Origin of the sequence: Jiella soli (assembly GCF_020615385.1) — a bacterium.
Taxonomy (GTDB): domain Bacteria; phylum Pseudomonadota; class Alphaproteobacteria; order Rhizobiales; family Rhizobiaceae; genus VKMB-3413.
Map to the genome: position 1 here is coordinate 107,988 of NZ_JAJAVB010000032.1, position 113,317 is coordinate 221,304.

105 protein-coding genes (1 of these 105 running past the window's edge) are annotated in these 113,317 nt (G+C 66.3%); 65 read left to right on the top strand and 40 right to left on the bottom strand.

All coding sequences use genetic code 11. The features are described 5' to 3' along the window. Positions 1–39: 39 nt before the first annotated feature. Positions 40–2,487 (top strand): penicillin-binding protein 1A, encoded by a 2,448-nt coding sequence (locus LH400_RS20700; protein WP_229155191.1) that lies wholly within the window; start codon positions 40–42, stop codon positions 2,485–2,487. Between the two features lie 294 nt (positions 2,488–2,781). Continuing rightward, a protein-coding gene (gene prfB, locus LH400_RS20705; protein ID WP_229155192.1) for a peptide chain release factor 2 occupies positions 2,782–3,910 on the top strand; the annotation gives its coding sequence in 2 pieces (ribosomal slippage) (positions 2,782–2,850 and positions 2,852–3,910; 1,128 coding nt in all). A gap of 142 nt (positions 3,911–4,052) precedes the next feature. Here the strand turns inward: prfB and LH400_RS20710 are convergent. The 3 genes from LH400_RS20710 to LH400_RS20720 all read right to left on the bottom strand — a co-directional run bounded on the left by LH400_RS20710 (position 4,053) and on the right by LH400_RS20720 (position 6,801). Next, positions 4,053–5,387 carry a M23 family metallopeptidase gene (locus LH400_RS20710; RefSeq protein ID WP_229155193.1) on the bottom strand — a complete coding sequence of 445 codons (1,335 nt, stop codon included), beginning with the start codon at positions 5,385–5,387 and terminating at the stop codon, positions 4,053–4,055. Between the two features lie 107 nt (positions 5,388–5,494). Continuing rightward, positions 5,495–6,328 (bottom strand): ferritin-like domain-containing protein, encoded by an 834-nt coding sequence (locus LH400_RS20715; RefSeq protein WP_229155194.1) that lies wholly within the window; start codon positions 6,326–6,328, stop codon positions 5,495–5,497. Then, a complete protein-coding gene (locus LH400_RS20720; protein ID WP_229155195.1) occupies positions 6,325–6,801 on the bottom strand; it encodes a peroxiredoxin in 477 nt (158 codons plus the stop codon). Before LH400_RS20720 ends, LH400_RS20715 begins: the two co-directional genes overlap by 4 nt. 241 nt (positions 6,802–7,042) lie before the next feature. On the opposite strand from LH400_RS20720, the gene LH400_RS20725 reads away from it, so the two are divergent. Then, positions 7,043–10,297: a hypothetical protein gene (locus LH400_RS20725; protein WP_229155196.1), complete on the top strand. Its 3,255-nt coding sequence runs from the start codon at positions 7,043–7,045 to the stop codon at positions 10,295–10,297. 30 nt (positions 10,298–10,327) lie between these two features. Here LH400_RS20725 and tyrS read toward each other — a convergent pair whose 3' ends face one another. Further along, positions 10,328–11,581, bottom strand: a complete 1,254-nt coding sequence (tyrS, locus tag LH400_RS20730; RefSeq protein WP_229155197.1) for a tyrosine--tRNA ligase — start codon at positions 11,579–11,581, stop codon at positions 10,328–10,330. 92 nt (positions 11,582–11,673) lie between these two features. Between tyrS and LH400_RS20735 the strand changes: the two genes are divergently transcribed. Continuing rightward, the gene (locus LH400_RS20735) at positions 11,674–12,822 is read left to right on the top strand and encodes an anhydro-N-acetylmuramic acid kinase (protein WP_370638450.1); all 1,149 of its coding nucleotides are present in this window, start codon (positions 11,674–11,676) and stop codon (positions 12,820–12,822) included. A 103-nt stretch (positions 12,823–12,925) separates the two neighbouring features. Here the strand turns inward: LH400_RS20735 and LH400_RS20740 are convergent, their stop codons facing one another. Further along, on the bottom strand, positions 12,926–13,600 hold the full coding sequence (locus LH400_RS20740) for an alpha/beta hydrolase (protein WP_229155199.1): 675 nt from the start codon (positions 13,598–13,600) through the stop codon (positions 12,926–12,928). 186 nt (positions 13,601–13,786) lie between these two features. On the opposite strand from LH400_RS20740, the gene LH400_RS20745 reads away from it, so the two are divergent. From LH400_RS20745 to LH400_RS20790, 10 genes are all read left to right on the top strand, one after another. Then, positions 13,787–14,977, top strand: coding sequence for a cysteine desulfurase family protein (locus LH400_RS20745; RefSeq protein WP_229155201.1), 1,191 nt, complete (start codon positions 13,787–13,789; stop codon positions 14,975–14,977). Positions 14,978–15,111: 134 nt separating this feature from the next. Further along, positions 15,112–16,632 (top strand): Fe-S cluster assembly protein SufB, encoded by a 1,521-nt coding sequence (gene sufB, locus LH400_RS20750; RefSeq protein ID WP_229155203.1) that lies wholly within the window; start codon positions 15,112–15,114, stop codon positions 16,630–16,632. Next, positions 16,629–16,838 (top strand): hypothetical protein, encoded by a 210-nt coding sequence (locus tag LH400_RS20755; protein WP_229155205.1) that lies wholly within the window; start codon positions 16,629–16,631, stop codon positions 16,836–16,838. Before sufB ends, LH400_RS20755 begins: the two co-directional genes overlap by 4 nt. Before the next feature lie 12 nt (positions 16,839–16,850). Then, a complete protein-coding gene (gene sufC, locus LH400_RS20760) occupies positions 16,851–17,606 on the top strand; it encodes a Fe-S cluster assembly ATPase SufC (protein ID WP_229155206.1) in 756 nt (251 codons plus the stop codon). A gap of 2 nt (positions 17,607–17,608) precedes the next feature. Beyond that, positions 17,609–18,874 carry a Fe-S cluster assembly protein SufD gene (gene sufD, locus LH400_RS20765; protein ID WP_229155208.1) on the top strand — a complete coding sequence of 422 codons (1,266 nt, stop codon included), beginning with the start codon at positions 17,609–17,611 and terminating at the stop codon, positions 18,872–18,874. A gap of 88 nt (positions 18,875–18,962) precedes the next feature. Next, positions 18,963–20,213 (top strand): cysteine desulfurase, encoded by a 1,251-nt coding sequence (locus LH400_RS20770; protein WP_229155210.1) that lies wholly within the window; start codon positions 18,963–18,965, stop codon positions 20,211–20,213. A gap of 10 nt (positions 20,214–20,223) precedes the next feature. Continuing rightward, on the top strand, positions 20,224–20,643 hold the full coding sequence (locus tag LH400_RS20775; protein WP_370638446.1) for an SUF system Fe-S cluster assembly protein: 420 nt from the start codon (positions 20,224–20,226) through the stop codon (positions 20,641–20,643). 8 nt (positions 20,644–20,651) lie between these two features. Further along, positions 20,652–21,071 (top strand): VOC family protein, encoded by a 420-nt coding sequence (locus tag LH400_RS20780; protein WP_229155211.1) that lies wholly within the window; start codon positions 20,652–20,654, stop codon positions 21,069–21,071. Between the two features lie 101 nt (positions 21,072–21,172). Further along, a complete protein-coding gene (sufA, locus tag LH400_RS20785; protein ID WP_229155212.1) occupies positions 21,173–21,574 on the top strand; it encodes a Fe-S cluster assembly scaffold SufA in 402 nt (133 codons plus the stop codon). A 34-nt stretch (positions 21,575–21,608) separates the two neighbouring features. Further along, positions 21,609–21,986 (top strand): TfoX/Sxy family protein, encoded by a 378-nt coding sequence (locus LH400_RS20790; RefSeq protein WP_229155213.1) that lies wholly within the window; start codon positions 21,609–21,611, stop codon positions 21,984–21,986. 91 nt (positions 21,987–22,077) lie between these two features. Here the strand turns inward: LH400_RS20790 and mazG are convergent, their stop codons facing one another. Further along, positions 22,078–22,941 carry a nucleoside triphosphate pyrophosphohydrolase gene (mazG, locus tag LH400_RS20795; protein ID WP_229155215.1) on the bottom strand — a complete coding sequence of 288 codons (864 nt, stop codon included), beginning with the start codon at positions 22,939–22,941 and terminating at the stop codon, positions 22,078–22,080. A 213-nt stretch (positions 22,942–23,154) separates the two neighbouring features. Continuing rightward, a complete protein-coding gene (locus LH400_RS20800; RefSeq protein WP_229155216.1) occupies positions 23,155–23,745 on the bottom strand; it encodes an NAD(P)H-dependent oxidoreductase in 591 nt (196 codons plus the stop codon). A 257-nt stretch (positions 23,746–24,002) separates the two neighbouring features. Between LH400_RS20800 and atpD the strand changes: the two genes are divergently transcribed. From atpD to LH400_RS20845, 9 genes are read left to right on the top strand one after another with little or no spacing between them, the layout of a single operon-like run. Next, a complete protein-coding gene (atpD, locus tag LH400_RS20805) occupies positions 24,003–25,433 on the top strand; it encodes a F0F1 ATP synthase subunit beta (RefSeq protein WP_229155217.1) in 1,431 nt (476 codons plus the stop codon). Beyond that, positions 25,430–25,852, top strand: a complete 423-nt coding sequence (locus tag LH400_RS20810; RefSeq protein WP_229155218.1) for a F0F1 ATP synthase subunit epsilon — start codon at positions 25,430–25,432, stop codon at positions 25,850–25,852. Before atpD ends, LH400_RS20810 begins: the two co-directional genes overlap by 4 nt. After that, positions 25,849–26,160: an AtpZ/AtpI family protein gene (locus LH400_RS20815; RefSeq protein ID WP_229155221.1), complete on the top strand. Its 312-nt coding sequence runs from the start codon at positions 25,849–25,851 to the stop codon at positions 26,158–26,160. The genes LH400_RS20810 and LH400_RS20815 overlap by 4 nt, the downstream gene beginning before the upstream one ends. Continuing rightward, the gene (locus LH400_RS20820) at positions 26,157–26,462 is read left to right on the top strand and encodes an N-ATPase subunit AtpR (RefSeq protein ID WP_229155223.1); all 306 of its coding nucleotides are present in this window, start codon (positions 26,157–26,159) and stop codon (positions 26,460–26,462) included. The genes LH400_RS20815 and LH400_RS20820 overlap by 4 nt, the downstream gene beginning before the upstream one ends. Next, positions 26,459–27,157 carry a F0F1 ATP synthase subunit A gene (locus LH400_RS20825; RefSeq protein WP_229155225.1) on the top strand — a complete coding sequence of 233 codons (699 nt, stop codon included), beginning with the start codon at positions 26,459–26,461 and terminating at the stop codon, positions 27,155–27,157. The genes LH400_RS20820 and LH400_RS20825 overlap by 4 nt, the downstream gene beginning before the upstream one ends. Continuing rightward, complete coding sequence (locus LH400_RS20830; protein WP_229155227.1) at positions 27,154–27,396, top strand: F0F1 ATP synthase subunit C; 243 nt, start codon at positions 27,154–27,156, stop codon at positions 27,394–27,396. The genes LH400_RS20825 and LH400_RS20830 overlap by 4 nt, the downstream gene beginning before the upstream one ends. 7 nt (positions 27,397–27,403) lie before the next feature. Further along, entirely contained in the window at positions 27,404–28,147 is a 744-nt protein-coding gene (locus LH400_RS20835; RefSeq protein WP_229155229.1) for a F0F1 ATP synthase subunit delta, read from the top strand. Next, positions 28,131–29,675, top strand: coding sequence for a F0F1 ATP synthase subunit alpha (locus LH400_RS20840; protein WP_229155231.1), 1,545 nt, complete (start codon positions 28,131–28,133; stop codon positions 29,673–29,675). The genes LH400_RS20835 and LH400_RS20840 overlap by 17 nt, the downstream gene beginning before the upstream one ends. Further along, positions 29,672–30,520: a F0F1 ATP synthase subunit gamma gene (locus LH400_RS20845; protein WP_229155233.1), complete on the top strand. Its 849-nt coding sequence runs from the start codon at positions 29,672–29,674 to the stop codon at positions 30,518–30,520. The genes LH400_RS20840 and LH400_RS20845 overlap by 4 nt, the downstream gene beginning before the upstream one ends. Before the next feature lie 120 nt (positions 30,521–30,640). Here the strand turns inward: LH400_RS20845 and LH400_RS20850 are convergent, their stop codons facing one another. From LH400_RS20850 to LH400_RS20865, 4 genes are all read right to left on the bottom strand, one after another. Next, a complete protein-coding gene (locus LH400_RS20850; protein WP_229155235.1) occupies positions 30,641–31,525 on the bottom strand; it encodes an ADP-polyphosphate phosphotransferase in 885 nt (294 codons plus the stop codon). 206 nt (positions 31,526–31,731) lie between these two features. Then, complete coding sequence (locus LH400_RS20855; protein WP_229155237.1) at positions 31,732–32,094, bottom strand: carboxymuconolactone decarboxylase family protein; 363 nt, start codon at positions 32,092–32,094, stop codon at positions 31,732–31,734. A 104-nt stretch (positions 32,095–32,198) separates the two neighbouring features. Continuing rightward, a complete protein-coding gene (locus LH400_RS20860; RefSeq protein WP_229155239.1) occupies positions 32,199–33,950 on the bottom strand; it encodes a PHA/PHB synthase family protein in 1,752 nt (583 codons plus the stop codon). 214 nt (positions 33,951–34,164) lie between these two features. Further along, positions 34,165–35,220, bottom strand: coding sequence for an ABC transporter ATP-binding protein (locus tag LH400_RS20865; RefSeq protein ID WP_229155241.1), 1,056 nt, complete (start codon positions 35,218–35,220; stop codon positions 34,165–34,167). A gap of 327 nt (positions 35,221–35,547) precedes the next feature. Between LH400_RS20865 and LH400_RS20870 the strand changes: the two genes are divergently transcribed. The 4 genes from LH400_RS20870 to LH400_RS20885 all read left to right on the top strand — a co-directional run bounded on the left by LH400_RS20870 (position 35,548) and on the right by LH400_RS20885 (position 42,005). Next, complete coding sequence (locus LH400_RS20870; RefSeq protein WP_229155243.1) at positions 35,548–36,267, top strand: helix-turn-helix domain-containing protein; 720 nt, start codon at positions 35,548–35,550, stop codon at positions 36,265–36,267. A gap of 73 nt (positions 36,268–36,340) precedes the next feature. Next, on the top strand, positions 36,341–38,047 hold the full coding sequence (locus LH400_RS20875) for an HAD-IIB family hydrolase (RefSeq protein WP_229155245.1): 1,707 nt from the start codon (positions 36,341–36,343) through the stop codon (positions 38,045–38,047). A 5-nt stretch (positions 38,048–38,052) separates the two neighbouring features. After that, positions 38,053–40,911: a cation-translocating P-type ATPase gene (locus LH400_RS20880; RefSeq protein ID WP_229155246.1), complete on the top strand. Its 2,859-nt coding sequence runs from the start codon at positions 38,053–38,055 to the stop codon at positions 40,909–40,911. Continuing rightward, positions 40,908–42,005 (top strand): AI-2E family transporter, encoded by a 1,098-nt coding sequence (locus LH400_RS20885; protein ID WP_229155248.1) that lies wholly within the window; start codon positions 40,908–40,910, stop codon positions 42,003–42,005. The genes LH400_RS20880 and LH400_RS20885 overlap by 4 nt, the downstream gene beginning before the upstream one ends. Before the next feature lie 130 nt (positions 42,006–42,135). Here LH400_RS20885 and LH400_RS20890 read toward each other — a convergent pair whose 3' ends face one another. Continuing rightward, positions 42,136–43,119 (bottom strand): zinc-dependent alcohol dehydrogenase family protein, encoded by a 984-nt coding sequence (locus LH400_RS20890; protein WP_229155250.1) that lies wholly within the window; start codon positions 43,117–43,119, stop codon positions 42,136–42,138. A 398-nt stretch (positions 43,120–43,517) separates the two neighbouring features. Between LH400_RS20890 and LH400_RS20895 the strand changes: the two genes are divergently transcribed. From LH400_RS20895 to LH400_RS20910, 4 genes are all read left to right on the top strand, one after another. After that, positions 43,518–44,060 carry an Hsp20/alpha crystallin family protein gene (locus LH400_RS20895; RefSeq protein WP_229155253.1) on the top strand — a complete coding sequence of 181 codons (543 nt, stop codon included), beginning with the start codon at positions 43,518–43,520 and terminating at the stop codon, positions 44,058–44,060. Between the two features lie 103 nt (positions 44,061–44,163). Then, entirely contained in the window at positions 44,164–46,077 is a 1,914-nt protein-coding gene (ftsH, locus tag LH400_RS20900) for an ATP-dependent zinc metalloprotease FtsH (protein ID WP_229155254.1), read from the top strand. A gap of 111 nt (positions 46,078–46,188) precedes the next feature. Then, positions 46,189–46,590 (top strand): hypothetical protein, encoded by a 402-nt coding sequence (locus LH400_RS20905; RefSeq protein ID WP_229155256.1) that lies wholly within the window; start codon positions 46,189–46,191, stop codon positions 46,588–46,590. Between the two features lie 194 nt (positions 46,591–46,784). After that, entirely contained in the window at positions 46,785–47,234 is a 450-nt protein-coding gene (locus LH400_RS20910; protein WP_229155258.1) for a hypothetical protein, read from the top strand. A gap of 344 nt (positions 47,235–47,578) precedes the next feature. On the opposite strand, the gene LH400_RS20915 is transcribed toward LH400_RS20910, so the two are convergent. From LH400_RS20915 to LH400_RS20935, 5 genes are all read right to left on the bottom strand, one after another. Next, positions 47,579–48,709: an ABC transporter permease gene (locus LH400_RS20915; protein WP_229155260.1), complete on the bottom strand. Its 1,131-nt coding sequence runs from the start codon at positions 48,707–48,709 to the stop codon at positions 47,579–47,581. Between the two features lie 2 nt (positions 48,710–48,711). Further along, positions 48,712–51,453 carry a ribosome-associated ATPase/putative transporter RbbA gene (gene rbbA, locus LH400_RS20920; RefSeq protein ID WP_229155262.1) on the bottom strand — a complete coding sequence of 914 codons (2,742 nt, stop codon included), beginning with the start codon at positions 51,451–51,453 and terminating at the stop codon, positions 48,712–48,714. A 7-nt stretch (positions 51,454–51,460) separates the two neighbouring features. Then, positions 51,461–52,507 (bottom strand): HlyD family secretion protein, encoded by a 1,047-nt coding sequence (locus LH400_RS20925; RefSeq protein WP_229155263.1) that lies wholly within the window; start codon positions 52,505–52,507, stop codon positions 51,461–51,463. A 249-nt stretch (positions 52,508–52,756) separates the two neighbouring features. Beyond that, entirely contained in the window at positions 52,757–53,377 is a 621-nt protein-coding gene (locus tag LH400_RS20930; RefSeq protein ID WP_229155264.1) for a DsbA family protein, read from the bottom strand. Then, a complete protein-coding gene (locus LH400_RS20935; protein WP_229155265.1) occupies positions 53,374–54,096 on the bottom strand; it encodes a L,D-transpeptidase in 723 nt (240 codons plus the stop codon). Before LH400_RS20935 ends, LH400_RS20930 begins: the two co-directional genes overlap by 4 nt. A gap of 117 nt (positions 54,097–54,213) precedes the next feature. Between LH400_RS20935 and LH400_RS20940 the strand changes: the two genes are divergently transcribed. Genes LH400_RS20940 through LH400_RS20950 form a run of 3 tightly spaced genes read left to right on the top strand, consistent with a single transcriptional unit; the run spans position 54,214 to position 56,876 of the window. After that, on the top strand, positions 54,214–54,873 hold the full coding sequence (locus tag LH400_RS20940) for a response regulator transcription factor (RefSeq protein ID WP_229155266.1): 660 nt from the start codon (positions 54,214–54,216) through the stop codon (positions 54,871–54,873). Between the two features lie 5 nt (positions 54,874–54,878). Further along, positions 54,879–56,249, top strand: coding sequence for an ATP-binding protein (locus LH400_RS20945; protein WP_229155267.1), 1,371 nt, complete (start codon positions 54,879–54,881; stop codon positions 56,247–56,249). A gap of 21 nt (positions 56,250–56,270) precedes the next feature. After that, entirely contained in the window at positions 56,271–56,876 is a 606-nt protein-coding gene (locus tag LH400_RS20950; RefSeq protein ID WP_229155268.1) for an SAM-dependent methyltransferase, read from the top strand. Between the two features lie 13 nt (positions 56,877–56,889). Here LH400_RS20950 and LH400_RS20955 read toward each other — a convergent pair whose 3' ends face one another. The 7 genes from LH400_RS20955 to LH400_RS20985 all read right to left on the bottom strand — a co-directional run bounded on the left by LH400_RS20955 (position 56,890) and on the right by LH400_RS20985 (position 61,830). Beyond that, complete coding sequence (locus tag LH400_RS20955) at positions 56,890–57,315, bottom strand: DUF6691 family protein (protein ID WP_229155269.1); 426 nt, start codon at positions 57,313–57,315, stop codon at positions 56,890–56,892. Positions 57,316–57,327: 12 nt separating this feature from the next. Continuing rightward, complete coding sequence (locus LH400_RS20960; RefSeq protein WP_229155270.1) at positions 57,328–57,762, bottom strand: YeeE/YedE family protein; 435 nt, start codon at positions 57,760–57,762, stop codon at positions 57,328–57,330. Positions 57,763–57,842: 80 nt separating this feature from the next. Then, the gene (locus LH400_RS20965; protein ID WP_229155271.1) at positions 57,843–58,064 is read right to left on the bottom strand and encodes a YgaP family membrane protein; all 222 of its coding nucleotides are present in this window, start codon (positions 58,062–58,064) and stop codon (positions 57,843–57,845) included. Positions 58,065–58,089: 25 nt separating this feature from the next. Further along, a complete protein-coding gene (locus LH400_RS20970) occupies positions 58,090–58,875 on the bottom strand; it encodes a sulfite exporter TauE/SafE family protein (protein ID WP_229155272.1) in 786 nt (261 codons plus the stop codon). 73 nt (positions 58,876–58,948) lie between these two features. Continuing rightward, on the bottom strand, positions 58,949–60,637 hold the full coding sequence (locus LH400_RS20975) for a bifunctional protein tyrosine phosphatase family protein/NAD(P)/FAD-dependent oxidoreductase (protein ID WP_229155274.1): 1,689 nt from the start codon (positions 60,635–60,637) through the stop codon (positions 58,949–58,951). A 117-nt stretch (positions 60,638–60,754) separates the two neighbouring features. Next, the gene (locus LH400_RS20980) at positions 60,755–61,189 is read right to left on the bottom strand and encodes an ArsR/SmtB family transcription factor (RefSeq protein WP_229155276.1); all 435 of its coding nucleotides are present in this window, start codon (positions 61,187–61,189) and stop codon (positions 60,755–60,757) included. After that, positions 61,189–61,830 carry a peroxiredoxin gene (locus LH400_RS20985; protein WP_229155278.1) on the bottom strand — a complete coding sequence of 214 codons (642 nt, stop codon included), beginning with the start codon at positions 61,828–61,830 and terminating at the stop codon, positions 61,189–61,191. The genes LH400_RS20980 and LH400_RS20985 overlap by 1 nt, the downstream gene beginning before the upstream one ends. Positions 61,831–62,137: 307 nt before the next feature. On the opposite strand from LH400_RS20985, the gene LH400_RS20990 reads away from it, so the two are divergent. The 8 genes from LH400_RS20990 to LH400_RS21025 all read left to right on the top strand — a co-directional run bounded on the left by LH400_RS20990 (position 62,138) and on the right by LH400_RS21025 (position 70,183). Further along, on the top strand, positions 62,138–62,776 hold the full coding sequence (locus LH400_RS20990) for a peroxiredoxin (protein WP_229155279.1): 639 nt from the start codon (positions 62,138–62,140) through the stop codon (positions 62,774–62,776). Between the two features lie 154 nt (positions 62,777–62,930). Then, positions 62,931–63,815 (top strand): MBL fold metallo-hydrolase, encoded by an 885-nt coding sequence (locus tag LH400_RS20995; RefSeq protein WP_229155280.1) that lies wholly within the window; start codon positions 62,931–62,933, stop codon positions 63,813–63,815. A 194-nt stretch (positions 63,816–64,009) separates the two neighbouring features. After that, positions 64,010–64,714, top strand: coding sequence for a FadR/GntR family transcriptional regulator (locus tag LH400_RS21000; protein WP_229155281.1), 705 nt, complete (start codon positions 64,010–64,012; stop codon positions 64,712–64,714). Then, entirely contained in the window at positions 64,711–65,892 is a 1,182-nt protein-coding gene (locus tag LH400_RS21005; protein ID WP_229155282.1) for a PLP-dependent transferase, read from the top strand. Before LH400_RS21000 ends, LH400_RS21005 begins: the two co-directional genes overlap by 4 nt. A gap of 40 nt (positions 65,893–65,932) precedes the next feature. Continuing rightward, positions 65,933–67,189 (top strand): ABC transporter substrate-binding protein, encoded by a 1,257-nt coding sequence (locus tag LH400_RS21010; protein WP_229155283.1) that lies wholly within the window; start codon positions 65,933–65,935, stop codon positions 67,187–67,189. A gap of 123 nt (positions 67,190–67,312) precedes the next feature. Further along, positions 67,313–68,245 carry a carbohydrate ABC transporter permease gene (locus LH400_RS21015; RefSeq protein WP_370638451.1) on the top strand — a complete coding sequence of 311 codons (933 nt, stop codon included), beginning with the start codon at positions 67,313–67,315 and terminating at the stop codon, positions 68,243–68,245. Between the two features lie 2 nt (positions 68,246–68,247). Continuing rightward, positions 68,248–69,087 (top strand): carbohydrate ABC transporter permease, encoded by an 840-nt coding sequence (locus LH400_RS21020; RefSeq protein ID WP_229155285.1) that lies wholly within the window; start codon positions 68,248–68,250, stop codon positions 69,085–69,087. A gap of 13 nt (positions 69,088–69,100) precedes the next feature. Then, entirely contained in the window at positions 69,101–70,183 is a 1,083-nt protein-coding gene (locus LH400_RS21025; RefSeq protein WP_229155287.1) for an ABC transporter ATP-binding protein, read from the top strand. Between the two features lie 76 nt (positions 70,184–70,259). On the opposite strand, the gene LH400_RS21030 is transcribed toward LH400_RS21025, so the two are convergent. The 5 genes from LH400_RS21030 to LH400_RS21050 all read right to left on the bottom strand — a co-directional run bounded on the left by LH400_RS21030 (position 70,260) and on the right by LH400_RS21050 (position 73,742). Beyond that, on the bottom strand, positions 70,260–70,508 hold the full coding sequence (locus LH400_RS21030) for a hypothetical protein (RefSeq protein ID WP_229155289.1): 249 nt from the start codon (positions 70,506–70,508) through the stop codon (positions 70,260–70,262). Positions 70,509–70,734: 226 nt separating this feature from the next. Next, positions 70,735–70,947, bottom strand: a complete 213-nt coding sequence (locus tag LH400_RS21035) for a cold-shock protein (RefSeq protein WP_229155291.1) — start codon at positions 70,945–70,947, stop codon at positions 70,735–70,737. A gap of 419 nt (positions 70,948–71,366) precedes the next feature. Further along, positions 71,367–71,858 carry a hypothetical protein gene (locus tag LH400_RS21040; RefSeq protein WP_229155293.1) on the bottom strand — a complete coding sequence of 164 codons (492 nt, stop codon included), beginning with the start codon at positions 71,856–71,858 and terminating at the stop codon, positions 71,367–71,369. A 525-nt stretch (positions 71,859–72,383) separates the two neighbouring features. Continuing rightward, a complete protein-coding gene (locus LH400_RS21045) occupies positions 72,384–72,635 on the bottom strand; it encodes an Lrp/AsnC ligand binding domain-containing protein (RefSeq protein ID WP_229155294.1) in 252 nt (83 codons plus the stop codon). Positions 72,636–72,848: 213 nt separating this feature from the next. Beyond that, positions 72,849–73,742: a LysR family transcriptional regulator gene (locus tag LH400_RS21050; RefSeq protein ID WP_229155296.1), complete on the bottom strand. Its 894-nt coding sequence runs from the start codon at positions 73,740–73,742 to the stop codon at positions 72,849–72,851. 103 nt (positions 73,743–73,845) lie between these two features. On the opposite strand from LH400_RS21050, the gene LH400_RS21055 reads away from it, so the two are divergent. The 3 genes from LH400_RS21055 (at position 73,846) to LH400_RS21065 (ending at position 75,948) form a co-directional block, all read left to right on the top strand. Further along, complete coding sequence (locus LH400_RS21055; protein ID WP_229155297.1) at positions 73,846–74,709, top strand: SDR family oxidoreductase; 864 nt, start codon at positions 73,846–73,848, stop codon at positions 74,707–74,709. Positions 74,710–74,738: 29 nt separating this feature from the next. Further along, positions 74,739–75,212 (top strand): AtaL-like protein, encoded by a 474-nt coding sequence (locus LH400_RS21060; RefSeq protein ID WP_229155300.1) that lies wholly within the window; start codon positions 74,739–74,741, stop codon positions 75,210–75,212. A gap of 67 nt (positions 75,213–75,279) precedes the next feature. Continuing rightward, entirely contained in the window at positions 75,280–75,948 is a 669-nt protein-coding gene (locus LH400_RS21065; RefSeq protein WP_229155301.1) for an NAD(P)-dependent oxidoreductase, read from the top strand. A 204-nt stretch (positions 75,949–76,152) separates the two neighbouring features. Here the strand turns inward: LH400_RS21065 and LH400_RS21070 are convergent, their stop codons facing one another. Next, the gene (locus tag LH400_RS21070; RefSeq protein ID WP_229155303.1) at positions 76,153–76,902 is read right to left on the bottom strand and encodes an SDR family oxidoreductase; all 750 of its coding nucleotides are present in this window, start codon (positions 76,900–76,902) and stop codon (positions 76,153–76,155) included. Between the two features lie 98 nt (positions 76,903–77,000). On the opposite strand from LH400_RS21070, the gene LH400_RS21075 reads away from it, so the two are divergent. From LH400_RS21075 to LH400_RS21105, 7 genes are all read left to right on the top strand, one after another. Continuing rightward, positions 77,001–77,906, top strand: coding sequence for an AraC family transcriptional regulator (locus LH400_RS21075; protein WP_229155305.1), 906 nt, complete (start codon positions 77,001–77,003; stop codon positions 77,904–77,906). Between the two features lie 472 nt (positions 77,907–78,378). Next, positions 78,379–79,407: a hypothetical protein gene (locus LH400_RS21080; protein WP_229155306.1), complete on the top strand. Its 1,029-nt coding sequence runs from the start codon at positions 78,379–78,381 to the stop codon at positions 79,405–79,407. A gap of 8 nt (positions 79,408–79,415) precedes the next feature. Then, a complete protein-coding gene (locus tag LH400_RS21085; protein WP_229155307.1) occupies positions 79,416–80,990 on the top strand; it encodes a B12-binding domain-containing radical SAM protein in 1,575 nt (524 codons plus the stop codon). A 148-nt stretch (positions 80,991–81,138) separates the two neighbouring features. Next, positions 81,139–82,809, top strand: coding sequence for an AMP-binding protein (locus tag LH400_RS21090; protein ID WP_229155309.1), 1,671 nt, complete (start codon positions 81,139–81,141; stop codon positions 82,807–82,809). Continuing rightward, positions 82,806–85,004: a cytochrome P450 gene (locus tag LH400_RS21095; protein ID WP_229155311.1), complete on the top strand. Its 2,199-nt coding sequence runs from the start codon at positions 82,806–82,808 to the stop codon at positions 85,002–85,004. The genes LH400_RS21090 and LH400_RS21095 overlap by 4 nt, the downstream gene beginning before the upstream one ends. Before the next feature lies 1 nt (position 85,005). Continuing rightward, positions 85,006–85,263 carry an acyl carrier protein gene (locus LH400_RS21100; RefSeq protein ID WP_229155313.1) on the top strand — a complete coding sequence of 86 codons (258 nt, stop codon included), beginning with the start codon at positions 85,006–85,008 and terminating at the stop codon, positions 85,261–85,263. Continuing rightward, positions 85,260–86,951 carry a carbamoyltransferase family protein gene (locus LH400_RS21105; protein WP_229155314.1) on the top strand — a complete coding sequence of 564 codons (1,692 nt, stop codon included), beginning with the start codon at positions 85,260–85,262 and terminating at the stop codon, positions 86,949–86,951. The genes LH400_RS21100 and LH400_RS21105 overlap by 4 nt, the downstream gene beginning before the upstream one ends. Before the next feature lie 230 nt (positions 86,952–87,181). On the opposite strand, the gene LH400_RS21110 is transcribed toward LH400_RS21105, so the two are convergent. The 7 genes from LH400_RS21110 to LH400_RS21140 all read right to left on the bottom strand — a co-directional run bounded on the left by LH400_RS21110 (position 87,182) and on the right by LH400_RS21140 (position 94,219). Further along, entirely contained in the window at positions 87,182–87,910 is a 729-nt protein-coding gene (locus LH400_RS21110; RefSeq protein ID WP_229155316.1) for a ThuA domain-containing protein, read from the bottom strand. Beyond that, entirely contained in the window at positions 87,911–88,777 is an 867-nt protein-coding gene (locus tag LH400_RS21115) for an NAD(P)-dependent oxidoreductase (RefSeq protein WP_229155317.1), read from the bottom strand. It abuts the gene before it with no gap. Continuing rightward, entirely contained in the window at positions 88,777–90,279 is a 1,503-nt protein-coding gene (locus LH400_RS21120; RefSeq protein WP_229155318.1) for a sugar ABC transporter ATP-binding protein, read from the bottom strand. The genes LH400_RS21115 and LH400_RS21120 overlap by 1 nt, the downstream gene beginning before the upstream one ends. Beyond that, complete coding sequence (locus LH400_RS21125) at positions 90,276–91,265, bottom strand: ABC transporter permease (protein ID WP_229155319.1); 990 nt, start codon at positions 91,263–91,265, stop codon at positions 90,276–90,278. The genes LH400_RS21120 and LH400_RS21125 overlap by 4 nt, the downstream gene beginning before the upstream one ends. A 75-nt stretch (positions 91,266–91,340) precedes the next feature. Further along, complete coding sequence (locus LH400_RS21130) at positions 91,341–92,372, bottom strand: ABC transporter permease (RefSeq protein ID WP_229155320.1); 1,032 nt, start codon at positions 92,370–92,372, stop codon at positions 91,341–91,343. Next, positions 92,369–93,163, bottom strand: a complete 795-nt coding sequence (locus LH400_RS21135) for an SDR family oxidoreductase (RefSeq protein WP_229155321.1) — start codon at positions 93,161–93,163, stop codon at positions 92,369–92,371. The genes LH400_RS21130 and LH400_RS21135 overlap by 4 nt, the downstream gene beginning before the upstream one ends. Before the next feature lie 78 nt (positions 93,164–93,241). After that, a complete protein-coding gene (locus LH400_RS21140) occupies positions 93,242–94,219 on the bottom strand; it encodes a sugar ABC transporter substrate-binding protein (protein WP_229155322.1) in 978 nt (325 codons plus the stop codon). Between the two features lie 270 nt (positions 94,220–94,489). On the opposite strand from LH400_RS21140, the gene LH400_RS21145 reads away from it, so the two are divergent. The 10 genes from LH400_RS21145 (at position 94,490) to LH400_RS21190 (ending at position 106,149) form a co-directional block, all read left to right on the top strand. Beyond that, on the top strand, positions 94,490–96,250 hold the full coding sequence (locus LH400_RS21145) for an ABC transporter substrate-binding protein (protein ID WP_229155409.1): 1,761 nt from the start codon (positions 94,490–94,492) through the stop codon (positions 96,248–96,250). Between the two features lie 11 nt (positions 96,251–96,261). After that, positions 96,262–97,068 (top strand): SDR family NAD(P)-dependent oxidoreductase, encoded by an 807-nt coding sequence (locus LH400_RS21150; protein WP_229155323.1) that lies wholly within the window; start codon positions 96,262–96,264, stop codon positions 97,066–97,068. Between the two features lie 130 nt (positions 97,069–97,198). Further along, the gene (locus tag LH400_RS21155) at positions 97,199–98,506 is read left to right on the top strand and encodes a M24 family metallopeptidase (protein ID WP_229155324.1); all 1,308 of its coding nucleotides are present in this window, start codon (positions 97,199–97,201) and stop codon (positions 98,504–98,506) included. A 57-nt stretch (positions 98,507–98,563) separates the two neighbouring features. Beyond that, complete coding sequence (locus LH400_RS21160) at positions 98,564–99,547, top strand: thiamine pyrophosphate-dependent dehydrogenase E1 component subunit alpha (protein ID WP_229155325.1); 984 nt, start codon at positions 98,564–98,566, stop codon at positions 99,545–99,547. Continuing rightward, complete coding sequence (locus LH400_RS21165) at positions 99,547–100,542, top strand: alpha-ketoacid dehydrogenase subunit beta (protein WP_304502371.1); 996 nt, start codon at positions 99,547–99,549, stop codon at positions 100,540–100,542. The genes LH400_RS21160 and LH400_RS21165 overlap by 1 nt, the downstream gene beginning before the upstream one ends. Beyond that, complete coding sequence (locus tag LH400_RS21170) at positions 100,532–101,635, top strand: biotin/lipoyl-containing protein (RefSeq protein ID WP_229155327.1); 1,104 nt, start codon at positions 100,532–100,534, stop codon at positions 101,633–101,635. The genes LH400_RS21165 and LH400_RS21170 overlap by 11 nt, the downstream gene beginning before the upstream one ends. Before the next feature lie 20 nt (positions 101,636–101,655). Next, positions 101,656–103,113 (top strand): NAD-dependent succinate-semialdehyde dehydrogenase, encoded by a 1,458-nt coding sequence (locus LH400_RS21175; RefSeq protein WP_229155328.1) that lies wholly within the window; start codon positions 101,656–101,658, stop codon positions 103,111–103,113. A 10-nt stretch (positions 103,114–103,123) separates the two neighbouring features. Beyond that, positions 103,124–104,032 carry a 2-oxo acid dehydrogenase subunit E2 gene (locus LH400_RS21180; RefSeq protein ID WP_229155329.1) on the top strand — a complete coding sequence of 303 codons (909 nt, stop codon included), beginning with the start codon at positions 103,124–103,126 and terminating at the stop codon, positions 104,030–104,032. A 552-nt stretch (positions 104,033–104,584) separates the two neighbouring features. Beyond that, on the top strand, positions 104,585–104,971 hold the full coding sequence (locus LH400_RS21185; RefSeq protein WP_229155411.1) for a YkvA family protein: 387 nt from the start codon (positions 104,585–104,587) through the stop codon (positions 104,969–104,971). A gap of 239 nt (positions 104,972–105,210) precedes the next feature. Continuing rightward, a complete protein-coding gene (locus LH400_RS21190; RefSeq protein WP_229155330.1) occupies positions 105,211–106,149 on the top strand; it encodes a LysR family transcriptional regulator in 939 nt (312 codons plus the stop codon). Positions 106,150–106,250: 101 nt separating this feature from the next. On the opposite strand, the gene LH400_RS21195 is transcribed toward LH400_RS21190, so the two are convergent. From LH400_RS21195 to LH400_RS21205, 3 genes are all read right to left on the bottom strand, one after another. Further along, positions 106,251–106,904 carry a hypothetical protein gene (locus tag LH400_RS21195; protein ID WP_229155331.1) on the bottom strand — a complete coding sequence of 218 codons (654 nt, stop codon included), beginning with the start codon at positions 106,902–106,904 and terminating at the stop codon, positions 106,251–106,253. 11 nt (positions 106,905–106,915) lie between these two features. After that, positions 106,916–108,322: a selenium-binding family protein gene (locus tag LH400_RS21200; protein WP_229155332.1), complete on the bottom strand. Its 1,407-nt coding sequence runs from the start codon at positions 108,320–108,322 to the stop codon at positions 106,916–106,918. A 442-nt stretch (positions 108,323–108,764) separates the two neighbouring features. Beyond that, positions 108,765–109,556 (bottom strand): GntR family transcriptional regulator, encoded by a 792-nt coding sequence (locus LH400_RS21205; RefSeq protein WP_229155333.1) that lies wholly within the window; start codon positions 109,554–109,556, stop codon positions 108,765–108,767. Between the two features lie 254 nt (positions 109,557–109,810). Between LH400_RS21205 and LH400_RS21210 the strand changes: the two genes are divergently transcribed. The 3 genes from LH400_RS21210 to LH400_RS21220 all read left to right on the top strand — a co-directional run. Then, on the top strand, positions 109,811–110,899 hold the full coding sequence (locus LH400_RS21210) for an ABC transporter substrate-binding protein (protein WP_229155334.1): 1,089 nt from the start codon (positions 109,811–109,813) through the stop codon (positions 110,897–110,899). A gap of 20 nt (positions 110,900–110,919) precedes the next feature. Continuing rightward, complete coding sequence (locus LH400_RS21215; protein WP_229155335.1) at positions 110,920–112,401, top strand: sugar ABC transporter ATP-binding protein; 1,482 nt, start codon at positions 110,920–110,922, stop codon at positions 112,399–112,401. Between the two features lie 88 nt (positions 112,402–112,489). Continuing rightward, positions 112,490–113,317, top strand: the 5' portion of a protein-coding gene (locus LH400_RS21220; RefSeq protein ID WP_229155417.1) for an ABC transporter permease. Its footprint extends 42 nt past the window's final position; only the first 828 of its 870 coding nucleotides appear in the window; its start codon is at positions 112,490–112,492; its stop codon lies off the right edge, out of view.

Consider the following 113,317-nt stretch of genomic DNA (forward strand, 5'->3'; position numbering starts at 1 on the left):
CCGGACAGGCGCGTGGAGCGCCTTCCGGACGGAGTTTCGATGATCAGATTGCTCGGCTACTTCTTCGGAATCGGCGCCGTCTTCTTCGTTATCGTGGCGGGCGGCGTCGCCTGGTACGTCGAGAAGACCGCCGCGGGCCTGCCGGACTATCAGGTGCTGGCCAACTATGAGCCACCGGTGACGACCAGGTTCTACGCCTCGGACGGCCAGCTGATGGCCGAATATGCGCGTCAGCGCCGGCTCTTCCTGCCGATCCAGGCGATCCCGAACCTCGTCAAGAATGCCTTCCTGTCGGCCGAGGACAAGAACTTCTATACGCACCCCGGCATCGATATCGAGGGTATCGGCCGCGCGCTTCTCGTGCTGGCCAAGGGCGGCCACATGCAGGGTGCGTCGACGATCACCCAGCAGGTGGCGAAGAACTTCCTTCTGACCAACGAGCGGACGCTCGACCGAAAGATCAAGGAAGCGATCCTGTCGCTGAGGATCGAGCAGGCCTATTCGAAGGACAAGATCCTCGAACTCTATCTCAACGAAATCTATCTCGGCATGGGCTCCTACGGTCTCGCCGCCGCCTCGCTCGCCTATTTCGACAAGTCCGTGAACGAGTTGACGATCGCGGAGGCCGCGTATCTGGCCGCGCTGCCCAAGGCGCCGGAGAACTACAACCCGTTCCGCGACGCCGACAAGGCGATCCAGCGCCGCAACTGGGTGATCGACCAGATGGCCCAGAACGGCTTCATCACCCGGGAAGAGGCGCAGGACGCCGAGCAGAAGCCGCTCGACGTCAATCCGCGCCCGTCCGGCACCTATCTCGCCTCCTCGGAATATTTCACCGAGGACGTGCGTCGCGAGATCATCCAGCGTTCCGGCGTGGACGGGCTCTACGAGGCCGGCCTTACCGTGCGCACGACGCTCGACCCGGCCATGCAGAAGGAAGCCCGCCGGGCGCTGCAGCACGGGCTGATCAAATATGACGAGGCGCGCGGCTTCCGCGGGCCGGTCGACCACATCGACATCGGCAGCGACTGGGGCACGGCGCTCGGCAAGATCGAAGCCCTTTCCGACGTGCCGGAATGGCGGCTCGCGGTGGTCCTGTCGGCGGAATCCGACCAGCTCCGGATCGGCCTTCAGCCCAAACTCGAGGTTTCCGGCGCGCGGAGCGCCGAGCGGGAGATCGGGACGATCTCCCGCGATGACATGAAGTGGGCGTTCCGCCTGAACACCAAGGAGCGCTCGGGCACCGTGCGCTCGGCCGCCGACGTCGTTTCGCGCGGCGACGTCGTCTATGTCGAGGCGAAGGAGGAGGGCGAGGGCTACCGGCTGCGCCAGCCGCCGAAGGTGCAGGGCGCGCTCGTGGCGATGGAGCCGGAGACGGGCCGCGTACGCGCCATGGTCGGCGGCTTTTCCTATGGCCAGTCGGAGTTCAACCGGGCGACCCAGGCCTATCGGCAGCCGGGCTCCTCGTTCAAGCCGTTCGTCTACGCCACCGCGCTCGACAACGGCTACACGCCGGCCTCGGTGATCATGGACGCGCCCATCTCGTTCCCCGACGGCAATGGCGGCACCTGGTCCCCGTCCAACTACGGCAATGAGGGAAGCGCGGGCGCGTCGACGCTGCGGCGCGGCATCGAGCAGAGCCGCAACCAGATGACCGTCCGCCTCGCCCACGACATGGGCATGGATCTCATCGCGCAATATGCGGAGCGCTTCGGCATCTACGACCACCTGAAGCCCTACCTGCCGATGGCGCTCGGCGCGGGCGAGACCACCGTGCTGCGGCTGGTCTCGGCCTATGCGATCATAGCCAATCATGGACAGTCGCTCGAGCCGACACTGATCGACCGCATCCAGGACCGCTACGGCCGGACGATCTACAAGCACGACCAGCGGACCTGCTCGGATTGCAACGCATCGGACTATAACGGTCAGGGCGAGCCGACGCTCGTCGACGAGCGCGACCAGGTGCTCGATCCGATGACCGCCTATCAGATCACCTCGATGATGGAGGGCGTAGTCCAGCGCGGCACCGCGACCGCCGTCAAGCAGCTCGGCGTGCCGATCGCCGGCAAGACCGGTACGACGAACGACGAGAAGGACGTCTGGTTCGTCGGCTTCACGCCCAACCTCGTCTGCGGCGTCTTCATCGGTTACGACAATCCCAAGCCTCTCGGCCGCGGCGTCGTCGGCGGCAACACCTCGGCGCCGGTCTTCGTCGACTTCATGAAGGACGCGCTGAAGGGCAAGCCGGCCGTCGACTTCAAGGTCCCGGAGGGCATGGAGCTCATCGCCGTGAACCGCAAGACCGGCATGAGCGCGAACGGCTCCGGCCCGGACATCATCACCGAGGCCTTCAAGCCCGGCACCGGCCCGGCGGATACCTATTCGGTGATCGGTGCCGACGACATCGCCCAGGCGCCGGGCTCGGGCACGGTGTCGCAGCAGGCCGAGCAGGCAATCACGCAAGGGGCGGGCGGCCTGTTCTAGAGCCTGATCCGGAAAAGTGGGAACCGATTTTCCGACGAGATCATGCGAAAAGGGAGAGATAGAGCGGGATCGCAATCGGGTCGGATCCCATCCCGCTCTTGGCTCTCCGGCGTTCCATCCTTGACGGGGTCGGCGGGGCGGGGCTAGACCCGCCCCTCGCTTTTTGATGCGTCGGCGGACAAGGCCGTCCATCGATCACGATCCGGAACCGGCGCTCCGCCGGACCGTCGTGACACCGAAAACCCGGCGACATCGGCCATTCGCCGGACGCTGGACCACATGGGAGATTGCGGCATGCGTGCCGAGATCGAGACGATCGTCGACGAATCCAAGCAGGCCATAAGCCTGCTGAGGAGGCATCTTTGACTGGGATCGCGCCCTCAAACGCCTCGACCAGCTGAACCAGAAGGCGGAGGATCCGTCGATCTGGAACGACCCGATGGAAGGCCAGAAGCTGATGCGTGAGCGCCAGCAGCTGGAAGAATCCATCGGTGCTATCAAGGGTCTTGAGCAGACGCTCGCCGATTCCGTCGACCTCATCGCCATGGGCGAGGAGGAGGGCGACACGGAGATCGTTGCGGAAGCCGAGAAGGCGATCCGCGCGGTCCGCTCTGACGCGCAGAAGCGGCAGATCGAGACGCTGCTGTCCGGCGAGGCCGATTCCAACGACACCTATCTCGAAGTCCATTCGGGAGCTGGCGGCACAGAGAGCCAGGACTGGGCTGCGATGCTGGAGCGGATGTACATGCGCTGGGCCGAGCGTGCGAGCTTCAAGGTCGAGGTGCTGGAGGAGCATTCAGGCGAAGAGGCGGGCATCAAGTCGGCGACGCTCTTGATCAAGGGCCACAATGCCTATGGCTGGGCGAAGACCGAATCCGGCGTGCACCGGCTGGTGCGGATTTCGCCCTATGACAGTCAGGCGCGGCGGCATACGTCCTTCGCGTCGGTCTGGGTCTATCCGGTGGTCGACGATACGATCGACATCCAGGTGAACGAGTCCGACTGCCGGATCGACACCTACCGGTCCTCCGGCGCCGGCGGGCAGCACGTCAATACGACCGATTCGGCGGTGCGGATCACGCACATGCCGACCGGCATCGTGGTCGCCTGCCAGCAGGAGCGCTCCCAGCACAAGAACCGGGCGACCGCCTGGAACATGCTGAAGGCGCGGCTCTACGAAGCCGAGCTCGAAAAGCGGGAGGAGGCGGCGAGCGCTGAAGCCGCGTCGAAGAGCGACATCGGCTGGGGACACCAGATCCGTTCCTACGTTCTCCAGCCCTATCAGCTGGTGAAGGATCTGCGGACCGGGATCGAGAGCACCAGCCCGCAGGAGGTGCTCGACGGCAGTCTCGACGAGTTCATGGAAGCGGCGCTGGCGCATCGGGTCCATGGCGGCGAGACAAGCGTCGAGGATATCGACTGATCGAGACCGCCGGGCGCGACGCATCCCGTCGCGCCCGGCGGCTTTGCGATGGTGACGCGGATCTTTCTGAGCCAAGGGCTCCAGGGCCGGGCGCGGCGCCTTCGGTCGGAGGTAGCGTCTCAGGCAGCGCCGCGCCTCTCGCTCAGTCGATCGCGGCGATCCGCCGGCCGATGCGATAGAAGCTCTCGGGGTCGACCGGCTCTTCGTTACGGCGCACCTCGTAGTGGAGATGCGGCCCGGTGCTGCGCCCGGTACTGCCGACGGCGCCGATCGTCTGGTTCCGGACGAGCTTTTCGCCGACGGACACATCGATCCGAGACATATGACCGTAGCGCGACGAGACGCCGTCGCCATGATCGATCTCGACCATATTGCCGTAGCCGCCGGCCGGTCCGGCGCGCGTCACGATCCCCGGAGCGGTCGCGCGGACCATGGTTCCTTCCGGCTCAGCATAGTCGATGCCGGTGTGCATGGCCGGACGGCCGAGAAAAGGGTCCGGGCGGACGCCGAAGGTGCTTGAGATAACTCCCCCGGCCATCGGTTCTGCCAGCGGCAGCGTCGCTGCGACGGAGCGCACCTTCTGCAACTGCGTGAGAGCCTCGTCGACCTCCGCATAGGACTGCTCGAAGGCGGACCTGTGGGTGGCCGGCTCGAACGGGCCGCCGGCGGCGGAGGCCTGCGAACCCTCGGGAACCGCGATCCCCGCAGCCTTCAGGGCAGACGCGATCTTCACGGTTCGGGTGCGGGCGCTCGCGGCAAGGGACTGCAGATTTCGAACCTGCCGAAGTTCGGCGCGATCGATGGCGCGGCCGATGCGGTGCAGGGCCTCGTCGGAGACCCCGTGGTCATCCGCCCGAAGCTCCGCATGGTTTTCCACAGCGGGGCCCGCGGGGGTATCGGCGCCGCGAAGGCGCGCGCGCGCGAGGTCCGGCGGCATCGGCGCAGGCGGGGGGGCCGGCGCGGCGCCCCTGTCCTCGGCGAGGAGCGAATCGGAGGCGGCGCCGGCCTCGGCGGCCATCTCGGTCGAAAAGTCGGGCTTCGGCGTCGGGATCGGGACCGCCTCCGCGACGAGGCCGCCCGCCTTCGCCCGCTCGAGCAAAGGCGCGAGCTTGTCGTAACGCGCGGCGAGTTCTTCCTGCTGGCCGAGCAGGACATCCACCTTGGTCTCGACCATCTTCTGCGCAAGGAACTGGCGGCTCGTCGCCGTGTCGAGCTGGGCCCGCAGCATGGCGATCCGGGTCTCGTAGTCGCGCTCGCGGCGGGAGGTGCTCTCCGAGGCGGCGCCGGTGCTTCCGTCAAGCCAGTACCAGCCGGGACCGGCGATCAAGGAGAGGGTGAGGGTGGCGGCGAGGACCCCGGCCGCGACAAGGCGGCTAGGGGCGATGGTGAAATGGCGGACGTGGTCGCCGCGGGCGATGATGATCGTGTGCGGCGGCCTGCGCTCGCCAAAGGTGCGGGAATGCTTGATCGCCGGCATCAACCAGATCGCTTTCGGAGGTCCTTCCTCGGGCCGGATTAGAGAGCGTTAGGGTTAACGTTTCCTTTCCTGCCCGCCGAAAGGACGGCCTCCGAGCGCCGGTGGCCTCAGCTCGAACGGGGCGAGAGGGCGCGATAGAAGGTGGGCGTCAGTCCGGCTTCGGCGCGCGCCCGATCGTTGAACGGCGCCTTGATCTCGCCGCGGAAGCTCGCCCGCACCAGTTCCCGGAAACGTTCCGCGGGATTTCGGCGCTCGCGGGCGCACAGGAAGCGGAACCATTTCGCGCCGATGGCGACGTGCTTCTTCTCGTCACGATAGATGATTCGCAGGATGTCGGCGGTTTCCTCGTCGCCGACCGCTTCGAGCTTTTCGACCAGCGACGGCGTCACGTCGAGACCGCGCGCCTCGAGAATGAGCGGCACGACGGCGAGGCGGGCGCCGAGATCGTGGGCCGTTTCCTCGACCGCCTGCCACAGCCCGTCATGGGCGGGCAGGGCGCCGTAATGCGAGCCGAGCGACTCGAGACGCCGCGACAGGAGCCGGAAATGCTTGGCCTCTTCGAGCGCCACCGTCATCCAGCCGTCGAAGAAGGAACGCGGGACGCGCTCCGGCGCAAAGCGCGCGACGATGTCGAGCGCCAGATCGATCGCGTTGAGCTCGATATGGGCGAGGGCGTGGATGAGCGCGATGCGCCCCTCCAGCGTATGCACCGATCGCCGCTTCACCGTCCGCGGCGAGACGAGGACGGGTTCGGAGGGTCTTCCCGGCCGCCCGGGATGGGCCGGGTCGGCGGCACCGTAGAGGCCGAGCCGCCGGCCGAACCACATTCGGCAGGCAAGGTTCGTGCGGTCGACCTTCATGTCGAGATCGCTGGCGGCAAGAGCAGCAAGCGCGGCCTCGCGAAGCGTCGACGGCACCCGCTGTCCGTCAGTCTCGATCATTGCGACCCGGCGAGCGCCCGGGCGGCCGAAAGCACCTCTTCGGCATGGCCGGGAACCTTCACCTTCTCCCAGATCCTGGCGACGACCCCGTCGCCGCCGATGAGGGCCGTGGTTCGATCTACGCCCATGTATTTCCTGCCGTACATGGACTTTTCGACCCAGACACCGAAGGCTCCGATCAGACTCTTGTCCTCGTCCGACAGCAGGCGGACGGTCAGGTCGTGCTTGTCACGGAACTTGCCGTGCTTTGCCACCGGATCGGGAGAAACCCCCAGGACCGGCACGCCGATCGCGTCGAATTCCGCCTTCAGGCCGCTGAATTCGACAGCTTCGCGCGTGCAACCGGACGTATCGTCCTTGGGGTAGAAATAGAGGATGAAAGGCTTGCCCTTCAGGTCCGCCGACGTGACCATGTCGCCATGATCGTCCGGCAGATTGAAGTCCGGGCAGGTTTGTCCCGAGGAAATCGCCATGGTGTCATCCTTTCGGCAAAAACAATCGGAAGGAGGAGGATGTCGCAAAGCCGGCCGGAATGGACCTGCGCGAACGCTGGCAGGAACCATTGCTGACGGCCGAGCCCGATCGGAGCAGAGATAGAAAAGCGATGCCTGCCCCGACCGAGCCGCCCCCTCATAGCCGACGATCCCGGCGCGCGATAGCGCTGCCCGTGTCGCCGTGGCAAAGGGCGGTCTGGTCGGAATGGATGGCTGCGACATGAGGCGGTCCGTCCGGTTCGTCACCGGCGCGATTGCTCTCGTCTTTTCGATCCTCGTCCTTCTGTTCGGCGTCGCCGCGGCGATCGTCTCGACGACGGCGGGGCAGGATCTCCTGCGCGAGCAGACCGAATCGGTCCTCGCCGCCATGCTCGGCGGCCGCTACGACGTGGAGCTTGGATCCCAGCGCTTCGTCATCGATTCGAGCGGCGATCCCGGCGTCGCGTTCTCGGAGGTCACGATCGCCGAATCCGGGGCGCAACGACCGATCATCCGCGCCGGCCTCGTGGAGGCGGGTGTCAGTCTGGTGGACCTCGCCACCGGCAGCCTGCGGCTTCAGAGACTGGGAATCACCGATGTGACGGTCGATCCGGCGCTCCTGGCGGCGCTGCCTGCCGCAAGTGAAGACCTGTCACCGAAAGCGATCTTCGCCGCGCTCGATACCGGCTTTTCCGAATTGTCCGGCCTGCAGCTGCGAAGCGTTCAGGTCGATAACGTTCGCTCATCGGGAGACGGATCCGCGATCGTGCTCGAGAGAGCCGAGATGACGCAGAAGATCGGCGGCGGATTCGCCTTCTCCGCCCAGGCCGTCGCCCAAGGTCGTGCGATCGTGCTGGACGGCTCGGCACGGCTGGATGCGTCCGGCGCGCGCCTTTCGACATTCCAGGCTTCGGCGGTGGTGGACCGAGCCGAGACGACAAATTTTCCGACGGAAAGCGGATATGACGGTCCGCTTACGGTCGATGTCGCTCTTCAAGCGCAGGCACCGCAACGCCGGCTGGGTGCGACGATCACCGCGGGCGCGGCGACGGTGGACGGGGTGGGCGAGATCCCCCTTCGCGCCGCCTCGGTTCGTGTCGGTCTCGCCGAGACGGGCCGCGATCTTCTCATCGACGCCGGGGAGGTCGACTTCGGGAAGGCGCGGGCGACGTTCACGGGTCAGCTCGCGCTTCTGCCCGACCCGGGCGGCCGCCACCCCTTCATCTTCAAAACCGTCTCGGTGACGTCGGCCGTCGGCCTGCCCGCCGAAACACCGGCGCGCGACGGTTCCGTCACCATTTCCGGCTCGGCCGATTTCGCAGCGGGTGAAATCGCCATTCCCGATATCCGCGCGAGCGTGGGTGGCGGGGCAATCACCGGATGGGCCAGCGCGAGCGGTCTTGGATCCGAGGATCGCGTCCGGCTGCATCTGAAGGGGAGCGACCTCGACGGGGCGGATGTGATCGCCTTCTGGCCCTTCTTCGTCGCCGAGGATGCGCGTGCCTGGATGTTGGAGCATGCGGCGCCGGTGGGTGCGGTCCGGCAGGCCAGCCTCGACATGGACATCACCCGCAGCCGGCTCGAAGCGATCTGCCTGCCGGACGCCCAACCGACGGACGACGAAGTGCGTTTCACGGCCGAGGTCCAGGATCTCGACTTTGCAACGCTGGACGGGATGCCGGACGTCGAGAGCGCCGATGGCCGGATCGAGGCACTCGGCAGCCACGTCGCCATATCGTTCGACGCGGCCGCACTCGCCGGCCTGCCGACGCTGACGGTCCTGCCTTCCACCATCGACTTCAAGCACGGCGAGCGTCCGGGCGTCGACGTCTCCATGAACCTCAACCTGTCCGGAGACGCCGGCGACATTGCCGAGCTAGCCCAGCGCGCGCCGGTCGGTGGGTTCGGCGGGGAGCGATGGAGCAAGGCGGATGTCGCGGGCACGGCGAAGATCGGTCTCGGTCTCGCCGTCCATCTTCCTTCGTCCAGCCCCGATCCAATCGGCGGTGAGCCGACCTCCGTCGACACCGATCTGCAAGGAGATCTCGAGAATTGGTCGGTCGTCGCCGACTTCCGCAATGTCGACCTCGGCAAGCCTGTCTCCGGCCGCCGGCTGAGCGATCTGACCGGCATGGTCATGGCGGCGCCGGGCAACGCCATGGGCGAACTCGACGGCAAGATCGAAGGCATCGACGCGCGGATCTCCTTCTCGCAGCCGATCTTGCCGAAAGGCGGGGATCCCGGGGCGCTGACGGTCGAGGCGACCTTGCACGACCGCGATCTCGCGGCGCTGTCGCCGGAGCTCGCGCATTTCGTGGTCGGGCCGGCCAAGGTCACCGCAACCCGCATCGACGACGGTTTCCACATCGTCGGCGATCTGACCGCATCGCAACTCCGCCTGCCCGCCATCGGCTGGAAGAAAGGGCCCGGCGTCGCCGCAACGCTGGCGCTGGACGTCGTCGGAGACGGCTCCGTCCGCTCGATCCGCAACGCGTCCTTGTCCGGCGAGGGATTCTCCGCGAGCGGCCGGGGCGAGATCGATGCCTCCGGTCTGAAAAGCCTCGTCCTCGACAAGCTCGCCTTCAATCGCGGCGACCGCCTCGCGGCGCGGATCGAGCGCGGTGCCGATGGAACCGCAATTGCCGTGTCCGGCGGCAGCGTCGATGTCCGCCCGCTCCTCGCCAAGCTGCGCTCGGGCGCCGGAGATCTCGGATCCGGTGGCGACAGGTCGAATGACCGGATTACCGTGTCGGTGGAGGCAGACCGACTGGTCGGTTTCAACGACGAGGTGCTGACGGACGCCGAGATCGCCTTCAGCGGCGGCGGCGGCGCACCCTCCGCTTCGATCACGGCGAAAACCGGCGACGGACGGCGGATCAGAGCCTCGTTGGGTGCTCCGGGGGAGGCGGGTGGGATCAACGTCTCGACGGAAGATGCGGGCCGCTTGTTGCGCTTCGCCGGCCTTTACGACCGCATGTCCGGCGGGCAGCTGCGGGTCGCCCTCCAGGGATCGGCCAGGCGCGGCTATCGCGGGCCGGTGGTCCTCAGCCGTTTCAGCCTCAATGACGAGCCGCGGCTTGCCAGCCTCGTCGGGACCACGCGCTCCGACCGCAATACCCTCGCAGCCGCGATCGGCGACGACGTCAAGGTGAGGAACGCCTATTTCGACACGGCGCATGCCTCGCTCGCCTGGAAGGACGGGCGGCTCTCGGTCGACGACGGCATCCTGCGGGGCCCCGTCTTCGGCTCCTCCTTCGAGGGGCTGCTCTACAGTCCCGCCGGGCAGATCGACGTCTCCGGCTCGTTCATGCCGGCCTACCGGATCAACCGGCTGTTCGGCGCGCTGCCCTTCGTCGGCGGCATCCTCGGCAATGGTGGCGAGGGCGGCCTGATCGGTATCACCTACCGTCTGCGCGGCGCGTTCACCGACCCGACGCTGACCGTCAACCCTGTGTCGCTGATCGCGCCGGGAATCTTCCGGCGGATCTTCGAATAAGGCCCCGCCGGAAGATGCCGGATGCGGGGCTCAGCCCGCCGGGCGCACGAGAACGTGCTTCTTGCGTCCGACCGACAGTTTGACGACGCCGTCCTTCAGCTTCTCGCGGTCGATCGACATGCGCTCGTCGGCGACCGGTTCGTCGTTGACGCGCACGGCGCCGCCCTTCACATGCCGGCGCGCCTCGCCATTCGAGCCGGCAAGGCCGGCCGACACGAGGAGCGCGAGCAGCCCGATGCCCGGTTCCAGATCCGCCGCCGGAACCTCGACCGTCGGCAGCGTCTCGGCCAGCGCTCCTTCCTCGAAGGTCTTGCGGGCGGTCTCGGCCGCTTCCTCGGCGGCCGCTCGGCCGTGGAGCAACGCCGTCGCCTCGCTTGCCAGAACCTTCTTCGCCTCGTTGATCTCGGCTCCGCCGAGCGCTTCGAGCCGCGCGATCTCATCCATCGGCAAGATCGTGTAGAGCTTCAGGAAGCGCCCGACATCGGCGTCCTCGGTGTTGCGCCAATACTGCCAGAAATCGTACGGGCTCAGCATCTCGGAGTTCAGCCAGATCGCGCCGGAGGCGGTCTTGCCCATCTTGGCGCCCGACGAGGTTGTCAGGAGCGGCGAGGTCAGCGCGAAGAGTTCGACGCCCTCCATGCGCCGGCCGAGATCGATGCCGTTGACGATGTTGCCCCACTGGTCCGAGCCGCCCATCTGCAGCCGGCAGCCGGTCCGCTTGTAGAGTTCGACGAAGTCGTAGGCCTGCAGGATCATGTAGTTGAATTCGAGGAAGGACAGCGACTGCTCCCGGTCGAGCCTGAGCTTCACCGAATCGAAGGAGAGCATGCGGTTGACCGAAAAGTGCCGTCCGACGTCGCGCAGGAACGGCACATATTCCAGTCCGAGCAGCCAGTCGGCATTGTTGACCATCATCGCGTCCTGCGGCCCGTCGCCGAAGGTGAGGTAGTTCTCAAAGGCCTGCCGGATTCCCGCAAGGTTCTCCGCGATCGTCTCCTCGGTCTGCAGCTTGCGCGCCTCGTCCTTGAAGGACGGGTCGCCGATCATGCCGGTGCCGCCGCCCATCAGCGCGATCGGCTGGTGGCCGGTCTGCTGCATCCAGTGCAGCATCATGATCTGCATCAGCGAGCCGACATGCAGGCTCCTGGCCGTCGGATCGAAGCCAATATAGCCGGTCACGGTCTGCGTCCGGAAGAGATCGTCCAGACCAGCGTCGTCCGACGTCTGGTGGATGAAGCCGCGTTGACTGAGAACGGCGAGGAAATCGGACTTGAAGCCGGCCATGATTCTTGATCCTCATGCGCGAGAGAGAGACGTGCTGCGCACGGTCGCCGGGGTTTAGCAGCATTGATCCATTTTTCCAGCCGGGAGCCGGTATTTTGAGCCAGAGCCAAATCAAGCGCGCGATCGGGCTGATGAGCGGCACCTCCCTCGACGGCATCGACGTCGCTCTTCTCGACACGGATGGCGAAACGATCGTCCGGCGCGGCCCGGCCAGGGTCTATGCCTATGACGCGGCCTTTCGCGATCGTCTGGCGAATGCGCTGGTGGCCGCCAAGGCAATCTCCGCCCGCGACGAGCGGCCGGGCGACCTTGCCGCCCTGGAGGTGGCGCTCACGGAACGCCATGCGGAGGCGGTACGGCGCTTTGGGTCCGACTACGGCATCGATCTTTCCAGCGTCGATGTCGTCGGCTTCCACGGCCAGACGATCCTCCACCGGCCGGAACGGGCGCTGACCGTCCAGATCGGCGACGGTGGGCTCCTGGCCGACAGGCTCGGCCGTCCGGTGGTGTCCGACATGCGGGCGGCTGACATGGTGGAAGGCGGACAGGGCGCGCCGCTCGTGCCGGCCTACCACATGGCGCTTGCGGCCAACCGCCCGCCGACGCTCTCTGCCTTGCCGGTCGTCTTCGTCAATATCGGCGGTATTTCGAACGTCACCTATGTCGACGGCAGGCATGATCCGGTGGCGTTCGATTCCGGGCCCGGCAATGCCCTGCTCGACCAATGGTTGCAGCGCGAGGCGGGCATTCCTTTCGATCAGAACGGCGCCGTCGCCAGCGAGGGCGGCATCATCGAGGACCTGGCGGCCCACTATCTGGGCTCGCCCTTTTTCTCAAGACCGCTGCCGAAGTCCCTCGATAAATTCGACTTTTCGGTTCCAGAGAGCGCAGCAGGAAGCCTTGAGGACGTCGCCCGCACCCTCTGCCGCGTCAGCGCTCGGGCGATCCTGAAGGCAGCGGAGCATTTCCCCGAGCGGCCGAAGCTGTGGATCATTTGCGGCGGCGGCCGGCGCCATCCAGCCATCATGGCGGATCTTCGCGCCGAGGCGCCGGGCGGAGCCGCCGTGGTCGCCGCCGAGGAAGCAGGTTTCGACGGCGACGCGATGGAGGCCGAGGCCTGGGCCTATCTCGCCGTCCGCTCGCTCGCCGGCCTGCCGCTGACCTATCCGACGACCACCGGCTGCCGAAAGCCGGTCACAGGCGGCCTCATATCCCTGCCGGCCGCGCAAAGCGCTGCATGAGACCTCTGTCCGCTCGCGGCACCGCGTCTTGCCGGTTCGCCCCGGAAGAGGATCATACAGGCGATCGCGCGCAGAATCCGGAGGGAGGCCGAACGGCAGCCGCTCAGCGCAGCCGCTTCGGCCTTGGATCGGAGAGTTCGCCAGCCAGGCGCCGGTCGAGATAGTCGGCGCACTCGCCGATCAGCACGTCGGTCTGGTCGGTGAAGAAGTGGTTGGCCTCTTCCATCGTCTTCTGGGTGATGACGATGCCCTTCTGGGTCTTCAGCTTGTCGACCAGGGTCTGGACGTCCTTCGGCGGCGCGACCCGGTCCTTCGCGCCATGGATGATCAGGCCCGAGGACGGGCAAGGGGCGAGGAAGGAGAAGTCGTAGGAGTTCGGCTGCGGCGCGATCGAGAAGAAGCCTTCGATCTCCGGGCGGCGCATCAGGAGCTGCATGCCGATCCACGCGCCGAAGGAGTAGCCGGCGACCCAGCACTGCTTGGAATCGGGATGGAGGCTCTGCACCCAGTCGAGCGCCGAGGCGGCGTCGGAGAGTTCCCCCGCACCGTGATCGAACTCGCCCTGGCTGCGGCCGATACCGCGAAAATTGAAGCGCAGCGTGGTGAAGCCCCGCTCCACGAACATGTAGAAGAGCTGGTAGACGATCTGATTGTTCATCGTGCCGCCGAAACGCGGATGCGGGTGGAGGACGATGGCGATGGGTGCGTTCTTCTCCTTGGCCGCCTGATATCGGCCTTCCAGGCGGCCCGCGGGGCCATTGAAGATCACTTCGGGCATTATACTCTATCCTGTGCGGCTGGGATCGCGCGTGGGGCGCCGCTTGACGAAGCGAAACTTGCCCCGTAAGTTCCAGTTTAGAACGATTCAAAACTGAGGACGCCGACTGAGGGCGTCTTTTATTCCCTTGGATGGCGAAAATTCAAGAAATTTGCGCCATCCGGCCAGGATAATGCCAAAAGTCCGATGCGAGACGACACGGCCCGCCTCTATCTCGACCACAATGCGAGCGCTCCGATGCTGCCGCAGGCGCGCACGGCATTGGCCGCAGCCCTCGATGCCGCGAACCCGTCCTCGGTCCATCGCGAAGGCCGGGCGGCTCGGGCCTTGGTCGAGTCCGCTCGCCGGTCCGTCGCGGGCCTGGTCGGCGCTGCGGCGGAGAACGTCCTCTTCACGAGCGGCGCCACCGAGGCGGCCGCGACATCGCTCAGCCCCTCATGGCTGATCGACGGGCAGCCGATCGCCCTGACGCGGCTCGCCGTACTCGATACCGATCATGCCTCGATCCGCGAGGGCGGGGCGTTCGCGCCGGATTCTGTCACGCGGCTGCCGGTCGATGCGCATGGAGCGGTCGTGCTGGACGCGCTCTCCGATTGGGCTTCGACCATTTCGTCGGGCGAGACCGGCTTGCTGGCGCTCTGCCTTGCCAATTCCGAGACCGGGGTGGTCCAGGATCTGGAGACGATCCGGGCGATCCTCGCCGGGGCATCGGTGCGGCTCGTGCTCGATGTCGTCCAGGCGGTGGGCCGCCTTCCTGTGAATGTCGCCGATATGGGAGCCGACGCTCTGATCCTGTCCGGGCACAAGCTCGGCGCAGCCAAGGGGATCGGCGCGCTGGTGCTCGCCGATCCACGGACGCGACCCTTCGCGATGATCCGTGGCGGCGGCCAGGAGAAGGGGCGCCGGGGCGGCACGGAAGCCGTGCCGGCGATTGCGAGCCTGGGTGCTGCGGCGGATGTCTTGCGCACCAGCGGTCCGGATGCAGCCGCCTTCATGAAAGCGAGGCGTGCCGGGCTCGAACGCATGCTGGGCGAGGCGGTGCCGGGCGCTGTCGTCCTCGGCAGCGGAACCGAGCGCCTCGCGAACACGGTGGCGATCGCCCTGCCGGGCCTGAAGGCGGAGACGGCGCAGATCGGGCTCGACCTTGCAGGGATCGCCGTCTCTGCCGGCTCGGCCTGCTCGTCCGGCAAGGTGGGGCGCAGCCATGTCGTCGAGGCGATGGCGCGGGGCGGTCTTGCCGTCTCGCCCGATGACGGCGCGATTCGCGTCAGCTTCGGGCCTGAGACCACCGAGGCCGAGCTTGAGCGCTTGGTCTCGGCCTATGCGCGCCTTGCAGAACGGGCGCTCCGTGCTGCGGCGCAAGAGCGGGCGGCATGAGCGCTTGCGTATCGGTGTCGCGGCACTAAAAAGCCGGACACCCCGACACTATGTTTGCGGCACGGGGCAAGGCGCCTTGTGCCGGCCTTCCCCCGTCCACCGGACCTTGAATCCGGCGAGTATGGAGAGTTCTGATGCCTGCAGTGCAAGAGACCATCGATCAGGTCCGCAAGATCGACGTCGACCAGTACAAATATGGTTTCGAGACGCTGATCGAGATGGACGTCGCCCCGAAGGGGCTGAACGAGGACATCATCCGGCTGATCTCGGCCAAGAAGGGCGAGCCGCAGTGGATGCTGGACTGGCGCTTGGAGGCCTTCGCTCGCTGGAAGACGATGGAAGAGCCGGACTGGGCGCGCGTCGACTATCCCAAGATCGACTTCCAGGACATCCACTACTATGCGGCACCGAAGTCGATGTCCGGGCCGAAGTCGCTCGATGAGGTCGATCCGGAGATTCTCAGGACCTACGAGAAGCTCGGCATCCCGCTGCGCGAGCAGGAGATCCTCGCCGGCGTGGTGAAGCCGCAGGTCGAGGACGGCGAGGACGACGAGGGTCGTCTCTCCCAGCCGAGCGGCCGCGTGGCGGTCGACGCCGTGTTCGATTCGGTCTCCGTCGCCACGACCTTCAAGAAGGAGCTGCAGAAGGCCGGCGTGATCTTCATGCCGATCTCCGAGGCGATCCGCGAGCATCCGGATCTCGTGCGGAAGTATCTCGGCTCCGTGGTCCCGACCTCCGACAACTACTACGCGACGCTGAACTCGGCGGTCTTCACCGACGGCTCCTTCGTCTATGTGCCGAAGGGCGTTAGATGCCCGATGGAGCTGTCGACCTATTTCCGCATCAACGAGAAGAACACCGGCCAGTTCGAGCGCACGCTGATCATCGCTGACGAGGGCGCCTACGTCTCCTATCTCGAGGGCTGCACGGCGCCGCAGCGCGACGAGAACCAGCTGCATGCGGCGGTGGTCGAACTGGTCACGCTGGACGATGCCGAGATCAAGTACTCGACCGTCCAGAACTGGTTCCCGGGCGACAAGGACGGCAAGGGCGGCATCTACAACTTCGTCACCAAGCGCGGCGACTGCCGTGGCAAGAACTCTCGGATCTCCTGGACTCAGGTCGAGACCGGTTCGGCGATCACCTGGAAGTACCCGTCCTGCATCCTCCGGGGCGACAATTCGCGCGGCGAGTTCTATTCGATCGCGGTGTCGAACGGGCGCCAGCAGATCGATTCCGGCACCAAGATGATCCACCTCGGCAAGAACACGACGAGCCGGATCATTTCCAAGGGCATTTCCGCCGGCCGGTCGAACAATACCTATCGCGGCCAGGTCTCGGCCAATCGCCGGGCGACGAACGCGCGCAACTTCACCCAGTGCGACTCGCTGCTCATCGGCAACGAGTGCGGGGCGCACACCGTGCCCTATATCGAGGCGAAGAATTCCACCGCGCAGTTCGAGCACGAGGCGACGACGTCGAAGATCTCCGACGACCAGCTGTTCTACTGCATGCAGCGCGGAATTCCGGAGGAAGAGGCCGTGGCGCTGATCGTCAACGGCTTCGTCAAGGACGTCATCCAGCAGCTGCCGATGGAGTTCGCGGTCGAAGCGCAGAAGCTGATCGGGATTTCGCTGGAAGGCTCTGTGGGGTGACCACGCCGGACCCCGCCGACGGCCTCAAAGCCCGGCTCCGCCGGATCGAGGACGAGATCGAGCAGGCGCGGGAGCGGGTGACCATGGCGCAGGGAAGCGACATGGACTCGGTCATCGCCGACGAGATCGAAACCCTTCAGGCCGAGCGCGACCGGCTTCTCGCCGAACTCCGCGAAGCCGACGACACCGATATGAACACACGCTGACGAACGAGAACCATGCTCGAAATCAAGAACCTGCACGCCCGCGTCGCCGACGAAGGCACCGAGATCCTCCGCGGCGTCGACCTGACCGTCAAGGACGGCGAGGTCGCCGCGATCATGGGGCCGAACGGCTCCGGCAAGTCGACCCTCTCCTACATCCTCGCCGGCCGCGAGGACTACGAGGTGACCGAGGGCGACATCCTCTATAACGGCGAGTCGATCCTCGAACTGGACCCGGCCGAACGTGCCGCGATGGGCGTGTTCCTGGCCTTCCAGTACCCGCTGGAAATCCCCGGCGTCGCCACGATGACCTTTCTGAAGACGGCGCTCAACGCCCAGCGCAAGGCGCGCGGCGAGGGCGAGCTGACGACGCCGGACTTCATCCGGCGGGTGAAGGCTTCCGCGGCCGAGCTGAAGATCGACATGGCGATGCTCAAGCGCCCCCTGAACGTCGGCTTTTCCGGCGGCGAGAAGAAGCGCGCCGAGATCCTGCAGATGGCGCTGCTCGAGCCCAAGCTCTGCGTCATGGACGAGACCGATTCAGGCCTCGACATCGATGCGCTGAAGATCGTCGCCGACGGCGTCAACGCGCTGCGTTCGCCCGAGCGGTCCTTCCTCGTCATCACCCACTACCAGCGCCTGCTCGACTACATCGTGCCGGATACGGTCCACGTCCTCTACAAGGGCCGGATCATCAAGACCGGCGACAAGGACCTTGCGCTGCAGCTGGAAAACGAGGGTTACAGCCAGATCATCGGCGAGGCGGCCTGATCATGAGCGTCACCGAACTCAGACCCCGAACGCCGGCCGAGACCGCCCTGGTCGATCTCGCTGCGTCGACCGGCACCGACGAAGACGCCCGGCGCGCGGCGATCGAAGCGCTGCGCCGCGAGGGCCTGCCGCATCGGCGGATCGAGGCCTGGCACTATACCGATCTGCGGGCCTTGATGGGCCGGCGCCTCGGCAAGGACGAGAGCCTCGTCCAAGCCATCGCGGACAAGGGAGTGCCGGGCGGCGACACGGTCCTTTCGCCCTTTATCTCCGGCTCGACGATCGTCGATCTCGGCCAGCCGCTTGCAGCCACGCTTCCCACCGGCGTTAAGATCGCCGAGACCGAGGATCTCGCCGACTGGCGAAGCGCGCCGAACCATCTCGATCGCCCGATCGACACGATACGGGTCGTCAATGCCGCCTTCGGTGCTCGGGCCTCGGACATCTCTATCGCCGATGGCGCGGAACTCGCCGCGCCGATCGAGTTGCGCGGCGATGTCGGCCGGCAGGCGCATAGCTATGTCCGGGTCGGTGTCGGCGCCGGCGCGAAGGCGACGGTCGTCGAGCGCGTCGAGGGCGGCGGCTCGCCGGCTCCCTCCACGGGCATTGCCGAGCTTGCGGTCGGTGACGGGGCGGAGGTCCTCTGGATCGTCGATCAGGAAAAGGATGCCGGTGCGGCTCATCTCGGCCAGCTGAACGTGTCCGTCGGTGTCGACGCCACCTTCCGCTTGTTCCTGCTGAATGCCGGCGGCGGGCTGGTGCGTTACGAGGTCCATACGGTGACGGCCGGTGAGGGCAGCGACGTCCAGATCCGTGGCGTGAACCTTCTGGAGCACGATCAGCATGTCGACGTGACGACGACGCTGAACCACACCTATGCGAACACCACGGCGACGGAGACATTCCGCAACGTGGTGACGGGCGGCCACGGCGTCTTCCAGGGCATGATCAAGGTCTCCCAGGGTGCCCAGAAGACCGACGCCAAGATGGCCTGCAATACCCTGCTTCTGTCGGACGAGGGCGATTTCTCGGCAAAGCCGGAGCTCGAGATCTTCGCGGACGACGTCCAGTGCGGCCACGGCGCGACGGCCGGCGAGATCAATGCTGACCATCTGTTCTACCTGATGTCGCGCGGGATCCCCGAGCCGCAGGCACGGGCGCTGCTGATCAAGGCCTTCGTCGCGGAAGTGGTCGAGGAGCTGGAAGACGAGGTGGCGGGCGCGGCGCTCATGGACCGGATCGACGCCTGGCTCGACCGCAGCCATTGATCGTCGCCCGCGCGCCTATGCCGCCGGGCCGGTTCGACGGGCCGGTAACGAGCCGCCCGCATGCAACGGAAGCTGGAGTTTGAGACCCATGACGGCTCACGCCACTATTACGGGTGCCGGCAGCTACGACGTCGAGACGATCCGCGCTGATTTTCCGATCCTCTCCAAGGAGGTCTACGGGAAGCCGCTGGTCTATCTGGACAACGGCGCCTCGGCCCAGAAGCCGAAAGCGGTGCTCGATACGATCATGCGGGCCTATGCGGAGGATTATGCCAACGTCCACCGCGGCCTCCACTACCTCTCGAACCGTTCCACCGAGGCCTATGAGGCGGCGCGCGGCAAGCTGGCCGCCTTCCTGAATGCGGCGAGCGCGGAAGAGATCGTCTTCACCCGCTCCGCGACGGAAGCGATCAACCTCGTCGCCTATGGCTGGGGCATGAACGAGATCGGGGAGGGGGACGAGATCGTCCTCACCCTGATGGAGCACCACTCCAACATCGTTCCCTGGCATTTCATCCGGGAGAGGAACGGCGCCAAGCTGGTCTTCGTGCCGGTAGCCGAGGACGGTTCGGTCGACGTCGAAGCCTTCGAGCGGGCGATCACGCCGCGCACCAAGCTCGTCGCCACCACGCATATGTCGAACGTCCTCGGCACCGTGGTCGACGTCAAGGCGGTGACGGCGCTCGCGCATTCGAAGGGCATCCCGGTGCTCGTGGACGGCAGCCAGGGCGCCGTCCATCTGCCGGTCGACGTCCAGGACATCGGCTGCGACTTCTACGTCTTCACCGGCCACAAGGTGTATGGGCCCACCGGCATCGGCGTTCTCTACGGCCGTCGCGACATGCTGGAGGCGACGCGGCCGTTCAATGGCGGCGGCGAGATGATCATCGAGGTCACCGAAGACACCGTCACCTACAATGCGCCGCCGCATCGCTTCGAGGCGGGCACGCCGCCGATCGTCCAGGCGATCGGGCTCGGCGCCGCGCTCGATTACATGGTGAGCGTCGGCCGCGAGGCGATCGCTGCACACGAAGCCGACCTCAGGGACTACGCGCATGAGCGGCTCACGGCGGTGAATTCGCTGAAGATCTACGGCGAGGCGCCGGGCAAGGGGGCGATCGTCTCCTTCGACCTCAAGGGCATCCATGCCCACGACGTCTCGATGGTGATCGACCGCGAAGGTGTCGCAGTGCGCGCCGGGACGCATTGCGCGCAGCCGCTCTTGCAGCGGTTCGGGACGACCTCCACATGCCGGGCGTCGTTTGCTATGTACAACACACGACATGAAGTCGATGCGCTCGCCGAGGCGCTCGAAAAGGCGAGGCGTTTCTTCGCCTGAGGATGATGCCATGACCGACGAAGCCGATACCAAGACGCTCGACCAGCCGGCGGACGATACCGCCGCGGCCAACATGGCGATGGCGTCGGGCGGACCGCAGACCTCGACGATCCCCCCCGAGGAACTGACGCGTCTGACCGACGACATCATCGGCGCCCTGAAGACCGTCTACGATCCGGAGATCCCGGCCGACATCTACGAGCTCGGTCTGATCTACAAGATCGACATCGACGACGAGCGCAATGTCGATCTCGAAATGACATTGACCGCGCCGGGCTGCCCGGTGGCAGGCGAAATGCCGATCTGGGTCGAGAACGCCGTCGGCTCCGTCGACGGCGTCGGCCAGGTCAAGGTCGAGATCGTCTTCGATCCCCCCTGGACTCCGGAGCGCATGAGCGAGGAAGCCCAGATCGCCGTCGGCTGGTTCTGAGCCGCACGATGGCACCGAAGCTGACCGGTCTCCTGGAGACCTGTCTCTATGTCGACGACATGGAACGGTCGCGCGTGTTTTACCGGCGCCTGTTGGGGATGGACCCGCTGTTTGCCGAGGATCGGATCACGGTGTTCCGCCTGCCGGACGCCAGCGCCCTGATTCTCTTTGCCCGCGGCGCGACGCTGGAGGCGGTCGAGACTCCCGGCGGCTCCATCCCACCGCATGACGGCAGCGGACCGAGCCATTTCGCGCTCGGCGTTGCGGAGGGCGATGTCGAATCCTGGCGCGTCCATCTCACCGGCTGCGGGATCGCCATCGAGAGCGAGGTCGCCTGGTCGAACGGGCGCGGCCACAGCCTCTATTTCCGCGACCCGGACGGGCATGCCGGCGAACTTGTCACGCGCAGGCTCTGGGCGAGGTCGTGACCGTCCACGCCGTGCGAACGGGGCGTCGGCTTGCGAGGCCGGTGCAAAACGCCCATCTTTGCTGTAGAATTCGCAGTGCAGACAGCTGAGAGGAAACCGCCATGAGCCGTTTCGCCGTGATGAGCATGACCGACGCCGCAGCAGACCGCGTCAAGGCGATCCTTGCCGCGAAGGGGCCGGAAGCGCTCGGTGTGCGCGTCGGCATCAAGAAGGGCGGCTGTGCCGGCATGGAATACACGATCGACCTCGCGACGGAGAAGAAGCCGAACGAGGACCTGATCGAGAAGGACGGCGCCAGGGTGCTGGTCGCCCCGGAAGCCGTGCTGTTCCTGCTCGGGACCGAGATGGACTACGAGGAGACGGTGCTGCGCTCCGGCTTCACCTTCAAGAATCCGAACCAAACCTCGGCCTGCGGCTGCGGCGAATCCGTCGAGCTGAAGCAGGCCGATCTCGCAGCGATGGCGAACGCTTCCGCCGGAGCATCGGCCAGCCAGGCACGCTGATCCGGCGTCCGAAACCGGCAGCCGGGCGGCGCGGATGGACGAGGAATTTCTCCGCGACCTCTTCGCCTCGCTCCCCGCGGTCTCGATCCGCCGGATGTTCGGCGGCCAGGGCATCTACTCCCAAGGCCGGATCGTCGCGGTCGTCATCCGCGGCACGCTCCATCTGAAGGGCGACAGCGCCGGCGAACCGGCTTACGAGGCGGCGGGTCTGGAACGCTGGACCTATCAGCGCCCGGGCCGGACGCCCGTCGCGATGCCCTATTGGCGGATGCCGGACGAAGCCTTCGACGATCCCGACGAGGCGGCACGCTGGATCGCCGTTGCGGACGAGGCGGCGCGGCGTGCGGCGCTGGACAAGCCGGCCAAGCGCCGGTCCGGGGCCAGAAGCCGGTCGCCAATCATCAAGGGGTGATCCCGCATCAAGGGGTGATCACGGGCGGATCGAGTTCCTCGGCTCCGAGGCCGAGGGCGGCGCCAATCTCGGCCGATCCCGGTCTCCCCGCCTATGCTGTAGTCCTCGCGCCCTTCGCCGCAATCCACAGCGCCTCCATCTCGTCGAGGCTGGCATCCTGCAGCGTCCGACCCGTCGCTACCAGCCCGTCCTCGATGAAGCCGAAGCGGTCGCGGAACTTCCTCACGCAGCGCCTGAGCGCGGCTTCCGGATCGATCTCGTGATAGCGCGCGAGATTGACGACGGAGAACAACAGATCGCCCATCTCGCCCTCGGCGGCGTCGCGGTCGCCTGACGAGACCGCCTCGGAGAGTTCGCCGATCTCTTCCTCGATCTTGGCGAGGATCGGCTCCGGCCGATCCCAGTCGAAGCCGATCTTCGCCGCCTGCTTCTGTACCTTCAGCGCCAGCGTCAGCGCGGGAAAGGCCGCCGGAACCTGGTCGAGATGGCGCTGGGCGCCATTAACCGGCGCTCGATCGGCCGCGCGGCCGGTGAGGCTGGTGGTCTCGGCTTCGGTCCGGGCCCGCTGGCGCTCGGCCTTTTCCTCCGCCTTGATCTTCTCCCACTGGCCCTTGGCGCTCCTCGCCGAACGAGCCTCGGCGTCGCCAAAGACATGCGGGTGCCGGCGGATCATCTTCGTCGTGATCCCCTCGACGACATCGCCGAAATCGAACAGGCCACACTCGGCCGCCATCTGCGCGTGGTAGACGACCTGCAGCAGGAGATCGCCGAGTTCTTCCTTCAGGTCGACGGCGTCGTCGCGCTCGATCGCGTCGGCCACTTCGTAGGCCTCCTCGATCGTGTAGGGCGCGATGGTGGAGAAATCCTGCTCGACATCCCAGGGGCAGCCGTCCTTCGGATCCCGCAGGGCGGTCATGATCTCGACGAGACGCTGGATTTCACGCGAAGGCGTCATGCGGATGCTCCTCGACCGATGAACCTGGTCGCTCCCGGCTTAGCCGGCCCGGCGCGCCGACGCAAAGCCTTCGCGACGGGGCCCGAAGCATCAGGCGAGCGTCAGCTTGACCGGAATGTTCTCGCGTGTGGCGATCGAACAGGCCAGCGCGCGTGCGCTGCCTCGACGAGTTCCTGCGCTATCGCTGGATGGACGCTGTTGTGGCCGGAAATCTCATCCCGCCCGCGCGCCGAGCGCCCGCATTTGCGCGATCCAGCCTTCGCGTTTCGTCGGCTCGCCGGCCTCGACCATGCCGTAGAGCGTCTCGCGCACCGGGCGGATTCCGACGAAGTTGAGGATGTTGCGGCGCAGGCACGCGATCCCGTGATTGCGGAACCAGAGCCGATAGACGACCGACGGCATCCCCATGGTGACGACGACCCGCGCGCTGCGCCCCGAGAGCCTGCCCTTGGGAAAGCCCTTGCCGCCCGCAGCGTTCTCGAAGGCGACCCCCGGCCGCATGAGCTGTTCGAGGAAAGCCTTCAGGACCGCCGGCATGGTGCCGAGCCAGAGCGGGAAGACGATCACCACATGGTCGGCGGCGGCGAGCGCATCGGCGGCGGGGCGAAGAGCGTCGGGAACGCTGCCGCTCATAAAGTCCGCCGGGCTGCGCAGGAGCGGAAAGTCGAGGCCCGAAAGATCGATCCGGTCGACCGTATGGCCTTCCGCACGCGCGCCTTCGTCATAGGCGTCGGCCAGCGCCCGGCAGAGGTGGTTCGGCGCCGGATCGGGATGCCCGAGAATGAGGAGGATGCGACGCGGCATGGAACGGTTCTCCGGGAGAGTAACGCGGGTGGAGCATGGCTCGCACCGGCCCGGAGGGCCTTGACCGGCATCAAGCTGGCCGCGAGCCCGGAGCATGTCGCTGGCCATGCCCCGAGCCGCGCTGAAGCGGATCGTCCGCCTGGCTTATTGATCCGTATCAAGGTCCGCACGAACTGGAGGCCTACGACTGGCGTCGATGAGGGCGACCCGTTCGGGACAGCGAACGGCTCGCGGACGGTCAAGCGGATCGAAGTGTCATGTCCGATCAGGGTGTAACGGGAAAGGTGGTCGCCGTGCGGGGCGCGGTGATCGACGTGCGCTTTTCCGAAGCCGATCTGCCGCCGATCGACAGCATGCTCAGCATCGAGATGGAAGGTGCCGAGCCGCTGATCCTCGAGGTCCACAGCCATCTCGACCCGCAGACCGTCCGGGCGATCGCGCTTCAGGCGACAGGGGGCCTGGCGCGCAACGCGGCGGTCCTGGCGACGGGGCGGCCGATCGAAGTGCCGGTCGGCGACGCCGTGCTCGGTCGCCTGATCGACGTCACTGGCGCCGTGCGCGATCGCGGGCCGGCCCTGCCGCCTGACACCAAACGCCGTGGCATCCACAACCCGCCGCCGCCGCTGATGGAAACCGGCGCGACGGGCGGCGGCCTGTTCGAGACCGGCATCAAGGTCATCGACTTCTTCTCGCCGCTCTCCGCCGGGGGCAAGGCGGCCATGTTCGGCGGCGCCGGCGTCGGCAAGACCGTGCTGGTGATGGAGCTGATCCACGCCATGGTCGAGAAGTATCAGGGCATCTCGGTCTTCGCGGGCATCGGCGAACGGTCCAGGGAAGGGCACGAGCTTCTGACCGAGATGCAGCGTTCCGGCGTCCTGCCGCGCACAGTCCTGGTCTACGGCCAGATGAACGAGCCGCCGGGGGCACGCTGGCGCGTTCCGATGACCGCGCTGACGATCGCCGAGGACTTCCGCGACGAGAAGCACCAGAACGTCCTCCTCCTGATGGACAATGTCTTCCGCTTCCTGCAGGCGGGCAGCGAGGTCTCGGGACTTCTCGGTCGTCTGCCCTCGCGCGTCGGCTACCAGCCGACGCTGGCGAGCGAGGTCGCCTCGCTTCAGGAGCGGATCGCCTCGGCCTCGGGCGCCGCGGTGACGGCGATTCAGGCCGTCTACGTTCCAGCCGACGACTTCACCGACCCCGCCGTCACCGCGATCTCTAGCCATATGGACAGCACCATCGTGCTTTCGCGGCAGCTTGCGGCGGAAGGCTTCTATCCCGCCGTCGATCCGCTCGCCTCCGCCTCGGTGCTGCTCGATCCGGAGATCGTGGGCGAGGAGCATTACGCGCTTGCCGAACGCGCCCGCCAGGCGCTCGCCCGGTTCAAGGAATTGCAGGACATCATCGCGCTGCTCGGAACGGAGGAACTCGGGCCGGCGGACCGGCAGGCGGTGCGCCGCGCGCGCCGGCTGCAGCGCTTTTTTTCGCAGCCCTTCACCGTCACGGAGGCCTTCACCGGTGTCGCCGGCAAGAGCGTCGCGCGCGCCGATACGCTGTCGGGGGTGAGGGCGATCCTCGACGGGGAGGCGGACGACTGGGCGGAGGATTCGCTCTACATGATCGGGTCTCTGGACGATGCCCGGCTGAAAGAGCAGGCGGGCGCCGGATCCAAGGAGCGGGCGGCGTGAGACTGCGCATCGTCAGCCCGCTGTCGGTCGTCCTGGACGATGACGCGGTGACAGCCGTCCGCGCCGAAGATCCAAGCGGCAGCTTCGGGATCCTGCCGGGGCACGCGGATTTCCTGACGGTCCTCGCAATCTCCGTGGTGAGCTGGTCAGCAAAGGGAAATCGGCGCCGGCACTGCGCCGTGCGCGGCGGCGTCATGACCGTCGCTGCGGGCCACGACGTCACGGTCGCAACGCGAGAGGCGATCCTCGGGGACGATCTTGCCACGCTGCACGAAACCGTCCTGAAGACGTTCGAGGCCGATCTCGAGACACAGCGCACCGAGCATGTCGAATCGACCCGCCTGCAGCTTGCGGCGATCCGCCAGATCATGCGCCATTTGAGGCCGACTGCAGAGTTCCAGTCGGAGTCCCTGCGGTGAGCGCGCCCGACGACCCTGACAAGGAGCCCGGCGGGCCCCCCCGCCCGGACGGCCTCGCAGACGCGACGCGCCGGCGCGGGGAAAGGCACCGGCGATTTCTGAAGGAGGGCGAGCCGGCGATCGCTCACCGCCTTGCCCAGATCGGCGTGCTCGGCTGGATCATTGTCGTGCCGACCCTCCTCGGCCTCTTCATCGGTCGCTGGCTCGACCGTGTCTTCGCGACCGGCCTCACCATCACCGGAGCGCTTCTGATGATCGGCCTCGGCCTCGGCTGCTGGTCGGCCTGGAAATGGATGAATCAGCCATGACCCCTTATCATCTCGTCCAAACGCTCGGCTGGTGGACGCCGGTCGAGGTTGCAGGCTTTCTCGTGGCGGGCTTTGCCCTCGGCTTCGCCCACTTCGCCGCCCTCTGGCACCATGCGCGCGAGCTCGTCGAAGGCGGACGCTGGTGGCGTACGGCGGCGCTTGCGGCGGGCCGGTTCTCGCTGCTGATCGCCGCGCTGACATTGGCGAGCTTTCAGGGCGCCGCCGCGCTCCTTGCCATGACGCTTGGCCTTCTCTTCGGGCGGGCCATCGTCATGCGCCGGTCGGGCAGGATCGAGACATGAATTCGCCGCTCGAGACGCAGGCACTGTTTTACCTCGGGCCGGTGCCGCTCACCGAGCCGGTCATCGCGACCTGGGTGCTGATGGCGATCCTGACCATCGGCTGCTGGGGCGTGACGCGCCGCATGGCCATGAAGCCCTCGGCACTGCAAGCTTCTCTCGAACTCGTCGTCGAGACAGTCGACAGCCAGATCCGCGAGACGATGCAGGCCGATCCTTCCCCCTATCGCGCTTTCGTCGGAACGCTCTTCGTCTTCATCCTCTTCGCCAACTGGACGTCGCTCGTGCCGGGAGTCGAGCCGCCGACGGCGCATGTCGAGACGGATGCCGCGCTCGCGCTTCTGGTCTTTCTCGCGGTCATCTGGTTCGGCGTCAGGGCCAACGGCGTCTCCGGCTATCTACGCAGCTTCGCCACGCCGAGCGTCCTGATGATCCCGCTCAATTTCGTCGAGAGCATCACCCGGACCTTCTCGCTGCTCGTCCGCCTGTTCGGCAACATCATGAGCGGCGTCTTCGTCGTCGGCATCGTTCTCTCACTGGCCGGGCTGCTCGTCCCGATTCCCCTGATGGCGCTCGATCTCCTGACTGGTGCCGTCCAGGCCTATATCTTCGCCGTCCTCGCGACGGTGTTCATCGCCGGCACCGTCAGCGAGGGGCGGCCGGCCTCCTCGGACAATTCAGAAAGGGCCCCACAATGAACTGGCTCGCCTTCATCAGCATTCTCGGCGCCGCGATCGCCGTCTCCTTCGGCGCCATCGGACCGGCGCTCGGCGAGGGACGGGCGGTCGCCGCCGCGATGGACGCCATCGCCCGCCAGCCGGAGGCCTCCGCGACGATCTCGCGGACACTCTTCGTCGGTCTCGCGATGATCGAGACCATGGCGATCTACTGCCTGGTCGTCGCGCTGCTTCTGCTCTTCGCCAACCCCTTCGTCTGACTTCGCAATGACCATCGACTGGTGGACGCTCGCCATCCAGGCGGTCAACGTCCTGATCCTGATCTGGCTGCTTGCCCGCTTCTTCTGGCGGCCGGTCGCGGCGATGATCGAGGACCGGCGGCAGGCGGCCGCGAAGGCGCTTGCCGATGCCGAGGCGGAGCGGGCCGATGCGGTCTCGCAGCTGAAGGAGATCGAGCTGACCCGGGCCGGCATTGCCGAGGAGCGCGCGGCGGTTCTCGCCGAGGCGAAGTCCGCCGCCGAGGCGCTGAAGAAGGACATCCTCACCAAGGCGGCCGAGGAGGCGGAGGCGCTGAAGGCGGCGCGGCGGGCAGACCTTGCCCGAGAGGCGAAGGAAACGCGCCGGGCGCTGACCGATGAGGCCTCGCAACTCGCGCTGGAGGCGGCCCGCAGGCTTCTGACGCGCATCGACGAGCGCAGTCTGCACGCGGCCTTCCTCGGATCGCTTGCGCGCGAGATCACAGATCTCCCGCAAACGACCCGCCAGAGCCTCGGCGCGAACGGAGCTGCCTTTACGCTGGTCAGTGCCGGACCGCTCGATCGCGAGGAAGAGGAGAGCTGCAGGGCCCGGCTGGCCGAGGCGATCGGGCGGTCGCCGGACCTCGCCTTCGAGACCGATCCGAGCCTGATCGCGGGCCTGGAACTGAAGGGACCGCATCTCGTCGTCGAGAACAGCTGGCGCGCCGATCTCGAGACCATCCGCAGGGAGCTTGGCCATGACGGAACGCGGTGAAGACTGGCAGTCCAGCTGGGCGGAGGGCGCGCGCCGCCAGGTCGCGGCCGCGGCAATCGGACCCCGGACCCGCGTGGTCGGCCGCGTCGAGGAGATCGGCGACGGCATCGCAATGATCTCGGGCCTTCCCGGTGCGCGTCTCGACGAACTCCTGGCCTTCTCGGATGGCCGCTTCGGCTTCGCGCAGGTGCTGGAGGAGGATCGGGTCGGCTGCGTTCTTCTCGACGATATCGCCGGCATCGAGGCGGGCGATATCGTGTCCGGCACGGGCGACGTCGTGCGGGTCCCGGTCGGCGAGGGTCTGCTCGGCCGTGTGGTCGATCCGCTCGGCCGCCCGCTCGACGGCAAGGGGCCGATCGCCGCGGACACGCACAAGCCGATCGAGCGGGCAGCGCCCGCGATCGTCGAGCGTGCGGCCGTCACCCGGCCCGTGCAGACCGGAATCCTCGTCCTCGACACGCTCTTTGCTCTCGGCCGCGGTCAGCGCGAGTTGATCATCGGCGATCGCGCCACCGGCAAGTCGACGGTCGCGATCGACGCCATCATCAGCCAGAAGGCGAGCGACATCATCTCGGTCTATGTCGCGATTGGCCAGAAGAGCGCCAGCGTGCGCCGCGCGATCGACGCCATCCGGAAGCACGGCGTACCGGAGCGTACGATCATCGTCGTCGCCAGCCCGTCGGATGCTCCGGGCCTGCAATGGATCGCGCCCTTCGCCGGCGTCACCATTGCCGAGTACTTCCGCGACCGCGGCCAGCATGCACTTGTGGTCCTCGACGATCTCTCCAAGCATGCCGCGACGCATCGTGAAATCGCGCTGCTGACCCGCCAGTCGCCCGGCCGCGAAGCCTATCCGGGAGACGTATTCTACCTTCACGCGCGGCTTCTGGAGCGGGCGGCGATGCTGTCTGACGAGATGGGCGGCGGCTCGCTGACAGCGCTGCCGGTCGCGGAGACCGATGCCGGCAATCTCAGCGCCTACATCCCGACCAATCTGATCTCGATCACCGACGGCCAGATCGTCCTCGACATCCGCCTGTTCAACGAGGGCCAGAAGCCGGCCGTGGATGTCGGCACCTCGGTGTCCCGCGTCGGTGGCAAGACGCAGGCGCATGCCCTGCGGGAGGCGGCCGAGACGATGCGGCTGGACTATGCGCAGTTCCTTGAGCTCGAAATGTTCACCCGCTTCGGCGGCCTCACCGATCAGCGGGTGAAAGCGCGACTGGCGCGCGGCGCGAGGATCCGCGCGATCCTCAGTCAGCGGCCCTATCACCCGTTCCGGCTGGTCGAGGAGGTCGCATTGGTGACCGCGGTCCAGGCAGGGCTGACCGACGGCCTGCCGGCAGAGCGGCTAGGGGAGCTTCGCGGGGCCGTCGCGACGGGCATCGACCGGGCCGCACCAGAGGCGGTGCGACAGATCGAGGCGGACGGCACGCTGGACGAGGCGGGTAGAACGGCCTTGAGGGGCGCGCTTTCGGCCATGATCGCGCAGATTGCGGCCGACACCGAGCGGGCCGCAGCGCCATGAGCGAGCGCCTTGCCGACGTCGCCGCCCGGATCGATGGCATCCGGCAGCTCGGAAGCGTCGTCAACGCCATGCGCGGGATCGCCGGGGCGCGGATCCAGAAGGTGCGCCAGGAACTCGCGGCGGTGGACGCCTATTCCGAGACCATTGCGGAGACGCTCGGGCGGGTTCTCGCCATCGGGTCTCCGACCGGCGGAGCCGGCGCAGGGTCGGGGCGGATCGTGCGCATCGTCTTCTGCGCCGAACAGGGCTTCGCCGGTGCCTTCAGCGAGCGGGTGCTGGACGCGATCGGCGGCGATGCGGAACCGGCGATGCTGTTCCTGATCGGCACGCGGGGACACGCGCTGGCGCAGGAGCGCGGCATCACGGCGGATTTCGCGGCGGCGATGCCGTCGCATTCCGCGGGAGTCCCCAAGCTTGCCGGCGACATCGTCGATTCGCTCGCGGCGAAGATCGCGAAGGGGCGGGTGGACAGGGCGGAGGCGGTCTACGCCGAGACCGCCGGGGCGGCCGGACTGACGGTCGTCCGCCGTCCGCTCCTGCCGCTCGACCCGCATACCTTCGCGCATGCGGCCCATGCCCGCGAGCCGATCCTGAACCTGCCGGTTCCGCAACTCCTTGCCGACCTGACGATGGAATATCTTCATGCGCTTATCTGCGGGACGGCGCTCCACGCCTTCGCCGCCGAGAACCAGGCGCGCATGGCGGCCATGGCCTCCGCGCATCGCGAGATCGACCGGCAGCTGGGCGTTCTGCAGGCAAGCTATCGCCATGTCCGGCAGGAACAGATCACCGCGGAGATCGTCGAACTCGCCGGCGGCCAGGCGGCGAGCCGCGAGCGGATCTGACGCGGCATTGCGGCGGAGCGAATGCCAAGATGCTATCGCGAGGGAGGCCCGGATGACTCTCTTCCGCCATCCGCCGTACAGGGAGCGGCGTCCCGCCCGCCTAGAAATCGCGGCACGGTGTCAGCTCTCTTGCGCTGCGAGCTGCTTGCGGATCGCGAGGAGTTCCTGACGCCGCTCGTCCGTGGTCACGGGATAGCTCATCTCAAGGCTTTCGAGCGTCTGGAGGATGATCTCGGAGATGATCAGCCTGGCGTTCTTCTTGTCGTCGGCCGGGACGACGTACCAGGGCGATTCGGCCGTGCTCGTCGCGCCGAGGCAGGCTGCATAGGCATGCATGTAACTGTCCCAATAGCGGCGCTCCTCGATGTCGGCGAGGCTGAACTTCCAGTTCTTCTGCGGCTCGTCGATGCGGGCGATGAAGCGCTTGCGCTGTTCCTCCTTGGACAGGTGAAGGAAGAATTTCACGATCCGCGTACCGTTGGCCGAGAGATGCCGTTCGAGGTCGGTGATGGAACGGTAGCGTTCGGACCAGATCGCCTCGTTGTTCGGCCCGACCTTCGACAGACCCTCCCTGAGGAGGATCTCCGGATGGACGCGGACGATCAGGACCTCCTCATAGTAGGAGCGGTTGAAGATGCCGATCTTGCCGCGTTCGGGGAGATTGCGGGTGGTGCGCCAGAGGAAGTCGTGCTCGAGCTCCGTCGGGCTCGGATGCTTGAAGCTGAAGACCTGGCAACCCTGCGGATTTACGCCGGACATCACGTGCTTGATCGCGCCGTCCTTGCCGGCTGCGTCCATCGCCTGGAAGATCAGAAGGACCGCATGGCTGTTGGATGAGTAGAGCAGCTGCTGGAGATCGGCGAGGCGCGAGACGTGATCGTCGAGCATCTCGCGATAGTCGTGTTTCGACTTGTAGACCGGATCGACCGCCGTCGGCCACAGATCGAGGTCGACGACGGCGTTTTCCTCGACGCGGAACTGCTCCGTCTTCGTCTTGATCTTCATGCCGCTTCCCTTCGCCCCTGCATCGGGCCGTCCGAACTCCGCCCGGCTCTGTGCGCTGGCAGCGGACGGCGGGTTGGCGCTTAAGGCTTCGACGGGCCTACATCCCCGCTTCGCGTGAGGAGATGGCGCTGCCCTGCCGAAGTGCAAATCCGGCGGTCTGTCGCCGCGAGCCGTTCCTCAAGCGGGGAACGGCTGCGCTTTCCGGGTCACGCCTTGCCGCTGCCTTTGCCGTTCGCGAAGGTGTCGTAGGCCCGCAGCGCCTCTCCGCCATAGACCATCGACGGCCCGCCGCCCATTTGCACCGCGACCGCGATCGTCTCTGCGACTTCCTCCCGGGTCGCGCCGCGCCTGAAGGCGGCGCGGGCATGATAGCCGACGCAGCCGTCGCAGCGGTCGGCGATGCCGATCGCAAGCGCCATCAGCTCCTTCACCTTCGCCGGAAGCGCGCCGTCGTGATAAGTGGCCCTGCCGAGGGCGGAAAAACCCTTCATCGCATCCGGCGCGGCTTGCGCCAGAAGGTCGGCGCCAGAGACCACGCGGTCTGCGATCTCGTTATAGTCCTTGGTCATGATGGTCTTTCTTTCGATGTCGGGAAGCAGAAGGAGGAGTGTAGCCGCCTGATGGACGGTCTCGATCGTTGGCGGCGTGCGCGGCGCGAATCCCGGCCGGCTCGTCAGTGCTCGCGCACGTATGAGCCGGGCGCGTCGTCCAGGGCCGGATAGTGGTCCGATCCCATGGGCGGCGGGGCGATCCGCTGGCTGGACTGCCGTGCGAGCCATTCGAACCAGGCCGGCCACCACGAGCCGTCTCTCTTGCCCGCTTCGGCCAGCCACTCGTCCGGCCCGACATAGAGCGCACCCGTCGGCCGCTCGGCGATCCGGAAGTGCCGGTGCGGATGGTCGGGTTCGGAGACGATGCCCGCATTGTGCCCGCCCGAGGTCAGCACGAAGGTGAGATCCGCATCGCTGAGAAGGTGGATCTTGTAGACCGAGCGCCAGGGCGCGACGTGATCGGTCTCGGTGCCGACGACGAAGAACGGCACACGGATGTCGCTGGCGACGACCGGCCGGTCCCCGACGAGGAAATGACCCTCGGCAAACTCGTCGTTCAGGAACAGCCGGCGCAGATACTCTTCGTGCATCCTTGCCGGCATGCGGGTTCCGTCGGCATTCCACGCCATCAGGTCGTTCGGGTGCTCGCGCTCGCCGAGGAGGTAGCTGCGCACGAGCCGCGACCAGATCAGGTCGTTGGAGCGCAGGAGTTGGAAGGCGCCGGCCATCTGCCGGCTGTCGAGATAGCCCTGCTCGCGCATGACGTCGGCGAGAAAGGCGAGCTGGTCCTCGGTGATGAAGAGCTGCAGTTCTCCCGCATCCGAAAAGTCGGTCTGGGCGCACAGGAGGGTGATGCTCGCGAGCCGCTCGTCGTGCTCGCGCGCCATTGCGGCGGCCGCGATCGTCAAAAGCGTGCCGCCGAGACAGTAGCCGCAGGCATGGACCTTCGCACCGTCACAGATATCCGTAACGGCGGACAGCGCCGCCATCACGCCCTCGGTGCGGTAGTCGTCGAAGGAGGTGTCGCGGAACTCCGGCCCCGGGTTGCGCCAGGAGATCGCGAAGACCGTATGGCCGGCGGCGACCAGGTGCCGGATCAGCGAGTTTTCCGGCGATAGATCCAGGATGTAGTACTTCATGATCCAGGCCGGCACGATCAGAACCGGCTCGCGGGCGACATCGAGCGTCGTCGGCGCGTACTGGATCAGCTCGATCAGCCCGTTGCGAAAGACGATTTTGCCCCGCGTCACCGCGAGATCACGTCCGACGATGTGCTCGCCGAGGCCGGACGGCGTGCCGCTCATCGTCTCCGCGATGTCGCTGAAGAGGTTGGCTGCGCCGTCCGCGAAGTTCGCTCCAAGGGTCGCAACGCTCGCCTCGATGACCTCCGGATTGAGGAAGGGGGCGTTGCTTGGCGACGCCATGTCGGCCAGCTGACGTGTGGTGAAGGACACGATGCGCTGGTGACGTCTGTCGACGCCCGGTAGTGGCCCCGTCGCCTCCGCCCACCAGTCTTCCCCAAGCAGGAACGCCTGCCGGAAGAGGTCGAACGGATAGCGCCGCCAGGCCTCGTCCTCGAAGCGCCGGTCGCCGGCCTTGGGGGCGATCACACTCTCTCCGGCTGCCGCGCGCATGAGTCTCAGCCAGTGCGCGCCAGCCGATCTTGCAAGTTCCGCTCGCCGGAAGGGGGCATTGGCGAGATGCAGCGACCAGTCGAGAAAGGCGAGCCCGAGCCCGTAGGGCGACAGGCCGGACGTGGCGCGCCCCTGGAGCGCGTGCAGCATCACGTCGTGATCGAGAACCGGCGAGGGACTCCGCGTATCGACCTCAAGGCCGCTTGCCGAGCGGGGGATGTGCGAAGAATTGATCGGCATGGGGCATCCTTCGGAAGAGGAGCAGGTGGCGTCACCAAGGGGGGCAGTGGTTGGCGAGGGTGGTCGGAGGGCGAGCCTCGTCGTGGCGGCACCATCGGCCGACGGGTCGGCTCCGACCTTGATCCTCGTCAAGCTCGCGCCGCGGTAAGGGTGGCCGCTGACACTGCTACGGCTCGGACGACCCCAGGCCCTCCATTGCGGCCGGAGCCCCAAATCACCCGGCTTCGGCCGCAGCCGCGCCTGCTACGGCTGGTGTTGGCCCTGCGGTGTTGAGAACCGCCAGGACCTTGGTGATCATGCCGTATTTCGTCTGGGTGACGCGCCATTCGCGGTACCAGTCGACGACGTCGCCCCACGGCGCGTTGATCTGGGAGAGGCCGGAGATGAAGGCGACGATGGTCCCGATTTCCGTCATCCCCTCGATGACATAGTAGCCTCCAAGTGCCAGCACCGACGCGACACCGAAGTGGTACATCAGGTTCATCAGGAAGTTCATGGAGTACTTTATCTTGAAGATACCCATGTTCAGCCGGAACACGGCGTCGATCTCGCGGCCGTAGGTGAGGGTGGCCGTCGCGTCGTCGGCCGGCTCGTCGATGATCTCGGCGCTCAGCGAGCGCAGCGTCGTGACCCGCCGGCCCACGCGGCGATTTATAGCCTTCTGCATCAACGGCACGAACACGACCTGCGGGGAGAGGACGACGAGCGCGACCAGCGCCATCATCGGCTCGATATAGGTGAGGTAGGCAAAGGTGGAGACGAGGATTCCGCCCTGCAGGAGCGGTGCGGAGAGGCTGATTCCGACGAAGCTGCCGATCGGCTCGACCTCGCTCAGAACTAACGATACCTCGATACCGGGCGGTATGGGCCGGGCGTTCCGAACGCCGAAGCGGCGGATCGCGGTCAGGATCGCGCCGCGCAGCCACCGCACGGCGTTCTCGCTGACCTTTCCGCGATAGACGTTCATGCCGAGCTTCAGGACGCCGAGCAGCAGGGTGGTCAGGGCGTAGAGCCCAGCCAGCCAGAAGACCCTGACCATGTCGTTGCCGTTGACCGCGTCGTTGACGATCTGCCGCTGCAGCTCAAGCGGGGCGATATTGACCACGAAGACCGAGACCGAGAGCAGCACGAGCCAGAACTGTTCCCAGAAGCCGCACCGCCAGATGATGCCGGACAGGTCTTCGGGGATTCGGACGGGACCGCAGCCTGAGAGGCTTCTGTCCCGCGCGTCCTCGACGCTTCGCCCGACCTCGACATCCATTGCCGCCATCAATCCAGTCCCCGGGGCCGGACGACGGGAACGTGGCGTTCGTCGGTCCGGATATGCTTGGAGCATCCTGCCTTGGCATTGGCTGGACTCCTGCGCCCCGCGCCTTGATGTGGGTCAACGACTGCGCGAGCGCGGAAGAGCAAGGTGAAGTCGGAGAGCAGGTTCCAAGGTCCGGCGGAGAACGCCTCGGCCCTTCCTGCCGGTCGCTTCGGCCGATGGGACAATCGGTCTACGTAGAATTCCTTAGGAGCAAACCGAATTTCGGCCGGACGGCGAGGCGGCTACTCCTTTGTGCATCAGGAACGAGCCGCACCCCGGAGCTTCAAGATGCACACCGCCTTCGCTTCCGCCGATATCGCCCGTCCCAGGACAGGAACGCTTTCGACCACCGCGAATGCCGCCGTCTCCATTCGGCCCGTTACGGCCGATGCCCGCGGCGAGGCGGCGGGCACGCCCCTTGCCGGGCAGGTGCTGACCTTCGCCGAAGGAAGCGAGATCTATTGCGAGGGCGACGAGGTCCGCTCCTTCTACAAGGTCGTCAGCGGCACGGTACGCACCTGCAAGTTCCTCAGCGACGGCCGCCGCCAGATCGACGGTTTCCACGGCGAAGGCGAGATCTTCGGGCTGGAGTCGGGAAGCGAGCATCGTCTTTCGGCCGAAGCGGTCAGCGACTGCACGGTGATCGCCTATCGCTGGAGAGGTTTCGCGGCCCTCGGCAATGGCGACGGAGCAGCGGCGCAGGCCGTCTTCCAACTGGCCATGCAGTGCCTCGAGCGGGCGCAGGAGCACTCCTTGCTGCTCGGCCGCCGCAGCGCCGCGCAGAAGCTCGCCGCCTTCCTCATCAATCTTGCCGGGCGCGGAAACGGCAAGGGCGGCAGCGTCGACCTTGCCATGACCCGCCAGGACATTGCAGACTATCTCGGCCTCACTATCGAGACGGTGTCGCGCACGCTGTCGCAGTTCGAGCGCGACCGGGTGATAGCTCTGCCGTCCGCCCGCCACGTCGTCCTTCGGAACCGGGCCGCTCTCGAAGCCTGCGCAGACTGAGCCGGCCGCAAGGTCGGCAGCCGGCGGGCAAGCGACGTCCGTCCCGATCCCGCTGCCGCCGAAGGTCTTTGCCTTGTATTTTCTCGCCCTTGCCACGGATTTCGACGGGACGCTCGCCAAGGATGGCGTCGTCGTCGCCGAAACGCTGGACGCGCTCGAGCGGTTGAAGGCTAGCGGCCGGCGGATCATCCTCGTCACGGGCCGCGAGCTTCCGGAACTGCGCCGGATCTTCCCGCAGATGATGATGTTCGACCGAGTGGTCGCGGAGAACGGAGCGCTTCTGTTCGACCCGCAGGAAGGGCTCGAACAGCTTCTCGCACCGCCGCCACCTCCAAGCTTCGTCGAGATGCTACGCGCCAAGGGCGTCGGGCCGATTTCCGTCGGCCGCGCCGTCGTCGCGACCTGGGAGCCGCATCAGGGGGCCGTCCTCGAGGCGATCCGCGAAAGCGGACTGGAACTCCAGATCGTTTTCAACAAGGGCGCGATCATGATCCTGCCGCCCGGTGTCAACAAGGCGTCGGGACTGGAGGCCGCGCTTCGCGATCTCGAACTGTCGCCACATAACGTCGCCGCCGTCGGCGACGCGGAAAACGATCATGCCCTCTTCCTGGCGAGCGGCTGCGGAGCCGCCGTCGCGAACGCGGTTCCGGCGGTCAAGCGAGCGGCCGACATCGCGCTCGCCCGCGACCATGGCGCAGGCGTCGCCGAACTCGCCGATCGGCTGATCGGGGAGGATGCCGCACTGGCGCCCGCAACGCGGCACGGCATCAGGCTCGGGATCGACCGACACGGGCGAGACGTGATCTTGACGCCGTTCGGCGGCAACGTCCTGATCGTCGGCAGTTCGGGCAGCGGCAAGTCAAGTCTCGCCGTCGCACTCACCGAGCGCATGGCCGAAAAGCGCTTCGAATTCTGCGTGATCGATCCCGAAGGCGACTATGTCGATCTCGAGCATGCCGTGTTCATCGGTACGCTGCGCGCGCCGCCGCCGGCGGCCGAGGCCCTGAAGCTCCTCCGCGACGACGCCGTCAATCTCGTCGTCAACACCCAGGCGCTTCCGCTCAGGGATCGCCGCGCGCTCACCGCGATGATGCTGACGCAGATCGGACGGCTGAAGGACCGGACCGGACGACCGCACTGGCTGCTGATCGACGAGGCGCACGAAGTGCTTCCTGCGAGTGCCGATGGCGAGCAAGTCGCGCGGATGGAGGGCACGAACGGGACCATCCTGGTGACCGCCTATCCGCATGCGCTCGCGCCGGAGGCTCTCGCCGGGATCGCTGCAGTCGTCGTCGTCGGGGCGCCGTCGGACCATGCACTTGCCTGCCTCGCGGCGGCGGGCAAGTCCCCGCCGAGCGAGCTTCCCGAAGTCGGTGCGGGCGAGGTAATCTTCTGGCGTCCGGCTTCCGGTGAACCGCCAGCCTGCGTCAAGGTCGCAGTGCCCGTCCAGGTGCATCGCCGCCACCGGGGCAAATATGCGGTCGGGGATGTCGGCTCCTTCCGCAGCTTCTACTTCCGCGGACCGGGCAAAGCGATGAACACGCCGGCCCGAAACCTCTATCGTTTCCTCGACATGGCCGCGCAGGTGGACGACGCGACCTGGGATCATCACCTCAGGGCGGGCGACTATTCCGGGTGGTTCCGGCATGTCATCAAGGACGAGGACCTCGCGCTCGAAACGGCGCGGATCGAAGGCGACAGGACGCTTTCGCCGCAGGAGAGCCGTCGGCGCGTACGCAAGGCGGTATGGCGCCGCTACGCCGCCCCAGCGGAGGATTGACGAGAATGTGGTTCGGCTCGAAGCACAGCCAGGCTGAGGCGCCGGCTGAACGCGAGGACGTTTCCGATCGGCTGGCCGGGCAGAAGCACCCGACGCCCGGCAATGGGGCCGCCAGCGCAACGTCCGAGCCGTCTGCGGACGATCGTTGGCATGCGCTTGACCGTGACGCCGCCCTGGCGCGGCTGCAGACGTCCGCCGCCGGGCTCAGCGATGGCGAAGCCGAACGCCGTCTCGCGGTCCACGGGCCGAACGCGCTGCCGCAGCCGCGGAGCCGCTCGCTTCTGTCCATCGTCCTCGGGCAGTTGATGAGCCCGCTCATCTACTTGCTCCTCGCGGCGGCGATCGTCTCGCTCGTCCTCGCCGAATACGACGATGCCGCTTTCATCTTCCTCGTCCTGGCCATCAACACGGCGGTGGGAGCGGCGCAGGAATGGCGCGCCGAGGCGAACACGGCTGCGCTGCGCTCCGCCATCGTCACGGTCGCTCGCGTGATCCGGAACGGAGTCGTGCGGCGGCTCGATTCGCGGCAGCTCGTTCCGGGCGACATCGTCCTCCTCGAAGGCGGCGATCGGGTCCCGGCCGACCTGCGCATCCTCGATGCTGCCGAGGCGCAGGTCGACGAGTCCTCACTGACAGGCGAATCCCTCCCGGTCGACAAGGTGGCGGGCGAGGGGCTTCCCGCCGACACGCCGCTCGCCGATCGTCTCACCATGCTGTTCGCCGGCTCGACGCTGCAGCGGGGGCGGGTGCGCGCCCTCATCATTTCCACGGGCAGCCATACCGAGCTCGGCGCCATCGCCGGCGCCCTGCGCCTGCCGGCCGCCGAACCGCCGCTGACGCGGCGGCTCGATCGTTTCACGCGCCTGCTGGGGCTCGTATCCCTCATCCTGGTTGGCGCCGTCATCGCGCTGCAGCTTAGCGTCGGCGCGACGATGCGAGAGACGTTCTTCGTCGCGATCGCGCTCGCCGTTTCGGTCATTCCCGAAGGGCTTCCGGTGGCGGTGACGATCGCGCTGTCGATCGCGACCCGCCGGATGGCGCGGCGGAGCGTCATCGTTCGGCATCTGCCGGCGGTCGAAGGTCTCGGCGCCTGTACGGTGGTGGCGACCGACAAGACCGGCACGCTGACGATGAACCAGCTCACAGCCAAGCGCCTCTGGCTGCCGCAGCACGGCTTCATCGACGTGGACGGCGTCGGCTTCGAGGTCGAGGGACGGCTGCATCAGGGCGACGAGACGCTCAGCGGCGAAGCGCATGGCGCGGCCCGCTCGCTCGCCAGTTCGGCCGCCCTGTGCAACGACGCCGATTTCGACCCCGAGGCCGGCGCCGACGGACGCAGCGGCGACACCGTCGACCTCGCCTTCCTGGTTCTTGCGATCAAGACCGGGCTAGACGCCGGCGCGCTGCGCAAGGCGGCCCGCCGGATCGCCGACAGACCGTTTTCGGCCGAGCGCAAATACGCCGCCAGCCTGCATGACCATGGCGACGGGCATCTGGTGCATGTCAAGGGTGCGGCCGAAGTCATCGTCCCGCTCTGCGATACGAAAGACCCGGAAGGGGTGTTGAGGCTCGCCGACGAGATGGCTAGCCGCGGCTACCGCGTGCTTGCCGTTGCCATGAAACGGGTTGGTGGCGATACCGAGCGGTCAACGCACGCGCCCCTCGACCGCGAACTCGGCGGGCTGACGCTGCTGGGTCTCGTCGGATTCATCGACCCCCTGCGGCCGGAGGCGAAGCAGGCCGTCGAGGACTGCCACCGGGCCGGAGTGGCGGTGAAGATGATCACCGGAGATCATGCCGCGACGGCGCTCGCGATCGCACGCGAACTCGGCATCGCCGAACGCCCGGAGGAAGTGGTGACGGGTCGCGAGATCGCCGCCGCCGGAGTCGGTCTCGACCGGCGCATCGCCGCCGCCCGGGTCTTCGCGCGGGTCGAGCCGGCACACAAGGTGCGGATCGTCGAAGCGCTGCAGACTGCGGGGCAAGTCGTGGTGATGACCGGCGACGGCGTCAACGACGCCCCGGCGCTGCACCGCGCCGATCTCGGCGTCGCGATGGGAAGGGACGGCACCGACGCGGCCCGCGACGCCGCCGATCTCGTGCTCGCGGACGACAATTTTGCCTCCGTGGTCGCCGGTATCGACGAGGGTCGCGCGGCCTATGCGAACATCCGCAAAGTGATCTACCTGTCGATCTCGACCGGTGCTGCGGAAGCGGTGATGTTCCTGCTCGCACTTGCCCTCGGCCTGCCGCTGCCGCTGACGGCCGTCCAACTCCTCTGGCTCAATCTCGTGACGAATGGCGGTCAGCATGTCGCGCTGGCGGCGGAAGGATCCGAGCCCGGCCTTCTCGCCCGCCCGCCGCGCTCGCCGAAGGAACCGCTGTTCGACCGGCTGATGATCCGCCAGACGCTGCTGTCAGGTGCGGTCATCGGTCTCGTCTCCACCGCCGCCTTCGCCTGGATGATCAACCAGGGCTGGAGCGAGTTCGATGCCCGCAACACGCTGCTCTTCCTGATGGTGGCCTTCGAGAACGTGCATGTCTTCAACTGCCGCTCGGAGACGCGGTCGGCGTTCCGCGTCAAACTGTCGGCGAATTGGGCGCTTGTCGCGGCGGTCGTCGGGGCGCAGGCGCTCCATATTGGCGCCGCCTTCACACCGGGCCTGCGCGACCTCCTGGGGCTTTCGCCCCTGCCGCTGTCGGAATGGCTTCTGCTGGTTCCGCTCGCGCTGTCGGTGCTGGTCGTGATGGAGACGGACAAGCTCCTGCGCCTCTGGAGCGCGAAGCGGGCTGCGGGCCGTTCCCGGAGCGAGCCCGCAGCCGAAGACGGCGTCAGCGTGGCCCGGCCGGAAGAGGCGGGATGAAGGCGGCGTTCGAGCGGCAGACGCTTTCGTCGTTGATCCTGATCGGGGCCGTCCTGATCGGCCTTTATCTCTGCTGGCTGATGGCGGCACCGTTCCTGCCGGCGATCGTCTGGTCCTTCGTCCTCGCCGTACTCGCGCGGCCGCTGAATATCAGGCTTCGCCGCCTGACCGGTCAAAGGGCGATCTCGTCCGGCTTGACCGTCGCCCTCGTGGCGGCCCTCGTAGTCTTTCCCGGCCTGATGCTCGCCGGCACGCTTCTGTCCGAGGCCGTGCGGAACGCCACCTATCTCGAAGCGCTGCTTGCCGCCAATCCCTGGTCGGCGATCCTCGATTCGCATCCACTGGTCGCGACTGCCGTCGACTGGATCGACCAGCGCTTCGACATGCAAAGCATCCTGCAATCGGCCGCCGCCTGGTTCGGACGCTGGAGCGCCGGCCTGCTGCAGGGCTCGATCATGGGTTCCATCAACCTGCTTCTGACCTTCTACTTCCTGTTCTACCTGTTGCGGGACGAAGAGCGGGCGGTCGCAGCGCTTGAGGATGCGCTTCCCCTGTCGCGGGAGGAATTTGCGCTCCTGTGCGAGCGCGTGGTCGCCACGATCCGCGCCAGCATCTTCGGGACCGCCTTCGTCGCAATGCTGCAGGGTGTGCTCGGCGGGCTGAGCTTCTGGTGGCTGGGGCTTCCGGCTCCGATCTTCTGGGGCGTCGTCATGGGCATTCTTGGCATCGTGCCGTTCCTGGGCGCCTTCGTCATCTGGGCGCCGGCCGCGGCCTATCTGGCGCTCGCCGGCGATCTTCAGTCCGCGGGCCTCCTCGCGGTGTGGGGTACTTTCATCGTCGGCCTTGTCGACAATCTCGTCTATCCGATCCTTGTCGGGCGACAGCTGATGATTCACAGCGCGGTGTCCTTCGTCGCCGTCGTGGGTGGGATCGTCGTCTTCGGCACCATCGGATTCGTGCTCGGCCCGATCGTCGTGGCGGTTTCGCTGGTCCTCGTGCGGATGTGGCGATTGCGTTCGCTCGCCGCGCCGATCGGAAGCGCAGAGGTGTCAGGCGAGGAATCCAACGATAGTCGGGCGGCTCCGGACGCTTGATCGAAGGCGCGGGTCTGGAGCGTCGCGTCGAAGAGTGGGTCCCGTTCTTCGGAAAGATCCGATGTGGCAGCAAAGAGATCGAGATAGGCCGGAGGTGTGGATCCGGTCTGCCGCCCGACGCTTGGTGGCGTCAGGGTACGAGCACCGCCGCGCCCTGGAACCTGCCCGCGCGAAGGTCGGCCAGCGCCTCGTTGGCGGCGGCGAGCGGATAGACGGTCGTGGTTGTCTTCACGCCCGCCTCCGGCGCCAGCGTCAGGAATTCGGTTGCGTCCTGCCGGGTCAGATTGGCGACGGATACGATGCTGCGTTCCTCCCAGAGCAGGGAATAGGGAAATTGCGGGATGTCGCTCATGTGGATGCCGCCGCACACGACGCGGCCGCCCTTGCGAACCGCCTTCAGCGCCGCCGGGACGAGCGGGCCGACGGGCGCGAAGATGATCGCCGCATCGAGCGGTTCGGGCGGCCGCTCGTCTGATCCGCCGGCCCATCTGCAGCCGAGCGAGAGGGCATGCGCCTGTGCGGCCTCGTCGCCGTTCCGCGTGAAGGCGTAGACGTCGCGGCCCTGCCAGCTGCAGACCTGGGCGATGATATGGGCGGCGGCGCCGAAGCCGTAGAGGCCGATGCGACGGGCGTCCCCCGCCATCTTCAGCGAGCGCCAGCCGATCAAGCCGGCGCACATGAGCGGCGCCGCGGCGACCGGGTCGACGAAGCCCTTCATGGGAAAGGCGAAATCGGCATCGGCGGCGACATGGGTGGCAAAGCCGCCGTCACGGGTATAGCCGGTGAAGAGCGGTCGGTCACAGAGGTTCTCGCGGCCTTCCAGGCAATAGGGGCATGCTCCGCAGGTGTGGCCGAGCCAGGGAATGCCAACGCGCGTGCCGACGGGCAGCGTCTCGACGCCCGCGCCGATCGCATCGACGATCCCGACGATCTCGTGGCCCGGCACAACCGGCAGCTTCGGGTGGGTGAGGTCGCCGTCGACGACGTGAAGGTCGGTCCGGCAGACCGCGCAGGCCTCCACCTTGACCCGGATCTCGCCGGCACCCGGCACAGGATCCGGCCGGTCCTCGAACTGCAGCGGCCGGCCGATTTCGTGAAGCACCATCGCCTTCATGATTTCACCCCCTGGGATACCCACTGGACCACGGTGCGGACCTTCGAAAAAGTGCCGCGGCTGCCGATCTTTCGAAATCATTCCATTCCCGCCTGCCTGCCGGTTTGACCTCGCGCAAGCGGCTGCGGCTGCTGCGGCCCTTCATGGCCCGGTCCGGTCGACCCTTTTTCCGGCTAAGTCTTCGCAAGGGCGAGAGGCTTGATCGGGATCAAGGCGCCGGGCGCGCTCCTGCTGCCTCATCGCGCCGTCCGAACACTCACGCGAAACGGCGCCATCCAATCCGGCACACCATCGGTACGGGCGCCGCGTCCGAAATCGCAACCCGTGTTCGTCGACCCCTCACACGACCTGACACCGCAACGCCGAGTCAGGTCATCGCTCATGAAGGAGACTGCATCATGGCCGATACAGCAACCAAGCTGCCCGTGAAGACCGAGACTGACGCGCCATCGGCGACCGCCGCGACCCGCGCCTGGTCGCCCTTCGAGACGCTCCGCGGCGAGATGGACCGTCTCTTCGACATGTTCGGCGGCCGCCGGGGCGGACCCTTGTCGCGAGGGGACTTCGATCTCGATTTCTCCCTGCCCAAGGGCATGACGTTCGGGGCCGGTACGCCTGCGGTGGACGTCGCCGAAAAGGACGGCGAATACGAGATCACCGCCGAACTGCCGGGGCTCGACGAGAAAGACGTCGAGGTGAAGGTCGCGAACGGCGCTCTGACCATCAAGGGCGAGAAGAAGGAGGAGAAGGAAGAGCGGCAGAAAGACTATTACCTGTCCGAACGCCGCTACGGTACCTTCGTGCGCTCCTTCGCCCTCCCGAAGGGTGTCGATCAGGACAAGATCGCCGCGCGGTTCGCCAAGGGCGTCCTGACGGTCACGCTGCCGAAGACGCCCGAGGCCAAGGCCGAGGAGAAGAAGATCGAGGTGAAGGCGGCCTGAGCACCTTCACGTCTTCGGGGAGGGCGCCGCTGCCGTGGAGAACCGGGCGGCGCCCTTCGCCATTGTTCGAGCCCGTCCCGAGATGATGCGAAACAGGTGACCCATGGCAGAGAAGCCGTCCAACGACAGCACGAAGCACGACTTCACCATGTGGTACGTCTTCGCCGCATTCACGCTGATCCTGTTCCTGCAATGGGGCTGGCAGAGCTACGGGACCATCGAGACGATCCCCTACAGTCAGTTCGACAAGCTGGTTGCACAGGATCAGATCGCCGAGGCGACGGTCGGCGACAGCCAGATCTCCGGCAAGCTGAAGGTGCCGCTGCCCAACGGCAATTCCGATTTCGTCACGATGCGGGTCGACCCGGCGATCGCCGACAAGCTCGCCGCCCATGGCGTGACGGTCAAGGGTACGGGATCGGGCGGCTTCCTCGCGACGATCCTCTCCTGGGTGCTGCCGCTCTTCATCTTCTACATGATCTGGTCCTTCGCCTTCCGGCGGATCGCGGGCGGGCAGGGTTTCGGCGGCGGGCTGATGTCGATCGGCAAGTCGCGCGCGAAGATCTATGTCGAGAAGGACACCAAGGTGACGTTCGCGGACGTCGCCGGCGTCGAGGAGGCGAAGGCGGAGCTCAACGAGATCGTCGCCTTCCTGAAGGACCCGGATACATACGGCCGGCTCGGCGCGCGCTCGCCGAAGGGCATCCTTCTCGTCGGCCCGCCGGGGACCGGCAAGACGCTGCTCGCCAGAGCCGTCGCGGGCGAGGCGGGCGTGCCCTTCTTCTCGATCTCGGGCTCCGAATTCGTCGAGATGTTCGTCGGCGTCGGCGCCGCGCGCGTCCGTGACCTGTTCGGCGAGGCCCGCAAGGCAGCGCCGGCGATCATCTTCATCGACGAGTTGGATGCGCTCGGCAGGAGCCGGGCCGCCGGCGGCAATATCGGCGGCTTCGACGAAAAGGAGCAAACCCTGAACCAACTGCTCGCGGAGCTCGACGGCTTCGATCCGACGTCCGGCGTCATCCTTCTGGCGGCGACCAACCGGCCGGAGATCCTCGATCCGGCCCTTCTGAGGGCGGGGCGCTTCGACCGGCAGGTGCTCGTCGACCGCCCGGATCAGGGTGGCCGGCTGGCGATCCTTCAGGTCCACGTAAAGAAGATCGCGCTCGCACCGGAAGTCGACCTTGCGGCTGTCGCAGCTCTCACCACCGGCTTCACCGGGGCCGACCTTGCCAATCTCGTCAACGAGGCGGCGATCGCCGCGACGCGTCGCGACGCGGACCGGGTGACCTTCGCCGATTTCACCGCCGCGATCGAGAGGATCGTCGCCGGGATCGAGAAGAAGAGCCGGATCCTGAGGCCGGCGGAGCGCCGGCGCGTCGCCTATCACGAGATGGGCCACGCGCTCGTTGCCGCAGGGCTTCCGGGCGTCGATCCGGTGCAGAAGGTCTCGATCATCCCGCGCGGGGTCGGCGCCCTGGGCTACACCATGCAGCGCCCGACGGAGGACCGCTTCCTGCTGGCGGAGAGCGAATTGAAGAACCGCATCGCCGTCCTGATGGGCGGGCGGGCGGCGGAACGGCTGATCTTCGCCGGCGACGTCTCGACCGGCGCGGCCGACGACCTGCAGCGGGCGACGGACATCGCCACGGAGATGGTGACGAAATACGGGATGAACGACGTCCTCGGTCAAAGGACCTACAGCCGCACGGTCCAGACCTTTCTCGCAAGTCCGGCCGACAAATCCTTCGACGCCTCGGACGCGACCGGCCGCGAGATCGACGTTGCCGTGCGCGAGGCGGTCGAGGAGGCGTCGCGGGCGGCGCAGGCGATCCTCGAGGCCAAGAGCGACGATCTGGAGGCCGGCGCCAAGCTGCTGCTCGAGCGCGAGACGCTGACGGCCGAGGAGTTTGCGCCGCTGCGGGCATCGCCGGGCGCCGAGGCCAGCGCTGCCGGGGCCGCCGGGAAGTCTCTCGCTGCCTTCGAAGCACTCGGCCTCGTCGCCGCGGCGCCGCGCTGACGGACGGATCGGCGAGGAATTGCCGAGGGGAACCCCGCAGTTGATCGCCGTCAAGGCAAGGCGGCCGCCCGGACGCTTGGATCAGTTCCGACAAGTCTAAGGAGAAGACGCATGAGCACGACCGCCCCTCAGAAGCCGCAAGGCGTTCCGGCCAGCTTCCGGCACGTCCGGCTGGAGCTCGCCCGCGAGAAGGATCACCCGGAGGGTGACCGGTACCAGGGTTACGACATCCTCGTGCCGCTCGATGCCTCCGGCCATCTCGATCCGGGAGAGTGGAAGGCGCACCAGGCGGCCTGCCGCGTACGCCGTTTCCACGAGGGCGAGGCGGACCAGATCGGCCGCCTGCGCCGCAAGCCCGGCGGCACCTGGTATTTCGACTATGTGGAAGGACGCGAGGACGACGAGGTGGGGTTCCGCTTCGGCGCGGAACGGTTCGTGCCGGGCGAATACGTCTCGATCAGCCATCGCGGCGTCATGCACACCTACCAGATCAAGCGCGTCCAGGAACTCTGATCGGCGAGGCAACCGCCGCGTCGATCAATTCCAGAGGGAGTGCGGGCTGTTCGTCGGAACATCCCTTCCGTCAGCCGGTCCTTTGGTCACGAACCATGAGGGCCGGCATCAAATCTCGATTTCAAAGAGGACTGGTGAACGAAGCCGGAGGATCCGGCCCAACCGCCAGTCCCATGTCCTCAAGGAGGCGAGTCATGCAGGAGGCAGCGATACGGGATCCGGTCGGCGACGAGTTCAGTTCGCCCGAAATGATCTTCCTCGGTTACCAGGCGTGGCACGTCCCGCTTCGGGCCATGACGATCGGCTGGCAGACGGCAGCGACCTTCGCGACCGGGATGCTTGGCTTCACGGCCCAGCGGCTGACCGAAAACCAGAAGACCGCCCGGGCCCTGATGGAATGCTGGAACTGGAGCGGTGCGGAGACGGAGCAGCGCGCCTGGCTGGAGGCGGCCGTCCGGCAATATCGCGAGATCGGCGCGGCGGCAACGCGCCTGCAGCAAGATGCGACGGATCGGCTGGCGGCGGAACTCGGCGATGTCTGGACGCTTCCGGCCGGGGAAGAGCCGGCGCCGGAACGGGCCGCTGTCGAGGCGGAGGGCAATGACGCCCCGATGCTCGACGAGCGGCCGGTCGATCCCGCCTGAGGGTCCTGCGCTCGGGAATGCGCTCCGCAATCCAAGGACGCGGCGGCGCGCGATATGAGGCCAAGAGGACGCGGGCTCCTATTCGGCCGGTAAACGACACTTGGTGAGGAGGGCAGGGGTCGGCAGGTGCCGGCCCCTCGATTTTTTTGACGAGGCGCTGCCGGACGGTGCCATCGACCCCCTCGACGACGGGTCGGGCCGCAGATGCTGCGCCTACCGCTCCACCGGTCACGCCGCGGACGGTCATGGATTGCCCGCGGCGGCGGTGGCACGCTTTCGCGTACCGTCGCGGCTGCGGCGGCGCAGCGTTTTTCAAGCCCTGATATCCAGCTGTCGGAGCGCGTTCAGATCCGCGAGAGGACGCCGCGGAAGCGCATGAGGGAGAGCGCGTAGAAGACCGCGCCCTGGGCAGCGAAGGCCAGAAGATCCGGCCAGACGATGCTGAGCCCGGCGCCGCGATAGAGCACCGCCTGCGAGAACGAGACGAAGTGTGGCGAGGGACCGACCACCTGCATCGTCAGCCGGAGCCAGTCCGGCATGCTCTCGAGCGGCGTCATGCCGCCGGACAGAAGGTTCAGGACGACCATGATCGGGATCACGAGCAGACCGAACTGGCCCATGGTGGTGGAGAAGGTCGCGAGCAGTATCCCGAGCGAGGCGACGGTGATTGTGTAGAGCGCCGTGCCGACGAGGAAGAGCGGCATCGAGCCTGCGGTCGGTACGCCGAGCGCCCAGCGGACGACGAAGATCAGCGACAGCGCGGCCGCGACGACGATCACCAGCCCGTTTGCCAGGATCTTCGACAGGACGATCTGGGCCGGGGTTACCGGCATCACCAGGAGATGCTCCACCGTGCCGTGCTCGCGCTCGCGGATCAGCGCGGCACCGGCCAGGATGAGGGTCAGCATGGTGACGTTGTTCATCACCTGCATCACCGCCCCGAACCAGACGGTCTCGAGATTGGGATTGAACCACGCCCTGATCACGATATCGACCGGAGCGCTCGACGCCTGCGCTCCGCCCGAAAGGAACGAGGCGATCTCGGTCGCGACGATCCCCTGCAGGTCGGTCGCGCCATTTCCCGCCTGGGCCATGGCGGTCGCATCGATCTCCAGCAACAACTCGGGCGAGCGGCCGGCCAAAAGGTCCGCCTGGAAATTCGGCGGGATGTTGAGGACGAAGACGAACCGGCCGTCGTTCAGAGCCGCATCGACGGCGTCGGCGCCGATCTCTACGGGGGCCTGGAACTGCGGCGGCCGGATCGCGTCGGCGAGCCGGCGCGAGAGCTGGGAGCGATCCTCGTCGACGACGGCCACGGCAACGTGCCGCACTTCGGTCGAGGCGTCGTTGGAGACGAGATAGATCGCCAGGGTGAAGGAGTAGACGACGAGGATCAGCATCACCGGGTCGGCTTTGATGCTGCGCAGTTCCTTGCCCATCAGCCGCAGGACGTTCGCGATCGTGCGACCCATCATCCTCAGGACTCCTGCTTCTTCAGGGCGAACTGCGACAGAACGAGGAAGCCGACGGCGAAACCGGCGAGCGCCAGGAGATTGGGCCAGAGTTCGCTCCAGCCGAGGCCTTTGGTGAAACAGCCCGCGGTCACCGGCTGATACCAGGCGGAGGGGAAGGCGAGGCCGACATAGCGTCCGAAGCCCTCCAGCGAGGAGACCGGAACGATCAGGCCGGAGAAGTTGACCGCCGGGATCACCGACAGGATCGCCGTGGCGAAGATCGCGGCGACCTGGGTGCGCGTGAAGCAGGAGAGGAACTGGCCGAAGCCGGTCGTCGCGGTGACATAGATGGCGGTGGCGACGGCCAGCAGCGAGACCGACCCCTGGAGCGGGACCTTGAACAGAGTGATCGCGAGGAGAACCAGCGTCACCGCGCTGACGAGGCTGATCGCTATATAGGGAAGCTGCTTTCCGAGCAGGAACTCGACCTTCGAAATCGGCGTCGAGCGGAAATTGGCGATCGAGCCGGTCTCCTTCTCGCGAACGACGCCCACCGCCGCCATGATCGCCGGGATGAGCACGAGCATCAGCATCATGATGCTCGGCACCATCGCGTTGACGCTTCGAAAGGTCTGGTTGAACCGGAAGCGCGGCAAGAGCGTGTAGGCACCTGCCGTTTCGCGCGCGCCCTCGGACGCCAGAGCATGAACGTAGGTGTTCGCCAGCCCGACGACATAGCCCCGCGCGGTTTCGGCGCGGAACGGCATGGCACCGTCCAGCGTGACCGAGATCTCCGTCGGCCGGCCGGCCACGCGATCGCGGCCGTAGCCATCGGGAATCTCGATGACGAAGGTGATGTCGCCGGATGTCATGCGCCGTTCCATCTCGGCGGCCGAGCCGATACTAGGCTGTTCCTCGAAGTAGCGCGAGCTCGAGAACTGCTCGACGAGTTCGCGGCTCTCCGGCGAATGGTCCTGATCGAAGGCCGCGAAGCGAAGATTCTCGACGTCGAAGGAAATGCCGTAGCCGAAGGTGATCGTCAGGATGATCGGGCCGGCGAGCGCGAAGAACAGCCGGATCCGGTCCCGCATCAGTTCGACCGCCTCGCGCCGCGCATAGGCGGACAGGCGCATGAGGGAAAAGCGCCGCGGCTTCTTCGGCGCGCGCGAAGGCTCGGCGGTGGCCGGCGGCTCCTCGGCGGCGGGCTTTGCACCGGCCTCGATGCCCGAGGCTTCCTCGAGATAGCCGATGAAGGCGTCCTCCAGCGAATCCGCCTTTCTTTCCTCGGCGAGTTCCTGCGGTATCCCGACCGCCAGCACCCGGCCGGCATGCATCAGCGAGATGCGGTCGCAGCGCTCCGCCTCGTTCATGAAATGGGTGGAGATGAAGATCGTCACCCCGTCCTCGCGCGACAGCTGGATGAGGCTGCGCCAGAAGGCGTCGCGGGCGATCGGATCGACGCCGGAGGTCGGTTCGTCGAGGATGAGAATGGCCGGTCGGTGGATCACCGCGACGGCGAGTTGCAGCCGCTGGCGGATGCCGAGCGGCAGGCCTTCCGGCTTTCGATCAGCATGGTCGATCAGGCCGTAGCGCGCGAGCATCTCATCGACGCGGCTTGCCACCTTGCCGGCGGGAACCTGGAACAGGCGCGCGTGAAGCTCGAGGTTCTGACGGACGGTCAGTTCCTCGTAGAGGGAGAAGCCCTGCGACATGTAGCCGACATTGCGGCGCGCCTCCATCTCGCGAGCGTCGACCGCCTGTCCGAACAGCCGCGCCGATCCCTCGGTGGGCTGCAGCAGGCCGGTCAGCATCTTCATGGTCGTGGTCTTGCCGCATCCGTTCGAGCCGATGAAGCCGAAGATCTCGCCGCGCTCGATCCGGAAGCTGACATGATCGACGGCGGTGAAGTCGCCGAACCGGCAGGTCAGGTTCTCCGCCTCGATTGCCGGTGCGCCGTCGTCGCTGGCCGGGCGGGGCGGCACGGCGACCGGAACGTGGCCGGCCCGCGCCGCTTCCGGCAAGAGCGCGATGAAGGCGGCTTCGAGCGTTTTCGCATCGGCCTGCGTCAGCATCTCGGCCGGTGTGCCGGTCGCGATGACCCGGCCCGCATGCATGGCGGCCAGCCAGTCGAAGCGCTCGGCCTCCTCCATATAGGCGGTCGCGACGAGGACGCTCATGCCCGGCCGGCGCGCGCGGATGGAATCGATGAGGTCCCAGAATTGGCGCCGGGACAGGGGATCGACACCCGTCGTCGGCTCGTCGAGGATCAGGAAATCCGGGTCGTGGATCAGCGCGCAGCAGAGCGCGAGCTTCTGCTTCATCCCGCCGGAGAGCTTGCCGGCCGGCCGGTCTGGGAAGGGGGCAAGTCCCGTGGCGTTCAGAAGATCGGCGATGCGCCTGCGCCGCTCTGCGGCGGAGTGGCCGAACAGGCGCCCGAAGAAGTCGAGGTTCTCCGTCACGCTGAGCGTCGGATAAAGGTTTTTTCCGAGGCCCTGGGGCATGTAGGCGATGCGCGGCGAGGATTGCCGGCGCTGCGCGGCGCTGGCCATATCGCCGCCGAGCACCCGGACCGTGCCCGCCTGGATCCGGCGCACGCCTGCCGCAAGAGCCAGAAGCGTCGACTTGCCGACCCCGTCCGGCCCGATCAGCCCGGCCATGCAGCCTGCGGGAATGGCGAGGTCGAGGCGGTCGAGCGCGAGGCCGGCGCCGTAGCGGTGGGTCACGCCGCAAAGCTCGACGATCGGCTCCTCGCTCACGGAGTGCATCTTGCGCTCATTGCGGCAGGTTGACCGTCAGCGCGGGCGGCCAGGGCGCCGACGGGTCGGTGCGCACATAGCCGATACCGCGCACGCCCACCTTGACCTGCCGCTCGAAGCGCTGCAGGAGCGCGCGGGGGATCTGGATCTTTACCCGGAAGACCAGTTTCTCGCGCTCGTCCTTGGTTTCCACCGCCTTCGGCGTGAATTGCGCATCGGCCGAAACGAAGGTGACCCTGGCCGGGACGACGTATTGCGGCACGGGATCGAGGATGATGCGCGCCTCGTCGCCGATCGCCACCTTGCCGGCCTGATCCGCAGGCAGGTAGAGCGACATCGAGACGTCGGTGAGATCGAGAAGGGTGACGATCCTTGCGCCGGCCGCGACCACCTCACCGGCGCGGGCGAGCTTGTATTGGACGCGGCCGCGGCGTGGCGCGGTAATCACCATGTCGTCGAGGATGGCCTGGAGCCGCGAGACCTCGGCCTTGGCGGCCTCGATACTGGACACGGCCTGCGCCTTCTGCGCATCGGCAGCGCGCCGCGCAGCTTCCGCCGTCCGCAGCGCGCCGCGCCGCTCGTCCCGCGTCTGGGCGCTGACATGGCCGGAGTGGAAGAGCTCGACGATGCGATTGTAGCTCGCCTCGGCGACCTCCAGCTCGCTGTCGCGCTGGGCGATCAGCGCCTCGGCCTCGGCGAGCGCGCTTTCGGCCCTCAGCTCGTCGGCCTGTGCACCCAGAAGCTGGGCGCGGCTTTCCCGGTCGTCCAGCCGGGCGATCACCTCGCCGGCCTCGACCATGTCGCCCTCTTCGACCATCATCTCGGCGAGGCGCCCGGTATATTTGGCGGAAACCTCGATTTCCTGCCCTTCGATACGTCCGTTGGAACTGGCGATCGTGTCGGGCAGCTTTTCGCCGCGCCAGCGGTCGAGGAGCGCCTTCAGCTTGAACTCTGCCGCCGCCGGCCGAACGATGCCCGGAGCCATTCCGGCCGCGCCGAGCAGCGGGTCGAGCGCCGCCAGGCCGACGAGCGCACAGACCATCGCGCCAAGTCGCATCTCCATGACAACGCCTCGCCTCCTGAACCGGGACTGGCCGACGACGCCCGGCTGCGGCGCTTATGCGCGAGCGGGCTTGGCGGCCATCACGGCCACCTATGGCCGGTTCCGCCGAGAGCGACCTTGATGCCGGTCAACGCGCCGCGGGAAAAGCCGAACCAAAAGATCCCCCGGGTGCGTGACCCGAAGGTCCCGACGAAACGGCACCGGGCCCGTCGCGTTGGCGGCAGGCTACGGGCGGGAGACCGGCCAGCGTCAGCCGCTCTTCTTGGCGCGGGCGTCGGCGATCGCCTGCTTGAAGTCGGCCATCTTCGGAACGCCCGGGAAGACCACGGTTCCGACGATGTAGGCGGGTGTGCCGAAGAAGCCGAAGCCCTCTGCCTGTGTCTTGTTGCGGGTGAGGATTTCGTCGATGCGCGCCTGGTCGCGCCGGTAGGCGGACTTCAGCGCCGCGATGTTGAAGCCGGCGGCCTTCAGCGTCGCGTCGATTTCCGGGTTCGTCAGTCGGCCGGGCGTCCTCATCAGCGCGTCGAGCGCCTGCGGACGATATTTGCCGGCGGCGAGCGTCAGTTGCGCGGCATATTCGGATGGCGGCCCGAAGATCGGCCAGTCCTTCATCACAAGCCGGATCTGGCCGTCGTCCCGGACGATCTTCATGACGTCCGGATAGGCCTGCTTGCAGTAGGGGCACTGATAGTCGAACCATTCGACGATGGTGACATCGCCCTTGGGATTGCCGAGCAGCGGCGCCTGCGGGTCGTGGAGCACCGCCTCCTTCGACATCGGGTCGGGGGCGGCGGCCAAGCTCCGCCCGGCCGCGAGCGTGGCGCCGCCGGCGAGCGCGGCGGTCAGGAACGTCCTGCGATGCATCGTCATGATGTCGGTTCTCCATTGTTCGTCCCGGCTGTCGTCTGGTCCATGCCGACGACGACGACCTTGGTGCCGGCCGGCACGCGGCGGTTCAGGTCGATGACGTCCTGGTTCAGCATCCGGATGCAGCCGGAGGAGACGGCGTGGCCGATCGACCATTCCTGATTGGTGCCATGGATGCGGAACAGCGTGTCGCGGCCGTTCTTGTAGAGGTAGAGAGCGCGGGCTCCGAGCGGGTTCCGGATGCCTCCGTCCATGCCGTGGCGCAACTCGCCGCCATATTTTTCGGGTTCGCGCTCGATCATGTCCGGGGTCGGCGTCCAGTGCGGCCAGGCGGCCTTGCGGGCGATCGTGCCGGTGCCGGTGAACTCCATCCCGGCCTTGCCGACGCCGACGCCATAGCGCATCGCCTTGCCGTTCTCCATCACGAGGTAGAGAAACTTGGCGTGCGGATCGACGACGATGGTGCCGGGTGGCTGGTCGGTCCGGTAGTCGACCACCTGGCGGATGTTGCGCGGCTTCATCCCGGCGGGATCGACGGCCGGGATGTGCCAGCCATTGTCCTCCTCTGCGCCGTACATTCGCGCGATACGCGGGTCTGGCTTCGGCGCCTGCGGTTGCTGATAGGCGAGCGTCTGGACCGAAGGCCTCTCCGTCGTCGAGCAGCCGGCGGCGGCAAGCGCCGTTGCCAAAAGGCCTGCGGCCCGCAGGATCTTCAGGGTCATGAAATCGCCTCGGCTTGTTGCGTTGGAGAGGGCGCTTCGGCTCGCGAGCTTAAGGCAGCCTTAAGCCGGGAAGGGTTGACCGGAGGGGAACGCAGCAAGAGGTGAGGGCGGCGGCCAATGCGTATCCTGATCGTCGAAGACGACGAGATCCTGGGCGACGGGCTGAAGGTCGGGCTGACGATGAACGGCTTCACGCCGGACCTCGCCGTGTCCGCCGCCGAGGCCGATGCGGCACTGATGGCCGGCGGCTTCTCGGCGGTGGCGCTCGACGTCATGCTGCCGGACGGCAGCGGCCATGAGCTCCTGCGGACGATGCGTCGGCGCGGCGACGCGACGCCGGTCTTGATGCTGACCGCGCTCGACAGCGTCGCCGACCGTATCAAGGGGCTCGACGGCGGCGCCGACGATCATCTCGGCAAACCCTTCGATCTCGACGAGCTGGCGGCGCGGTTGCGGGCGCTCGTCCGCCGCGGCCCGGCGCGTCGGACCGCGCATCTGGAATTTGCCGGCGTCATGCTCGACCCGGCGCGCATGGAGGCAGAGGTTGACGGTCAGCCGATCGGCTTGTCCCGCCGCGAGTTCACCATCCTCCACGCGTTGATGGAGCATCCCGGCGCCATCCTGTCGCGGGCGCGGCTCGAGGAGCGGCTCTACGGCTTTCAGGAGGGGGTGGAGAGCAACGCCGTCGAAGTACATGTCCACCATCTGAGAGCCAAGTTCGGCAGCCGCTTCATCGAGACCGTGCGCGGCGTCGGCTACCGGCTGCGGGAGCCGTGACGGCGATGCGGTCGATGCGCGCCCGGCTGTTCCTCGTCCTCATCGCCGCGACCGGCCTCGTCTGGCTGTTCGCGACCGCCTGGGTCTATCTCAGCACAAGGGCCGAGGTGGAGCATGTGCTCGACGCCCGCCTGATGGAGGCGGCGCGCATGGTCTCGTCGCTGGTGGACAGCCAGGAGATCGACACCGCCGTCGCCTCGCTCGACCAGGGTGTGATGCCGAAGGTCGGGCACAGTCCATACGAGCGGCAGCTCTCCTGCCAGATCTGGTCGCTGACCGGAACGCTGATCGGCAGATCCGACGGCGCCCCGGCCGAACGCCTATCGGACCATCCGGACGGCTTCGCCGAGCAAATGATCGGCGGCGACAGTTGGCGGGTCTACGCGATCACCGACAAGGCGCGGGGCGTGCAGGTGCTGGTGGGCGACAATCTGGACATCCGGGCCCGGCTGGTACGCGACATGGTAAAGGGCCTCGTCCTGCCGATGGCTCTGATCCTGCCGGTCCTCGCCGCGATCCTCTGGTTCGGCGTCGGCCGGGGCTTGAAGCCGCTGTCGCAGCTCGCGGCGGGGCTGGAAAGCCGGGACGCCGAGGATCTCCACCCGCTGCCTCAGGAGGCTGCGACGGCTTCGGAGATCGGCCCTGTCGTCACCGCGCTCAACGGGCTTTTCCGCCGCGTTGCCGATGCGCGCGAGCGCGAGCGCCAGTTCCTCGCCTATGCCGCGCATGAGCTGCGAACACCCTTGAGCGGGCTGAAGACCCAAGCCGAAATCGCGCTGAAGGCCAACCGCGATGAGACGCGGACGCTGGCGCTCAACCACATCGTGACGGCGGTCGAACGGACGGCGCGGCTGGTGCGCCAGCTGCTGGCCATGGCCGAGGCGGAAGCGGTCACCACCGGGAACGCCAAGCCGCTCAGCCTGCTCGAGGCTGTGCGCGAGGCGGCGGCCGGACAGGAGGAGAGGCTTGCCGCCGGCGGAGGCCATCTGCGGCTCGATCCCTCGCTCCATGAGATCCGGATCACCGCGAACGAGATGCTGTTGTCGCTTGCGCTCCGCAATCTCGTCGACAATGCGGTCGGCCATTCGCCGGCGGACGGAACGGTCTCGATCTCATGGACTGGGGACGCGATCGCGGTGGAGGACGAAGGACCGGGAATGTCAGACGCGGAGATCGCGCGGGCGACGAGCCGCTTCTTTCGCGGCAGCAACCGGACGCCGGTGGGCAGCGGCCTCGGCCTTGCGATCGTAGAGATTGCGGCCGAAAAGCTTGGCGGCCGGCTGATCCTCGCCCGGCGCGAGCCGAGAGGGCTGCGGGCGGATCTGCACCTGAGGCCGGACGCCGAGGCGGTCGAGGCGCCGCTTTCGACGACTTGAGGCGAATTCGAGAGGAGATCGATGATGCGATGGGACGAGCGCTATGCCGGAGAGGACTATCTCTTCGGGACAGAGCCGAATGCCTTCCTGAAGAGCCAGGCCTACCGCCTGGAGCCGGGGCAGCGGGCGCTGGCGGTCGCGGACGGCGAAGGGCGGAACGGCGTCTTCCTGGCCGAAACAGGGCTGGCGGTCACCTCCATCGACGCCTCCGAGCGGGGCCTTGCCAAGGCGCGGGCGCTCGCGGCGGCGCGCGGGGTCGCGCTCGATGCGAGGCTCGCCGACGTGATCAACTGGGACTGGCCGCAGGCGGACTTCGACGTGGCCGTGGCGATCTTCATCCAGTTCGCCGACCCGTCGATGCGGGCGATCCTGTTCGACCGCATGCAGGCGGCGCTGCGGCCGGGCGGGCTCCTGATCCTGCAGGGCTACCGGCCGGAGCAGGTCGACTATGGCACCGGCGGGCCGCCGCAGCGCGAGAACATGTACACGCGCGCCCTTCTGGAAGAGGCCTTCGCGGACCTCGACATCCTGCATCTCGAAGAGCACGATTCGGAGATCTTCGAGGGTAGCGGCCATGGCGGCCGCTCGGCGCTGATCGACCTCGTCGCGCGGCGGTCGTCGGTCTGAGGTCGGCGCGAGGTCAGGCGACAGCCGTCCCGCGCTCCTTCAAGACGGTCGCCAGCGCCATGCCCACCAGCATCGCCGGCAGGAAGACGAGCGTTCCTGGCGCAGCGAGGCCGAGTGCCGTCCAGGCAGGGCCCGGACAGAAGCCGCCGATCCCCCAGCCGATGCCGAAGATCGCGGCGCCGGACAGGAGGTCGCGGTCGATGTCGCTTCGTCTCGGGACCTGGAAGTCCGCCAGCAGCAGCGGCTTCTTGCTTCGCCAGACCAGCCGATAGCCGATGAAGGTGGTGATCGCCGCGCCGCCCATGACGAAGGCGAGGCTCGGATCCCATGTGCCGAAGACATCGAGGAAGTTAATGACCTTGGCCGGATCGGACATGCCGGCAATAACGAGGCCGACGCCGAAGAGGAGGCCGGAGAGTAAGCCGAGGAGAATACGCATGGAGTTTAAATCTCAGACGAGGTGACGCAGGACGAGGACGGTGACGAAGGCACTCGCCATGAAGGTGAGGACGGCGACCAGCGAGCGCGGCGATAGCCGGGCGAGACCGCAGACCCCATGGCCCGAGGTGCAGCCCGAACCCATTACGGTGCCGAAGCCGACGAGGAGGCCGGCCACGGCCATGGCGGGAAGATTACCCGAAACGGTCTGGTGGACCGGTGCGCCGGTGACCGCCGCAATGAGGAAGGGAGCCGCGACGAGCCCGAGCACGAAGGCGATGCGCCAGTCCCAGTCGTCGCGGCGCATCGGCACCGCGCCGGTGGTGATGCCGGAAATGCCGGCGATCCGGCCGAACAGCGCCATCACGAGGACAGCGGAGAGGCCGATGAGAACACCGCCGATCGTCGAGGCGTAGGGTGTGAAGGGGGTGAGGGTGTCGAGAGGCATCGCAGTTTCCCCTGCGCGGATGTAATCTCCCTGCCGCACCGCGCTGCGCGGCAGGAATGGTGGGATGCTGCAGAGCTGGCTCAGCCGGCGGCGCGGCTCCGGCAACTGCTGAGGCCGAAGAGGGCATAGGCCGGGCAGACCCTGACGAGGGCGGTCAGCGCGAGGATGACCGCGACCGCGTAGGCAAGGTAGGTCCAGGGCGCGGCCGTGAGGGCGTATCCGGCATAGGCTGCGAAGAGCGCGAGCACGAGACGCACGATCCGGTCGGTGGTCCCGACATTGGCAGTTCGTAAGAGGGCCATGTCTTTCAAGCTCCAGTTTCGAGGATCAGAGGAAGGCCGTCGCGCTCTTGATGATCATGTAGATCGCGACGACGAAGATCAGGCCGGCAAAGGCGATGTTGAGGGCGCCTTTCTTCCCGGCGAGGAAGCGGGCGACGAAGGCTCCGACGACGCCGCCGGCAATGCCGCCACCCACGAAGACGAAGGCGAGCGGCCAGTCGACGAAGCCGGACAGGGCGTAGTTCAACGCCGTCGTCAGGCCGAAGGCGGCCACCGCGACCAGCGAGGAGCCGATCGCGTTCAGCATCGGCATGCCGGTCGAGGCGACGAGGCCGGGGACGATCAGGAAGCCGCCGCCGATCCCGAAGAAGCCGGAAAAGGCGCCGGTGAGTCCGCCGAAGCCGAGGACCTTCGGCGCGTTCTCGCGGTTGCATTCGGCACCGGGATTGCCCTCGCGCCCGCGCCCGCGGACCATCAGCACGCCGACGACCATCATCAGGAGGGCGAAGAGGAACAGGAGCTTCTGCCCGTCAATCGCCTTGCCGAGGGTCGAACCGAGAAACGCGCCGACGATCCCGGCGACGCTGTAGACCGCGGCGCAGCGCCATTTGACATTGCCGAGCCGAGCATGGCTGACGAGGTTCGTGCCGGCATTCGCCGCCACGGCGAAGGCGCTGGTGCCGATCGCCATGTGGGCGTTGGGCACGCCGACGAGATAGACCATCAGCGGCACGGCGAGGATCGAACCGCCGCCGCCGAACAGGCCGAGGGTCAGTCCGACCAGCGAGCCGGAAAAGGCGCCCAGAAGATATTGCAGCGGTTCGAGATTCATCGTCAGATCACGCGGTGTCGGAGGATGTGTGGTGCAGCGATCCCGGTTGGATCGCCGCAGATCGCCGTGGCCATCAGGCGGCGCCGGCCTTTTCATGTTCGGGCCTTGCCATCGGCTCGCGTCCCTTCAGCATCGCCTGCCAGTAGACCGGCGGCAGGATCTTTTCCTTTAGCAGCCAGGCGGTCTTGGAGGGCTTCAGGTCGTCGATGAACCATCTGGGGAAGCTCGGCACGCGCCGACCGCCATAAGCGAATTCGGCGAGCACGACCTTGCCGCGCTCCACGGTGAGCGGGCAGGAGCCATAGCCATCGTAGATCGCCTTGCGCGGCTCATCAATGCGGCCGAGGTCACGCAAGAGGTTCTCCGCGACCACCGGCGCCTGCTTGCGGGCAGCGGCAGCGGTCTTGGCATTCGGCGCGCTCATGACGTCGCCGAGGCTGTAGATGTCGGGATAGCGCACATGGCGCAGCGTCGCCTGGTCGACCTCGACCCAGCCCGCCTCGTTGGCGAGTGGCGAGACACGGATGAAGTCGGGCGCGGTCTGTGGCGGGACGACATGGATCATGTCGAACTTGCGCTCGACGATCTCCTTGTTGCCCCCGGCATCGGTCTTTTCGAACCAGGCGGTCTTCGCCGGCCCGTCGATCTTCTTGAGGTCGTGGTTGAAGGTGAGGTCGATGCCGTAGCGCTTGACGTATTCCATGAGCGCCGGGACGTAGTCCTTGACCCCGAAGAGGACGCCGCCGGCGTTGAGAAACTCGACATTGACGTTTTCGAGGTCTCCTCGCCGCTCCCATTCGTAAGCGGAGAGGTACATCGCCTTCTGCGGAGCGCCGGCGCATTTTATCGGCATTGGCGGTTGGGTGAACAATGCCGTTCCGCCCGAGAGCGACCGGACCAGCTCCCAGGTGTAGGGAGCGAGATCGTAGCGGTAGTTCGAGGTGACGCCGTTGCGGCCGAGGGTTTGCTCCAGACCCTCGACACCGCCCCAGTTCAATTTGAGGCCCGGCGCGACGATCAGCTTCTTGTATCTGACCACCCGGCAGCCTTCGAGGATCACCGCATGCGCCTCGGGTTCGAAGGCGGCGACCGCCGCGCGGATCCACTTGACCCCGTCCGGGATCAGCGAGGCCATGTCCCTGCGGGTGTCCTCGGGCTTGAACACGCCGCCGCCGACCAACGTCCAGCCGGGCTGGTAGTAGTGGATGTCGGCCGGGTCGATGATCGCGATGTCGAGGTCATTGGCTCGGGCGCGGAGGCTTGCCGCTGCGGCGATGCCGCCGGCGCCGCCGCCGACGATGACGATGTCGTGGCTGGTCTCGCTCGTGTCCAGGGGAACGTGCCCACCATTGGCGATACGGCGGGTGACGCCGGACATGTCGTAGCCGGCGGACTTTGCCCGTTCGAGGATCTCGGGAAGCGGCATCCGACCAGCCTGAGACAGCGACCACAGCGTGGTCGAGCGGGTCCCCGAGCGGCAGAAGGCGACGACCGGCTTCGGCAGTTCCTCGAGGGTCGCGCCGAACCTTGCCGCGTCCTCGTCCGACACCTTGCCCGTCTCGACGGGAAGGTAACGCGCCTCCATGCCAGCTGCTGTCGCTGCCGCCTCGATCTCCGCGAAGGTCGGCTGATCTCCGCCTTCGCCGTCGGGGCGGTTGGCGATGATCGCGCGGAAGCCGGCGGACTTCAGGCCGGGGATCTCCTCCGGCCGGACCTGATCGCGCACGGCGATCTGGGGTGTGAGTTTCTTGGCCTCTGACATGAGAGTCTCCCTTTTTATCCGTTGTTCTTCGATCTCGACGTCACGTCTTCTGCGGCGAGCGCCTCTTCCCCGCGCGCCGCATCTCCCGGCGGCTCACGCCGGTCTTTGCCTTCCCGGTCAGCTTGGCTCGGCGAGGGCTGCCGCCTTTTGCGGACGATCGGGATCGCCATCGGTACCTGCGGAGGGGCCGACCTTCGCGAAGACGGCGGCCGTGATCGGCACGACGGGCCTGCGTTCCATGGCGGGTGAGCGACCCGGCACAGCCGTGTTGCACAGGAGATTGAGGACCCGCTCCACCCGTTCGTCCGTCAGCCGGTAGAACACCTGCTTGGCCTGCCGCCGCGGCGCGATCAGGCCGGCCTTTCGCAGGTCGGTCAGCTGCTGGGACAGGGACGGTTGCTGCAGGCCGAGATCGGTCTCGAGTTCGCCAACCGAGCGTTCGCCGGCGGCAAGGTGACAGACGATCGCCAGCCGCGCGGGGTGGCTCAGCCGCTTGAAGAGGTCGGCGGTTTCAAGGATCGGCTCACTGTCGATCCGCGGAGGCGTCTCCATCACTCCGACGCCTCCAGCTTGCGGGTGCGATAGAGCCAGTCGGAGACGCCGAGACCGTCTTCGCGAACCATGTCCGCGAAATCGATAATCTCTTCGCCGGGCTGCCAGCCTTCGGGGGTGGCGACGTCGTGGCTGTCGGAAAGTTGCAAGGCGCGGACGGTGCGCAGGATTTCGGCGACGGAGCGCCCGGTGGACATCGGATAGAAGGACGACATCCTGACGATCCCCTGCGGATCGATGATGAAGAGGCCGCGCACCGTCGCGCTGGTGCCGGCGGCTGCGTCCAGCATGCCGAAAGCCTTCGCGATCGCCATCGACGGGTCCTCGCCGACCGGGAAGGGGACCTTCAGGGCGAAGCGTTCCTCGATCGCCCGGACCCAGGCGAGATGCGAGAACAGGCTATCGACGGAGAGGCCGAGGAGATCGCAGCCGATCGCATCGAACGTCTCCGCGGCCTTGGCGAAGGCGACGAACTCGGACGTGCAGACCGGGGTGAAATCCGCCGGGTGGGAGAAGAAGACGAGCCACCGGCCGCGATGATCCGACAGCCTGACCTCGCCCTTGGTGGAGCGGCAGGAGAAGTCCGGCGCGACGTCGCCGATGCGCGGCTGGTGCTGGGGCTTGGAGGCGGGGTCCGACATGCGATCTCCATCAGTTCGATTTCAAAATATGCATATTATACCTCTTGTCAATATACCATATCGTAATCTATATGCGGGGTGCCGATGATAATTCATGCCGCAGAGGCCAGAGGCAGGGTTGAGCGGGTGGGAATCGTATAAATATTCTGCAAGTGAAAGGCCGTTATCCGTCCGGCGGACGGGAAATGCCGGCGATCGACTGCTGCCTGAATCGCGAGATGCCGGTTACGCGGCTCTTGGCCCGTCGCGAGGGTCGCCCCGTGCCGCTTCGGCGGACCAACCACGACAGACGAAAGGACGATGTAAGATGTCACTGAGGATCGGAGACACAGCACCCGATTTCGAGATCGAGACCACGCAGGGCCGCATTCGCTTCCATGACTGGGCGAACGGATCCTGGGTCTTCTTCTTCTCCCATCCGGCGGACTTCACCCCGGTCTGTACGACTGAAATGGGTCGGACGGCTCAGCTTGCGCCGGAATTCGAAAAGCGTGGCGTCAAACCGCTCGGCCTGTCGACCGACAGCGTCAAGGAGCATCTCGCCTGGATCTCCGACGTCGACGCGACACAGAATACGACGCTGACCTTTCCGATCGTCGCCGACAAGGACAAGAAGGTCGCCGAGCTCTACGGCATGATCCATCCGGGCGAGGACGATACGGCGGCGGTGAGAACCGTCTTCCTGATCGATCCCAAGATGAAGATCCGCCTGACCATGGCCTATCCGATGACGGTCGGTCGGAACTTCTCCGAAATCCTCAGGGCGATCGACGCGCTGCAGCTGACGGACCGGATGTCCGTCGCCTGTCCGGCGGACTGGAAGCCGGGGGACAGGGTGATCATCCGCCCGTCGCTGTCGGACGAAGAGGCGAAGCGGCAGTTTCCGCAGGGCTTCGAGACGCTGCGGCCTTATCTCAGGCTGACCGATGTCGGCACCGCCGACTGACGAGCATCAGGCCGACGCCGCCGCGCCCGGAGCGGGCGGCGTCGGAAATGACGCCCGCGAGCGGGCGCAGATGGGCTCTGCCGGCCCTTGGCCGCCGAACGGGTCAGGAAATCCGGCGAGCATCCCACAGAACGACAAGGAGGAGGAAGTTACGATGGCCTACCCCGTCCATCTCGACGTGAAGCCGAAGGTCAAGGGATTCTTCGACCCGGCGACCAACACGATCAGCTATGTCGTAAAGGATCCGGCATCCGATGCCTGCGCCATCGTCGATTCCGTCATGGATATCGACTATGCGGCCGGCCGCATCAGCTACACCCATGCCGACGAGATCATCGCCTATGTCAGGTCCGAGGGTCTCAAGGTCGAGTGGCTGATCGAGACGCATGTTCATGCCGATCACCTCTCGGCCGCGCCTTACATCCAGGAGAAGCTCGGCGGCAAGCTCGGCATCGGCCGCAACATCACGGTCGTCCAGGACACCTTCGGCAAGATCTTCAACGAAGGGACAAAGTTCCAGCGCGACGGCTCGCAGTTCGACCGGCTGTTCGACGACGGCGACATCTATTCGGTCGGCGAGATGGCCTGCGTGGCAATTCACACGCCCGGCCATACCCCCGCCTGCATGACCCATGTGATGGGCGACGCCGCCTTCGTAGGCGATACGCTGTTCATGCCCGATGGTGGCTCGGCGCGCGCCGACTTTCCGGGCGGCGACGCCGGCACGCTCTACGACTCGATCCAGAAGGTGCTCGCTCTGCCGGACGAGACGCGGCTGTTCATGTGTCACGACTACGCTCCCAACGGCCGCGAAATCCGTTGGGAGACCACCGTCGGCGAGGAAAGGAAGCACAACATCCATGTCGGCGGCGGCAAGGCGAAAGAGGAATTCGTCAAATACCGCACCGAGCGAGATGCGACGCTGGGCATGCCGAAGCTGATCATCCCGTCGCTGCAGGTGAACATGAAGGCGGGCGCGCTGCCCGAGCCGGAAGACAACGGCATGCGCTATCTGAAGGTCCCCATCGGGGCGCTGTAAAGCTCCTCGGGACCGGCCGAGACGCTGGAAAATGGTCGCTGCGGGTCACGTGATCCGCAGCGATCGTCATGTGAGAGAGGACGATCCTGAGCGTTCCGGCCGGGCCGGATTTGAGGGGGACGGACACCAAGGCCGTTGACAGGAACCTCGCCAGCTTATCTGATGTCAGACAAGTCAGCCTCGGGAATTTCCTCGTGTCCGTCGGACTTGTCGCTCTTCCAAGGTCATACCGCACCGCCGATGCCGTGACGGCGCTCGGCGATTTCATCGCCCGTTCCGATCTGTCGCCCGGCGAGAAGCTTCCCTCGGAGCGCGAGATCATGGAGGCCCTCGGAGTCGGGCGCTCGACCGTCCGCGAGGCCGTGCGCCAGCTTCAGGCGCTGGGCGTGGTGCAGACACGCAAGGGGGTTGGCACTTTCCTTCTGACGCGGGTGAGCGGCAAGACGGTACATCTTCCGCTCCATCTCGAGACGGGAGAGCTGCGCGACGCGCTCCTGCAGACGCTGGAGGTTCGCCGCGGGCTGGAGGCGGAAGCGAGCGCCCTTGCCGCGACGCGGGCGACCGCCTCGGATCTGGAGCGGATGCGGCAGACGCTCGAGGAAATGGAGCGCGTGCATCTGGAACGGGGCACGGCCGGACGCGAAGACCTCGCCTTCCACCTCACCATCTACGACGCCAGCCGCAACCCGCTGTTCCGCCAGCTTCTGGAGCAGATCCGCGAGGCGTTCGAGCACTTCTTCGAAAAGCCCTTCGACCGGCCGGACTTCGCCCGGCGATCCTTTCCCTTCCACCGCGAGCTCTTCGACGCGATCTCGGCTGGCGATGCCGAGACGGCGCGGGGAAAGACGCTGGCGATCCTCGACATCGTCGAGGAAGACATCAAGGACATGTCCCGATGACCGAGGAGGTCGATCTCGCCGAGGCCATGCGGATCGTCGCGCATGACGATCCCAATCCCTACGAGGCGGTCGTTCCGCCGATCGTGCAGACGTCGCTGTTCACCTTCAAATCCTATCAGGACATGGAGGAGACCTATCGCGGGCTGAAGGTGCGGCCGACCTATTCGCGCGGGCTGAATCCGACCGTGCGCATCTTCGAGGAGAAGCTCGCCGAACTCGAGCGGGCCGAGGATGCGCTGGGCTTTGCCAGCGGCATGGCCGCGATCTCCTCGACGGTGCTGACCTTCGTCGAGCCCGGCGACAGGATTGTCTGCGTGCGCCACGTCTATCCGGACGCCTATCGCCTGTTCGAAGGGCTGATGAAGCGGCTGAAGGTCGAGGTCACCTATGTCGACGGCCGCGATCTCGATCAGGTCGCCGCGGCGTTGCCGGGTGCGCGGCTCTTCTACATGGAGAGCCCGACCAGCTGGGTGATGGAGACCCACGACGTTTCGACCCTGGCGGCGCTGGCGCGCGAGCATGGCGCGGTGTCGGTGATCGACAATTCCTGGGCTTCGCCGATCTTCCAGACGCCGGTCGCGCTCGGCTGCGATCTCGTGCTGCATTCGGCGTCGAAATATCTCGGCGGCCACAGCGACGTCGTCGCCGGCGTCGTCGCCGGATCCCGCGAGCTGATCGGCCGCATCCGCTCGGGCGCGCTGCCCTATCTCGGCGGCAAGCTCTCGCCCTTCGACGCCTGGCTGCTCATCCGCGGGCTGCGGACCCTGCCGATCCGCATGAAGGCGCACGAGGTGGCGGCGCTCGACATCGCCCGGCGGCTCGCCGCCCATCCCGCCGTCGCCTCCGTGCAGCATCCCCGGCTCGTCGGCAACGCGCTGCCGAAGGGGCTGAGCGGAACCTCCGGCCTGTTCTCCTTCACGTTCAAGGAGGGGATCGACATTCCCGCCTTCGCCGATGCGCTGACGGTGTTCAGCCTGGGCGTGAGCTGGGGCGGGCATGAGAGCCTGGCTGTGCCAGGCAGGGTGGTTCGGGCGCAGGCGGCTGGGCCCAACCCCGCGCTCGCCTTCGGCATAGATGAGAATTCGGTGCGGCTGCATGTCGGCCTGGAGGGGGCCGATCTGCTTTGGCGGGATCTCGAGGCGGCGATCGGCGCCGGCCTCGGCGACCGCGACAGGTGAAGACAGACGGCGATCGGGATTAACGAGAAGGAGGGAAGTGATGAAGAAACTGCTTTTGGCCGCGACCATGCTGGCCGGAATGGCGATGCCGGGTCATGCCGACACGGTGCTGAAGCTGACCGAGGTGATCACCAGCCCGGAGCGGACCGAGACGCTGAAGAGCCTCGTCGACAAGTTCGAGACCGAAAACCCGGGCACGACGGTCGAGATCACCTCGCTGCCCTGGGGCGAGGCCTTCGAGAAGTTCGCGACGATGGTCTCGGCCGGCGAGACGCCGGATGTCGTCGAGATGCCGGACACCTGGCTCGCGCTCTATGGTAAGAACGGCGCGCTCGAGAACCTCGAGCCATACCTCAAGGACTGGCAGTACACGTCCGACCTCAACGACCGCGCCCTGGAGTTCGGACGCGCCGTCGACAAGACCGCCTACACGCTGCCCTATGGCTTCTATCTGCGCGCGCTCTTCTACAACAAGGCGCTGTTCAAGGACGCCGGCGTCGAAAACCCGCCGAAGACGCTCGCCGAGTTCCACCACATCGCGGCGAAGGTCGCCAAGCTCCCGGGCAAGTCGGGCTATTGCCTGCGCGGCGGTCCGGGCGGCCTCAACGGCTGGGTGATGTTCGGCGCGACCATGGCCGGCAGCAACGAGTTCTTCAAGGACGACGGCACCTCCACCTTCGCCGATCCCGGCTGGGTGAAGGGCCTCGCCTTCCTGATCGACATGTACAAGGACGGGCTGGCGCCGAAGGACTCCGTCAACTGGGGCTTCAACGAGATCGTCGCGGGCTTCTATTCCGGAACCTGCGCCATGCTCGACCAGGATCCGGACGCGCTGATCGCGATCGACCAGCGCATGAAGGAGGACGAATACGGCGTCGCGCCGATGCCGAAGGGGCCGGACGGCAAGGCCTTCCCGACCATCGGCTATGCCGGCTGGTCGATGTTCGCCAACAGCGAGCACAAGGACCTCGCCTGGAAGCTGATTGCGACGCTCGAAGGGCCCGAGGGCAACATCGCCTGGAACAAGCGGACGGGGGCGCTGCCCGTGCTGAAGTCGGCAGAGAGCGACCCGTTCTACGCCCAGGACAAGTTCAAGGGCTGGTTCGAGGAACTCAACGATCCCGACGTGCACCCGACCATGATGCCGACGGATCTGGAAGAGTTCGCCTTCTTCAAGGACTCGCTCGTCATCAAGACCAGCCAACAGGCGCTGCTCGGGCAGATCACGCCGGAAGAACTCGGCCAGGAATGGGCGGACTATCTGACCGCCGCCAAGCAGAAGCAGATGGGCAAATGATGAAGCTCGCGGACGGGTAGGGGCGATCCGTCCGGTGTCCCGGGAGCCGGAGCCAGCCACCGGCCCCCGGGACGCAGCAGCCTTTCTCCGCACAGTCTTCCCGAGCATGATGTCACGGTGGCGATGACCGCAAGCAGTTCAACCGCAGCCGCAAGGCGGCGCCGCAGCCCGCGAAATCGGTTCGGCGCCATGGCCGAGCCCTATCTCTACAGCGCGCCGGCGGTGATCCTCGTGGCCACCGTCATGCTGGTGCCGCTGGTCATCGGCATGACCTACGCGTTTCGCGACATTCGCCTGCTCAATCCGTTCAGCGGCGGCTTCGTCGGGCTGGCCAATTTCCAGAAGCTCGCCAGCGATGCCGACTTCTTCTTGGCGCTGAAGAACACCGTCTTCTGGACCGCCACCTCGGTGTTTTTCCAGTTCACCCTCGGCCTGATCCTGGCGCTTCTGCTGAACCGGCCCTTCGTTGGGCGCGGCATCGTGCAGGCGCTGGTCTTCCTGCCCTGGGCGGTGCCGAGCTTCCTGTCTGGCCTCGATTGGGCCTGGCTGTTCAATCCGGTGGTTGGGCCGATCCCGCATTGGCTCGTGGCGCTCGGGCTGATGGCCGAGCCGGTGAACATCCTCTCCGACCCGGACCACGCCATGTGGGGACCGATCGTCGCGAATGTCTGGTGGGGCATTCCCTTCTTCGCCATCACCATGCTGGCCGCTCTGCAATCCATCCCGCGCGACATCTACGAGGCTGCGGCGATCGACGGGGCGGGCGCGATCGAACGATTCCGCTCGATCACCCTGCCGTTCCTGGCGCCGACGATCGCCATCGCGGTCCTCCTGCGTACGGTCTGGATCGCCAATTTCGCCGACCTCATCGTGGTTATGACCAAGGGTGGCCCGGCCGACCAGACGCAGATCGTCGCCAGCTATATCTTCACGACGGCCTTCCGCCGTCTCGACTTCGGCTACGCATCGGCAATCGCGATGGTGCTCCTCGTTCTCCTGATGATCTATTCGCTGCTGATCGTGATCCTTCGGCAGACGCTCCTGGCGCGGTCGTGACCATGGCGCGCGTCGATAAGCGTATCCTCGGTCTTGTCGCCCACAGACTGGCGATCTTCGCCTATGTCGTCGTGGCGCTCTTCCCGCTTTTCTGGCTTCTGAAGGTCTCGGTCACCCCGACACGGCTCCTCTATTCGGAAGGCGTCAGACTCTGGCCGTCGGAGATGACCTTCGCGCACTATGCCTTCGTCATCGAGAACAGCTCGTTTCCACAGTTCTTCAAGAACAGTCTGATTGTCTCGCTCTCGACGGCCGCGATCGTCACGCTGGTCGCCGCGGGAGCGGGCTATGCGATGTCGCGGTTTTCCTTCCGCGGCAAGCTGTGGCTCGTCGGCCTGCTGCTCGTCACCCAGATGTTCCCGCTGGTGATGCTGATCGCGCCGATCTTCAGGATCCTGTCGAGCGTCGGCCTGACCAACAGCCTGACCGGCCTGATCCTCGTCTATACCGCCTTCAACGTGCCCTTCGCGGTCTTCCTGATGCAATCCTTCTTCGATTCCATCCCGAAGGATCTCGAAGAGGCCGCGATGATCGATGGGGCGAGCCGCTTCATGGCCTTCCGCCAGATCATCGTGCCACTGACGCTACCTGGCATGGCGGCGACGCTCGGCTTCGTCTTCACCGCCGCCTGGAGCGAGCTTCTCTTTGCGCTGATGCTGATCTCCAAGACGGATGTCAGCACCTTTCCCGTCGGCCTGTTGTCCTTCGTCTCGAAGTTCGGCGTCGACTTCGGGCAGATGATGGCGGCCGGCGTCCTGGCGCTCATCCCCGCCGTCCTGTTCTTCCTTCTGATCCAGCGCTTCCTCGTGCAGGGCCTGACGGCCGGCGCGGTGAAGGGCTGAGGAGCGTTCCACCATGTCCGCAATCGACATCCGTCAGGTACGCAAGTCCTTCCACAATCTGGAAGTCCTGCACTCCGTCGATCTGTCCATCGGCAAGGGGGAATTCATCGTCCTCGTCGGTCCCTCCGGCTGCGGAAAGTCGACGCTCCTGCGCATGATCGCGGGCCTGGAGGAGGTCACCGGCGGCGACATCGTGATCGGCGGCAGGCTGGTCAACGATCTGGCGCCGCGCGAGCGCAATCTCGCGATGGTCTTTCAGTCCTACGCCCTCTACCCGCATATGACCGTCGCCGGGAACATGAGCTACAGCCTGCGTCTGCGCAAATTTGCAAAGGACAAGATAGAGGCGGCGGTCGCCGGCGCGGCCGGGATCCTCGGCCTCACGGACTTGCGGGAGCGCCGCCCGCGGCAGCTTTCCGGCGGCCAGCGCCAGCGCGTCGCCATGGGCCGCGCGATCGTGCGGGAGCCGCAGGCCTTCCTATGGGACGAGCCGCTGTCCAACCTCGACGCGCGGCTGCGCGAGCAGATGCGGGCCGAGATCAAGAAGCTTCACCAGCGCCTCGGGGCGACCTCGATCTACGTCACCCATGACCAGATCGAGGCGATGACGCTGGCCGACCGGATCGTCGCCATGGAATCCGGCACGATCCAGCAGATCGGCTCGCCGGCCGATCTCTACGACAGGCCGGCCAATCTCTTCGTCGCCGGCTTCATCGGCTCTCCGGCGATGAACTTCCTCGGGGCGGATTGCGCCGTGGCGGGCGAGGGGCGGACATGCCTCGTCGCCGACGACGGCCCGCGCTTCGAAATCGCCGGCCTGACCGGAGACCCTTCGGGCGGCCGCGTGACGCTCGGCATAAGGCCCGAGCACGTCCTTCTCGGCGATGCGGCCGGGGAAGGCGCGAGCGACGCCGAGGTCGATCTCGTCGAGCCGACCGGCATGGGCGCGATCGTCCATTTCCGCTTTCGCGAGACCAGCCACAAGGCCTACCATCTGGGACGAGCCGAGTGGCGGCCGGGCGACCGCATCAAGGTCCGTCTTCCGGCAGATCGGCTGCATCTCTTCGCCGCCGAGGACGGACGCCGGATCAACTAGCGGGCCGGTTCTACCGGCGGGCGCCGGCGAGCCTGTCCGGGTTGGAGCAGAGCCTGAGGAGATCGTCCGTCGTGCGTCAGAAACGGCCGGTCGGATCCTGACCGTCAGCCTGCAGGGCCGCCACGAGATCGTCGGTGTCGACAGGGAGCATCCGGACGCGGTTCGAACGCACCGAAATGGCTGGAAGTTGAAGCGTCAGGGATCGGCGATAGGCCGAGAACGACAGTCCGGGGATCTCTTCGCTCTCGATCAGGACACGATACGTGCCAGCCGGAAGCGACATATCGGCGGATGCGAGACGAAATGCCTTCTCGAAAGTCAGCATCGTTTCCCTGGATCGGTCTGCCATCGGAACACGGATCCTGGGATGCGAGCTCTCGCGGGGTATTCGCGCTACTTCGTCGGACGGACCGCCGCTCGCGGCGCGGTCCGGCTCATCATGGAGACACGTCTTGCCGCATTGAGCGGCCGGGTTCGCCAGTACATCCGTGGTCGACCCGGCCTGCTCCATGCGGTTCGTCTGCGGCCGGTATGTCGGCCGCAGGGAAAATTCAGTCGACGGTCGACAGGTTTTCGGCAGCCATCTTGCCGCTCTTGCGGTCGGAGACGAGCTCGTAGGAGACCTTCTGGCCGTCCTGGAGGCCGCTGAGACCAGAGCGCTCGACCGCGCTGATGTGGACGAAGGCATCCGTCCCGCCATCATCGGGCGCGATGAAGCCGAAGCCCTTTTGCATATTGAAGAATTTCACGGTTCCCGTCGTCATGGGACACCCTTTCCATAGAAGTGCTGGCCGGTCCCTGCGCGTCAGGAACCGTTGTAGATCGATGAAATTGGAAAGAATTCAAGAAAATCGCTGCGCAGGCAGCGGGACGTCAAGATGTCTGACCGTCTATCGACGTCTTCTATATCCGCCTTTATGCCTCGATATACAAGAACCGCGTTGGATTTTTATTTTTCCGGACGTGGAGGCGCATGGCACGGTGCTGCCTTTCGATTGCGGTGGAAAGCTGTGCGGCGCGTGGACGCGTTTGCGTGACGATGGGCGGTCAAGCCCGACAGCCTCCTGTGGAACCAGTTCCGGAACCTGGGTCGACGGGAGGGTCGCTGAGCCGGCTTATCGACGTGAGATCGCGACGGGCGGTGAAGAGCTTCGGTGCTCGCCGTGCGTCGCTCCAATTGCGGTTAGAACCCACAGCCTTTGGCCAGATCTTTCATCGCGGACTCCAGGCCGTCGGTTGGGAACAGGCTCTGCTTCACGATCTCTCCAGCTGCCTGCATGCCTGCGGCGATCGGCTGCTGCGCCTTGGCAAGGTCGTTGATGAAGGCGGGCTTCACGGAGGTAACGAATATCAGCCGGCCGCCATCCTGATAGGCGTCGTCCGCGTCCAGCGGCACCACGCCGACCTCATCGAGGCGGACGAGAATGGTCGGCTTGCCGGCTTTCAGCCCGTCCAGCTCCGAGTCCGAAACAGCCTCAGCGGCGGAATAGAAGAAGTCGCGCCGTTCCGTCGTGCAGGCGAACTCCAGCCGGTCGCCACTGTTGTCGGCAAAGGCGAATGCGCGATGAATATTCCGGTCGCCGTCGCCGGGTATCAGGTATGTCCATTCGGCAACGGCCGAACCTGTCGCGAGGACGAGAAGAACGGAAGCGAGTGGGAGAATTGGTCGTCGCATCGGAATGAATTCTCCTTCTACCCATCTCAAGTGCGGCCTCGATCGGACAGATTCGTGTCGAGCACCCAGTCAACGACGGCGGAACCGGAAGTGAAAAGTCTTCCTCATGGCAAAGTGGGTGGCATGATTATAAGCATACGCTACGGAGATTCACAACTTCCGCTGCGGCTGGTGAGGCAATTGGACAAAGGTGGTCTTTACAGGGTGCCTGAGGAAGGCTTGCAGGAAGTCGCGGATCGGCGCCATGGCCCGATCGTCTCGATGCTCGGCCCGGCTCGGCGGCATTCGGTGAGGACGGTTCCTGTAGCGGCGGTTCGGACGGATCTGTCTTCGCTGGGCGATCGGCCGATCCATCGACGGCTTCCCTGATCCAGTCCCGGCACCACTCGGCGCTCGACTTCGTCAGCCGCTCCATTTCGACGATCAAGCTGCAGAGATCGAAGACGCGCTTCCCTTTCCGTGGCAAGCCCGGTGACGACATATGACGGCGGGCTCGTGAGCCCTCGGTCGCTTTGGCTGATGCTGCTATTCGGTCGCGACCGGGCTCGGGCCGCGTTCGAGATAGGTCGACAGGGCGATGTAGCTGCGCGTGCCCTTGAAGCCTTCGATCGAATGGATCCGCTCCAGAAGGTCTTCCAGAGCCTGCGTGTCCCGCGTCCGGACCTTGAGGAGCATGGCGCTCTCGCCGGTGACTGTGTGGATCTCCTCCACCTCGGGCAGTTCTTTCCGGGCCAGGAGGTGGCGCGTCACCGCCCAGTTCGTCGTGTCGACATGCACGAAGGTCAGCAGCGGGCGCCGGAGCTTCGCAGCGTCGAGCGATCCGCGGTCCGAGGAAGGATGTCGACAAGGCTGCCAAGGGCGCGAGGCTGCATCCATGATCGAACACTCGGCTGCCGCCGACCGTCTGTTGGAGATGGGCCCGCCGGATTGGGCATCCCGACGGTTTCGCGTAGGCAGTTCGACAGCGCGGACTGAAAATGTCGTTCGTCGTCAGTTTCCGACGTACCGTGCAAGCTCATCGGGCGTCCCGTTCGGAAATTTTTCCCGCAGATGATCGAGGAAGGCAGACACGCGGGCGCTGAGAAGGCGGCGACTGGGATACAGCGTCCAGAGCGCGATCTCGGGGCCTTCGACGTCGCCCCAGTGGATCAGCGTGCCGGCGGCGAGATCGTGACTGACGAGCGAGATCGGGAGCCGGGCGGCACCGACCCCCATCCGCACGGCGTCGCGGACCATGAGGAGTGACGAGAGGCTCAGGCACGGACGGACCGCGATCACCGACTTGCCGGCAGCCGTCGTCACCCCCCAGGATTCCGCCGGCTCGACCCTGCCGCGCACGACGGCCGGAACGGGAGATCCGTCGGCTGGGGGTTGTATCTCCGGGCTCGCCACGACCACCAGCCGGTCGCGAAGGAAGATTCGTCCGACAAGGCTTTCGTCGGGGTCCGGGTTTACCCGGATCACCAGATCATAGGCTTCCTCGACCATGTCGACGGCCCGGTCTTCCGTCGTGACCTCGAGCCGGACCTCGGGATGCTTCAGCGCGAAGTCGGCGGCCAGCTTCCCCATCGCGGTCTGCGAGAAGAGCAGGGGCGCGCTGATCCGCAGCCGGCCGCGCGGCGTGTGACCGCCAGTCGCAATGGCCGACGTGGTTTCCTCGAGATCGGTGAGTAACGCGCCCGTCCGCTCGAAGAGAGCGCGGCCTTCCTCGGTGAGCTTCAGTGCGCGGCCGCCGCGCTCGAACAGGCGCAGGTCGAGGCTCGCCTCCAGCTCCGCGACCCGGCGCGACAGCGTCGCCTTCGGACGGCCGCTGGCTCGTGCGGCCCGGCCGAACCCTTCGTGCCGGGCGACGAGGTTGAAGTCGGCGAGGGCGAGGAGATCCATCTGTTCCACCTATGAGACGGAGCGTCCAAAATCCGCGCCTATTCGAATGAATGTGGATCACCGATCTTGCAAGTGTCTTCAAACGCGAAACCGGAGTTTCCCCATGACCATTCTCGTGACCGGCGCGACCGGCAATGTCGGCCGCAACGTCGTCGATCAACTCGTCAAGCGTGACGCCGACGTGCGCGCGCTGGTGCGCGATCCCGCGAAAGCCGATTTCCCGGCCAGCGTGGAGGTCGTGAAGGGCGACCTTCTCGACGTCGACGCCCTGCGCCAGGCCTTCTCCGGCGCCTCCACCCTGTTCCTCCTGAACGCGGTGGTTGCCGACGAATTCACCCAGGCGCTGATCGCTCTCAACATCGCCCGCCAAGCGGGGATCGAGCGCATCGTCTATCTCTCAGTGATCCACAGCGACGTCTATGTGAACGTGCCGCATTTCGCCGGCAAGTTCGGCGTCGAGCGCATGATCGAGGCGATGGGGATGAACGCCACCATCCTGCGCCCAGCCTATTACATCGACAACGAAGTCACGATCAAAGACGTCGTCACCGGCTACGGCATCTACCCGATGCCGATCGGCAAGAAGGGGCTGGCGATGATCGATGCCCGCGACGTCGGTGAGGTCGCCGCGATCGAGCTCGTGCGCCGCGAACGGTCTCCCGTCCCGCTGCCGATCAACCGCATCAACCTCGTCGGCCCGGACACGCTGACCGGCCCCGACGTCGCGGCGATCTGGAGCGAGGTGCTCGGCCGTCCGATCGCCTATCCGGGCGAGGATATCGGCGGCTTCGAGCAGAACCTGCGCCAGGCGATGCCGGGCTGGATGGCGCTCGACATGCGCGTCATGGCCGAGCGCTTCATCACGGACGGCATGGTACCGGAAGCTGGCGACGTCGAGCGGCTGACCGCGATGCTCGGGCGCCCGCTGCGCTCCTATCGCGACTTCGCCGTGCAGATCGCCGGCTGATCCCTCACGCATCTCCAGGAGCATCCATCATGATCTATTCGACCGCCACCGTCCCGGTGAACCCGGAGGGCGAAACCAAACTCACCCGCGAAGAGGCCTGGAAGGGCCTCGAGCTGAAGGCACGCGACGCCCGCCAGTTTCTGCCCGCCGGCCTCTGCACGAGGTGCGACGTGACCGAGGAGAGCGACACCCACTTCGTGCGCGATGCGACCATCGCCGGGGCCGATCTTCGCGAGATCATCGTGCTCGAGCCGCAGACGAAGGTCACCTTCTTCCAGGCCACCGGTCCCCGCGAGGGCGCGATCGTCAACGAGCTCTTCGAGGACGAGGCCGGCGCATTGCAGCTTCGCTTCTATTGCTATCTGGGCCTGCGCGGCAAGGCGCCCAATGGGCCCGAGGAGCAGACCGAGCAGGCCCAGTTCGACAGCGACAAGGGCTACAAGTCCGCCCTGCTGTCGACCCTGAAGCGCACCCGAGAACTCGTGGCCGAAGGCCGGCTCTGAGCGGATCGACAACCGTCAACCGCGGGATCGCCTTCAGCGAGGCGTTCCGCTTGCGAAAGATAATGCCATGGAACAGTCCTCAGCCGTCGATACCGTCGCGGCCCCGCGAAAACTGCTCGTCCTCGGAGCGACCGGCGGCACCGGCCGACAGATCGTCGCTCAAGCCGTCGAGCGAGGTTGCGACGTCACCGTGCTTGCCCGTAACGCCGAGAAGGCCAGCGGCCTCGACGGGGCGCGGGTCGTCGTCGGAAACGCGCTCGACCGAGCCGTCTTGCGCAGCGCGCTCGAAGGCCGGGATGCTGTCATCAGCGCCCTCGGCACGCCGGCAAGCCCGTTTCGCGAGGTCACCCTCCTGTCCGCCGCGACGCGGATTCTCGTCGACGCAATGCAGGCGGAGAAGGTCCAGCGTCTTGTCGCCATCACCGGCATGGGGGCAGGGGACAGTGTCGGGCACGGCGGCTTCCTCTTCGACCGGCTGATCTTCCCGCTGCTCCTGCGCAAGGTCTACGCGGACAAGAACCGCCAGGAGGCGATCATCCGGGCGAGCGGGCTCGACTGGGTACTTGTCCGTCCGTCCGTCCTGAACGACAAGCCCGGGGGCCGGCCAGTCCGGGTCCTCGCGCACCTCGCTGGCTTCAACGGCGGCACGATCTCGCGGGCGGACGTCGCGCGTTTCGTCCTCGATCAGATGGAGAAAGACGAGTGGCTACACCGTTCGCCGCTGGTCACGTGGTAGGACATATGTGGCTCCGACCGCCCCGGCGGACGGGAACTCGCGACGCGTCGTCAACGGCGCCGAGTTCTTCGTGTCCTGGGAACAGGCGCAGGTTTGGACGGGATCGGGCGCTCTCTTCGCCCGATCCCGCTTTTCATTGGCTTATCAAGGCTGATCGCCCGACGATCCGTCATGCGGCGACAAGAACCCGATCGGACTCAGGCTTTAGCGGTCGGCGAGCACTACGGAATCGGCACCTGCAGGGAGCCGCATCGGGCAGCTTGGATCGGTGGCGGCCCGCCAGACGGCTCCCGCGACGTCGGACGAGCTGGTGAGCGGACCGCCCGCTTCCCGCATCCGCGCAACGACCCCGTTGGTGAAGTCCGCATAGGCTTCGGGAAACCCGCCGGCGCCCTGGATGCGGGCGAAGGCGTTCTTCCCGAAGCTCGTCTCGGGCGCCTGGCCCGGCAGGACGATGCGGGCCGCGATGCCGAAGGGCTCCAGTTCGAGTGCAACGGACTCGGTGAAGGCATTCACGGCTGCCTTGCTCGCCGTGTAGACCGACAGGAGCGGCAGCGGCATCAACGTGACGCTGGACGAGACGTTGACGATCGTGCCCGACCGGCGCTCCCGGAACTGCGGCAGGACGGCCCGCATGACCCGCATGGTCCCGATGGTGTTGGTCTCGAAGATGTCCCGCGCGATGTCCATGGGCGTGCCCTCGAGCGCGTTGAGCCAGCCGATGCCCGCATTGTTGACCAGCACGTCGATCGGTCCTGCGGCTTCGATCGCCTTCCGGACGCTCTCGTCGCTGCGGACGTCGAGGGGGAGAATGCGGAGGTTCTGCGAGGCCGGCAGGACGCTCTCGTCGGGCGTGCGCATCGTCGCGACCACCTTCCAGCCCTGGTCGAGGAAGTGCCTGGCGATGTCGAGCCCGAAGCCGGACGAGCAGCCCGTGATGAGGACGGTGTTCATGATGTCTCCTTGCGTGCGTTTTCGCTCGAGACATGTGGACGACCGGCGCCAGACTTTCTATCATCGCAAGTCCGTCTGGCATTCGCGGGCGTCCTGAAATGACTGATCCTCTGGCGGATGTCGTCGCACTGCTCCAGCCGAGCCTGCCGTTCTCCAAGCAGGCCAGCGGCGCGGGATCGTGGTGGATCGACGTGCCGGTGACGGGGGACCCCCTGTTCTGCGTGATCCTTGAGGGATCCGCGTTTCTGTCGCTTCCGGAACAAGCGCCTGTCGAGTTGCGGGAGAACGACTTCATCCTCGTGCCGACAAGCCGGGAGTTCGCCATGTCAAGCCTCGACGACCGTGCGCCGAAGGGGCAGACGGTCGTGACGATGCTGGAGGACGAGACGCGGCATGGCGATCCCGAAGGGCCGACGAATGTCCGCATGCTTGCCGGCCGCCTGTCCTTCGGCTCGCCGGATGCCGGGCTCCTCCTGGCCCTCCTTCCGGACGTCATCCATGTTCGGGGACTCAAGCGCATCGCCACGCTGGTGCAGCTCCTCAGGAACGAAGCGCAGGATCACAGGGCGGCGCGGGAGATGGTTCTCGAGAGATTGCTCGAGGTGCTCCTCATCGAGGCTCTGAGAGCGGCATCGGACAGCGCGGCGCCGCCCGGGCTCATCCGCGGTCTCGCGGACGCCCGGCTGGCGAGTGCCATACGCTGCATCCATGGGAACCCGCGCCACGGCTGGACGGTGGCCGAGCTCGCCCGAGCGGCATCCCTTTCCCGCTCGGTCTTCTTCGACAGGTTCCGCCGCGAAGTCGGCCTCACGCCGATGGAATACCTGTTGTCCTGGAGGATGGCCCTTGCGAGGAACATGCTGCGGCGCCAAGGCGGAAGTGTGAAGGAAGTCGCCGACACCGTCGGCTACGGATCCGCCAGCTCCTTCAGCGTCGCCTTTACCCGCTTCGTAGGTGTCCCGCCGGTGCAATTTGCGCGGATGGACGCCGTTGGGGAAGGCTAAGGCTTCAGGCGCGTCGTCCGCGTTCCGACAGGCCCGTTCAGGAGCCTTTCATGGTGCGGGCATCGCGACAGCGGCGGTAGCAAGCGGGCGAAGCGGTTGCGAATGGTTGCCCAAGTGCCGGCGGGCTCGGCTGTGGACTGCGTGCCGGGTTTTCCCGGCCTTGCCGCTGACACCGGCTACGCGTCCCCAAGACGTCTTCCATCTGCAGGCAGGCGACGCGGCACCGCCCAAAGCACGATCTGGCCTACGAACTTGCCGCCTCGAGTTCGGAATTCGTCGTCGTGTCACATGTTTCACGCTCCGGAGTACAACCAGCCTTCCTGATGAGTACAACCAGCCTTGCCGACAATGCGTATGTTTGCCACCGAGCGAAGAATCTTGTGTGCGCTCGGACGCTTACCGATTTGACTTCGCGGACTTGGGCGGCTCTACAGCCGGGCAATCTCATCCGCCGTGGGTAGGCAACGAATCAATGCAGACGGACAAGAGACGCCGCCTTCTCAAACATTTGACGTCGGATTGGGGGGGCGAGCCGCTCGATGACGACGGCACCGTGCGCATCCTGAACCGCGACGGCACGCGTCCCGTGATCATCTGGTGCTTCAATGTCCAGAACGAGTTTCCGACGATGGCCGCAGGCCTCGGTCCGGACCAACCTCTGATCGGCGTGCGCTCTCTCCACCTTGTCGAATCGCTTGGGCCGGGACGATTCCACCAGAACCTCGATACAGCCGACGAATACACGCGCATCATCGAAAGCTGCCCGGATCTGGATCTCAGCGACTGTGTCGTCGGTGGCAATTGTCAGGGGGCCTACGTCTCGTTCCGGATCGCGGAGAATCTGCTCGCGAAGGGCGCTATGGTTCGCGTGATTTCGATGGAAGCGCAGCCGTTTCTTCCCTTGCCGTGCCCTGTGGGCTTCGTGTTCGGCGCGTACAGCGAATTGTTCAATCCGTTTCTTCGTGGGGAGGCGCCGGAGGCGAAATGGAGGGACATGTTTGAGGCGGCAATGGTCGAGATCGTTCCGGCCAAACACGGAGAATTTTTTACGCCGGAGAATCATCCGGACCTTTGCGCGGCGATCTCACGCCTGGTGGCGAAGGTGCCCGAGACGAGGGTGGACCTGCCCCCGGTAGAAATCTCGCTGGAACTCTGCGGGCAGCCTGATGTGTTGGCAGCGGGCGGAAGGGTGTCGATGCCGGTCCGCGTCTCGGCCAGCGGGGGGGATCCGGCTCTGCTGGGCCCGCTGAATTTGCGGTACGCCTGGCTATCGGTCGAGAATGGAGTATTTGTCGGCCCTGACAGCCAGTCGGTGCCCAGCACGCTTGGCGACAGCGAGCCCATGGTGGCAAGCTTCGATGTTCCGCTAGACGCAGGTGAGTGGGATCTCCACTTCTATCTCAGTCGCGAGGATGGCGGACCGGTCTCGTGGCACATCAACCGGGCCCCGAAGGTCTCGGCCGTAGTCGTTCGTGAGGGCGACATGGTCGCGACGAATTAGGGCACGCAATGCGCATCTATCTGATCTCGCCGGCACCCGATTTCGGCATCCGAGCGCTGAACAACGACTGCGCTATCGGGTTCTCCAAGTCCTACGCCATGAACGCGGCGGCGGGCATCGCGACGGTTGCAGCCTTCTTTCCGGACGATATGGACATCCGGCTGTGCGACGAGATCGTCGAACCCGTCGACTACGAGGATCCCGCCGATATCATCGCCGTCAGCATGAATGTCGCGCAGGCGCCGCGCGGGGTGGAAATGGCGAGGCGATTTCGCGAGAAGGGCAAGACGGTGGTGTTTGGCGGGGCTCACGTCTCGCTGGCGCCGCAGCTTTTCGAGGGTCTCGCCGACTGCCTCGTCGTCGGCGAGTTCGAGGCGATCGCTGCGCAGTTCGTCGCGGATCTTCAGGCGGGCAGGCTGAAGCCGCGCTATGATGGCGCCAAACCCGATCTCGCGACCTCTCCGAAGCCACGCTGGGACCTCTACCCCAACCATCTCGCACTGGCCGGTGTCGTCCAGACAAGTCGCGGCTGCCCGTTCGACTGCCATTTCTGCGATGTGATCCAGTATCTCGGACGCGTTCAGCGTCACAAGCCGACCGAGCGGGTCGTCGAGGAGGTGCACGCGCTCTATGATCTCGGCTATCGCCAGATCAATCTGTCCGACGACAATTTCACTGTCTATCGACAACGCACGCGCGCGCTCTTGTCTGCACTGGCTGAGTGGAATGGGGCGGACGGACGCGAGCCGGTCAGCTTTCTGACGCAGATGTCGATCGATGTCGCCCGGGACCCGGATGTCCTCACCCTCTGCAATCAGGCCGGCCTCCGCTTCGGCCTGGTCGGCATCGAGACCAGCAATGTCGAGGCACTGAAGGAAAGCCGGAAGCGCCAGAATCTGAAAATCGACCTCGTCAAACAGGTGGAGACGATCGTTCGCGCGGGTATCTCCGTCCAGGCGGGGCTTATGGTCGGCTTCGATAATGACGATCTGTCCTCTTTCGAGCGGCAACTCGAATTTGCTCAGGCGATGCCGATCATCGTCTTCCGACCTGCGGTCCTCGTGGCCCCGCTCGCGACTCCCCTCTACGATCAGATGAAGGCGGCCGGCCGCATCGTCGAGGACCCGAAGGCAACCCTCGCCCCCTTCGGCAGCTCGCTGACGAACATCGAGCCCCTGCAGATGACCCGCGAACAGCTGGCCGAAGGCGCCGAATGGCTGAGGCGGCAGATTCTGGCGCCGGACAACGTGATCAAGCGCTTCGAGTATTACGGTCGCGTGGTCGGCGAGATTCCCTCGCATCTCGTTCCCCGACAAGGCGGTGCGCAGTCCAAAAAGGCGGCGCCATTTCTCGAACTGTTCGGGCTGGGCGCACGGGATCGGGACCTGCGCCGGGTCATCGAATGCGTCAATGACATTGCAAGTGTGCGGCCGCGCGTCCGCAGTGACCTGATGCTGGCTCTCGGGATGTACCTGAACAGTTATGTGAGGCAGCCGCGCGAAATGGACGACCCCTTCAACGGCGCGTCGGGATCGATGGGTCGCCCTGCCGAGCCGATGTGGGGTGCCCAAGCCGGAGCGTAATCCGATCTAGGAACAAAGGTGAAGGCTTGCCGCTCCTCGCGACTTCAAAGCTCCACCGATGTTGGCAGGTATTCACCCCCGATGAGCGCCTTCACTTGGAAGAAAACGGGATCGCCGCATTCATCGCCGGCACCGCAATGAGCCTGGAATGTCACGCCTGTCGGAATTGATACTGAGCCGCCTCGAAGAGCGCCACGACACCCCGCAGATTACGGTCTTGCGCCGCAGCGGCGTGCCGCTGGACCTGTCGGGCGCGCATCTTCATGCCGCCGCGATGTCGCTCGCGGCGTCGTGGCAGGATCGGCTCGGGCCCGGTCCGCATACGCTGGTGCTTGCTCTTTCCGCTGGCGAGCGGTTTCTGACGGCACTTCTGGCGGGCCTGCTCGCCGGGCACACGATCGTTCCGGTCGCCTTGCCGAGGGGCGGGTCGCAGTCGGAGCGTCTGCGCCACATCGTTCGGGATTGCGGGGCGTCCGTCGTCTTCTGCGAAGAGACGTCCCGCGATCCGATCGCCCGGCACCTGGTCGATGGCGGCACCTCCGAGCCCACCTGCCCGTTCGTCACCCTCGATGACGATACGGCCGTACCGGTCACGCGTTTCCAGCAAGATGACACGCCGCGGCCCGCGGTGATCCAGTACACCTCCGGATCGACGCGGCTGCCGAAGGGCGTGCGCATCTTCGGCGACCAGATCCTGGCGAATGGCGACCTGGTCGCCCGCTGCTGGGACATGAATCCCGCGACCCGCTTCGTGAACTGGCTGCCGCATTTTCACGACATGGGCCTGATGGGCGGCATTCTCTATCCGCTGTTGACGGGTGCCTATTCGGTGCAGATGAGCCCGCTCGAAATGGTTCGTCGTCCTGCAACGTGGCTGCGGGCGATCTCGGATCACCGCGCGACGTTCAGCGGCGGGCCGGCCTTCGCCTTCTCCGATTGCCTGCGGCGGATCACGGAGGAGGAATGCGAGGGCCTCGACCTGTCGACCTGGCGCCGCGGCTTTTGCGGAGCAGAACCGGTGCCGGCGGATCTACTGCCGCAGTTCCGCCGTCGCTTCCAACCCTACGGGCTCGATCCGAAAGCGGTGTTCGCCTGCTATGGACTGGCCGAAATGACGCTCTACGCCGCAGGCGGCCCGGAGCCCGAAGGTGACCTGCCGACGCATCCGAGCGGCTGCTCCTCCGTGCATCCGTGTGCCTTGCCGGAAGAAACGCGCGCCAATCTGCGCATCGTCGATCCTGAAACCGGACATGGTGTCGCCGACGGTCGTCAGGGCGAGATCTGGCTGAAGGGCCCATCGAAGGGCGACGGATATCAGAACCTGCCGGATGAAACGGCCTCGACCTTCGCGGCGACGCTTCCAGGCGATGACGGGCCGGGAGGCTGGCTCAGGACGGGAGATCTCGGCGTCATCGAAAACGGCCTTCTCTACGTCAACGGCAGGCTGAAGGACACGCTGATCGTGAACGGGCGAAAGATCGCCGCCGCAGAGCTGGAATGGCTGGCCGGCGGGATCCACGCGTCGCTCAATCCGCTCGCCGCCGCCGCCATTTCGCCGGACCCGAGTGAAAGCGGCGTCGCGGCATTGCTCATCGAGCTGAAGCCGGGCTACGAGGGGCCCCGTGATCCCGGCGCGGTGCGCTCAGCCATTGAGCGGGCGGTTCTCGGCGAATGGGGGATCCGTCTCGAAGACGTCCGAATTCTGGCCCGTGGGAGCCTCGAACGCACATCGAGCGGGAAGATCAGGCGCCAGGCGGCTGCCGAATTCTATCGACGCGATCGCTGCCAACAGCAAAGCGACAAGGTACTCTCAGCTTGAAACAGCATGACTGGCACGTGCAAGCGCTCGTGGAACGGGACCCCGAGCGGATTGAAGCGATTCTGCGATCTCCTGCCTTCGCAGTGAGCGATGCGGACGCATATCTTCGTGAAATCGAGCTTCAGACGGGAGAGGATTTCAGCGCCCTGCGCGACATCTCCCGTTTCGGTCTGCTCTATCAAAATGGTGCAGAACATCTGGCGCTTCGGCGACTGATTGCGGCCTTTTTCAGCGACCGCGCCGTCTTTGCCTGGCAAGGCGTCGTGGATGAGGCCGTGGGCGCTGCTCTCACGAGGCTGGAGACGGCGAAGTCCCCCGATCTCGTTGAAGATTTCTGCCAGCCATTGCTCCTTTCAGCCATCGAGCGGATCGTCGGATTCACGGATGACAGGGCGACGCCACTGTTTCCTTTGATTTCCAAGGCGCAGCAACTCCCCGAGCCGCTACTTCCGCTGCGCGAGTTGCGAGTGATGAATGCGGCGGCGTCCTATGTGAAAAACCTGTTGCCAACGCTGGAGGAGGCCCATGAACGCGACCCCTCCTGTCTGCTGAGCTATCTTCATGAACGCCGCGGCAAGGCGCCCGAAGGTGTGGATCTGCGAGCAACCGCGTTCACGACCGTGCTGGCTGCAAACAGTGTGTCGCAGAGCTTGGGCTTCGCGCTCTACGGCATGCTCATGGGTGAGCCCGAGAAATGGAGCGAGGCGGCACAGGTCGGCTGGGCCGAGAGGCATCTGGACAAGATTCTCAGCCAGTATCCTTCGACGCTGATCTTCATGCGCAAGGTCGACCGGGACATCGAGATCGATGGGTGTCCCTATTCCGCCGGCCAAGTCAGCCTGTTGAGTATAGCCACCGCAAATACCGGCCTTCGAGCCAGAGAAGCGGAGGACGGAAGATCCAGGCGCAGTCTCACCTTCGGAAGAGGGGCACACAAGTGTCCTGGCGAGAGCCTTGCGCGCCTTATCTTTGCCTCTGCCATTCCCGCCATTGCCAAACGGTTTCCCAGGCTTGCCCTGCATAAGGACCAGGTTCGCTTTCATGCGACGGCCATGGTGCAATATCCGGTCGCCATTCCCTGTGAACTCGAAGGGCGGACGCGCCGGGTGAATGCCCGGCTGGTCGAGGTCAAGGATATCGCCACAGCCCGCGCCATCGTCAACAACGACACCGACTTTTCGCCCCCGGTCATGGAACCGCATCTCAGAGAGCTTGCGGTGACGAGCGGCAAGGATCTGTCCCAGGCGATCCGGATCGCCCGCAACGCGATGTTCTTCATGACCGGCGAGCGGCATGCGCTGGCGCGTCGCGCCGTGGCGGAGTGTCTGGGTGGAAACCGGGTGTCAAATTGGCAGCCCCTGGTCGATCGGGAGGTTCAAGCGGCGCTCGACGGACTGTCGGCCGCGGCTGCGCCGGATCTGATCCACGACTTCGCCGATCCGCTTTTCCGCGGCATCACGAAATCGATCCTCGGCCTTCGGTCGACGGATGAGACACGCTTCGACAGCCTGGCGCCGATCCTCCAGGACGTGCTGGAGCCGTGGCTTCCCATGCGGGAGCTCCTGCGCATGCAGGATCTCTTCGCCGAGCTTCTCTCCCTGATCAGCGTGCCCGGCCCGGGCGAGCGCGCGGGTAACGCGACGCTTCTTTCCTCCATGCTCGACGCCGACCTCCCGGAGTTCGAGGAAGAGGACGTCAAGGCGCTGGTTCTGGTGTTGTACGGCGCGAGCTTCAATCTCGCCCACACCCTGGGCAACATCCTTCACTGGATTCTCATCCAGCCGCCGGAGGAGCGCGGCGACCTCTCCGATCCTGCCTGGACGGAGGGGAACCTCGAGCTCCTGACCTCGCTTTGCGCCTCGCCGAAATACATCTATCGCATGGCGCGCCGGCCGGTCGCGGCGGGCGACCTGAACCTCGACGCAGATGTAACGGCGCGCATGCAGCTTCTGTCGGTGAACCGGGGCGTCGCCACAGGCCACCTTGCCTTCGGCCATGGCCTGCACCGTTGTGTCGGTGCGCAGCTCACGCGGCTGATGTTGCGGCGCGCCGTTCCGGCGCTGTTCCAGCGCCACCCCACGCTGACGCTGGTCACGCAAGGCCATCGCTATTTCAAAATGTCCCAGACGGTGGCGATGGAAAACCTGCCGTGTCGCATGGACACTCACGCAGAGCCCAAGAAGGAACTTGCCTGAAATGCCGAACACGGAAAATGAAGCGGCCGTCCTCGATTTCGTGCGGGAGCGTGCTGCCGCTCGTACGAACGTGCCGCTGGAGGAAGTCCAGGCCTCCTCGAGCGTAATCGAACTCGGCATTCGGTCGATCGACGCCGTTCTCATATGCGGCGAAGTCGAGGACCATTTCCAGGTCGAGCTCGATCCCGGCACGATCTTCGAGCATGAGACGCTGGGCGAGTTCGTCGCAGCCGTCATGGAGCGCCTCGAAAAGGCATGACCCGATTCTATCTCGGCCTGTCGACCTCGGGGCACGATCCGGCGCTGGCGCTCGTCGACGAGACGGGACGCCTCGTCTTTGCCGAGGCGACGGAGCGCTTCGTCCAGGACAAGCGCGCCTGGGGCATCGCGCCCGACCATGTCTCGCATCTCGAGCCCGCCCTCGCGGCTGTCGGCTTCGAGCCCGGTCGCGACGACATCGTCGTCGCGACGAGTTGGACGACGGTGAAGGCCGACATCCCCGTCAACGTCTCGAACGCCATGCTTCCGGGATCGGACGGTCTCTGGCTGCGCGGCTTGCAGGCGCAGGCGCAATCCAATGCCGGCGCCTCCTTGTTGCGGCTGGGACTCGTCGACGAGAAGCCGTCCGTGATGCGGTTCGATCACCATCTGTGTCATGCCGCCGCCGCCTGCCTCCAAAGCCCGATGGACGATGCAGCCTGTCTGGTCATCGATGGGGAAGGCGAGGTCGGCGCAATCTCGCTTTTCGACCTGTCCAACCGTTCCCTCAAGCGCAAGTGGCGATCGTGGGGACCCGGAAGCCTCGGCACGTTCTATGCGTGGCTGACCGGGACGTGCGGGTTCGACTGGCGGCTCGGCGAGGAGTGGAAGGTCATGGGCCTCGCCGCCTTCGGCGAAGTGCTTCCCGATCTCGCCGACACGCTGGAAGCGATGCTCCTGGTCGAGAACGGCCGGCTGCAATTTGCGGCGCAGGAGACCGTCGAATCCGCGCAGCAAGCCGCAACCCACCACGGGCGACGATCATCCGATCCGATGATGCAGGCCGCCGATCTTGCCGCCACCGGTCAGGAAGTCTATGCGCGCCTCGCCGACCGGATCCTCCAGTCCGTCACCGGCGAGACGCCGCGCAACCTCATCGTCACAGGAGGCTGTGCCCTCAATTCTTCCTATAACGGCACTCTGGTGGGCCAACGCGAATTCGCGCAGGTCTTCGTCCCTTCGGCGCCGGCCGACGACGGCAATGCCGTCGGCGCGGCCGTGCTGGCCTGGATGAAGGACACGGGCGCCAGCGCATTTCCGGCAAATGACGGCTCACCCTATCTCGGCAGTGCCCCGGACCCGCGAGCCGCCGCAAAAGCCATCCGCTCCGCGGGAGGGTGCAAGGTCACGGACCTGCCTGGGCGATCGGCCGAGGAAGTTGCACGACGCCTGGAGGAAGGGCTGATCGTCGGCGTGATGCGCGGCCGGGCCGAATTCGGACCACGCGCCCTCGGCCATCGCTCCATTCTTGCCGATCCGCGATCGCCTGGGATGAAGGACCGGATCAATGAACAGGTGAAGGGGCGCGAGGCCTATCGGCCATTCGCACCGGTGGTGACTGTCGACAGGGCGGAGGAGTGGTTCGAGCGCTCACAGCCGTCGCCCTACATGTCCTTCACGCTGCCCTGGCGCGCGACCCAGCGCGACCGAGTCCCGGCCGTGGTGCATGAGGACGGCACCGGGCGCGTCCAGACCGTCGATCCGGCCGTCGAGCCCTGGATGAGCAAACTCGTCGAGACATTCGGTCAGCGCACCGATGTTCCCGTCGTCCTGAACACCAGCTTCAACGTCATGGGCAAGCCGATCATCCACACGATCGAGGATGCCCTCGGCGTCCTGATGACGTCGGGCCTGGATGCGGTCCTGATCGAGGACGTGCTGATCGAAAAGGCGGCGGCCCGGCCATGACCCTGACGCCCTGAAGACTGTCGACATCTCCGCGATCGGGCACCGGACCACCTGTTGGCGCGGCGGAAGCCGAGGGGCGGACTGATCGGCAGGCGGTCCCGCCGTCTTGAGCGAATTCAATCCCGCCGGCGAGTTGGTCGATCCGTCCAATGGCCATATCGTTGGCGAATAGCGGAGTTCTTGCCGCCGAAGGCCGAAGTCTCATCGGAAGACGGCGGCCAAGCCTAGTCTCAAGCATTTCCGCCGGGCTCGGTATCGCGTCCTCCGCCCGCCCAGATCATGCCCCGGCGCAAAAGGGTCGTGATCTGTGGCACCTTCAGGTCGTCCAGCGTGTGACCGACCGAGCAGTAGAAGATCCGGCCCTTGTCCCAGCGGCGTTTCCAGACCACTGGGATGACGGTGCCTTCGATCCACCAGAGATGATCGCCCGAGAAGGTGGTCGTCGCGAGGACCTCGTTCGAGGGATCGACGAGCATGTAATACTGCTCGGAATGCAGGCGGAAGCTCCTGATCCCTTGCATGATCGGGTCGGTGGGCCGGGTTACCGTCACATCGTAGTCGACAAAGTCGTCCGAGGGGATCGGGTTGTCCGGCCATCCGGGCGGATGGGCGACGAACTGGCCGCCGATCAGGAAGTGATAGGTTGGCCTGTCGCGAAACGCGTCGCCCATGTGCCCGTGCCAGCCGGCGAGGCCGCAGCCCGCCGCGACGAGCTGAAGTAAGCCGTCCTCCTGAGCTTTGGTCATCGTTCCAAATTCCGGCTGATGGGAGGAGCGCGCACTCGACCAGATCGGGACGATCAGGTCGACATCGGCCAGGGTCCCGGGCGCCTCGAGCGGTGCCAGAGTGTCATAGACATCGACCGCGCAGCCTTCCCGCTCGAGAAGCGTCCTGCACCAGTCTGAAAAATCGGTCGGGCGGTGGCCCTCCCAGCCGCCGACGAACAGCGCTGCCTTCATCTACTGCCTCCCTCTCATATAGCGAACCATGGCGGCGAGATCCGCCTCCGCGAACCCGTCCGCCGCGGCATCCTCGAGACAATCGCGGTTGAGCTCGGCCTGGGGGACGGAGACGCCGTGCTCGGCGGCGAGTTCGGCGAACAGGTCGAGATCCTTGTGGGCGAGCGCGATGGTGAAGCTCACGGGATGGGCCTCGTCGTCGAGGAACAGCGGCCGGCGATAGGACAGAACCGGCGCTGCGGCGGCCGATGCGTCGATGGCGTCAAAGGCGCGTTCGGCCGAAATGCCGGCGGCGACGGCGACGTTCAGCGCTTCGGCGAGCGTCTGGTTGAGGCCGTGGATCAGCGCATTGATGGCCAGCTTCATGACGGCGCCGGCGCCTGGCCTGTCGAGGCATACGACCTTCCGGCTCATCGCGTCCAGAACACCGCGGAAAGGCGCAATCGTCTCGGCGTCCGCGCCGACCATGATCATCAGCTTCGCCTCGCGGGCGGCGTCCGTCGCGCCCGAGACCGGCGCGTCGATGATGCGGCGCCCGTCGCTGCGCTCGCGCAGGGCCGCAATGTGATCCGGGCTCATCGTTCCCATCTCGAGAAAGTGCCGCGCGCCCGTTGCTGCCGAGAACAGGCCGTCCCGCGCGCAATGGACCGTTTCGGAGGCTCCGTCGTCGGCGAGCATGGTGAGGACGATTTCGGTCCGCTCGCAAAGCTCCCGCGGCGAGGCGGCGATGCCTGCTCCGGTCCGCTCGGCGAGCCGCTCGGCCTTTTCGCGGTTCCGGTTCCAGACCACGGTTTTGAACCCGGCACGGGTGACGTTCTCTGCCATCAGCGCGCCCATGCGGCCGAGGCCGGCGAAACCGACGCGCATCACGCGGCCCTCGACGAAATGCCGGAGATCGCCTGGATCAGATTGTCCTCGTTGACCTCCTCGGCGGTGAATTCTCGCATGATCCGGCCGTGATACATGGCGATGACGCGGTCCGAGACGTGCAGCACCTCCGGCATTTCCGACGAGATCACGATGACGGCGAGGCCGGCCCGGGCGAGTTCGCGCAGGAGATTGTGGATCTCGGCCTTCGAGCCGACATCGATGCCGCGTGTCGGTTCGTCGACGATCAGGACCTTCGGGTCCATCGCCAGCCACTTGCCGATGACGATCTTCTGCTGGTTGCCGCCCGACAGATTTTTGGCCGGGGTCTTGGGGGTGGGAGCCTTGATCGCCAGCCGGTCGCGGTATCGCTCGTAGATCTCGCCTTCGTGGCTGCCGGAGACGAAGGGGCCGCGCGACAAACCCGCCACCTGCGGCATCGTCATGTTGTCGCGGCAGCTCATGCCGAGGACCAGCCCCTGTTCCTTGCGGTTTTCCGGGACGAGCGAGATCCCCTTGGCGATCGCCTCGACCGGCGAGGCGATCCGTGTCGTCTGCCCGTCGATCAGGATTTCGCCGGCGCTCGGCGCTCTGAGGCCGAACAGCGTCTCGGCGATCTCGGTGCGTCCGGCCCCGACAAGGCCGTAGAAGCCGACCACCTCGCCGCGGCGGACCGAAAAACTCACATCCTCGAACAGACCGCGGCAGGACAGATGCCGCACTTCCAGCGCGGTCTCCCCGTGCCCGGCCGCGGCGGCGTTGCGCGAGTAATCGAGCGAGCGGCCGATCATCGCCTGGGTAACCGCATCCTCGTCGGTCGCGGCGGTGACCAGCGTGCCGCGACAGGCGCCGTCCCGCAGGACCGTGATGCGGTCGGAGATGGTGAAGATCTCCTCCATGCGGTGCGAGATATAGACGATCCCGACACCTTGCGACTTCAGATCGCGGATGACGTCGAAGAGGACGACCTTCTCGGCGTCGGTGAGCGAGGCGGTCGGTTCGTCGAAGACGACGGCCTTGGCGTCGACGGTGAGCGCCCTGGCGATCTCGACCATCTGCTTCTTGGCGATCGACAGCTTCGCGACCTTGGTCTCGGGAGAAAAGTCGCAGTTGAGGCGGGCGAGGATCTCGCCGGCCCTCGCATGCAGCGTCTTCCAGTCGACGCGGCCGAAGCGCTTCCTCGGCAGTTCTCCGAGGAAGATGTTTTCGGCCGCCGTCATCTCCTCGGCAAGGCTGAGCTCCTGGTGGATCAGCACGACGCCGTTCGCCTTCGCCTCGAGGGGCGTGCGCTGCACGACGCGCCGCTCCTCGATGAAGATCGCGCCCTCGTCCGGCTGGTGCATGCCGGCCAGGACCTTCATCAAGGTCGACTTGCCGGCACCGTTTTCGCCGAGGAGGGCGTGGACCTCTGCGGGCAGCACGGAGAAGCTGACGCCATCCAGCGCACGCACGCCGGGAAAGGTCTTGACGATGCCTTCGAGGCGCAGGGCAGGGCGGGTCATGCTCGGATCTCCTCGGTGCCGCGGCGGTTCAGCTGCTTGTCCAGGAACAAAACGGCGATCAGGATCACGCCCAGGATCACGAGGACGAAAAAGGCCGGCACCTGCATCAGGTTCATGCCGTTGCGCAGGATGCCGATGGCGAGCACCCCGCCGACCGTGCCGACGATGTTGCCGGCGCCGCCGGCGAGCTTCACTCCGCCCAGGACCACCGCGGTGATCGTCCAGAGTTCGTATTCGCGGCCGAGATTGGGGGTGGAGGCGCCCATCTGCGTCGACAGCGCGACGCCCGCCAGCGCCGCGAAGAAGCCGACGATGACGAAGTTGACGACCATGTGCGGCCCGACCCGGATGCCGGCATTGACGGCGGCCTCGCGATTGCCGCCGACGGCATAGGTGTTGCGGCCGTGGACTGTGCGCGACAGGAGGAAATGGGTTGCGGCGGCAAACAGGATGAAGAGTGCCGCCAGCGTCGGCAGCGGCCCGATCGCGCTGGCGCCGAAGTCCGAATAGAGGAAGTTCATCGCGTAGAAGGACTGTTCGCCCGTATAGATGAAGACGAGGCCGCGCACGCCGAGCATGGCGCCGAGCGTGACGATGAAGGCGTCGACGCCGGTCTTCCAGACGATCACCCCGTTCAGCGCGCCGAGGAGGGCGCCGGCGGCAAGGGCGGCGAGGACCGCCGGCAGGATCGCGAAGTCGCCCCAGGCCGAGAACATCTCCCAGCTCTGGATGTCGACGGCGAGCGAGGCGGCGAGAGCGACGACCGCGCCGACCGAGAGGTCGATATTGCCATTGATCATCACCAGCGTCATGCCGAGGGCGATCAGTCCGATCGTCGAGGTCTGGACGAGGATGTTCTCGAAATTCGCCAGGGCGAAGAAATGGTCGGCCGAGAGGCTGAAGAATACGAAGATGATGACGACGAAGCCCCAGATCGGGTTGGCGGCGATCCAGCGGCCGGCACTGGAGGCGATTGCGGTGCTCATGTCGGATCCTTCTTCCAAGGAATTCGGCTTTTCGCCCGGCGACGGCGGAGGTGACCTGCTCGTCGCCGAGCGCGTTCAGGCGATCGGCGACCAGAGCCGCCCGCGCTTGGCCGCGACGTCGAGCCACACGGCGAGGATGATGACGATCCAGGTGACGATCCACTGGACGTAGTAGGGATAGCCGAGGAGCAGGAGGCCGTTCTGGATGAAGCCGAGGATCAGGACGCCGACCACGGTCTTCAGGATGTTGCCGGAGCCGCCGAGCAGCGAGGTGCCGCCGAGGATGACGCCGGCGAGCACCATCAGCTCGTAGCCCTGGCCGACATTGTTCTGCGATCCCATCACCCGCGAGCCGAGAATCACGGCGGCGATCCCGACGCAGAAGGCGGAGATCAGATAGGTGGAGAACACCACCCGGCCGCGGCGGATTCCGGAGAACACCGCCGTCGTCGGATTGCCGCCGACGGCATAGACCCAGCGGCCGAAAGGCGTGCGCGCCAGGACGATCTGCATGAGCGCGGCGAGCCCCAGGAAGATCACGATCGGCGTCGCGATGCCGAAGACGTAGCCGCGGCCGAAGACGGCGAACCAAGTCGTCTGCTGATCGGCGACGTCGACATTCTGGCCGCCGGAATAGATCAGCGTGATCCCCTGGATCGCCGACAGCATGCCGAGCGTGACGATCAGCGAGTTCAGCCGGACATAGCCGACGAGGAAGCCGTTGACGGCGCCCAGGACGAGGGTCGCGGCGAGCATTACCAGGATGGCCGGTCCCGGCCCGATCTTGTCGTGCAGATCGACGACCATGACGGTGGCGAAGGACAGCATGGAGCCCACCGACAGGTCCAGATTGCCGCCGATCACGACCATGGTCACGCCGACCGCCATGACGCCGATTATCGCGGCCTGGCGCAGCACCGTCATCAGATTGTCGGGCGACAGGAAGCGGTCGGAGAACAGCGAGAAGCCGATCATGAAGACGACGAAGGCGATCAGGATGCCCTGGCCGGCGAGGAGGCCGACAATGGCATTGGTCCGGCGGGGTGTCTGGCGGGTTCCCGGCGTCTGGATCTTGGCGCGCATGGCGGTGGTCGGTTCGGTTGTCATACCAGCGCCATCCCGCCGTCGATCATGACGATCTGTCCGGTCATGTAGTCGCTGTCGGATGAGGCGAGGAAGGTGGTCGTGCCGGTGATGTCGCCGGGGGTCGCGACGCGGCCGCGCAGGATGTCGGCGGAGAACTCCTCCATCGCCTGGCCGGGCCGCTCGGCGGCGCCGATCTCCATCAGGTCGCGGTCGACCGCTTCCCACATCTCGGTCGCCACGACCCCGGGCGCAAAGCCGGTGACGGTGATGTCGTGCTTGGCAAGGTCGCGGGCGCCGGACTGGGTGAGCGAGACGACCGCCCATTTCGAGGCGCAATAGGGGGCGACATTGCCGAAGCCCTGCCGGCTGGCGATCGAGGCGGTGTTGATGATCTTGCCGCCGGTGCCCTGCGCGATCATCTGGCGGGCGGCTTCCTGCATGCCGATCAGCACGCCGAGCCCGTTGACGTCCATGATGAAGCGCCAATTGTCCTCGGTCACGTCGAGGAGGTTCATCGGCTTGTTGACGCCGGCATTGTTGAACGCGACGTCGAGCCGGCCGAAGCGCTCCACCACCGCTTCGATCATCGCCCGGACCTCATTGCGCTCGCGGACATCGACGCCGGCGCTCATCACGCCGCCGCCGTTCACCGCCCGGCTGCGATTGGCCTCGGCGACCGCGGCGGCCTTTTCGGCGTTGAGATCGGCGAAGCAGACGCTGGCGCCCTCGGCGACCAGCGCCTCGCCGATGGCTCGGCCGATTCCTTGCGCGGCGCCCGTCACCAGACAGACCCGGCCCGATACGCGACCCATCCCATCCTCCCATGCGAACAGTCGAAAGGCAGCCCCGCGCGGCGCTCGTGCCGTGCGGGGCCATGGCCCGAACGCCGGTCAGAAGACCGGCTTGTCGAAGTCCTTCATGTTGGCCTGGGTGATCTTCGGCGTCTCGAAATAGTTGAGCTTCGGCACCTCCTCGCCCTTGACCACCGCGACCGCGGTCTTCAGCGCCGCCTCCGCGTCGTCGACCGGCGACTGGTAGATCGAGCCGTAATATTCGCCGCGTTCCATCGCCTCGTAGCCGACGGAGAAGTTGGTCGCGCCGATGAAGGCGATGTCCTTGGCGCGGCCGGCGGCCTTGGCGGCGTTGAGCGCGCCGACCCCCATGTTGTCGTCGCCGGAATAGACGCCGTCGATCTTGTCGTACTTGACCAGGAAGTTCTCCATCACGCGCTGGGCCTTCTCGCGGTTCCAGTCGCCCGGCTGGGTCTCCATGATCTTGACGCCCGGGCAGGCGTCCGCCAGCCGGTCCTCGAAGCCCTTCTGGCGCTCGATCGCGGTGGTGTAGCCCGGCTGGCCGGAAATCTGCACGATCTGCCCCTCGGCCTTCGTCGGGTCCGCGCCGTCCTTGGCGAGCGCCTCGCACATCAACTCGGCGGCAGACGAGCCTTGCGTGATGTTGTTCGGCCCGGAGAAGGCGGCGATGAAGTCCATGCCCTCTTCGGCGATATTGGAATTGGTGATGACGACGGGGATGCCGGCCTGCTTGGCCTTGCGCACCGCCGGAACCACCGCCTTGCCGTTGGTCGGCCAGATGATGATCGCGTCGACCTTCTGCTGGATCAGATCCTGGATCTGAGCGATCTGCCGGGCGACGTCGCCGCCGGCATCGAGCACGACGACGTCGACATTCGGGTTCTCGTCGGCAGCCTTGATGAAGGCCTTCTCATAGGTCGTCTGGTAGCTGTCGACGCCGACATTGTTCTGCGTGATCCCGATGGTGATCTTGCCGTCCGCGGCGAGCGCGGCCCCGGCAAACGACAGCGTGGCGAGCGCGCTCGCGCCGACGAGAACAGATTTCAGTGCGGTCATGGTGGTTCCTCCCATTGGACTGACCTCCGCCGGCTCTTGCCGGCGCCCATCGCAGCCTCCCAGCGGAAGCGACGGAATGTGATCTGACGGCTGGATCATGACCCATCGGCAGCCGCGCAGATGTCGTAAAAATATCCAGAATGAACATAAAAATATCCGAAGTGAAGGTTTTCGCGGTACCGGCGCGGAGCCGAATTGGACATTTTCTGGAGAAGAGCGATGGCGCGGCGATCGCAGACCCCAACCGGCGAGAAGCAAATCGTGAATTCGATGGCCCATCCAGCGCAGGCAGACAAGCGGCAGGTCGCGACCGCCCCGGCCATGCGCGGAGGCTATCTCGAGCACGACGCCGTCGGCAGCGCCATCGATTTGCTCAACGATCTCGCCGTCGAACTCGACAGCCTGCTCGACGTCACCGCGATCAGTCCGCACCTCAGGATCGCGAGCCATGTCATGCTGTCGCATATCGAGGGGCGGCTGGTGACGCCGACCTCGGCGGTCGCGGCGGCCGGCGTTCCCTATGCGACGGCGGTCCGCCGGCTGAACGAACTGATCGATGCCGGCTTCATCGACCAGCGGCCGCGCACCCGGACCGGCAAGACCTTCACGCTGCATCCGAGCGGGGCGCTGATCGAACGCTGGACGGAATTCGCCCGCCGCCTGCCGCGGCTGATCGAGCGCTCGCTGGATCCGCGGGCCGACGAGGGCCGCGACTATTATTTCGGCCGGTCCTACCGCCAGACCACCATCGTTCCGCCGCCCCAGGCCCTGCCGCAGCCGCTGCAGCTGAGCGGCGGGCTGCGCATCCTGGTGCATGGCGATCCGACCTTCATGGTCATGGACACTTTGAAGCGGCAGTTCGAGCAGATCGTCGGCACGTCGATCTCGCAGCGGGCCTTCTCGATCGACCGTCTGCGTCTGGAGGCCCTGCGAAACGCCGAGCGGCCGACAAGCCGCTACGACATCGTCGCCGTCGACCTGCCCTGGATCGGCGAATTCGCGGAAAAGCACGTGTTGCAGCCGCTCGACCGGATCATGGACGTCGAGCGGCTCGATCCGGCCGACTTCCATACGGCGGGCTGGCAGGCGGCGCATTGGAAGGGGCGGCCCTATGGCGTCCCCGCGCAGACGACGCCCGAACTCCTGTTCTATCGCCGCGACCTCTTCGCGGAAGCCGGCCTGGAGCCGCCGAAGACGACCGACGAGCTGCTCGCCGCGGCCAGGCTGCTGCACGCCCCGGCGCAGGGGCGCTACGGCATCGCCTGGAACGCGGCGCGCGGCACCGCCCTCGGCCACAGCTTCATGATGATCGCCGCCGATTTCGACCAGCCGATCGTCGCGATGCCGCGCAAGGCCGGCGGCTACGACGCGAGCGGGCTCGGCAGTCACCCGAGCCAATTGCTGATCGATTCTCCGGGCGGCCTGAAGGCGGCCGAGTTTCTCCTGGAGCTCCTGCGCTATTCGCCCCCCGACATCCTGTCGATGTCCTGGTACGAGCGGGTCCGGCCCTATGCCGCCGGCAACGTGGCGATGGCCTTCGGCTACACGCTTCTCGCCCCCTATTTCGAGATGGACGAGACCTCGCCGGCCCGCGAGACGACCGGCTATCTGCCGCATCCGAGCGCCAGCGGCATCGAACGGGTGGCGCCCGTCGGGGGCTATGTGCTGGGCATTCCGGCCAATCTCGCGCCGGAGCGCCGGGAGGCGGTGGTGGAGGCGCTGACCCTCTTCACCTCGCCAGGCGCCCAGAAGCTCTACGTCCAGCACGGCAGCCGGACGCTGCCGCGCTATTCGGTCGGCGCCGACCCCGAGGTGCGCAAGCTGTCGCCGATCTTCGAGGCGGTGGACGGCATGAGCTGGCGGGACGAGCTGCAGTTCTGGCCGCGCCCGCCGATCCCGCAGATGTACCGGATCATCCAGATCTGCGGCGAGGAATTCCACGACATGCTGCGCGGCATCCAGACACCGCTTCAGGCGGTGCGCCGGGCGCAGGAACGCGCCGAAGAGGCCGTCAGAGACACAACGACATAGGGAGGCAGGACATGGGTCGCGAGCGCCTGAAGGGCAAGAACATTCTGATCACCGGGGCGGCCCAGGGCATGGGCGCGACCAATGCGGAGCATTTCGCCGCGCAGGGCGCCAATGTCTGCCTCGGCGACATCAACGAGGCGGGCGTCGCGGCGGTCGCCGAGCGCATCAACGCTGCCGGCAACGGCCGGGCGATCGCCGTCAAGCTCGACGTTACCAAGCGCGAGGACAACGCGGCGGCGGTGAAGGCGCTGGTCGATGAATTCGGCTACATCAACGTCGCCCTGATGAATGCCGGCGTCAACAAGCCGAAGATGTTCATGGACATCGACGACGCCAATTGGGACATGATCATGAACATCAACGCCAAGGGCATGCTCTATGGCATGCAGGAGGCGGCGCGCCAGATGATCGCGCAGGGACCGCGTGAGGAGGTCTACAAGATCATCAATGTCGGCTCGATCGTCTCGCGGACGGCGTTTCTCGACGTCATTCCCTATTCCTGCTCGAAATACTGCGCGCTGGCGCTGATCATCGGCGGTGCGAAGGCGCTCTGGCAGCACAACATCACCGTCAACGGCTATGCGCCGGGCGTGGTGCGCACCGAATTGTGGGAGCAGCTCGACAAGGATCTCGTCGCGATCGGCATGTTCGAGGAGGAGGGCCAGTCGATGGACCACCTCGCCAAGACGATGATCACCATGCAGCGCTATTCCTACCCCGACGACGTCAAGGGAACGGCGGCGTTCCTCGCCTCCTCGGACAGCGACTACATGACCGGCCAGCTCATCAGCATCGACGGCGGCATGATCATGCAGTGACCGGTTTAGCCGACCACTGGGCCGGCCGCCGCCACAGACCCGACGACAATCCAGCCTCGTTCCCGCGCGCCGACCCGGCGCGAGCGCCCCCGTGCGCGCCGAGGAGCGAGCGCCCGACGGAGACGATCCGATGACCCTCGAGACCACAGCCCTCAATCCGCGCATCCTGAAGCCCGGCGACGTCGATCCGAACTGGCGCTGGGACCGGCATCTGCCGGCGCTCGGTCACAGCGCCGTCGACTTCGAGCGACGTGTCGATTTCGATAGGCTACGCCACTACCGCCTCGCCCGGGCCAAGGGAGCGCTGAAACAGTCGCAATGCGGTGCGCTCCTGCTCTTCGACGTCAACAACATCCGCTACGTCTCCGGCACCAAGATCGGCGAATGGGAGCGCGACAAGATGTGCCGCTTCGCGCTCTTGGCCGGCGACGAGGCGCCTTATGTCTGGGATTTCGGATCGGCGGCCGTCCATCACAAGCAATATTGCGACTGGCTCGATCCGGAGAAATGCCTTGCCGGCGTCGTCGGCATGCGCGGGACGATCCCGCCCTCCTTCGGCCTGATGAAGAAATATGCCGAGGAGATCTACTCGCTCCTGAAGAGGGCAGGCGTCGCCGACATGCCGGTCGGCGTCGACTATGCCGAGACCGCGATGTTCTTCGCGCTGCAGGAGGCCGGCGTGAAGGTGGTCGACGGCCAGCAGATCATGCTGTCGGCCCGCGAGATCAAGAATGTCGACGAGATCCATCTCCTGACCCAGGCGGCCTCGATGGTCGATGGCGTCTATCACATGATCTACGAGGAGCTGAAGCCCGGGATCCGCGAGAACGACATCGTCGCGATGTCCAACAAGATGCTCTACGAGATGGGCTCGGACGACGTCGAGGCGATCAACGCGATTTCCGGCGAGCGCTGCAACCCGCATCCGCACAACTTCACCGACCGCTACTTCCGTCCCGGCGATCAGGCCTTCTTCGATATTCTTCAGTCCTATCAGGGCTATCGCACCTGCTACTACCGGACCTTCAACATCGGCCGGTCGACGCCGGCGCAGGTCGACGCCTACGTCAAGGCGCGCGACTGGCTCGACGCAGCGATCCAGGCGATCAAGCCGGGGGTGACGACCGACAAGGTGGCCGCGCTCTGGCCGACCGCCGAAAGCCTCGGCTTTCCCAACGAGCTCGCCGCCTTCGGCCTGCAATTCGGCCATGGGCTCGGCCTTGCCCTGCACGAGCGCCCGATCATCAGCCGCGCCGTCAGCCTCGACAATCCGATGGTGATCGAGACCGGCATGGTCTTCGCGCTGGAGACCTACTGCCCGGCGGCCGACGGCTATTCGGCCGCGCGGATCGAGGAGGAGGTGGTCGTCACCGACAAGGGCTGCGAGGTGATCAGCCTGTTTCCCGCCGAAGAACTGCCGATCGCCAACCGCTACTGAAACCGCGAAAGACGCGGGCCCCGGGAGGGGCCGCGCGGCTTCGGGAGGAGACCGACCATGAACGAGCCCCAGGCGAACGCCGAGGCCTATCTGCGCATGTATCGCCAGATGGTCCGCATTCGCGCCTTCGAGGACAATGCCAACCAGCTTTACCTCTCGGCCAAGATGCCGGGCCTCACCCATATGTATTCCGGGCAGGAGGCGGTGGCGGTCGGCATCTGCGAGGCGCTCCGGATCACCGACAAGATCACCTCGACCCATCGCGGCCACGGCCACTGCGTCGCCAAGGGCGCGGCCTTCAGGGAGATGTTCTGCGAGCTCCTCGGCCGGGAAGAGGGCTATTGCCGCGGCAAGGGCGGCTCGATGCACATCGCCGACCAGTCGCACGGCAATCTCGGCGCCAACGCCATCGTCGGCGGCTCCATGGGGATCGCGACCGGCGCCGCGCTCAGCGCCAAGCATCTCGGCACCGACGACGTCGCGGTCTGCTTCTTCGGCGACGGCGCGACGGCGCAGGGGCTCTGGTACGAGGTGATGAACATGGCCGCCCTGTGGAAGCTGCCGGTCATCTATGCCTGCGAGAACAACGGCTATTCGGAATATACCCGCACGAGCGAGATCGCCGCGGGGTCGCTGACGGCCCGGGCGGAAGCCTTCGGCATCGAGGCCCACCGCGTCGACGGCCAGGACGTCCTCAAGGTCAATGCGCTGGCGGCCGAACTCGTCGAGCGCTGCCGCAAGGGCGAGGGGCCCTTCTTCATCGAGCTCGAGACCTACCGATATCACGGCCACCATGTCGGCGACATCAACCGCACCTACTACCGCTCCAAGGACGAAGAGGAGAGCTGGAAGACGAGCCGCGACCCGATCACCAATTTCGGCGCCTGGCTCTCGGAACAGGGGATCGCCGGCGCCGACGAGCTGATCGCGATCAACGAGGCGATCCGAAAGGAGGCCGAGGCGGCCGTCGCCTACGCGCTCGATGCGCCCTATCCCGCCGCGCGCGAGGTCGACATGCACGTCTATGCGGGAGCGGCCTGATGCGCGAAATCACTCTGTCCAAGGCCGTCAACGAGGCTATCGCCGAGGAGATGCGCCGCGACCCGGCGGTGTTCCTGATCGGCGAGGACGTCGCCGAGGCGGGCACGCCCTTTAAGGTGCTTGCGGGTCTCGTCGAGGAGTTCGGACCTGAGCGCGTGATCGACACGCCGATCTCCGAGCCCGGCTTCGTGGGGATCGCGGTCGGTGCCGCGATGACCGGCTCGCGGCCGATCGTCGACCTGATGTTCGGCGACTTCCTGTTCCTCGTCATGGACCAGCTTTGCAACCAGGCGGCCAAGACCCACTACATGTCGGGCGGCAAGCTGAAGGTGCCGCTGGTGCTGCGCACCAATCTCGGCGCGACGCGCCGCTCGGCCGCCCAGCATTCGCAGTCCCTGCATGCGCTGGTCGCCCACATTCCCGGCCTGAAGGTCGCGCTGCCCTCCTCGGCCTACGAGGCGAAAGGGCTGATGAAGACGGCGATCCGCGACGACAATCCGGTGGTCATCTTCGAAGACAAGCTGATGTACCAGGACAAGGCCCCGGTGCCGGAGGAGGAGTATCTGATCCCCTTCGGCGAGGCGAAGGTCCTGCGCGAAGGGCGCGACGTGACCCTGATCGGCACGTCGTCCATGGTCCAGGTGGCGCTGAAGGCGGCTGAGATCCTGGCCGGCGAGGGGATCTCCGCCGAGGTGATCGACCCCAGGACCATCGTGCCGCTCGACGAGGCGACGATCCTTGCCTCGGTGAAGAAGACCAGCCGGGCGATCGTCGTCGACGAAGGCCACCAGAGCTACGGCGTCACCGCCGAGATCGCCGCCCGCATTGCCGAGAAGGCCTTCTACCATCTCGATGCGCCGGTAATCCGGATGGGCGCGATGGACGTGCCGGTGCCGTTCTCGCCGGCGCTGGAGGATTTGACCGTGCCGACCGCCAAGGGCGTCGCCGAGCGGGCGCGGGCGATCTGCCGCGGGGAGCTCGTCCATGCCGCGTGAGGTGATCATGCCGGCCCTGGGCATGGCCCAGGAGACCGGTCTCCTCGTCGCCTGGCGCAAGCAGCCCGGCGAGGCCGTGGAAATCGGCGACATCCTGATGGAGGTCGAGACCGACAAGTCGACTATGGAGGTCGAAGCCTCGGAGAGCGGCTTCCTGACCGGCGTCTGCGCCCGCGAGGGCGAGGACGTCCCGGTCGGCCAGATGGTGGGGTTCATTTCCGAGACGGCGGAGAAGGCCGGGGATCCCCCGGCATCGACCGATGCCAAGAGCACGCCGCTCGCGACCGCCGGCGAAGCGTCGACCTCCCCCGCAAGGGGGGAGATCAGGCCAATCGCATTGGCCGGCGCGAAGGGCGAAGCAATGTCCGCGCCGGACATGGCTCGGGACCCGGGCCGCATCCTCGCCTCGCCCAAGGCGAAGCGGCTCGCCGCCGAGCGCGGCATCGATCTCGGGCGCCTCGCCGCCGCCGGTCCCGGCCAGCCCATCCACGTCCGCGATCTCGATCGGCCGGAAGCAAGGCATGGCCCCGCGGCAGACGGCGCGGCCGCACCTCTCGGCGCCTCCGAGGCCGTTGCCGCGAGCGCCTCCCGCGTGGCCGGGCCGGAAGCGCCGGCGGCGGAAACCTGCCGCATCGAGGCGGCGGTTTCCGCCGCGGGCTTCGAGGCCTTCCACGATTGGGCCCGGCGGGAGGCCTCGTCGACGCTTCCCGCCTCGGACATCCTCGTCCCGCTCGCCGCATCCGCGCTGCGGGAAGCGGTGGGAGGCGGAGCATTGGTGATCGGCCTCGACGGCGTCTCACTGCCCGGCTCGCGCCGACTCTTCCTCGACCCCGACCGCGCCGGGATCGGCGAGGCCGCGGCTGCCGAGACGGACGCGCCGCCCGCCCTCGTCGTCCGCGACCTGACCGCCAGCCGGATCACCGGCCTCAGACTGGCCGCGAGCGACGTCCCGGTTCTCTCGGTCGCGGTGCGAGGCGGCGAATTCGTTCTCGCGCTGGAATTCGGCCCCGGCCAGATCGCCCCGGCCGCCGCGCTCGCCGTCGTCGACGGCTTCGCGCTGCGGCTCGGCGAGCCGCTCCGCCAACTTCTCTGACGAAAGAGGCAAAGACGCTCATGCTCGACCGCCCCGACATCACCGCCACCCCGTTCACCGATATCTATATCGACGGAGCCTTTCGGCCCGGCTCCAAGGGCGAACGCTTCGACGTCGTCAATCCGGCCGACGAAAGCGTCATCGCCTCGGTCGCGTCGGCGGAAATCGCCGATGCGGACGCGGCGCTGGGCGCCGCCGAGGCGGCCTTTGCCGAGTGGGCGGGACGATCCCCACGCGAACGCGCCGAGGTCCTGCGCCGCGCCTTCGAGCTGATGAGCGCCCGGCGCGACGAATTCGCCCGGCTGATCACGCTCGAAAACGGCAAGGCTCGCGCCGACGCGATAGGCGAGGCGACCTATGCGGCCGAATTCTTCCGCTGGTTCGGCGAGGAGGCCGTGCGCGCCGACGGCCTGATCACCCGCGCGCCGGCCTCCGGCGCCCGAATCATCGTCCAGCACAAGCCGGCGGGGATCGCGGTCCTCGTCACGCCGTGGAACTATCCGGCGGCGATGGGCACTCGGAAGATCGCCCCGGCGCTCGCCGCCGGCTGTCCGGTGATCATCAAGCCCGCCTCCGAGACGCCGCTCACCATGCTCGCCCTGATGCCGCTGCTCGAAGAAGCCGGCGTGCCGAAGGGTCTCGTCGCCGTGCTGCCGTCGAAGCGCAGCGGCGCGCTTGTCGATCACATGCTGCACGATCCGAGGGTCCGCGTCGTCTCCTTCACCGGATCGACGAGTGTCGGACGCAAGCTGCTCCACTCAGCCGCCGACCAGGTGCTGAAGCCGGCGATGGAGCTCGGCGGCAACGCGCCGCTGATCGTCTTCGACGACGCCGACATCGAGACCGCCGTCGCCGGCGCGATGCAGGCGAAGATGCGCAATCTCGGCGAGGCCTGCACGGCGGCGAACCGCTTCTATGTTCACGAGGCGGTGGCCGAGGCCTTCACCTCCCGGTTCACCGAAGCCATGTCGAGGCTGAGGCTCGGCGACGGGCGCGAAGAGGGCGTGGACGTCGGTCCGCTGGTCAATGCGGCAACGCGCGACAAGGTCGCGGCCATGGTTGCGGACGCGGTGGAAAAGGGCGCGCGGATCGAACTCGGCGGAAAGGTGCCGGAGGGCAGGGGCTTCTACTATCCCCCGACCGTCCTCTCGGGCGTGCCCGAGACCGCCGACTGCGTCCGCGACGAGATCTTCGGCCCGGTCGCGGCGATCCAGACCTTCACCGATACGGACGACGTCGTCCGGCGCGCCAACGACACCGAATATGGCCTCGTCGCCTATGTCTTCACCGAGGACATGAAGCGCGGTCTCGCCGTGTGCGAGCGGCTCGAATACGGCATGGTCGGGCTCAATCGCGGCCTCGTCTCCGATCCCGCCGCCCCCTTCGGCGGGGTCAAGCAGTCCGGGCTCGGCCGCGAGGGCGGGCATGAGGGCATGTCCGAATTCATGGAGACCCAATACATCTCGGCAAGCTGGTGAGGAGCGGGCGATGACCATTGCAGCCAGCCCGTCCGTCCGCTCCTATGCCGGCCGCAAGGGCGTCGATCTCGGCGATCTCGCCGAACGGACCGGTCGCCAGCATCTGGCCAAGGAGGATGTCGACAGCTTTCTGGAAAACGGCGGCGGTGCGCCGGCCGGCGCGCGTCCGCCGAGCGGCGAGCCAGGGCCCGCCCGCTATTGGGATGTCGACCACAGTGCCTTCGGGCCCGTCGAAGAGGAAGAGCTGCCGCGCTTTGCCAGGATCGCGGCGGACAATCTCTCCGCCGCCAACGCCCTGATCCCGCAAGTTACCCACAACGACCGCGCCGATATCGGCGCCGTCGAGGCGTTTCGTGCTTCGCTGAAGGAGGAGGCGCTTGCGCGCGGCGTGAAGCTCACCACGCTCGCCTTCCACGTGAAGATCCTGTCGCGCTGCCTGACGGAATTCCCGCGCTTCAACGCATCGCTCTCGGCGGACGGGCGAAGCCTGATCCGCAAGCAGTTCGTCCATATCGGCATCGCCGTCGACACGCCGCACGGGCTGATGGTGCCGGTGATCCGCGACGTCGCCGGGAAGGGCCTCTTTGCGCTCGCCGGCGAGATCGCCGACCTTGCCGCGCGGGCCAAGGCGCGCAAGATCCGGCCGGACGAGATGGGAGGCGCCTCAATGAGCCTGTCCAATCTCGGCGGCATCGGCGGGACCTCCTTCACGCCGATCGTCAATCCGCCGGAGGTGGCGATCCTCGGCCTGACGAGAACCGAGATGCAGCCGGTCTGGGACGGCGAGGGCTTCGTGCCGCGGCCGATGGTGCCGATCAGCCTTTCCTACGACCACAGGGTGATCAACGGCGCCGAGGCGGCGCGATTCACCGCCCGCTACGCCGAACTCACCGGAGATCCGCGGCGGCTGCTGATCTGATGAAGATCGCAGGCCTGATGGGCGTCACAACCGCTGCGGCCGAACGAGCGAGCCGCGCCGTGCTTGGCCTCCCCACGTCAGTCGGACGCGCCTGGTGGGCCGGCTTCGTCGTTCTGCGTGGCTGCTATTCCGGCGACTGGCATCCTCCAGGCTTCGATATGGCGACAGACCGACCGCCAGTCTCCGGACCAGAGGCCGGTATCCCGCAACCCCCACGCCGGATCGGCGATCCTAACGGCTAAGTGCCGCCTTGTGCAGCGGGAATTGCCGTCGCTTCCCGGTCAAGTCGCAACGGATCTGCCCATCCGCTTCTGCGTTTCACGAGGTTCCGGCGGAAGTTGACTGGCCCTTCATCATCTCATCGCGCAAGGCTAGATATCGGCTTTCTTCTCAATGGTTCGGCCGACATCTCCAATCCCTACCGCCGAATATCAAACGCAATTCGTCCGAGGGCGGAGTTCTCCCGCTGAACCCGCCGGCCGGACGTCCCCGGCGCGATCAGGCCTTCTCTTCGCCGTTGCCGGCGCCGCGAAACGATGCCACTTGGTTCGCATGGACAACTCGCTCGCACGGCTGAAGACATGGGCGAAGGCGCTCAAGCGCGACGTCGTCGTCCTCTGGATTGCTGCCCGGGATGGGCGAACCCCCTGGTACGCCAAGGCGGCAGCCGGTGCGGTTGCGGCCTATGCGCTGAGCCCGATCGACCTCATTCCCGATTTCATCCCGGTCCTGGGATATGTCGACGATCTTCTCCTGGTGCCGCTGGGCATCGCACTCGTGGTCCGACTGATCCCCGCGGATCTCATGGCGGAGTTTCGCGAGGAGGCCGTCCGAAGGACTGGGCGCCCGCGCAGCGCGGCAGGAGCGGTGGTCGTGATCGTCCTCTGGCTGATCGCCGCCGCGGCGTGTGCCGGATGGCTCTACCACCGCCTTCGATGATGAGGTGCCGGGAAAGGCGGAACTCGCCAGGAGGAGAGACGCATTCGTAATGGGGTGCTTTCCGGCGAACATTTCGCGCAGGTCGGGCTCGTTCTTGATGACGAAAGAGCCGACCGTTCCGAGAACTCCGCTCTTGGCGTCGTGGCCGGCTCTGCATTAAGCTCGGGCCGCGATCGTCTGACGGAAACTGACGTCGCGCAGGCATGTCGAGGCCTGGAGGACGAGGCGCCCTTGTTGTTATGAACCTCAACCAGCTCCGTTTCGCAAGCGCCCTGGCGCGGCATGCATCCTTCACGCGGGCGGCCGAGGAATGTGCCGTCACCCAGCCGACCTTATCGAACGCCATCGCCTATCTGGAAGAGGAGTTCGGCGAGAAGATCTTCCTGCGCACGACCCGCAAGGTCTCGCTGACCCCATTCGGCGCCAATCTGTTGCCGGAGATCGAGCGTGTCCTTTCCGCGCAGCAAAACCTCCTGCAGCGGGCAGCAGCGCTGCGGCATCCGCAGACCCGGTCAATCCGAATCGGAACGTCGCCGCTCCTCAGCACCCGTTTCCTCGACCTCCTGATCGAGCCGCTTCGCGAGAGCACGGCGAACCTCGACCTCATCTTCTATGAGATGAACATGGCGGACCTCTACGCCATGCTCGAGCGCGAGGAACTGGACTTCGTCTTCGGCGTGACCGAGCCGAGGAAGGAGCAGCGCAACCGCATATTCCTCTACCGCGAACCGTTGATGTATGTGCCGAAGGGCCGCGAACAGACCTGGTCCGGCGCGACGTCGGCCATCCGCTTCGACGAGATCGCCGGCGACGTCTTCGTCATGGTTCCCGACGCCTGTGGCCTGACGCGGACCGTCCGCAACGTTTTCCGCAGTCATCGCCGCGCGCTTCATGAATATCCCGGCGAGGCCTTGAGCTATCAGGTTCTGGAGCAATGGGCCGCGCTCGGGATCGGTGCGGCCATGCTGCCTCTGTCGAAGATCGCCTCGGTCGATCGAGCGAGGCACATCATCGACAAGCAGGGGCATCACATCCAGGTCGAGTTCGAAGTCCTGTGGAACGGGACTGGAGCCAAGAGTGAGCCGGCCCGGCAATTCATCAGCTATCTGCGCGAGGGCGCAGCGGCGGCAGCCGATCAGATGACGACGGAGTTCGATGCCGCCATCGCGTCCGCCTGACTGCCGTCGAAACCGGCGTGACGAGCGAGATGACCGGATTTTAGATGAAGGCGTGCCCGTCGGGCGGGGCGCGCCTCGAGTGGGCGGGGGCGGGGACCCTGTCATTGCAGCGCGGCTTCCGCCGCAGCAAGCGCGCCCACGGCCATCAGACTGCCTGCCCAGACGGTTTCGAGATTGAGCCAGGCCTTGGACAGGACCTTGAGGCCGAACCAGAGATAGACGAGCCCGGCGCAAAGGCCTCCGCCGATCACCATCGCCAGCGTATGGACCGAGGCCACCGCCAGGGCTTCGCCGGCACCGCCGCTGATCAGTGTCGACGCCGCCTGATGGCCCGTATCGCCGGCATCCACGGTGCAGAGGCCGAGATAGATCGGCACCAGCATCAGCGCCGCGCCATGGGCGAGCGCCACCAGGAAGGACCAGAAGATCAGCCTTTGCGGGGCGACGCGGGCGAGGAAACGCGGATGGCGCCTGGTGATCATCACCCAGCTTCCGAGGGCGAATACGAAGATGCCGCTCACGATGCGGATGGGCCGCTCCCATTCGACCAATGCCGTCAGGAGCGCGAAGGGGGCAAGCACGAGCGCCGTTGCGAGGAAGTGCCCGATGCCGAGCATCGCGATCGCCTGCACGAGGGCCGTCCGCTTGTTCTCGAACATCGCCGCCGAGACGGCGAGCGGCCAACCCATCCCCGGATTGACGCCGTGGTAGAGACCGGACGCGACGACGGCCCACCAAAGGGCCGTCGTGGTCATCTGTGCATCCATTACCTCACCGAGGGATAGCAGAAGCTGTCGGTGGAGCAGTCCCCGCCCTCGAGGCGGATCTGGTGGGAGCGGTAGCCCTTCGGGAAGTCGACGAAGAAGTTCGGGTCGAGCGTGATGCCGCCATTCTCGCCGACATCGGCCTTGACCATCGCCGCCGGCACGCCCGCGGGATAGAACTGGTCGTCCCAGGTCGAATAGAGCGAATTGGTCCAGTAGACGCGGCGTCCGTCGCGGCTGATCTCCAGCATCTGCGGTCCGCCGGCAAAGACCTGCCCGCTCGGGTGCGGTTCCCGCCGCACGATGCCGCCCACATGGACCGAGCCGGCCAGCTTCGGCGCCATCGGATCGGTCACGTCATATTGGCGCAGTTCCCCCGTACCCCAGCAGGCGACATAGAGGAAACGGTCGTCGAGGCTGAGATCGATGTCCGTGACGAGCGGCGGCACGGCCGAAAACCCCTTCAGAAGATCGGGCAGATCGGCCGGATCGGCAGGCTCGGCCGGGATCGTCGCCGTCTTCCTGGCCTCGAACGTGCCGTCCTTGTTGCGCCACCAGGTCCAGATCGATCCTTCGAGATTGGTGGTGTCCACCACGACCCCGCAGAAGCCGTATTCCTTCACCGGATCATGGGCCGGGCGAACCTCCAGCGCCATCTGGTGATTGGCGCCGAGATCAACCGTCTGGATGTTGCGGCGTTCGCGCAGGTCCCAGAAATGCAGGCGGTGGCCGTATTTGTTGGCGAGAAGATCTTCTGGAACGATACCGTTCTCATATTGCGGCGGCAGGCCCCATTCGCTGGAGACCATGTAGTTGCGCGGCAGATTCCACCAGAAATCATACTGCTTGTCCTGGACACCGCGATCCATCTCATAGCGGCCGATGACCTCGAAGGTCTCGCAGTCCATCAGGAACATCCCCGGCGGTCCGTCGGTCCCGTCCGGGCCGCCGCCGCCGAGCGTCGAGATGTAGATCCCCTCCGGCCCGCAATGGACGGTATGCGGCCGGGAGTAACCGGTCTTGGAGAAGATCTCCTCCGGCTCGATGATCTTGTGGATCTTCGCCGCCTTCGGGCCGCCCTTCACGTCGATCACATAGATCCGCGACGAGCGAATGCCGGGGATGATCAGGTAGCGCCGCTCCAGAAAGGCATGGCCGGAGAGCGGGGAAAGGGCCGAGGAACAGGCGTTCCAGCCGAAATGGTGAAACTCGTCGCCCTTGTGGGGCATGATCACCTGATGGACGATCTTGCCGCAGTCGGACGACTTCGGATCGACATCGACGACGGCCAGCCCGTCCGGCTGGGAGCCGTCCGGGCTCAGCATGAGCGTGTAGGCAAGCGTTTCCGCCGGCGCCTCCATGGCAAGGCGCGGCGAGGCATGAAATGTTGGATCAGGCCTGATGGTCATGTGTTTTCTCCTCCCGATCACGGAGGCTAGAAGCAGTGGGCGCCTGAGGCCAAATTGTTTTTGCAAATCGGATTTATGCGATCTGGCTATAAATGTGATTGGGTCGAGAATGATTTCCCCCCGAAATCACAGCTCGCGAACAGAAGGACGCCGCGCCGGTCCGGGCGCTTCGCGAGAATCAAGGGCGTCGACACACGCGCGCAGTCGATGCGGGCGCCGCAAGTGCGAAGATGTTCGCCCAGATCGCCGGGATGTGCGGCGTCCTGCGGCAGGCAGCGTCATGAACCCCCCAGGCCTGAAGCCCGCGTCGTCGATTGACGGACCACCAAGACCACCGGGAGACGGATATCGACCGAACCGGTCTGGGGAGATTGATAGATATGGAACGGCAGATGGGCGCCGTCCCTGCGATCGGTCTGCCAGCCTGACGACCCTCAAGTGTTCAGGTCTCGAACAGTTCTGGCCGTTCGCCGTGCAGACGACGCAGGGTTCGCAGTATCTCCTTCAGGTGGACCGTCATGCAGGCGGCCGCCTCATCGCGATCTCCAGCCTCAATCGCGGCCAGTATCCTGACATGTTGTTCGTAAAGCTCCTCGAGGTGGCCTTCCTTCGGAAGGCTCAGATAGCGCACGCGATCCATCTGCAGCTTGACGCTCTGGATGACGCGCCAACTCTTGGGCAGCCCGGCCTCCTCGCAAAAACTGCGGTGCAGCTTTTCGTCGAGATCCAGAAACAAGTCGCGGTCGGAATGAGCGACAGCCTTGGCTTGTTCTGCCAGATTTGCGCGTGCCGTCGCCAGAAAGCTGGCCGAACACCGGCCCGTCATACGGCGAACCACCGAAACCTCGAGCGCCTCTCGAATGAACTGCGCTTCCTCCACGTCCTGAAGCCGTATCGGTGCGACGAAACTCCCCCGTTGCGGGAGGATGTCGATCAGGCCCTCATCGGCGAGACGGATCAGCGCCTCCCGGACCGGCGTCCGGCTCACGCCCAGCTCTATTGAGAGCTCCTTCTCGCTGAAGCTCTCAGATGGAAGCACGGCAAGTGTGGTGATGGCGCGGCGCAGCGCCTCGTGGATCTGCGGGGTGATCGGCTGACGATGATTGATCGGCGCGAAGATCCTGCTGGCGGCGGTTCGCTTCTGGAGCGCGGTGCCCGCAGGTGTCGAACGATCGTCCGCTGGAGTTGTCGTCGATCCCATTCCCAATCCGAACTTGGCGGCGCGAGCGTCCATCTGAGGCATCTGCACACGCGAGGTCAAGCCGCAATTGACATGCTACCATGGCAGTGTTTAGCTGTGGGTCTGACGTGCCCGGCGGTGACTGTCCGGCTGGCGCGACGAGGCTTCGGAGGATCCGCATTCAGACGCGGATGGCCGGGATCTGGTCCTTGATGTTTCGGACCGGGAGGATCGCGGTGGGGGCGTGACGAGAACGCTGAGCGCAACGCGGCAGGGTCGTTGGACCCGCCGCCACAGGGAGGTAGGACATGAGACATCTCGCATTCGCCAAGACGCTTCTGCTTGGAAGCGCGCTTTGTGCGAGCGCCGTCGTGGCCGGAACGTCGGCCCGCGCCGACGAGGGCGTGGCCAAGGGCGACACCAGCGGAAAGAAGATCGCGTTCAGCAATTCCTACGCGGGAAACTCCTTCCGGCAGGTCATGATCAAAAGCTTCGAGAAAATTGCCGCGGAGGCCCAGAAGGACGGCGAGATCGCCGGTTCCACCGTCGTCAGTTCCAACAACTCGGTGACCGAGCAGGCCGCGCAGATCCAGAACCTCGTCCTGCAGGGCTATGACGCCATTACCGTCCTCGCAGGATCGGACACTGCATTGAATGGGGCGATCAAGGATGCCTGCGAGGCCGGCGTCGTGGTCGTCGCCTTTGCCAGCGGCGTGACTGAGCCTTGCGCCTATGTCGTCGATTACAATCTCGATTCCTATGCCAAGGCCGAGCTCGACTTCATCGCCGGAAAGCTCGGCGACAAGCCGGCGAACATCCTCGAGATCCGGGGCATGGCGGGCGACGGCTTCGACAAGCGCCTCCACGAGGGCGTCGAGAAGGCGATGGCGGACCATCCGAACTACAAGTCGGTCGGCGAAGTCTACGGACAGTGGACAGCGACGGTCGCACAGAAGGAGGTTTCCGGTATCTTGCCGTCACTTCCCGATGTCGATGCGGTCCTGACCCAGGGCGGGGACGGCTATGGCGCCGCGCAGGCCTTCAAGGCTGCGGGACGGGATCTGCCGATCATCGTCATGGGCAATCGACAGGACGAGCTGGAACTGTGGAAGCAGCAGCATGAGGCGTCCGGCTACGAGACCTTCTCGCTCGGCGCGACGCCAAGTGTCTCGCAAGTGGCCTTCTGGGTCGCGCAGCAGATCCTCGCAGGCAAAGACGTGCCGAAATTCGTCGAGGTGCCACTGCTTCAGATCCACCAGGACGATCTGGATGCCTGGCTGGAGACGGTTCCCGAAGGCGGGGTGGTCAATGCCGATTATTCCCAGGAACTCGTTGCGAAGATCATCGACGCGAACGCCGGCAAAACGCCGCTTCCCGCAATTCCCGCCCCGAACTGATCCGGGCGGAGCGTCTGCGAATGACTAAAGTTCTGGAGCCTGCTCGTCCTCCCTCGCAGGCCCGCGACGCCGCGCATCCCCTCGTCAGGATGCGCGGCGTCGGCAAGTCCTACGGTCCCGTCCGTGCGCTGGAGGCGGTGGATTTCGAGTTGGCGCCGGACGAGGTGGTCGGTCTCGTGGGTCACAACGGCGCAGGCAAATCGACACTGATGAACATCCTCGCCGGCGTCGTCCAACGCACCGACGGCGATTTCCTGCTGGCAGACAGCCCGGTCGTGCGCTGGAGCGCTGCGGATGCGCATCGCCGCGGCATACGCTGCGTCTTTCAGGAGTTGTCGCTCTGCGCCAACCTTTCGCCCGCGGAGAACACCCGCATCGTCCACCGGAACCTTCGCGGGCTCGGATGGAGAAAGCGGGCAGGGGCGCTCATCACCGCGTCGCTCGATGCGATTTTCCCGGGCCACGGGATCGATCCGCATCAGGTCGTCGCGAGCCTGTCGATCGCCGAGCGGCAGATGGTGGAAATCGCCCGCGCCTATACCCAGACCGGAGAACCAATTCGCTGCGTCATCCTGGACGAGCCGACCTCGGCGCTCGGGCATGCGGCGACCGAGCAGCTCCTGGCGCACATTCGCCGGTCGGCGTCGAACGGCATTGCGTCGATCCTGATCACCCACCGGCTGAACGAGATCATCGCGATCTGCGACCGCGCCGTCGTCATGGTCGACGGGAAGATCGTCGCGACGCGCCCCACCCAGGGACTCAGCCGCTCGGCGCTGGTCGAGCTGACCGGTCACATCGAGGCGCCGAGGGACCGCCAGACGAAAAAGCGAGTGGCGGCAGGCCAGCCCCTCGTCGATCATCGAACTGGCTTGACGCAGGACAAGCCCGTTCTGGCGAGCGCCGGTGAGATCGTGGGATTTGCCGGCCTCGACGGTCACGGGCAGCGCGAGCGGCTTCGCGACGTGTACCGATCGATGAAGCGGGGGCATACGCCGGTGGCCTATGTTGCCGGCGACCGCGGAACGGAAGGCGTGTTCGGCCTGTGGTCGATCGCCGACAACCTGACGGTCCGGAGCCTCAAGACACTTCGCCGCGGCGGCCTGATCTCCGACGAGGCGTCACGCGCTCTCGCCTCGACCTGGGCGAAAAAGCTTCAGGTGAAGGCACCCTCGATCGACACCCCGATCCTGTCGCTCAGCGGTGGCAACCAGCAGAAGGTCCTGTTCGCGAGGGCGCTTGCCTCGGACGCCGACGTCGTCTTCCTCGACGACCCGATGCGCGGCGTCGACGTGGGGACCAAGCAGGAAGTCTATCGGATGATCCGGTCTGAGGCGGAGAAGGGGCGGTGTTTCGTGTGGTACACGACCGAGCTTGAGGAACTGACCAATTGCGACCGGATCTACGTATTCCGGGAGGGGCGGGCGGTCGTCGAGCTCGAGGGCGAGGCGATCGAGACGGGGCGGATCCTCGAAGCATCGTTCGGAGGCGGCAATGGCTGATATCGCCGCACCACGCCCTTCCCGCTCGCTTGCCGTCCCGCTCCGGCGCTGGACCGGCGTCGGGCTGCCGGCGCTCGCGCTTTTGATCATGCTGGCGGTCATCTTCTGGATCAGGCCCGCGGCGATGAGCTATTTCGGCTTCACGCTGCTGTTCAAGCTGGCGATCCCGCTCGTCTTTGCAGCGCTGGCGCAGATGCTGGTGGTCATGCTGGGCGACATCGACCTCGCCAATGGCGCCTTCGTCGGGCTGATCACCTGCGTCAGCGCGGTCTATCTCGCCGACCAGCCGCTCGTCGCCGTCGCGATCTACGTCCTCCTGATCGCCTGTTATGGGGGCGTCGGGCTGCTCATCCATATGCGCCAGCTTCCCTCGATCGTCGTCACGCTGGGCCTTTCCTTCATCTGGCTCGGGCTTGCGGTCATGATCCTGCCTGCGCCGGGCGGCCATGCGCCTGCCTGGCTGACGGCCTTCACGGGCTGGCGCCCGCCGCTCCTGCCGCTGCCTCTGTGGCTGGCGGCAGCGGCGGCACTGGCTGCGCATTTCGTCGTCAGCCGTTCTGCGATCGGCGCAGTGCTGCGGGGTGCCGGCGCCAATCCGCGGGCGGTGGAACGTTCCGGCTGGTCGGTGCTGGCCATCCGCGTCTCCGTCTATGCCGCATCCGGCTTCCTGGGGGTGCTGGCCGGCCTCCTCCTCACGGGGCTGACCACCTCCGGCGATGCCAACATCGCTCCGGCCTATACGCTTCTTGGCGTCGGAGCGGTGATCCTCGGCGGCGGCGCCTTCACCGGCGGGATCGTGTCGCCTGTCGGCACGGTCATCGGTGCCATGACCCTCGCGCTGGCGGGGTCGCTCCTGTCGTTCCTCGAGGTGCCGCCGACCTGGCAGATCGGTTCGCAGGGCTTCATCCTGTTCCTC

Excerpts from the sequence above, each read along its gene's own strand:
- LH400_RS20930 (WP_229155264.1), bottom strand. The coding sequence starts at position 53,377 with ATGACGATGCATCGCAGGACGTTCCTGACCGCCGCGCTCGCCGGCGGC.
- LH400_RS20800 (WP_229155216.1), bottom strand. The coding sequence starts at position 23,745 with ATGCCGCGTCGCATCCTCCTCATTCTCGGGCATCCCGATCCGGCGCCG.
- LH400_RS20790 (WP_229155213.1), top strand. The coding sequence starts at position 21,609 with ATGGACGAGGAATTTCTCCGCGACCTCTTCGCCTCGCTCCCCGCGGTC.
- LH400_RS21020 (WP_229155285.1), top strand. The coding sequence starts at position 68,248 with ATGGCGCGCGTCGATAAGCGTATCCTCGGTCTTGTCGCCCACAGACTG.
- LH400_RS21040 (WP_229155293.1), bottom strand. The coding sequence starts at position 71,858 with ATGCGACGACCAATTCTCCCACTCGCTTCCGTTCTTCTCGTCCTCGCG.
- LH400_RS21080 (WP_229155306.1), top strand. The coding sequence starts at position 78,379 with ATGCAGACGGACAAGAGACGCCGCCTTCTCAAACATTTGACGTCGGAT.
- LH400_RS20985 (WP_229155278.1), bottom strand. The coding sequence starts at position 61,830 with ATGTCGGACCCCGCCTCCAAGCCCCAGCACCAGCCGCGCATCGGCGAC.
- LH400_RS20770 (WP_229155210.1), top strand. The coding sequence starts at position 18,963 with ATGACGGCTCACGCCACTATTACGGGTGCCGGCAGCTACGACGTCGAG.
- LH400_RS20830 (WP_229155227.1), top strand. The coding sequence starts at position 27,154 with ATGAACTGGCTCGCCTTCATCAGCATTCTCGGCGCCGCGATCGCCGTC.
- LH400_RS21150 (WP_229155323.1), top strand. The coding sequence starts at position 96,262 with ATGGGTCGCGAGCGCCTGAAGGGCAAGAACATTCTGATCACCGGGGCG.
- LH400_RS20910 (WP_229155258.1), top strand. The coding sequence starts at position 46,785 with ATGCAGGAGGCAGCGATACGGGATCCGGTCGGCGACGAGTTCAGTTCG.
- LH400_RS21075 (WP_229155305.1), top strand. The coding sequence starts at position 77,001 with ATGACTGATCCTCTGGCGGATGTCGTCGCACTGCTCCAGCCGAGCCTG.
- LH400_RS21145 (WP_229155409.1), top strand. The coding sequence starts at position 94,490 with ATGGCCCATCCAGCGCAGGCAGACAAGCGGCAGGTCGCGACCGCCCCG.
- LH400_RS21025 (WP_229155287.1), top strand. The coding sequence starts at position 69,101 with ATGTCCGCAATCGACATCCGTCAGGTACGCAAGTCCTTCCACAATCTG.
- LH400_RS20715 (WP_229155194.1), bottom strand. The coding sequence starts at position 6,328 with ATGATCGAGACTGACGGACAGCGGGTGCCGTCGACGCTTCGCGAGGCC.
- LH400_RS21190 (WP_229155330.1), top strand. The coding sequence starts at position 105,211 with ATGAACCTCAACCAGCTCCGTTTCGCAAGCGCCCTGGCGCGGCATGCA.
- LH400_RS21110 (WP_229155316.1), bottom strand. The coding sequence starts at position 87,910 with ATGAAGGCAGCGCTGTTCGTCGGCGGCTGGGAGGGCCACCGCCCGACC.
- tyrS (WP_229155197.1), bottom strand. The coding sequence starts at position 11,581 with ATGGCCGGCTTCAAGTCCGATTTCCTCGCCGTTCTCAGTCAACGCGGC.
- LH400_RS21140 (WP_229155322.1), bottom strand. The coding sequence starts at position 94,219 with ATGACCGCACTGAAATCTGTTCTCGTCGGCGCGAGCGCGCTCGCCACG.
- LH400_RS20710 (WP_229155193.1), bottom strand. The coding sequence starts at position 5,387 with ATGCCGGCGATCAAGCATTCCCGCACCTTTGGCGAGCGCAGGCCGCCG.
- LH400_RS20975 (WP_229155274.1), bottom strand. The coding sequence starts at position 60,637 with ATGTCAGAGGCCAAGAAACTCACACCCCAGATCGCCGTGCGCGATCAG.
- LH400_RS20945 (WP_229155267.1), top strand. The coding sequence starts at position 54,879 with ATGCGGTCGATGCGCGCCCGGCTGTTCCTCGTCCTCATCGCCGCGACC.
- LH400_RS21090 (WP_229155309.1), top strand. The coding sequence starts at position 81,139 with ATGTCACGCCTGTCGGAATTGATACTGAGCCGCCTCGAAGAGCGCCAC.
- LH400_RS21215 (WP_229155335.1), top strand. The coding sequence starts at position 110,920 with ATGACTAAAGTTCTGGAGCCTGCTCGTCCTCCCTCGCAGGCCCGCGAC.
- LH400_RS21200 (WP_229155332.1), bottom strand. The coding sequence starts at position 108,322 with ATGACCATCAGGCCTGATCCAACATTTCATGCCTCGCCGCGCCTTGCC.
- LH400_RS21195 (WP_229155331.1), bottom strand. The coding sequence starts at position 106,904 with ATGACCACGACGGCCCTTTGGTGGGCCGTCGTCGCGTCCGGTCTCTAC.
- LH400_RS21050 (WP_229155296.1), bottom strand. The coding sequence starts at position 73,742 with ATGGATCTCCTCGCCCTCGCCGACTTCAACCTCGTCGCCCGGCACGAA.
- LH400_RS21055 (WP_229155297.1), top strand. The coding sequence starts at position 73,846 with ATGACCATTCTCGTGACCGGCGCGACCGGCAATGTCGGCCGCAACGTC.
- LH400_RS21160 (WP_229155325.1), top strand. The coding sequence starts at position 98,564 with ATGAACGAGCCCCAGGCGAACGCCGAGGCCTATCTGCGCATGTATCGC.
- LH400_RS20850 (WP_229155235.1), bottom strand. The coding sequence starts at position 31,525 with ATGAAGATCAAGACGAAGACGGAGCAGTTCCGCGTCGAGGAAAACGCC.
- LH400_RS21165 (WP_304502371.1), top strand. The coding sequence starts at position 99,547 with ATGCGCGAAATCACTCTGTCCAAGGCCGTCAACGAGGCTATCGCCGAG.
- LH400_RS20940 (WP_229155266.1), top strand. The coding sequence starts at position 54,214 with ATGCGTATCCTGATCGTCGAAGACGACGAGATCCTGGGCGACGGGCTG.
- LH400_RS20895 (WP_229155253.1), top strand. The coding sequence starts at position 43,518 with ATGGCCGATACAGCAACCAAGCTGCCCGTGAAGACCGAGACTGACGCG.
- sufD (WP_229155208.1), top strand. The coding sequence starts at position 17,609 with ATGAGCGTCACCGAACTCAGACCCCGAACGCCGGCCGAGACCGCCCTG.
- LH400_RS21205 (WP_229155333.1), bottom strand. The coding sequence starts at position 109,556 with ATGGACGCTCGCGCCGCCAAGTTCGGATTGGGAATGGGATCGACGACA.
- LH400_RS20965 (WP_229155271.1), bottom strand. The coding sequence starts at position 58,064 with ATGGCCCTCTTACGAACTGCCAATGTCGGGACCACCGACCGGATCGTG.
- LH400_RS21015 (WP_370638451.1), top strand. The coding sequence starts at position 67,313 with ATGACCGCAAGCAGTTCAACCGCAGCCGCAAGGCGGCGCCGCAGCCCG.
- LH400_RS20860 (WP_229155239.1), bottom strand. The coding sequence starts at position 33,950 with ATGCCGATCAATTCTTCGCACATCCCCCGCTCGGCAAGCGGCCTTGAG.
- LH400_RS20780 (WP_229155211.1), top strand. The coding sequence starts at position 20,652 with ATGGCACCGAAGCTGACCGGTCTCCTGGAGACCTGTCTCTATGTCGAC.
- LH400_RS21155 (WP_229155324.1), top strand. The coding sequence starts at position 97,199 with ATGACCCTCGAGACCACAGCCCTCAATCCGCGCATCCTGAAGCCCGGC.
- LH400_RS21005 (WP_229155282.1), top strand. The coding sequence starts at position 64,711 with ATGACCGAGGAGGTCGATCTCGCCGAGGCCATGCGGATCGTCGCGCAT.
- LH400_RS20980 (WP_229155276.1), bottom strand. The coding sequence starts at position 61,189 with ATGGAGACGCCTCCGCGGATCGACAGTGAGCCGATCCTTGAAACCGCC.
- atpD (WP_229155217.1), top strand. The coding sequence starts at position 24,003 with ATGTCCGATCAGGGTGTAACGGGAAAGGTGGTCGCCGTGCGGGGCGCG.
- mazG (WP_229155215.1), bottom strand. The coding sequence starts at position 22,941 with ATGACGCCTTCGCGTGAAATCCAGCGTCTCGTCGAGATCATGACCGCC.
- LH400_RS21085 (WP_229155307.1), top strand. The coding sequence starts at position 79,416 with ATGCGCATCTATCTGATCTCGCCGGCACCCGATTTCGGCATCCGAGCG.
- LH400_RS21180 (WP_229155329.1), top strand. The coding sequence starts at position 103,124 with ATGACCATTGCAGCCAGCCCGTCCGTCCGCTCCTATGCCGGCCGCAAG.
- LH400_RS20995 (WP_229155280.1), top strand. The coding sequence starts at position 62,931 with ATGGCCTACCCCGTCCATCTCGACGTGAAGCCGAAGGTCAAGGGATTC.
- LH400_RS21035 (WP_229155291.1), bottom strand. The coding sequence starts at position 70,947 with ATGACGACGGGAACCGTGAAATTCTTCAATATGCAAAAGGGCTTCGGC.
- LH400_RS20740 (WP_229155199.1), bottom strand. The coding sequence starts at position 13,600 with ATGCCCGAAGTGATCTTCAATGGCCCCGCGGGCCGCCTGGAAGGCCGA.
- LH400_RS20835 (WP_229155229.1), top strand. The coding sequence starts at position 27,404 with ATGACCATCGACTGGTGGACGCTCGCCATCCAGGCGGTCAACGTCCTG.
- LH400_RS20955 (WP_229155269.1), bottom strand. The coding sequence starts at position 57,315 with ATGCGTATTCTCCTCGGCTTACTCTCCGGCCTCCTCTTCGGCGTCGGC.
- sufB (WP_229155203.1), top strand. The coding sequence starts at position 15,112 with ATGCCTGCAGTGCAAGAGACCATCGATCAGGTCCGCAAGATCGACGTC.
- LH400_RS21105 (WP_229155314.1), top strand. The coding sequence starts at position 85,260 with ATGACCCGATTCTATCTCGGCCTGTCGACCTCGGGGCACGATCCGGCG.
- LH400_RS20870 (WP_229155243.1), top strand. The coding sequence starts at position 35,548 with ATGCACACCGCCTTCGCTTCCGCCGATATCGCCCGTCCCAGGACAGGA.
- LH400_RS21030 (WP_229155289.1), bottom strand. The coding sequence starts at position 70,508 with ATGCTGACTTTCGAGAAGGCATTTCGTCTCGCATCCGCCGATATGTCG.
- LH400_RS20950 (WP_229155268.1), top strand. The coding sequence starts at position 56,271 with ATGATGCGATGGGACGAGCGCTATGCCGGAGAGGACTATCTCTTCGGG.
- LH400_RS20775 (WP_370638446.1), top strand. The coding sequence starts at position 20,224 with ATGACCGACGAAGCCGATACCAAGACGCTCGACCAGCCGGCGGACGAT.
- LH400_RS20825 (WP_229155225.1), top strand. The coding sequence starts at position 26,459 with ATGAATTCGCCGCTCGAGACGCAGGCACTGTTTTACCTCGGGCCGGTG.
- LH400_RS20880 (WP_229155246.1), top strand. The coding sequence starts at position 38,053 with ATGTGGTTCGGCTCGAAGCACAGCCAGGCTGAGGCGCCGGCTGAACGC.
- LH400_RS21070 (WP_229155303.1), bottom strand. The coding sequence starts at position 76,902 with ATGAACACCGTCCTCATCACGGGCTGCTCGTCCGGCTTCGGGCTCGAC.
- LH400_RS20700 (WP_229155191.1), top strand. The coding sequence starts at position 40 with ATGATCAGATTGCTCGGCTACTTCTTCGGAATCGGCGCCGTCTTCTTC.
- LH400_RS20915 (WP_229155260.1), bottom strand. The coding sequence starts at position 48,709 with ATGATGGGTCGCACGATCGCGAACGTCCTGCGGCTGATGGGCAAGGAA.
- LH400_RS20935 (WP_229155265.1), bottom strand. The coding sequence starts at position 54,096 with ATGACCCTGAAGATCCTGCGGGCCGCAGGCCTTTTGGCAACGGCGCTT.
- sufC (WP_229155206.1), top strand. The coding sequence starts at position 16,851 with ATGCTCGAAATCAAGAACCTGCACGCCCGCGTCGCCGACGAAGGCACC.
- rbbA (WP_229155262.1), bottom strand. The coding sequence starts at position 51,453 with ATGCACTCCGTGAGCGAGGAGCCGATCGTCGAGCTTTGCGGCGTGACC.
- LH400_RS20885 (WP_229155248.1), top strand. The coding sequence starts at position 40,908 with ATGAAGGCGGCGTTCGAGCGGCAGACGCTTTCGTCGTTGATCCTGATC.
- LH400_RS21060 (WP_229155300.1), top strand. The coding sequence starts at position 74,739 with ATGATCTATTCGACCGCCACCGTCCCGGTGAACCCGGAGGGCGAAACC.
- LH400_RS21170 (WP_229155327.1), top strand. The coding sequence starts at position 100,532 with ATGCCGCGTGAGGTGATCATGCCGGCCCTGGGCATGGCCCAGGAGACC.
- LH400_RS21210 (WP_229155334.1), top strand. The coding sequence starts at position 109,811 with ATGAGACATCTCGCATTCGCCAAGACGCTTCTGCTTGGAAGCGCGCTT.
- LH400_RS21065 (WP_229155301.1), top strand. The coding sequence starts at position 75,280 with ATGGAACAGTCCTCAGCCGTCGATACCGTCGCGGCCCCGCGAAAACTG.
- LH400_RS21125 (WP_229155319.1), bottom strand. The coding sequence starts at position 91,265 with ATGAGCACCGCAATCGCCTCCAGTGCCGGCCGCTGGATCGCCGCCAAC.
- LH400_RS20925 (WP_229155263.1), bottom strand. The coding sequence starts at position 52,507 with ATGGAGATGCGACTTGGCGCGATGGTCTGTGCGCTCGTCGGCCTGGCG.
- LH400_RS21010 (WP_229155283.1), top strand. The coding sequence starts at position 65,933 with ATGAAGAAACTGCTTTTGGCCGCGACCATGCTGGCCGGAATGGCGATG.
- LH400_RS21100 (WP_229155313.1), top strand. The coding sequence starts at position 85,006 with ATGCCGAACACGGAAAATGAAGCGGCCGTCCTCGATTTCGTGCGGGAG.
- LH400_RS20890 (WP_229155250.1), bottom strand. The coding sequence starts at position 43,119 with ATGAAGGCGATGGTGCTTCACGAAATCGGCCGGCCGCTGCAGTTCGAG.
- LH400_RS21130 (WP_229155320.1), bottom strand. The coding sequence starts at position 92,372 with ATGACAACCGAACCGACCACCGCCATGCGCGCCAAGATCCAGACGCCG.
- LH400_RS20865 (WP_229155241.1), bottom strand. The coding sequence starts at position 35,220 with ATGGCGGCAATGGATGTCGAGGTCGGGCGAAGCGTCGAGGACGCGCGG.
- LH400_RS20720 (WP_229155195.1), bottom strand. The coding sequence starts at position 6,801 with ATGGCGATTTCCTCGGGACAAACCTGCCCGGACTTCAATCTGCCGGAC.
- LH400_RS20990 (WP_229155279.1), top strand. The coding sequence starts at position 62,138 with ATGTCACTGAGGATCGGAGACACAGCACCCGATTTCGAGATCGAGACC.
- LH400_RS20970 (WP_229155272.1), bottom strand. The coding sequence starts at position 58,875 with ATGAATCTCGAACCGCTGCAATATCTTCTGGGCGCCTTTTCCGGCTCG.
- LH400_RS21120 (WP_229155318.1), bottom strand. The coding sequence starts at position 90,279 with ATGACCCGCCCTGCCCTGCGCCTCGAAGGCATCGTCAAGACCTTTCCC.
- LH400_RS21115 (WP_229155317.1), bottom strand. The coding sequence starts at position 88,777 with ATGCGCGTCGGTTTCGCCGGCCTCGGCCGCATGGGCGCGCTGATGGCA.
- LH400_RS21175 (WP_229155328.1), top strand. The coding sequence starts at position 101,656 with ATGCTCGACCGCCCCGACATCACCGCCACCCCGTTCACCGATATCTAT.
- LH400_RS20960 (WP_229155270.1), bottom strand. The coding sequence starts at position 57,762 with ATGCCTCTCGACACCCTCACCCCCTTCACACCCTACGCCTCGACGATC.
- LH400_RS20745 (WP_229155201.1), top strand. The coding sequence starts at position 13,787 with ATGCGAGACGACACGGCCCGCCTCTATCTCGACCACAATGCGAGCGCT.
- LH400_RS21185 (WP_229155411.1), top strand. The coding sequence starts at position 104,585 with ATGGACAACTCGCTCGCACGGCTGAAGACATGGGCGAAGGCGCTCAAG.
- sufA (WP_229155212.1), top strand. The coding sequence starts at position 21,173 with ATGAGCCGTTTCGCCGTGATGAGCATGACCGACGCCGCAGCAGACCGC.
- LH400_RS20855 (WP_229155237.1), bottom strand. The coding sequence starts at position 32,094 with ATGACCAAGGACTATAACGAGATCGCAGACCGCGTGGTCTCTGGCGCC.
- LH400_RS21135 (WP_229155321.1), bottom strand. The coding sequence starts at position 93,163 with ATGGGTCGCGTATCGGGCCGGGTCTGTCTGGTGACGGGCGCCGCGCAA.
- LH400_RS20905 (WP_229155256.1), top strand. The coding sequence starts at position 46,189 with ATGAGCACGACCGCCCCTCAGAAGCCGCAAGGCGTTCCGGCCAGCTTC.
- LH400_RS20820 (WP_229155223.1), top strand. The coding sequence starts at position 26,157 with ATGACCCCTTATCATCTCGTCCAAACGCTCGGCTGGTGGACGCCGGTC.
- ftsH (WP_229155254.1), top strand. The coding sequence starts at position 44,164 with ATGGCAGAGAAGCCGTCCAACGACAGCACGAAGCACGACTTCACCATG.
- LH400_RS20725 (WP_229155196.1), top strand. The coding sequence starts at position 7,043 with ATGAGGCGGTCCGTCCGGTTCGTCACCGGCGCGATTGCTCTCGTCTTT.
- LH400_RS20845 (WP_229155233.1), top strand. The coding sequence starts at position 29,672 with ATGAGCGAGCGCCTTGCCGACGTCGCCGCCCGGATCGATGGCATCCGG.
- LH400_RS20840 (WP_229155231.1), top strand. The coding sequence starts at position 28,131 with ATGACGGAACGCGGTGAAGACTGGCAGTCCAGCTGGGCGGAGGGCGCG.